The organism is Mycobacterium sp. 1164966.3, from assembly GCF_001665395.1.
GTDB lineage: Bacteria > Actinomycetota > Actinomycetes > Mycobacteriales > Mycobacteriaceae > Mycobacterium.
Genome location: NZ_LZSG01000070.1, coordinates 57672 through 173014 on the forward strand (window position 1 = coordinate 57672; position 115343 = coordinate 173014).

Here is a 115343-nt window from a genome sequence, read left to right on the forward strand (position 1 = left end):
GCGGGGATGGGTTCGGGCCAGCTGTTTTCGGCGACCGACGCGGCCAGCGAATGCGCGTGGTCTCTGCGCGGCATCACCTCGTCGCGCAACGCGATGACGCGCGGCAGGTCGATGCTGTACCAGTCCACCGTGTCGGGCGGGTCGACCCGGAACACGCCCGTGTCCAGCCCGGCACCGAGGTCGACGACGACAGCGCCGGGATGTGCGGTGACGAATCTGCGCACCCGCTCGTCGAGCATCTTGGCTCGCAGCGCCGACTGGCACACCACGCTGTCGGTCACGCCAAGACCGGCGAAGTCGAAGTCGATCCGGCCGACGATTTCGTCGGCGAGCGTGTCGCCGAGGATCGTCCGGGGCCACCTGCTGTCCAGCGCCCGGGCGTACTGAGTGAGCAACGCCGTCTGCTCGACCGGCGAAAGCTCGCTGACGTCAATAGCGGATTCGGTCCCCACGCTTTCCCAACCTACGCGTCGAACGAGGCTGCCCCGACCGTGGCGACCCCCAGCGCGCGGCTGCGCCGCGCTCGCGATCGGCCTTCCGCCCCCACTACCGCGGACGTACGCTCACCGATATGCGGGCAAACCTAGGAGAGCGGACATGACCACCAACGAGGGCCCAACCACCATGTGCGAGGCGTTCCAGCGCACCGCGGCAATCGATCCGGATGCCGTCGCCCTGCGGACCCCTGGTGACACCCAGACACTGACCTGGCGCGAATATCTCGACCAGGTGCGCAAGGTGGCGGCCGGGCTCGCCGGCCTGGGGGTCCGCCGCGGCGACACCGTCTCGCTGATGATGGCGAACCGCATCGAGTTCTACCCGCTCGAGGTCGGCGCGCAACACGTTGGCGCCACCTCGTTTTCGGTGTACAACACGCTGCCGGCCGAACAACTGACCTACGTGTTCGGCAACGCCGGCACCAAGGTGGTGATCTGCGAGGAGCAGTACGTCGACCGCATCCGCGCCAGCGGCGCAGCCATCGAACACATCGTCTGCATCGACGGCAACCCGCAGGGCACGCGCTCGGTAGACGATTTGTACGCCGCCGCTACCGCAGATTTCGACTTCGACGCCTCATGGCGGGCTGTGCAACCCGACGACGTGGTCACTCTGATCTACACCTCCGGGACCACCGGCAACCCCAAGGGGGTCGAGATGACCCACACCAACCTGCTGTTCGAGGGCCGGGCCATCGACACGGTGCTCGGGATCGAATTCGGTGACCGGATCACGTCGTTTCTGCCGTCGGCGCACATCGCCGACCGGATGTGTTGCCTCTACCTGCAGGAGATGTTCGGCAGCCAGGTCACAGTCGTGTCTGACAGTCGTCAGATCGCGGCCGTACTGCCCGACGTCCGTCCCACCATCTGGGGTGCCGTGCCGCGGGTATGGGAAAAGCTCAAGGCCGGAATCGAATTCATGGTCGGCCACGAAACCGACGACACCAAGCGACAAGCATTGGATTGGGCAATGGCGATAGCCGCGAAACGCGCTGCGACCCTGGTTGCCGGTGAAGAGATGCCGGACGACCTAGCCGCCGAATGGGCCAAGGCTGACGAGCTGGTGCTGTCGAAGGTCCGCGAACGGCTCGGCTTCGGCGAGCTGCGGTGGGCGGTCTCGGGAGCGGCGCCGATTCCCAAAGAGACACTGGCGTTCTTCGCGGGCATCGGCATGCCGATCGCCGAGCTTTGGGGAATGTCCGAATTGAGCTGCGCCGCGACGCTCGTCCATCCCCGCGAAGCGCGCCTTGGCACCGTCGGCAAACTGCTGCCCGGGCTGGAGGGCAAAATCGCCGAGGACGGGGAGTATCTGGTCCGCGGCCCGTTGGTGATGAAGGGCTACCGCAAGGAACCGGCCAAGACCGCGGAGGCGATCGACGAAGCAGGGTGGCTGCACACCGGAGACATCCTCGAGGTCGACTCCGACGGCTTTCTGAGGGTCGTCGACCGCAAAAAGGAGCTGATCATCAATGCGGCCGGAAAGAACATGTCGCCGGCCAACATTGAGAACAGCATCCTTGCCGCGTGCCCGATGATCGGGGTGATGATCGCGATCGGTGACGGCCGGCCGTACAACACCGCGCTGATGGTCTTCGATGCGGACTCGGTCGGCCCGTATGCGGCCCAGCGCGGGCTCGAGCCTTCGCCCGCGGCCCTGGCAGCCGATCCGGAGGTGATTTCCCGGATCGCCGCGGGAGTGGCCGAAGGCAACGCCAAACTCTCGCGGGTGGAGCAGATCAAGCGCTTCCGGGTGCTGCCCACGTTGTGGGAGCCGGGCGGCGACGAGATAACGCTGACGATGAAGCTCAAACGCCGCCCGATCGTCACGAAATACGCCGCCGAGGTCGAGGAGCTCTACGCCGGTGATCTGCACCCCGACGTCCACGAGCCCGCCAGCGTCGCATCGGTGCAGCCGGCGTGACCGGGGGAGTGGCGGGGACTGTGCGTGAGGTCAGCCGCGCACGGATACGAAAGTTGCTGCAGCGCACCGGTATTGTCGACGAATCGGTTACGGCGTTGCCGACGGACCCAGCCGAGGTCGGTCAGCTGCTGGCCGCCAAGTGGTACGAGGAGCGGCTGCAGAAGCTGGCGGCCGACCTCGGGCGGGATCCCGACAGTGTGCGTGTCGAAGCCGCCTGCTACCTGCGTGAGGTCGCGGCCTCGCGGGACGAGCGTGCCGTGGAGGCGTGGCGGGGCTTCAGCCGCTGGCTGATGCGCGCCTATGACGTGCTCGTCGACGAGGACCAGATCGCTGCGCTGCGCAAGCTCGATCGCAAAGCGACACTGGCGTTTGCGTTTTCGCACCGGTCTTACCTGGACGGCATGCTGCTGCCGGAGACGATCCAGGCCAATCGGCTCTCCCCGGCGTTGACCTTCGGCGGGTCGAACCTGAACTTCTTTCCGATGGGCGGCTTCGCCAAGCGCACGGGCACCATCTTCATCCGCCGTCAGACCAAGGACATTCCGGTCTACCGGTTCGTATTGCGCGCCTACACCGCGCAGCTGGTGCAAAACCACGTCAACCTGACCTGGTCCATTGAAGGTGGCCGCACCAGAACCGGCAAGCTGCGGCCCCCGGTGTTCGGCATCCTGCGCTACATCACCGACGCCGTCGACGAAATCGACGGTCCCGAAGTGTATTTGGTCCCCACCTCCATCGTGTACGACCAGCTGCACGAGGTCGAAGCGATGACGAACGAGGCCTACGGTGCCGTTAAACGGCCGGAGGACTTCCGCTTCCTGGTCCGGCTCGCACGCCAGCAGGGCGAGCGGCTGGGCCGGGCCTATCTTGACTTCGGCGAACCGCTGCCGTTGCGCAAGCGCCTCGAGGAATTGCGGGCCCTGCAAACCGGGGACTCGGGTACCGGTACCGAAATCGAGCGCATCGCACTGGACGTGGAACACCGGATCAACCGCGCCACCCCGGTCACCCCCACCGCGGTGGTCAGCCTCGCGCTGCTGGGCGCCGACCGCTCGCTTTCCATCAGCGAGGTGCTGGCCACCGTGCAACCGCTGGCCAGTTACATCGCGGCACGGCACTGGGCGGTGGCCGGCGCCGCCGACCTGACCAACCGTTCGACGATCCGCTGGACGCTGCACCAGCTGGTCTCCTCCGGCGTGGTGAACGTGTACGACGCCGGTACCGAGGCGGTGTGGGGCATCGGCGCCGACCAACACCTGGTCGCGGCGTTCTACCGCAATACCGCAATCCACATCCTGGTCGACCGCGCGATCGCCGAGATGGCATTGCTGGCCGCCACCGAGGATGCGGCCGACGGCTCGGTGCTCCCGGCCACCGTGCGCGACGAGGCGCTGCGCCTGCGCGAGTTGCTGAAGTTCGAGTTCCTGTTCTCCGCCCGAGCACAGTTCGAGAAGGATCTTGCCGACGAGGTGCGGCTGATCGGGCCGGTGGAGGACACCACCAGGTCCGTCGCGGCGGCCGACGTGCGGCGGCTGCTGGAATCGGCCGACCTGCTGCTTGCGCACCTGGTGCTGCGACCGTTCTTGGACGCCTACCACATCGTCGCCGACCGGCTGGCCGCCCACGAGGACGAGACATTCGACGAACAGGCCTTCCTGACCGAGTGCCTGCAGGTGGGCAAGCAGTGGGAGTTGCAGCACCGCATCGCCAGCGCCGAGTCGAGGTCGATGGAACTGTTCAAGACCGCGCTGCGGCTGGCCCGGCATCGCGAGCTGGTCGACGTGCCCGCCGAACCCGATGACGCCGGTGACATTGCGCAACGGCGACGTCAGTTCGCCGACGAGATCGCCACCGCCATCAGGCGGGTCAACGTGATCGCGGAACTGGCCAGAACGCGCGGTCTGACCGCCACCACGACCGCCGCATACAGTGGTTGGCATGCCCCTACAAGGTGAATACGCCCCCAGCCCCCTCGATTGGTCCCGCGAACAAGCCGAGAAGTACGCCGAATCCGGCGGCGCCGAGGCCGCGGACATGAAGGGCAAGCCCATCATCCTGCTGACCACCGTCGGCGCCAAGACCGGCAAGCTGCGCAAGACGCCGCTGATGCGCGTCGAGCACGACGGCCAGTACGCCGTCGTCGCCTCCCTCGGCGGTGCCCCGAAGAACCCGGTCTGGTACCACAACATCGTGAAGAACCCCCGCGTCGAGCTTCAGGACGGCAGCGTCACGCGCGATTACGAGGCCCGCGAGGTGTTCGGCGACGAGAAGGCCGTGTGGTGGGAGCGCGCCGTGGCGGCGTGGCCGGACTACGCCGAGTACCAGAAGAAGACCGACCGGCAGATTCCGGTGTTCGTGCTGACCCCGGTAAGCTGACTTGCCCCTGGGGCGGCATGGCACCATTGATCGGTGTCCGCTGAACTGAGCGTGAGCCCGCAGGGCCGGGGAAGTCTGCCGCTGTCCGCGGCCGACATCGACGGCGCGGCGAAGCGGATTGCCCCGGTGGTGGCGCCCACCCCGTTGCAACTCAGCGAGCGGCTGTCGGATGTCACCGGCGCGACGGTCTATCTCAAACGCGAAGACCTGCAGACCGTGCGCTCCTACAAGCTGCGGGGCGCCTACAACCTGCTGGTCCAGTTGTCCGACGACGAGCTGGCCGCGGGCGTGGTGTGCTCGTCCGCCGGCAACCACGCGCAGGGCTTCGCGTACGCCTGCCGGGCGCTGGGCGTGCACGGCCGCGTTTATGTGCCCGCCAAGACACCTAAGCAGAAGCGTGACCGGATCCGTTATCACGGCCGGGAGTTCATCGAGCTGATCGTCGCCGGGTCGACCTACGATCTGGCCGCGGAGGCGGCCATGGCCGATGTCGAACGCACCGGCGCCACACTGGTGCCGCCGTACGACGACCTGCGCACCATGGCCGGTCAGGGCACCATCGCCGTCGAAGTGCTGGCGCAGCTCGAAGAGCTCGGTGGGGAGCCCGATCTGATGGTGGTTCCGGTGGGCGGCGGCGGCTGCATCGCCGGCGTCACGACCTACCTCGCCGAGCGGACCACCAAGACCGCGGTGTTGGGTATCGAGCCGGCGGGGGCCGCCGCGATGATGGCGGCGCTGGCCGCGGGGGAGCCGGTGACGCTGGACCACGTCGACCAGTTCGTCGACGGCGCCGCAGTGAACCGCGCCGGCACCCTCACCTATGCGGCGCTGGCCGCCGCCGGGGACATGGTGTCCATCACCACCGTCGACGAGGGCGCGGTGTGCACCGCGATGCTCGACCTCTACCAGAACGAGGGCATCATCGCCGAGCCGGCGGGCGCGCTCGCGGTGGCCGGGCTGCTCGAGACCGACGTCGAGCCCGGGTCCACCGTGGTGTGCCTTATCTCCGGCGGCAACAACGACATCTCACGCTACGGCGAGGTGCTGGAGCGCTCGCTGATCCACCTCGGCCTCAAGCACTACTTCCTGGTGGACTTCCCGCAGGAGCCCGGGGCGTTGCGCAGATTCCTCGACGAGGTGCTCGGGCCCAACGACGACATCACGTTGTTCGAGTACGTCAAGCGCAACAACCGGGAGACCGGCGAGGCGCTGGTCGGCATTCAGCTGGGATCGGCCGCAGACCTGGATGGCCTGCTGGCCCGGATGCGGGCGACCGAGATTCACGTCGAAACCCTGCACCCCGGCTCCCCGGCGTACCGCTACCTGCTTTTGTAGGCCCCTCTCGTGCCGCGAGCGCGCGCAAATGTACAGGTTTTCGACCGTTTTGCCGTACATTTGCGGACGCTCGCGGACGGGTCTACCGGGTGTAGGGCGTCAGGTACTGCGGCACCGGGGTGGTGGGAACGAGGTCGTCGGCCGGGACCGGGGCATCGGCCGCCAGGCGCAGCGGCAGCACCCCGGCCCAATGCGGCAGTGCGCAGTCTTCGGGTTCGTCCACCGCGCCGCCGGTGCGCACCTTCGCCGAGACTTCGACGAGGTCGAGGGCCAGCACCGCGGTCGCGGCGAGTTCACGGGTATTCGGCGCCCGGCAGTCGGTGGCACGGCCCGTTGCGATGTGGTCGAGCAGACAGTGCAACGCCCGCAGTTTCTCCGCCGGATCCTCGACGACGCGTGCCTCACCCACCACGACGACCGAGCGGTAGACCAGCGAATGGTGCAACGCCGAACGGGCCAGCACCAGCCCGTCGACCAGGGTGACGGTGACGCAGACCTGCAGGCCAGCGGCTTTCGCCGCGAGCATCGGGGCGCTGCCGGTCGAACCGTGCAGGTACAGCGTTTCGCCGAGGCGGGCGTGTGTCGTCGGCAATACCACCGGTCGTCCGGCGTTGACGTAACCGAGGTGGCAGATCAGCGCCTCGTCCAGGATGCGATGGACGGTCTCGCGGTCGTAGCGTGCGCGTTCCCGGTAGCGAGTAGGTGTTGTTCGCGAAGTGGGGTGGTATGCCGTTTCCATCGCTTGCCTTTTAGTTTGTACTAGAACATACTTGTTAGCGTGCCAGTACAATACAGCATAACCGGCTCGGGAGCGGAGTCGATAGCTGCCAGCGTCGAAGACGGCATCTCCGAGGGCGCGCTGGCACCGGGTGACGCCTTGCCGCCCATTCGGGAGGTCGCAGCCGAACTGGGCGTCAACGCCAACACGGTCGCCGCCGCGTATCGTCTGCTGCGCGAACGCGGGGCGGTGGAAACCGCGGGACGACGGGGAACCCGGGTTCGGGACCGGCCGGCGACCACGCCCCGATCGCTGCTCGGCCTCGGCGTTCCCGAGGGGGCGCGTGACTTGTCGACCGGCAACCCGGACCCTGCATTGTTGCCGATCGCGGGGGCGCAGCTTGCGCCACCGGATTCTGGCGCGCCGGTGCTGTATGGACAATCCGCGATCTCGGACGAGTTGCTCGAATATGCCCGCGCCGCGTTGAGCGCCGATGCCGTGCCGGCGGATTACCTGGCGGTGACCAGCGGCGCGCTGGACGGCATCGAGCGTGCGCTGACGGCGCACCTGCGACCGGGCGACCGAGTCGCCGTCGAGGATCCGGGCTGGGCCAACTTGCTGGATCTTCTTGCCGCACTGGGACTTTCCGCTGAGCCGGTTCAGGTCGACGACGAGGGGCCGGTGGTGCTCAGCATGGCGCGGGCGCTGCGTCGCGGCGTACGCGCAGTGGTGGTGACTTCCCGCGCGCAGAACCCGACCGGGGCCGCATTGTCGGCCGAACGGGCCAAAGCGCTGCGTAGCCTGTTGGCCGGCAAGACCGCCGAAGTGCTGGTCGTCGAGGACGACCACTGCGCGGGGATCGCCGGCGTGCCGCTGTATGCGCTCGCCGGCTCGACGCGGCGCTGGGCTTTCGTGCGGTCGGCGTCTAAGGCTTACGGTCCTGACCTGCGGCTGGCCATCATGGCCGGAGATCGCCGCACGGTCGAGCGGGTGAACGGACGGCTGCGCCTCGGACCCGGCTGGGTGAGTCACCTGCTGCAGGACCTCGCGGTCCGGCTGTGGTCCGACGACAACGCCAAGTGCCTGGTCGAGGAAGCTAAGGAGCGGTATGCCAACAACCGCAACCGATTACGCGCGGCATTGACCGAGCGCGGAGTGACGGCCCACGGCAGGTCCGGCCTGAACGTCTGGGTCCCGGTGCCCGACGAGACGACGGCGATCACCCGCTTGCTCAGTGCGGGCTGGGCGGCGGCACCGGGTACGCGGTTCCGGATGGACTCACCCGCGGGCCTGCGAATTACCATCGCAGACCTGGCGTACGGCGAGATCGATCCGCTTGCCGATGCGGTCGCCGAGGCGGTCCACGGAACCGGCCCCCCGAGTGTGTAGCGCGAAATTGCGCGAGGTGCCCCAGCTCGCAACTTAGGTGCGCAGGATGGCGAAGGAATGGCCGGGGAGCTCGGTGGTGCCGTCGCCAATGGCCGGCCGATCCCAGGCCAGCACCAGCTCACCGGCGATCGGCACCGTCACCGGCTCGGCACCGAGATTGCAGGCGATCGATAGCCGGCCCCGCCGCAGCATTATCCAGCGTTCGGCTTCGTCGTAGTCGACGGTGAGGTGCTCCAGCCACGGGTCGGCCAGGTCCGGCTCGGCGCGGCGCAACGCGATCAGGTCGCGATAGAGCCCCAGCAGCCGGGCGTGTTCGCCCGAGCCGACTTCATCCCAGTTCAGCTTGGAGCGCTGAAACGTCTGCGGATCCTGCGGGTCGGGGATATCGTCTGCGTCCCAGCCGTGTTCGGCGAACTCGGCCTTGCGACCCTCCGCGGTGGCGCGAGCCAACTCCGGTTCGGGATGGGAACTGAAGAACTGGAACGGCGTCGACGCTCCCCACTCTTCGCCCATGAAAAGCATTGCCGTGTAGGGAGATCCAAGGGCCAACGCGGCTTTGACCGCCAGCTGTCCGGCGGTCAGGTTCTGCGACGGCCGGTCGCCCAGCGCGCGGTTGCCCACCTGGTCGTGGGTGCAGGTGTAGCCGACCAGCCTGGTCGCGGGAATCGCCGACACATCCAGCGGACGTCCATGCCGCCGCCGACGGAATGACGAGTAGGTGCCGGCGTGGAAAAAGCCGTGGCGCAGCGTTTGTGCCAGCGTCGCGAGTGATCCGAAATCGGCGTAGTAGCCCTGCCGTTCGCCGGATACTGCGGTATGGATGGCGTGATGGATGTCGTCGTCCCACTGCGCGGTCACCCCGTAGCCGCCGGCGTCGCGTGGCGTAACCAGCCGTGGGTCGTTGCGGTCGCTCTCGGCGACCAGCGACAGGGGACGCTCCAACTGCCTTGACAGCCAGTCGGTCTCGGTGGCCAGCTCCTCGAGGATGTGCACCGCGGTGGTGTCGACCAGGGCGTGCACTGCATCCAGGCGCAGCCCGTCGGCGTGGAAGTCGCGCATCCAGCGCAGCGCACACCCGATGATGTAGCGTCGCACCTCGTCGGAGTCGGCGTCGGCGATGTTGATGCCTTCCCCCCACGGGTTGCTCGCCGACGACAGGTACGGCCCGAACCGCGGCAGGTAGTTGCCCGACGGCCCTAGATGGTTGAACACCGCGTCGATCAGCACGCCGAGACCGCGGGCATGGCAGGCGTCGACGAACCGGACCAGGCCGTCGGGCCCGCCGTAGAGTTCGTGCACGCTGTACCACAACACACCGTCGTATCCCCAACCATGGGTTCCGGCAAAGGAGTTGACGGGCATCAGCTCGACGAAGTCGATACCGAGATCCACCAGATAGTCCAGTTTCTCGGCCGCGGAGTCGAAAGTACCTTCATCGGTGAAGGTCCCGACATGCAACTCGTAGATCACCGCGCCCTCGACCGACCGGCCTGCCCAGCCGGCGTCGGTCCAGTTGGCGCGCAACGGGTCCCATAATTGCGAGCGCGCGTGCACGCCGTCGGGCTGACGGGCCGAGCGCGGGTCGGGCAGCACCGTAGAGTCGTCGTCCAGCAGGAACCCGTAGCGGGCCTCCGGCGCGGTGTCCACGGTCGCATGCCACCAGCCGTCGTCCGAGCGTTCCATCGTATGCGCGGCACCGTTGACGTCGAGGCGCACCCGCTCGGGTTTGGGCGCCCAGACCCGGAATTCAGTCACTATTGCGCTCCAGCAGGACGACGGGCAGGTCGGCGAACAATTCGGCCGCCGAAGTCGGTCCGCTTGCCATCGCGCCGGTGAGAGTGTCGGTCCAGGAACCCTCGGGCAGGGGCAGCACCGTGTTACCCCAGCCCGTTTCGGCCAGCCGCACGGTCCAGCGGGTCACCGCCACCACCACGTCGTCGCCGCGCTGGAACGCCAGCACGTGATCGCTGGCCTGCCCGTCGGCGAGCACCGGAAGGTATCCGCCCCGGAGGAAGGTGTCCGGGCGGGAGCGCCGCAGCCGAAGCGCGGTGGTGACGACCCGAATCTTGGGGTGCCGCAAGTCTTCAAGCGCCGCTCTGCGGGCCGCATAGTCGACCGGACGGCGGTTGTCCGGGTCGACCAGGCTGTCGTCCCAGAGCTCGGTGCCCTGGTAGGTGTCGGCCACCCCGGGTACGGTCAGCGCGAGCAGCTTCTGGCCCAGGGCGTCGCTGGCGGCGTGCGGATTGAGTTGCGCGACAAGCTCGGTCAGGGCGCCGGCCACCGGTCCGTCCAGCACGGTGTCCAGCCAGCTGTGCACCGCGTCCTCGAACGCGGTGTCCGGGTCGTTCCACGAGGTGTGCCAACCCGCTTCCCGGATGGCCTTCTCGGCGTAGGCGTGCAGCCGGCCACGCAGCTGGTCATTCACCTCTCCGCCGACCGGCCACGCCCCGAAGATGTTCTGCCACAAGAATTGTCCGGTCGCCGGATCGGGCGATGCGGCCTGCACCTCCCAGCGCGCGACGAACTCCGACCATAGCGACGGCACCTGGGACAGCACGCCGATGCGGGCGCGCACATCCTCACCGCGCTTGGTGTCGTGAGTGGTCAGCGCGGTCATCGTCTGCGGCCACGTCCGTGCGCGCTCGGCGGCGCGATGGTGAAACTCCGCGGCTCCTACGCCAAACCGATGCGGCTCGCCGCCCACCTCGTTCAGCGACACCAGCCGCGCGTCGCGGTAGAACATGCAGTCCTCGACGGCTTTGGCGGTCACCGCCCCGCACAGCTGCTGCAGCCGTGTCGCAGGTTCACCCCCGCGGGCCAGCGCCGTGGCGAGCACCTGTAGCGCCGGGCCGAATTCCGGTGCCGCCGATTGGGTCTCAGCCAGTGCGGTGGGCAGGATCGCGGCCAGGCCGGGATAGTCGGAGCGGTACACCCCGATGTGGGTGAGCAGCGCGGCGATCGCATCGGGCAGCAGTGGATGGTCGCGGCCGGTCGCCGCCACGATCGACCGTCGCACCCTGGCCATCTCCGGCGCCAGCGTTTTGGTGGCCGCGCGGATCTTGAGGTCGGCCAGCATGGCCGGCATGCCGCGATACTCGACACCGGCGGATTCGGCCAGTGTGGTCAGCGCGGGTTCCCCGCTAGGGTCGACGAAGACTCCGCCCACTTCGCGCAGCACGTCGTACCCGGTGGTGCCGGCCACCGGCAGTGTCGGCTCCAGCGCCTCGTCGACGGCAAGGATCTTCTCGATCACGATCCAGGCCTTGGGCCCCAACAGTTCTCGCAGCCAGGCTAGATACTCGCAGGGATCGGACAGCCCGTCGGGGTGGTCGATGCGCACACCGTCGACAAGATCCTCGGAAAACCAGCGGGCCACTTCGGCGTGACTGGCGCCGAATACCGCGGGATCTTCCTGACGCAATCCGGCCAGCGAGGTGATCGAGAAGAAACGGCGATAACCGCACAACCCGCGCCGCCAGCCCACCAGCCGGTAGTGCTGACGGTCGTGCACCTGGGCGCCGGTGCCCTCGGAGGTGCCGGGTGCGATCGGCAGCGCGAGGTCGCCGAGCCGCAGCAGGTCGCCGTCGACCTTCAGATCGGCGACGTCGTCGTCGGAACCCAATATCGGCAAGACAATTCGGCCGTCATCGAGGTCCCAGTCGATATCGAAGTAGTCCGCGTACGCCGAGGACCGGCCGTTCCGCAGCACGTCCCACCACCAGGCGTTCTGCTGCGGCTGGTCCACCCCGACGTGATTGGGCACGATGTCGACGACCAGGCCCATACCGCGGGCCCGGGCCGCCGCCGACAGCCGGGCCAGTCCCTCCGGACCGCCGAGCTCCGGCGACACCGCCGTCGGGTCGGCGACGTCGTAGCCGTGGCTGGATCCGGCGACCGCAGTCATGATCGGGGACAGGTACAGATGCGAAACTCCGAGGTCGTCGAGGTAGTCCAGCAGGTTCTCGGCGTCGGCGAAGGTGAACCCGAACCCGCTCGATTCACCGCGCAGTTGTAACCGGTAGGTGGAAAGCACCGGAAAAGCCATGCCTCAGGCGGTCTTACGTAGCACGAGCAGGGAACGCGCCGGCACCGGTACCGTGACTTCAGCCGCCACCACCAGGTCGTTGGCGCCGACCGAGTCATTGGTGTCCAGCGCGGCGGTCCACTCCCGGGCATAGTCGTCGTGCGGCGTCACGAAGTCCACCTCTTCGTCGTGGGCGTTGAAACACAACAGGAATGAGTCGTCGACGACCCGCTCGCCGCGCGCATTCGGGGCGGTGATGGCGTCGCCATTGAGAAACACCGCCACGCACTTGTGATGAAAGCTCTTGTCCCAGTCTTCGTGGGTCATCTCCCGGCCGCTGGGCGTCAGCCAGGCGATATCGCGGACTTCTTCGCCGGTTCGAATCGGCTCGCCCTCGAAGAAGCGGCGCCGGCGAAACACCGGATGGTTTTTCCGCAAGTCGGTCGCCTTGCGCGCGAAGGACAGCAGATCGGGGTTCTTGTCCACCAATGACCAATCCATCCAAGCCAATTCGGAGTCTTGACAGTAGACGTTGTTGTTGCCCACTTGGGTGCGGCCGATCTCGTCGCCGTGCGCGATCATCGGCGTGCCCTGACTGATCATCAGGGTGGCCCAGAAGTTGCGCATCTGACGGCAGCGCAGCGCGACGATCTCGGGGTCGTCGGTGGGGCCTTCGACGCCGCAGTTCCACGAGCGGTTGTGGCTTTCTCCGTCGCGGTTGTCCTCGCCGTTGGCCTCGTTGTGTTTCTCGTTGTAGGACACCAGGTCGTTGAGGGTGAACCCGTCGTGTGCGGTGACGAAATTGATGCTGGCGCTGGGCCGTCGGCCGGTCACCTCGTAGAGGTCCGACGAGCCGGTTAGCCGCGAGGCGAACTCACCCAGGGTCGCGGGTTCCCCCCGCCAGTAATCACGCACAGTATCGCGATACTTCCCGTTCCACTCGGTCCACAAACCGGGAAAATTTCCGACCTGGTAGCCGCCCTCGCCGACGTCCCACGGCTCGGCGATCAGTTTGACCTGGCTGACCACCGGATCTTGCTGCACCAGATCGAAAAACGCGCTCAATCGGTCGACGTCGTGCAGTTCGCGGGCCAGGGTCGAGGCCAGGTCGAAGCGGAACCCGTCGACGTGCATCTCCAGCACCCAGTAGCGCAACGAGTCCATGATCAGCTGCAGGGTGTGCGGGTGCCGCGCGTTGAGGCTGTTGCCGGTGCCGGTGTAGTCCTTGTACAGCCGCAGGTCCTCGTCGACCAGCCGGTAGTAGGCCTTGTTATCGATGCCGCGGAAGTTGATGGTCGGCCCCAGGTGATTGCCTTCGGCGGTGTGGTTGTACACCACGTCGAGGATGACCTCGATGCCGGCTTCGTGCAGATTGCGCACCATCATCTTGAACTCGGCCACCGCGCTGCCGGCCTGCCGCGTCGCGGCGTACTGGTAATGCGGCGCGAAGAAGCCGAATGTGTTGTAGCCCCAGTAGTTTCGCAAGCCGAGGTCGAGCAGCCGCTGGTCGTGCATGAACTGGTGTACCGGCATCAGCTCGAGCGCGGTGACGTTGAGCGACTTGAGATGGTCGATCACCGCCGGGTGGGCCAGCCCCGCGTAGGTGCCCCGCAGCTCTTCGGGAACACCGGGATGCGTCTGCGTCATGCCCTTGACGTGAGCCTCATAGATGACCGTCTCGTGGTACGGGGTGAGCGGTGCCCGGTCGAAGGCCCAGTCGAAGAAGGGGTTGATGACCACGCTGGTCATCGTGTGGCCCAGTGAATCGACCATCGGGAGAGTGCCGGTTTGCGTGGAGTCGCCTTCGGAGGCAACGGGGTTCAAGTCGTAGGAGAACAGCGCCTGCCCGAAAGTGAAGTCGCCGTCGAACGCCTTGCCGTACGGGTCGAGCAGCAACTTGCTCGGATCGCAGCGATGACCGGCCGCGGGGTCGAACGGCCCGTGCACACGAAACCCGTAGCGCTGTCCCGGGCTGATGTTCGGCAGGTAGGCGTGCCAGACGTATCCGTCCACCTCGTCGAGCGGCACGCAGGACTCGCTGCCGTCCTCGCCGATCAGGCACAGGTCGACGTTGTCGGCGATCTCGGAGAACAGCGAAAAGTTGGTGCCCGCACCGTCATAGGTGGCCCCGAGCGGATAAGCGGTACCCGGCCACACGGTGGGCAAAGTCGGTTCGGTCCCGCCAGCGTCCTCGCCACTGTTCGACGACATCACTCGACCTTAACCGGGCCGCGATGACCCGGTAGTCACCACCAACCGGTGCTAACCGCGATCTGCCGGCCGAGCTCGGGAGCCAGGGTCCGCACGTAGGTGGGGGACAGATGGTGGGCGCCGTGGTAGATCAGCACGTTTCCCTCGACCGGACGGCAGACGTCGGGACGACAGATCGCATCCGACATGTCCAGCGGCTTGAGCAGTGGGAACCGCTCCACGAAGTCCAGCGTCGGATTGCGATCGACCAGCAGGTCAGAGCGTTTGACCGAGCACGACTCGGCGTCGCGCTTCTTGGCCAGGCAGTCCGCGGGGTCGAACGGTTTACCGTCCTTGACCAGCCACGGAGTGTCCCGCATGGCCAGCACGGGAATGTTGTTGTCCGAGAACGTCTGCCAGATACCGATATACGTTGCCGGCATCACGTCGCCGGCCTTGATATTCCACGGTCGGGTCGAGGTGGTGAACACATAGTCGGGCCGGTCGGCGACCACCTTGTTCATCACCGTGTGCACCCACGCGCGGCACTGCGGGTAGGCGGCGTTGTTGCCCATGATCAGTGGGACTTCCTCGGTGGACAACGGGCAGCCCATCTTGAGGTAGGTCACCACCTTGAAGTGGTGTAACTGGCCGAGCAGGCTGAGCGCGGGCAGCCAGTGTTCCGCGTGCGATCCGCCGGCCAGCGCGATGGTTCGGGTGGCGTCCACATCGCCGTAGGTGCAGTTGACCACCGCGGGGTTGACGAAGTCGCTGATGCAGCCGTCCCTGGTGGTGGCCGGCAGGTCCTCCTTGATCTCCAGCACGGTGGGACGCATCCGCAGCGCGGGCACCCGCACATGCGCGGTCAGCGCCATGGCCCCGGGATAGTCGTGCGGGTTGAGACCTTTCAGCTCCCGGCCCGCGGCGCGTTGGTCGCTGACGTGCTCGCGCCAGGTGAACGACGTCGCGGTCAGGGTGACACCCAGCAGCACCACGATCGAGCCGAGCACCATCGTCGGCCGGCGGAGCCGCGCGCGCCAGGGGACCGTCGGGACATGCGCCGGCGCTACGTTATCCGCGCCGGCCCGGTACCGAAGCGGGTCCTCCACGAGCCGGGTGGTGAAGTAGGCGAGGACGCCGGATATCAGCAGGACCGCCAGGCCGTCGACAAAGCCCGCATGCGCGTGGCCGGAGTAGGAAAGCCAGAAGATCAGCAGCGGCCAGTGCCAGAGGTACAGCGAGTACGCCATCGCGCCCAGGGTCACCAGCGGCCCCGCCGCCAGCAGTCGATTGGGCAGCGGCAGCCCGCCACCGGCGCCGTCGGTCCCGGCCAGGTTGGCTCCGGCAAGGATCATCAGCATCGTGGCGCCGACGGGTACCAATGCCCACGGACCGGGAAATTCCTTGACGCCGTTGATCAGTGCGCCGCACGACAGGATGGCGGCCAGCGCGACGGTCGCGAGCATCGTGCGCAGCCACATCGGCCAGCGGATGTAGGGGACCAGCGCCCCGACCAGCGCTCCCAGCAGCAGCTCCCACGCCCGCGCGAAGGTGTTGTAGTACGCCTGTGCCTGGTTGGCCTGATGAGCACAGACGGCGTAGACGAAGGACGCCACCGTCAGGGCGCTCAGCAGCACCAGGAAGACGCTCCGCAGGCTGCCCGGCGCCCGGAACAGGTGCCGAAACAGGTAGGCGCATCCGGCGGCCAGGAGCAGGAAGGCGATGTAGAACTGCCCCTGCACCGACATGGACCAGATGTGCTGCAGCGGGCTGACGGCCTCACCGGCGCGCAGATAGTCCGACGCCGAGTTGGCCAGCTCCCAGTTCTGGTAGTAACCGAGGCTGGCCAGGCTTTGGTCGGCGAAGGTCTCCCAGCGGGTTTGCGGTTGCACCAAGATGGTGAGCAGTGCGCATCCGGCCAGGACGACGACCAGGGCCGGTAGCAGCCGGCGGACCAGCCGGGCCACCTCGGCCGGTGGCGAGAGCGAGATCGCCGGGTTGAGCGCGGCGCGCAGCATCTTGCCGCCGAAGAAGAAGCCGGAAAGCGCGAGGAACACGTCCACGCCACCGGACACCCGGCCGAACCAGACGTGGAACATCGCGACTAGCGCGATGGCGATGCCGCGCAAACCGTCCAGGTCGTAACGGTAGAAACCGGACCCCGCCCGAGCTGGCTGGCCGACCGGCTGCGCGGTTGCGGCCGGCGGGCGGGGAGGTGACAGGCTCAGCATGATCGAAAGCCAATTTACCCAAAACCCGCCACTTGCTCTCTCGCTGAGCAGCGAGTCGTGTGCAAACAGGTGGCGGGGGATTGGAAGGTTGCGACGGCTACCGGGTGGCCGGGACGATCGCGGGTTGCTGCGCCGGTTGCGCCGGAGCTGCCGGCTGCACCGGTGCCAGTTGCAATGGCGCCTGCGGGGTGGGCGCCGGTTGCAGTGGTGACTGTGGCGCCGGCACCTGTTGCAGCGGTGCCTGTGGGGTCGGGGCCGGCTGTAGCGGCGTTTGCTGGCTCGGCACCTGCTGGCCCGGCGTCTGCTGACCCGGCACCTGCTGCACCGGCGCCTGCTGGACGGGCGCGGGCTGAGTTCCGAGCACCCGCACTAGGTAGGGCGCCATGCCGCTGGTGCGCACCGGTGACACCTGGACCACGTCGCCGACTTCCAGCATCTGGCTGTTGCCGAGATACATGGCGACGCTTTGCGTGCCTTCGGGACCGTAGAAGATGAGGTCGCCCTTGCGCGCCTGCTGCGGCAGTACCTTTTGACCTACCCGGTACATCTGGCCGGATGAACGGGGCAGCTTGATTCCTGCGCCGGCGTACGCGTACTGCATCAGGCCGGAGGCGTCGAACCCGACGGTCATCGCGCCTTTGCCGGTACCGCGGCTGGGTCCGTTGACGCCGCCGCCGGCCCAGGAGAACGGCACGCCGCGCTGCGAGAGGCCGCGGGCGACGACGACGTCGGTGGCCTGCTGGTAGTCCATCGGCCGGGCACCCGGGTCCGCGGCGGCCAGGCCGGTCGCGAGATCAGACGTGGCCACCACCGGGGCCACCGTCATCACCAGACCGATGGCGAAGGCGTAGATGCGTTTCATTCTGGTTCACCCTCTCTCGGGGTCTCGTGCCTTAGCGCGGTGACTGCGCGCGTCGGCTGCCATGCCACGAGTCGCGCGATGGCCGCCTCGCATGCTTGTCACACCAGTCACTCCAGACACTTTCGCAACAGAAAATGCTGGCCGCCAGATCCGCCGAGGATTATTTGTCGGAATGAGATCGCACGGTGACTGCCCAGGCCGATTCCGGCCGCCGGACCGTGATGTGGGTCTCAGCCGAGCGTATGACGCGCCGCCGCCGCAGCCGCGTCAGTGCCAATATCGTTCGCTGAAAGTCGTCAAACCGTAGCCGGCCAGCGAGCTGAGCATCAGGATGGCCGCGGCCAGGATCGGCCAGAAGAACATGAACCAGCCCCGCAGCAGGGAAACGACCGGGCCGATGGCGGCCGCCGCAACCGCCGCGCCTATCCCGCCCCACATGACGGGATAGATGTACTGGTCCAGTCCGTAGGGCACCGGACCGCAACTGCCGTCCGGGCAGGCGTCGGCGGCGAAGCCGAACAGCCGCGAGGGCAGGCTCGTCGTGGTGGCCACGACGACGAGCAGCGTCAACAACCCGCAGGTGCAAACCACGTCCCAGACCGCGATCCGCAGCCGAATCGCCGGCGGGTCCCGGTCGTCGGTGTCCTCGTCGGGCCGATACGGCGAAGCCATGCCTTGACCTCCCCCTGGCCCTGAAGGGCCGGGATTCTGATTGGGCCGCTCACGCGGCCCAATCGTGGTTCTCACTTCCGTGAGCGCACCTTGCGGTGCCCACACCCTGCGGTATGGCCCCCGGTCCGGGGGTAGGCGCGGGTCTAGCCCGGGCCAAGATTATTTGAGCAGCGTTGTGGTCCGCATGGTCGAGGTGGCCACACGCGAGGCAACGAAACACCGCTTGGCTCTCGCGGTTCTCCTTGGCCGTGTGGCCACAGTTGCGGCACTCTTGGCTGCTGTACCTTGCCGACACCTCAACCAACGTCGTGCCGGAAGCTTTCGTCTTCTGCCCCAACCGGCGGGCGAACATGCCCCAGCAGTTGGCGTGGATCCGTTTATTGAGTCCCGCCTTGGCCGCTGCCCCGTTCGGCAGGTACTGATCAGGTCGGTCGGGGTTCGGCTTGGGTTTAGGTTTGCGGACCATGTTGCGGACCGCCAGGTGCTCCACCGCGACGAAGTCATAGCGGGCCGCGATCCTGGTGGTGAGCTTCTCGACCCAGTCGCGGCGGCGGCCTGCCACGGTCTCATGCACAGCGGCGATCCGCATGACGACGGACCTGCGGCGGGCGCTGCCTTTGCGCCGGCGCGTTTTCTCACGTTGCAGTCGCGCCAGCTTTGCCTGCTCGCGTTTGCGCATCGTCGGCGCCCGAAACATCTGACCGTCCGAGGTGGCGATAGTGGTGGCCACGCCACGGTCGATACCGATAGCACGCCCCGCCCTGCCGGCATCGGGTACCGCCGGCTGCGGCGCGGGGAAACTTACATGCCAGCGACCACTGGGGGCCGCGGTGATCCGAGCCATCCTTAGCTTGTCCGCCGGCAGCGCACGGGACAGCTTGAACTTCACCCAGCCCAGTTTGGGTACCGCAATTTGCGCCCACGCGCGGCTGTGCACGACAACCTTGGTGTCACGCACACAGAAACCTTCCGATACGCCGCGCTTGCGCCATCTCGGCTCTTTGGCGTTGCCGTCGAAACATGCCTGGACTGCCCGGTCAAAGGCGCGCAACGCTTGTTGCTGCACCGACGACGACCCGCAGCGCAACCACTCAATCTCCTGGCGCGCCTCTGCCAGTTGCCGTTGCCGCGCCGTCGGACCCGGCGCGGGACGACCCGAGGTGCCGCGCTCGCGGTGTTGGCGATACCCGAACTGTTCAACGGCCAGGTTCCACACATACCGCGCGTCCGCGCAGTGGCGCTCGCGCATAAAAACGGCCTGCTCCTCTGTTGGATACAGCCGGTAACGGTTGGCCACGCCAACAACCTAACCGCGGACGCCGACACCTGGCTGCATCTCTCCCACCACAGCATCGGTCTATATCTTCCGATCGTGATGAACGGCCTGCCCTACCGGCCCGGCGACTGTGCGACGAGTTCGCCTACTAGGTCAACCAGCACAACATCAACGGGCACATATATGATCGTCGCCCTAACTTCCCCGCATCCTGCGTCGACGCCCCTTGGTGGATCATCACCCACTACATCGACCGACCACTGATTGATCCTGGCAGCCCGAAACCGAGGCCCTAATCCGGCCCTCAACGGCTCGGCGTGCGCGCTACCACAACTGGTCAGAGCTTCCCGATGTCGGAGGTTTGTGCGACCCATACCGGGGACTGGGCCGTGACCCGCATACCCTCGTTCTCTATGTCTGCGATGACTCCCGGGCTGACGCCCGAGCAGGTCAGCGCAATCGATGCCGCCCACCTGTGGCATCCCTACAGCACCATCGGCGCCGAAGTGGTACCGCCGATCGTGGCGGTTGCCGCCCGAGGGGCCTGGCTGACCCTGATCCGCGAGGGCAAGCCGATCGAGGTGCTCGACGCGATGAGCTCCTGGTGGACGGCGATCCATGGGCACGGCCACCCCGCGTTGGACGCGGCGTTGACCCGCCAGCTCGGCGTCATGAACCACGTCATGTTCGGTGGGCTCACCCACGAGCCCGCGGCACGCGTGGCGCAGCTGCTGGTCGACATCACCCCCGCGGGACTGGAGACCGTCTTCTTCAGCGACTCCGGGTCGGTGTCGGTCGAGGTGGCGGTGAAGATGGCGCTGCAGTACTGGCGCAGCCGAGGCCGACCCGCCAAGCACCGGCTGATGACTTGGCGCGGCGGCTACCACGGCGACACCTTCACGCCGATGAGCATCTGCGACCCCGACGGCGGCATGCACTCGCTGTGGACGGACATTCTGGCCGCCCAAGTTTTCGCCCCGCAGGTGCCGCGCGACTACGACGGCGACTACAGCGCGGCGTTCGAGGCGCAACTCGCCCGGCACGCGAGTGAGCTGGCGGCGGTGGTCGTCGAGCCGGTAGTTCAGGGCGCCGGCGGTATGCGTTTTCACCACCCGCGCTATCTGCGCGACCTGCGCGGCATCTGCAATCGTCACGACGTGTTGCTGATCTTCGACGAGATCGCCACCGGCTTCGGCCGCACCGGCGAGCTGTTCGCCGCCGACCACGCCGGGGTGAGCCCCGACATCATGTGCGTCGGCAAGGCGCTGACCGGCGGATACCTCAGCCTGGCCGCGACCTTGTGCACGACCGATATCGCCCACACCATCAGCGCCGGCGAAGCCGGGGCGCTGATGCACGGACCCACGTTCATGGCCAACCCGCTGGCGTGTGCGGCGTCGGTGGCAAGCATCGAGGTGCTACTCGCCCAGGACTGGCGATCACGGGTGGCGGAGATCTCCGGCGCGCTGGCGGCCGGTCTGGAACCCGCCCGGGCATTACCCGCCGTAACCGATGTCCGGGTGTGCGGCGCCATCGGCGTCATCGAATGCGACCGCCCGATCGACCTGGCCGCCGCCACCCCGGCGGCACTGGACCGCGGGGTGTGGCTGCGTCCATTCCGCAACCTCATCTATGCGATGCCGCCCTACATCTGCCCGCCCGAGGAGATCGCCCAAATCACCTCGGCGATGGTCGAGGTGGCCCGGATCGTAGTCTGAACCGCAATGAAGACACCGATCGAGACGTCGCCGCTCGCCTGGCTGGGCGAGGTGGAACAGCAGCGCCGCGCGGCCGGTTTGCGTCGTGCGCTGCGGCCGCGTCCGGCGGTCGCCACCGAGTTGGATCTGGCGTCCAATGACTACCTCGGCCTGTCCCAGCACCCCGACGTCATCGAAGGCGGCGTCCAGGCGCTGCGCACCTGGGGTGCCGGTGCCACCGGTTCGCGGCTGGTCACCGGCGACACCGAACTGCACCAGGAGTTCGAGACCCAGCTGGCCGGCTACGTGGGCGCGTCGACCGGACTGCTGTTCTCCTCCGGCTACACGGCCAATCTCGGGGCCGTCGTCGGGCTGACGGGACCAGGTTCGCTGCTGGTGTCCGACGCTCATTCGCACGCATCACTGGTGGACGCCTGCCGGTTGTCGCGGGCGCGGGTGGTGGTGACGCCGCACCGCGACGTCGACGCCGTGCAACGGGCCCTGCAGTCACGCCGCGAGGAGCGCGCCGTCGTCATCACCGACTCGGTGTTCAGCGCCGACGGCGCACTCGCCCCGGTCCGCGACCTGCACGACGTGTGCCGCCGGCACGGTGCGCTGCTCATCGTCGACGAGGCACACGGTTTGGGTGTGCGCGGTGACGGCCGGGGTCTGGTCCACGAGCTCGGGCTGGCGGGTGCGCCCGATTTGGTGCTGACCACGACGCTGTCCAAGGCCCTGGGCAGTCAGGGCGGCGTGGTCCTGGGGCCGCAGCCGGTGCGCGATCACCTGATCGACGCCGCCCGCCCGTTCATCTTCGACACCGGGCTGGCTCCCGCGGCGGTGGGCGCCGCGCAGGCCGCCCTGCGAGTCTTGACCGCCGAGCCATGGCGACCGCAAGCGGTGCTGCGGCACGCCCGCGTCCTGGCCGGGATCTGCGACGTAACCCCAGAGCCGGAGTCGGCGGTGGTATCGGTGATCCTGGGCGATCCGGACGTGGCCGTGGCCGCCGCCACCGCCTGCCTGGAGGCCGGCGTCCGGGTGGGGTGCTTCCGGCCTCCTACCGTGCCCCCCGGGACGTCGCGACTGCGGCTGTCGGCGCGTGCTTCGCTGGATGCCGCCGACCTCGACCTGGCTGAGCGGGTGCTGATGCAGGTTCTCTGCGGGTCGCGCCGTTGACGGTCCTGGTCGTCACCGGGACCGGAACCGGTGTCGGCAAGACGGTCGTGACCGCGGCGCTGGCGTCGCACGCCCGCCAGGCCGGAATCGACGTGGCGGTCTGCAAGCCGGTGCAAACCGGCACCGACTCCGGTGACGACGACCTGGCCGATGTGGCCCGCTTGTCGGGGGTGGCCGAGCTCGCCGGGTTGGCGCGGTATCCGCAGCCGCTGGCACCGGCGGCCGCGTCCGAACAGGCCGGGTTGACGCTGCCCACCGGTGACCAGCTCGTCGGGTTGATCCGTGGACTGGACCACCCGGGACGGCTGACTTTGGTCGAAGGCGCCGGCGGACTGCTGGTCGAGCTCGCCGAGCCGGGCGTCACGTTGCGTGACCTCGCCGCCGACCTCGGCGCCGCGGCGCTGGTTGTCGTCAGCGCGGAACTGGGCACGCTCAACCACACCGCGCTCACCTTGGAAGCACTTGCCGCACAGAAACTTTCATGTGCCGGGCTGGTGATCGGCAGCTGGCCGGCCCAACCTGGGCCGGTGGAGATGTCGAATCACGCCGCACTGGCCCGTCTCGCGCCGCTGCGGGCCGCGCTGCCCGCCGGGGCCGGATCGATGAACACCACCGATTTCGCGACGCTGAGCGCGACCGCGTTCGACCGCGACTGGGTCACGACGCTGGTGCGCTGATGGTGCATTCGATCGAGCTGGTCTTCGACCGCGACACCGAAGCCGCGATCCGCCGCATTTGGGCGCAGCTGGCCGACGCGGGCATACCCAGCCAGGCCCCGGCAAGCCGACCGCACGTCACGCTGGCCGTCGCGGAAAGCGTCGATCCGGCCGTCGACGAGCTTCTCCGACCGGTCGCCGCACGGCTCCCGCTGAGCTGTGCGGTCGGCGCGCCGGTGTTGTTCGGTCGCGCCAACGTCGTCTTCGCCCGGCTCATCGTGCCGACCAGCGACCTGCTAACCCTGCAGGCGGACGTGCACCGGCTGTGTGGCCGGCACCTGTCGCCGGCGCCGATGTCCAACAGCCTGCCGGGTCAGTGGACCGCACACGTCACGCTGGCTCGCCGTGTCGGTGGCCCCCAACTGGGGCGGGCGCTGCGCATCGCGGGCCGGCCGGCGCAGATCGACGGGCGCTTCGCCGGGTTGCGCCGCTGGGAGGGCAACAAGCGCGCCGAATACCCCATCGGCTGAGCGCAATGCCCCGTCAACCGGATCGCTCTGCCGTCATGGCCTGTTGAACTCTGGCGCGCCGCTCGTCGATGGTGCGGCCCAAGTCTTGCAGTAGCAATGGCTTGCTCATGACGAACTCGACGAGGTGATCTCGATCGATTTCCAGCGCTGTCACTTCCTCGATAGCACGCGCGTCAGCCAGGTTGGGCTGACGGGTCAGCGCAGTCACCCCGAGGAATGAGCCCTCGTCGAGGGTGCCCAGGGCGACGCTCGACCCGGCCTGGGCGACCCCGGTCAACCGCACGCTCCCCGCGATCAGAAAGGTCATCTTGTCGGGCACCCGACCGGCATACTCGACAATCTCATCGGCCCCGTAGCGAACCATTCTCGCGTGCGATCCCAGCGACTGCTGGTCCGCCGGCCTCAGCCGCAAGGCCGGTGCCACAAGTGTCCGCAGCGCCATCTCGACGCGCTCAGGCGTCGAAAAGTCGTCTTCAGCGCCATCGAGATGGAGGCCGGCGCGCCGTGCGGCATACCAGAGCCAACGCAGAAAGGTGGCTTCCGCGGCGGCGTCGTCGGCGGGCGACCGCAGCCCCACGGTGACGCGATACTCGCCACCGCCGGCAGGCACCGAGGTGGCCGCGACGTCCGCCCTGCGCTGCGGCAAACCACCGGCGACCTGGGACAGCAACGCACACACCCGGTCGGGAGGGTCGCCCTCTGAAAACGTCGTCGTCATCACGAGTTGGTGCGCACCGGGCGGGCGGCTGAGATTCGTGAACGACGTGGTGGCCAGCACCGAATTGGGGGTGATCTGTAGTCCGCGGCCGGTCCGGATATGGACGGAACGCCAGTTGGCCTCCACGATCTGGCCTTGGGCCGCCGGGGTATCCAGCCAGTCGCCGATTCGGAACGGCTGCTCGAACAACATGAACAGGCCGGACACAATCTGCCCGACGGAGTTCTGCAGCATCAGACCGATGACCACCGAGGTCACACCCAGCGCGGTGAAAAGGCCGCCGACCCGCACGCCCCAGACATAGGAGAGAATGACCGCCAGACCCGCACCGATCAGCAAGAACCGGGTTACATCGAGGAAGATGCCCGGGATCCGCTGGCGCCAGGAGCCCTGCGGCGCACCCTCGAACACCGTCGCGTTCAGTCCGGACAGCAACAGCACCAGCACCACGAAGCCGAACACCGTTGTCAGAACGCGTACCGAGGTGATCTGTGCCGGTATGTCCGCCACGTACACCAGCAGCACCAGGAGCCCAGCCAACGGGACCAGGTAACTGCGCAGCAGCAAAACGGACCGGGCGAGATGACTTCTCTTGCGCACCAAGGCTTGGTGCCACTCGGTAAGGCCGATCAGCAGCAGTGGCAGGCCGAAAACCACACCAGCGGCCCAGTAAAGCGATGACGCGACGGCGGTGTTCATTGTTGGCCTGGTCCTTCCGATAGTTGCCAGATCTGCTGTTCGGTGCCGTCGACGGTAATGGTGCCTGCCGGGGTGAACCGTCGAATGTCGTGCACGGCCTCGTATACCGGAGCGGTGACGTAAATGCCGGATTGCGTTGTGCTGCTACGCATCTGGTGGGCGAGATTGACCGCGGCGCCCCACATGTCGTATACGATGCTGGAGCGTCCGACCAATCCACTAGTGACATTGCCCGTGTTGATTCCGGCCCGGAGAGCCAGATGATGGCCCGTTTTGCTGTTGAACCGCTCGATGATGTCCCGCATCTCGACAGCGAATTCGACGGTGCGGTGCACGCTGTCCAGTCTGGGAAAGTTCAGCCCACAGCTGGCGAGGTAGCCGTTGTGCAGGGTGCGAATCGGCTCGACGCCAAGTGCTTCCGCGGCGGAGTCGATTTCCCTGATCAGTTCGTCGACGATGCCAACCAGTGCCTGGCCCGTCAGATCATTCGAGATGTCGTCGAGGCCGACGATGTCGGCGAAGATGACCGCGACGTCCTGGTGCTCCGAAGCGATCGTTTGCTCGCCCTCGCGGTAGCGCTGCGCAACCGGCTCAGGCATCAACGACGCGAGCAGACGGTCGTTTTCTTTTCGCTGTTCGGTCAGCAGTACTTCCTTCATCTGCAGACTCCGGCTCATATCGTTGAAAGTCTCGGTGAGTTCCCCGATTTCATCGCGAGAGGTAACCGGAATCGCGACGTCGTAGTTCCCGGCGCTGATCTCTTCTGCGCCGGTCTGCAACCGTCGTATGGGGCGCACGAATATCTGGGCGACCAGTAGGGCAGCCACGCAGATGACGAAAACCATTGCTGCAGTAGCCAACACGAGCGTGTGGGTCACCGACGCCACCCTGGCGTTGGCTTCGGCGGTTTCGCGGGTCGCCACGATCGACCAGTGCAGGTCGGAATTCGGCACAGTCAGCGGAGCGTAGGCCGCCAGTTCGCGACGACCGAGATAGTCGGTGTCGATCACGGTGCCGGTCTGTCCGCGTTCGGCTGCGCGGACCGCAGTGGTCGCGACGGGCTGGACCAGAGTCGTGCCACCCCACTTGATGGCTTTGTCGACGGTATCGGATCGAGTGCCCGCCGCTACCACCTCATTCCTGAATCGCCGTGGGTCTTCGATGAACAACCGCGAATCAGAACGCATCAAGTTGTCGGGGCCGGCGAGATAGGTCTCGCCGGTAGTGCCCATGCCGACTGCCTCCCACTGCCTGTCGGCGGTCATGATGCGGTTCACTTTCGCGATCGGTAAGGGCAGCGCCAGGACGCCCGAAGCTCTGCCGGGGGCGCCGATTGGTGACACCAACCAGGCGATGGGCATGCCGAGAGCAGGCTGATAGGGCTGGAAATCGGTGATCCACACGAAGTCGACTGACGATGCGGCCATAGCCTTCTCGTAGGCACCACGCAGATTGGATTGCCGATATGGACCGGTGAGGATGTTGGTGCCGAGTGTGGCACTCTTGTTCACGCTGTAGATCACGTTGCCGCGGGTGTCGAGCAGCAGCGCATCGCGGTATTCGAAGCGAGTCGCAATCTCGCGAAAGTAGTTGTTGAAACGGGCATTCGCGGCTGACCACGCGCTGCCGTCGCCGGCGTCGTCGGTTGCGGGCGAAGCCCCCGCCGCGGTGTAGTGGGCCTGAAGGTATTTCTGCGAATTGTTCCCGGGCAGTATGGCGTCGAGGTCCAGCTTGGTTCCGGTGTCCCGTTCGATGGGTTTGATCAGCTTGTCGGTGTAGTAGTTCACCAACGCCTGCTGTTGCCCCGCATCGACGGTCGCGTTCGCCAGTTGGTCGAACCCGGCGGTGAAGGCCTGAACCGCTTCCACGACGGTAGTTCCGCGGCTATAGATCACCAGCGAATTGGTCAGGTCCGCGAAGAGCGTCTCGATAGCTCGCTTCTGCGCCTCACGCAATTGCGTCATCCGTTCGGACACCGCGGGCAGCAACGCCCGGCGAGCGGCGACGTATCCGACCACCCCGATCACGCCCAGGGACATCAGGCTGGACACCAGCAGCATGATCATCACCTTCGACTGGATGCTGATCCGCGAAAGCGCGCGTGGACGACGTTTTCCCGTGTGGTTCGGAGCTTCCTCATCGGCGCGTACCGGCTCGGTCGAGCGTTGCGTCGTCATTGACTTCCTCTCGCTTGCGGTCGGCAGTGATCACCACGCACATCACCATGCAGTCCGCAACGATCGAAACGGATCCGGCAGGCTCAGACAAGTGCCGGCCCGGGCGGCTACCCCCCGAACAGCAAATACAATCCGGTGAACGTGTAGCCGACCATGACCAGCATCATGGTGAGCTGGCCGGTCAGCTGATGTCCCTCGGGCAGCACCCGCAGCGCCTTGTCGTGGGCCGCGATCACCGCGACGACGTGTCCGGTGACCACGCATGCCACCTTGATCACGGCGAGCACCGGGGGATGAGCCGACAACACGTAGGCGACGTGCAAGTGCGTCAGCCCCAGCGGGTTCCAACCTCGGCCAAACGGGTCGGCCAAGGCCAAGACGGCCTGCTGTCCGCGCTCCACCAGGTAGGTCAGGTAATGCGCGAAGATGTAGCCCACCACGATCGGGATCAGCGAGTGCGCCATCTCGCCCGGCAGGGCGCGACGCTGCTCGCGGTCAAGCCCGCCCGTGGCCCGAGAGGCCAGCGAAAACGTCACTGCCACAACCGAAATGAAGACCACCAGCCCGACAGTGCGCAACACCGACGACGAAACCGATGCCGGCACACCGTGGGCCGCACGCGCCAGCCGATCGGCGAGGTTGCGCCAAGTCGGTGACGACGAGAAGCTGTCGAACGCCGTCGACCCGAGCAGCACCGCGAGCAGCACCACCACACCCGGCCGCACCGGCAGCGACGGCAGGTGGTCCAGTGGGTTCCCCACGACGAGCCTGCCGGTGTCCGGATTGCGGCGAAACGGGCAGAGCCGGGAGACGGCGACGCTGTACACACCGAACGGGTCGGCCCGGGCCAGCCAGCGCTGCCCGCACAACCATGCGCCGATCAGCATGACCGCGGCATAGCTGAGCAGCCACGTGCGCACCCACGGCAACGACGCCGAATCCGGGCTGGCCAGCTCCATCCAGACGAAGGCGAACAGGCCTACGGCGGCCGGCCGATAACCCCAGCCTTCTGGATACGAGAGCCTGGCCCGGCCAAGCCGCTGCGGCGTGACCCGCCGAAGCAGCAGGTACAGCGTGCGCATCGGCGAGAGCACCCGCCACACCGGCCCGAAACAGAGGGAAGCCGCCACCAGCCCGACCCACAGCAGCACGTAGAACGCCCCGAGCAGCGCATTCGACTGCGTCTCCGGACCCCAGACCCCGGCGGCCACCGCCCACGCCGCGAAAAGCAACGCGACGCCGGCCGCCGCCCAACGGGTGGTGCGGGCATCGACCAGCCTGGTCACCGCCGTCGGCAACGGATGTCCCGGCTTGGCCGGATCGAACCGGGGTTGCCGCCACGCAAACGCCACCAGGGCGAAAGTGAACGTCAACGCCCAGGCCGCGCCGACCATCGCATAGGCGTAGGGCACCGGAAGGTCGCCGGAGCCGCCGAGACCGTGCGCCAGCAGTACCCCGGCGCGCGCAGTGGTCACGGGCGCACTTGAATGGTGGCGACCGTGCGCTTCAGGTGGTGCAATTCGACCTCGACCGTGCCGGGAACGCCGACGCTGAACTGAAACGTCTGGTTCGGCGCGGCCGCGACCTGGAACTTGTGATCGGGCGTGGAGTGCACGTGCAGCTCGTCGGTCACGTCGCTGTTCACCTTTAACGTGATCTGCTGGTTCACCTTGGCCTGCAGCGTCGCATTGCTGGGAGTGACCTGCCCGTTGGCGATGACGACGTCGACCACCGGGCCGCCCCCGCCGCCGGCCGTGCTCGACGCACCCGGACTGCCGGAGTCATGCGAACCGCCGCAGCCCGCCAACCCGCAGATCAGCACTGCCATTGCAGCCGTGAAGAGGGCGCGTCGCGCTCCCGTCATCACGCGGCCCGCGGCGGAGCTTGCTTCTCCTCGACCGGCTCGGGCTCACCCACCGCGTTGTTCAGCCGGCCCGCGCCCCACGTCAGCCCGGCGATGACCATCAGCGTGAAGATCAGAACCAGGATCGATCCGGCCGTGTACAGCCACACGGGAGCACTCTGATCGCGTTCGCGCTGCAAGATCGTGATCTCCTGCACGAACGGGCGGGTCGTTGACTCGGCTTTGACCTCGGCTGCCGGGATGGCCGCATCCTCCGGCTCGTAGATCGGCACCGCGGTCATCGTGTAGCCGTCTTGAACCCGCATCAGCGTCTTCCACGATCCCCAGACCGGCATCGGCTGGGTGGAGACATAATGCCCTGGGCCGACCTTGCGCAGCCGGTCGATGATCAGGCCTCGATCGTTCTCCATGCGGCCCTGCCAGGACAGGGCGGTGACCCAGTCCGGATGCTCGCCGATCATGTTCGGCGGGACCTGCAGATCGACCCACACCTTGCGCTGCCCGGGCGCTGATTGCGCGTCATCGGTCAACGTGATCTTGGCGGCGTCTTGCTTGGGCACCACGATGTGCAAACCGTTGGCCACCGCGCCGCCGATCACCAACACGGTGGCCGCCACCACCGCGATGCCGATCCCGCGGCTCGGCAGGCGCTGGCCGGTGAGCACCATGCCGAACAGCCCGCCGCAGGTGCCGGTCAAAATCCCCACCGGCACCGCCATCGCCAGGGCCTCGCCCCACATGCTTATCGGCCACGGGTAGTGATACACCGCGCCGATCCACAGCGACTCCAGCCACAGACCGGCGGTGGCCACGCCGAGACCGGCGACCGCGCCGAAAACAATGGGGCGCCGCAGCAGTGGGGTCAGCGCCAGCAACTCGACCACCAGCGCTGGTCCCAGATAGAGCGGGAACCAGTTGATCGGCGCCCCCAAGATGGGCCCGACGAGGACAGCGACGACGCCTCGCAGTGCGATCGCGAACAGAGCCGCCACAATTGCCCCGCCCCGCCCCATGGTGATACGGGCAGCGACGGCCGCTATCGAGGCCGCCGCCGCGATCATCATCGGCTGCAGTACCAGCCGGAATTGCTCGACGCCGAAGTCGTATTCGATCTGGTAGACGGACAGACCGATGAACATTCCGCCGAATGACAGGTAGCGCAGGAACGAGATGAACGGGCCGAACGCGACCTGTTCGCCCTGTTGCGCCTCGCCCTCGCGCTCCAGCATCAGCACCGCGAACAGAGAAAATCCGGCTCCACCGATCATCATCAAATGGGTCGGACCCCACAGCGTGACATCTTGTCCGAAGATCCGGTGCCAGATGTCGTCGAGCGGAAATCCGATGAGCGCGTACATCCCGCAACCTGCCATCAGGATGCCGCCGACCGGTGCGTACCAATTGCTGGTGATGCGCACGGCGGCCGGCCCGGGCTTGTCGAACGGCAGCGCAATCGCCAGCATCCCGCCGACGAAAATCCCGAACAGCCCGATGATGATGAAGTAATGCGCCGGGTTGGCCAGCGGGCCCGGGTCGCGGCCGTTGCCGATGTGCCAGCTGACGTCCCAGATGAACCCGAACAGGGCGCAAATGATCGACGTCGTGTAGACCAGCACCGGCAGCGCCACCCAATTCGGGCGGTGGAACTTCTCACCCAGCTTGTCGGCGATTCGGGTCAACCATTCGATCCGATGGGTGCGGTGCGCATAGCCCACCCACAGCATGACCGCGGCTATCACCACCGCCGCGATGGACAGCCCGATCACCTGGTTCAGGCCGGCGCCTCGGGCAGGCGCCTCCGCAACAATTCCTAACTGCACGATCATTGCCTCTCACGCTCGCCGGGAAATGCTGATGTGTCACTGAACTTACTTCGAAGTAAGTAGCGACGTGCTGAGAATGCCCGCATAAGCCGCCGATCAATCCTGCTTTTTGTCCGAAGCCCTGCCATTGCGCCGGTCCTTCATCGCGACGTACAAGATGACGCCGACGACGATGACGGCGGGCAAGAAGGCCGGCACCGCGAGCAGAAGCATGTGGTGTGCGACGTACTCGACGTGCGCGGTAGTCGCGATGGTCGCAGTAGTCATCGTTGTCGTATACCCCGGCGGTCGCCTTTATCTGTGGCCGTTACCCTACTTTGAATACCTTTTATTCAGCGCTGCCGATGATCTGGCAGATGTGGGCGCGTGCGCGGCCATACAAAGACGCAGGGGAGTACCTGGTGACGCAAGCGGCAACTCGACCGACGGCCGAAGCCGACCACGACGCGGACATCCTGGCCACCGCCCGCGAGCAAGTCCTGGAGCGCGGACAGGGATTGACCAAAGACCAGGTGCTGCACGTGCTGCAGCTGCCCGACGACCGGCTCGAGGAACTGTTGGCATTGGCCCACGAAGTACGGATGCGCTGGTGCGGACCCGAGGTCGAGGTCGAGGGCATCATCAGCCTGAAAACCGGCGGTTGCCCAGAGGATTGCCATTTCTGCTCCCAGTCGGGGCTGTTCGCCTCGCCGGTGCGCAGCGCCTGGCTGGACATCCCGAGCCTGGTCGAGGCGGCCAAGCAGACCGCCAAGTCCGGCGCCACCGAGTTCTGCATCGTGGCCGCGGTACGCGGACCCGACGAGCGGTTGATGGCACAGGTCGCGGCCGGAATCGAGGCCATTCGCGACGAAGTAGAGATCAACATCGCGTGCTCACTGGGAATGCTCAGTCCCGAGCAGGTGGACCGGCTCTCGGAGATGGGTGTGCACCGCTACAACCACAACCTCGAGACGGCGCGGTCGTTTTTCACCACTGTGGTGACTACCCACACCTGGGAGGAGCGCTGGCAGACGCTGTCGATGGTGCGCGACGCGGGGATGGAGGTGTGCTGCGGCGGAATCCTCGGCATGGGGGAGACGCTGGAGCAACGCGCGGAATTCGCCGCCGAGCTCGCGGAGCTGGGTCCTGACGAGGTGCCGTTGAACTTTCTCAATCCGCGGCCCGGCACCCCGTTCGGCGACCTCGAGGTAATGCCGGCCAGCGAAGCCCTCAAGTCGGTGGCCGCCTTCCGGCTGGCGTTGCCGCGCACCATGCTTCGTTTCGCCGGTGGCCGCGAGATCACCCTGGGCGACCTCGGTGCCAAGCAGGGCATCCTGGGCGGCATCAACGCGGTCATCGTCGGCAACTACCTGACCACTTTGGGTCGTCCGGCCGAGGCCGACCTGGAACTGCTCGACGACCTGCAGATGCCGATCAAGGCGCTCAACGCCAGTTTGTAAAGAGGACCGACGAGCGTCAGCCTCGACTAGCCCGAGGCGCCGCTGTTGTGCCTTTCGGCAGGCGCGGCCTGCGGCAGCCTTACCGAGACCGTCAGAATTTCGTCGCGGTAGCTGACGTCGACGTCTTTTGCAGGATCGATACCGGGCAGTTCGGCCCGGATCTCGTAGCGGCCGTCGTTCATCTTGTCTTCGAGCCGGATCAGCTGACCGCCGGAAACATCGGTTTGCAGCGCCGGCCACGACGGAGAACCATCTAGCCACGGTGACAACTCGGGCCAGCGCGAGTCGGATTGCGCCCCAACGGCACTCACGGCCCGCCCAGGTGCGACGCGAGCCGCCGGGCTCTCCCAGGTCGTTACTGCCCAGATGACGAAAAGGTCCAGTGCGATCTGCACAATCGCCCAGATCGGGTAGTGCGGAAGAAATAGGAACTGGCTCATGATCGACACCGAGGCGATGATGGTGGCGGCCACGCGTGCCCATGTCGTACCCCAGAACAGTCCGAACGCCACGAGACTGACCAGGATGCCCTCGACGATGTTGATCCACCCCCAAGCGGTGCGACTGAACACGTACGAGTAGTCCGGATCAGCGACGATTCTCCGGTCGTGGGCCAGCGTCCGAATGCCCAGGAAAATGGTCGCCACCGCAGACACCAACATCACGGCGGCTGCCGCGTAGAGCCCGACGCGGGACAAAATTTCTCGAGGTGAACGCCTGTCCGCACTTGGATGCTGGGTCACGACCGGCCTCCTGGACTTTAGAAACTGGCAATGCGCTCAAAACTCGCTCGCGGATGCCCACCCGCGGCCTCACGAATTTCATCATCTAACTCGGCGGCGATGTGGTGCAAATAAGACAGCTAATCACCACCGGCATACCGCACCGACGAGAGTCCGGGCACCTCTGCGGTGGCCGCGTCAGGTGTGGATGATCCAGCCGGCTTCGGTGTAGGGCGCGGGTTGCGCGGGATCGTTGATCGTGATGTACAGGTCGCCTGCCGTCGGCATGGTGAAGCCGACGAATCCATGCGCGGACTGGCCGTCGTGAAGGCCGCCCGCTTGCAGCGGGGGCATCTTGTTGAGCCTTTGGTAGTCGACCGCAAGCGTTGCCGGCTGGGGCGCATCGTCGGGATGGGTCCATGGCTGATTGCCGCCGCCGGATCCGGCGAATATATAGCGCTGGTCGAACTGGAAGAATCGGTGGGACGTCGCCGTGATCGTCAGTTCCACCACGTTGCATCCGGAGTCAGACGCCGGATTAGCAAAATGGGAGGCGCACCCCGGCGGTAACCGCGTTGCACTGTTGACAGTGATGTCGGCGGTCGCGCCGCTGGCCGATCGCACATGCACGGGCTCGCCCATCTGACCGATCGGGAACGGTGGACTGTCGGATGTGGGGTCAGCCGAACCGGTGGGACACGAGCATGCGGCGATGACCACGGCGATCGCGGCCGCGGCAATTACAGATTCCGCGCGCACTCCGGGAGGTTACCGCAGCGCTGCGGCTTAAAACCACTGGCACCGCTGCACCCATCCAGTTCCCCGCGAGCTGACCCTGCTACTGTCGGCCGCCGTGGCGCGCTACCCATCGGAGTGGCTTATACCCAGGTCAATCAACGGCGGCGATCGGCCTTGCTCCCCGAACATCCGCTTCTGCGGGCAGGCGCGCCTGCGTCACACCACCGCGGCGACGACACTGGACGTCTATGGACATTTGTGGCCGGACGCCGATGAGTCCACCAGGGCGGCCGTCGGTGCCGCGAAGCCCGATGCTAACCGGGACCGTAGGTCAGGGGGTTAGCTGATGTCTGATCCGGTCTACAACGTCTACACCGGCGAACTGGCGGGCACGTCCAGCCCTACGGCAGCTCAGTTGGGCCTCGAGCCGCCCAGGTTCTGCGCCCAATGCGGACGCCGGATGATCGTGCAGGTCCGCCCCGACGGCTGGCGGGCGCAGTGCTCGCGGCATGGACAGGTGGACTCCGCCGACGCGGAGGCGCAGCGGTGACGGGCTATTCCGCTCACGCGCCTGCCGGCGGCCCGCAGACGTCGCCGGCCCGCGCGGCCACGATTGTGGCGGTTGCCCTGGCGGCGAGCGGGCTGGTGATCGGCGGGCTGTGGGCCTGGATCGCCCCGCCGATCCATGCGGTGGTGGCGATCACTCGCAGCGGTGAGCGGGTGCACGACTACTTGGGTACCGAATCTCAGCACTTCTTCGTCGCGCCGACTCTGCTGATCGGTCTGTTCACGGTAATTGCGGTGGTGGCGCCGGTCCTGCTCTGGCAGTGGCGGGAGCAACGGGGGCCCCACATGGTGCTTGGCCTGCTGATCGGCCTGGTAACCGCGGTGGCCGTGGCGGCAGCGGTGGGAGCGGTCCTGGTTCGGTTGCGCTACGGCGAGTTGAATTTCGACGCTGTCCCGCTCAGCGGTGAGCACCGGATCGCGTACGTCATCCAGGCGCCGCCGGTGTTTTACGCACACAAGCCGCTGCAGATGGCGGCCACGCTGTTGTGGCCCGCGGCCACCGCGTGCCTGGTGTATGCCGTGTTTGCAGCCGCCAGTGCCCGCGACGACCTCGGGGGCCTTCCGGTCGCGGATCAGCCGGCGGCCACTTCAGCGGTGGCGCGGGTGCAGCCGGAAGCACCGGAAGGGGCCGTCTCATAACGGGCGGCGCGGCACCCTTCTGCCGGTAATGACCTTGGCCGCGATCCCAGCCAGCCGCACCATGCCGGCGTAGGTCATCGGGTTGAACGCCGTGGGCCAAGTGGTCCTGATGAGGTGGTCGGTCAATGGGCGGCGCGCAAAGCGGTCGGTGAGCCAGCGCAACGTCATGGGCGCGGACAGCGGGTGCAGCATCATGTGCTCGTTGAACGCGTCGCGGTGGTAGGTGACATCAGCGCCGCCGGCCGAGTAGGCGTCGGCCAGCGCGTCGATGTCGTCGACGTCGATGAGGTAGTCATGCACGGCCTGCACGATCAACACCGGCGGTGTGGGCACTGCGCTGCCCAGCTTGATGGCCTCGAAGACGTGCGAAATCTCCGGTCTGGCCAGGGTGTCTTCCAGCGGCTCGTCGAGAAAGTCGCCCATGTTCTTGCCCGCCATCCGGATGACCGCTTCGGCCGTCGTCATCTTCTTCAGCCGGTCGAGCAGGTCGCGACCCTCGTCGTTGGTGTGCTCCTTGATCACCCGATCCAGGTCCGGGTAGGCGTGCTGCAGCGCGGAAACCACCAATGCGGGCAAACCGGCCAGGAAGGTGCCGTTCAGTCGGCGGAAGGTATGGCCCAGGTCGCCGACCGGCGATCCCAGCACCGCTCCGACGATGTCCAGGTCCGGGGCGTACTCGCCGCACACTTCGGCGGCCCAAGCGCTGGCGAGGCCTCCTCCGGAGTATCCCCACAACCCGACGGGCGCCTCCGGGGACAGCCCGAGGCGTTCGGAACTCAGCGCGGCGCGGACACCGTCGAGCACCCGATAGCCGGGTTCATACGGCACGCCCCACATACCGTGCACGCCCTCATGGTCAGGTACCGAAACCGCCCATCCTTCGGCGACGGCGGCGGTGATCAGCAACAGCTCCAACTGGCTTATCGAGCCGAGAGCCTTGGCCCTGCGTCGCAGGGCGTAGGACGGAAAGCAGCGTGACGACACCGCGTCGATCGCGCACTGGTAGGACAGCAGTGGGCAAATCTCGCCGGGAGCACGCTGGGCGGGCACGATCACCGTGGTCACCGTGGCCTCGGGCCGGCCGTTGAGGTCCATTGTTCGGTACAGCAGCTGCGTGGCAGTGATGCGCTGCGGGATCAGCCCCAAGAAGGCCAGCTCAACGTCGCGCGAACGCAGCACCGTCCCTGGTTCGGCGTGCTGGAAGCCCGGTGGGGGCAGGTAGAAGGGATCGTCGGAAGGCAGGAGCGGCCGTACCTTGCGCTGCAAGTCTTCGTGTGGCGGGCGGCCGATCCACTCAGCGCCAGTCGCACTTGCCAGGTTGCCGAGCTCGACCATTGAGGCTCCCTTCGTGGGTCAGCCGTAGGTCCTCGGCGCCCGTCTCTTACTAATTTCTTACTAAATGTACCGGTGCCGATGCAAACTATGGTGCACGAATCGCCGTGTGGCCCGTCACAGCCCCCTTGAGCTTGCGGCCCGCTGCTCCGTGCCGATCGGCGCGTCGAACGTGCCGCCCACGCTCGGCGCGGAAGGCTGGAACCCGCTGCTAGCCGGCGAGTCCGGAAGGTCCCGGAGGTCTTAGCGCGGCAAACTCGTCGGTGACCCGTAGCTGGGAATCGGTGAACTGGTACAGGGCGGCCGGACGTCCTCCGCTGCGGCCGGACGCGGCCACGGTGCCGGTCGCGGTGATGACGCCGCGGCGTGCCAGCACCCGTTGCAGATTCGTCGCGTCGACCTGGTAGTCGAGAGCGGCGCCGTAAATGTCGCGCAGCGTCGAAAGGGCGAATTCCCTTGGTGCCAAGGCGAATCCGATGTTCGTGTAGGACATCTTGGCGACCAGTCTGGCCCGCGCGTGCGTGACCATCGGGCCGTGATCGAACGCCATGGGCGGCAGCGAGCTGACCGGGTGCCAACGGGTATCCGGCGGCAGTTCCGGCGTGGCGGGGGAGGGCACCAGGCCCAGGAAGGTCGACGCGATCATCCGGGTGCCGGGCACCCGTTTCGGGTCCGAGAACACCGCGAGCTGCTCGAGATGAGCGACTTCTCGCAGGTCGACCTTCTCGGCCAGTTGACGGCGAACAGAAGTGGTCATGTCCTCGTCGTTGCGCAGCCGCCCGCCGGGCAGCGACCACGCGCCGCGTTGCGGCTCCCTGGCGCGTTGCCATAACAACACGTTCAGCTGCGGCTTTTCGGTGCTCGAGGCCCCGGGGGCCGGGCGAACCTGGAACACGACCGCGAGCACTTCGTGCGAGGTGCTACCATTGGGCATGTTTTCGATTATAAGTCGAAAACCTCCTGGCGCGAAAGGAGCGGACCAATGACGGTCCTGGATCCCACGGAGCCGCTCGATTGCGACGTGAGTGGCCTGCTGGCCGGCATCAGCGACTCCCCAAACGGTTACTCCGGGGTCGACGGTGACGCGCAGTGGGCCGCCGAGATCCGCCGATTGGCGCAGGCGCGCAATGCCACCGTGCTGGCGCACAATTACCAACTTCCCGCGATTCAGGATGTCGCGGACCACGTGGGGGATTCGCTGGCGCTCTCGCGGATCGCCGCCGAGGCCGCCGAGGACACCATCGTGTTCTGCGGGGTGCACTTCATGGCCGAGACGGCCAAAATCCTCAGCCCCGACAAGACCGTGCTGATTCCCGATCAGCGTGCCGGTTGCTCGCTGGCCGATTCGATCAGCCCCGACGAGCTGCGTGCTTGGAAGGACGAGCACCCCGACGCGGTCGTCGTCTCCTATGTCAACACCACGGCGGCGGTGAAGGCGCTCACCGACATCTGCTGCACCTCTTCGAATGCGGTCGACGTGGTGGCCTCCATCGACCCCGACCGCGAAGTGCTGTTCTGTCCGGACCAGTTCCTGGGAGCCCACGTCCGCCGCGTGACCGGCCGCAAGAACATGCAGGTGTGGGCCGGCGAGTGCCATGTGCATGCCGGGATCAACGGCGACGAGCTCGCCGAGCAGGCTCGCGCCAATCCGGACGCGGAACTGTACGTGCACCCTGAATGTGGTTGTGCCACTTCGGCTTTATACCTGGCCGGTGAGGGGGCGTTTCCGGCCGACCGGGTGAAGATCCTCTCCACCGGCGGCATGCTCGACGCTGCACACCAGACCCACGCCCGCAAGGTCCTGGTCGCCACCGAGGTCGGCATGCTGCACCAGCTGCGCCGCGCGGCGCCGCGGGTCGACTTCCGGGCGGTCAACGACCGTGCTTCGTGCAAGTACATGAAGATGATCACCCCGGCGGCCTTGTTGCGCTGCCTGGTCGAGGGTGCCGACGAGGTTCATGTCGACCCGCAAACCGCCGCGGCGGCCCGCCGCAGTGTGCAGCGCATGATTCAAATCGGGCAGCCGGGGGGCGGCGAATGACGGCCGGCCCCGCCTGGCGGGACGCAGCGGACGTCGTCGTCATCGGCACCGGGGTGGCCGGTTTGGCCGCCGCGCTGGCGGCGTACCGCGCCGGGCGCAGGGTCATCGTCCTGAGTAAGGCCGACCAGGCGCGCGGGGTCACCGCGACGCACTACGCGCAGGGCGGCATCGCGGTCGTATTGCCGGACAACCCGGATAACGCTGACTCAATCGAAGCCCACGTCGCGGACACGATCGCCGCCGGCGCAGGCATGTGCGACCCCGACGCGGTGTATTCCATTGTGGCCGACGGTTATCGCGCGGTAACCGAATTAGTATGCGACGGAGCGCGATTCGATGAATCAGCGCCCGGTCACTGGGCGCTCACCCGCGAAGGCGGTCACTCGCGGCGCCGTATCGTGCACGCCGGCGGTGACGCCACCGGCGCCGAAGTCCAGCGTGCGCTCGACCATGCCGCAGGTGCCCTGGATATTCGCACCGGCCATGTCGGGCTTCAGGTGCTGCACGACGGCACCGCCGTTACCGGCGTATCGGTGCTCAACCCCTACGGCCTCGGTATCATCAGTGCGCCGTCGGTCATCCTGGCCAGCGGCGGACTCGGGCACCTCTACAGCGCGACCACCAACCCCGACGGTTCCACCGGCGACGGCATCGCCCTGGGGTTGTGGGCCGGCGTTGCGGTCAGCGATCTCGAGTTCATCCAGTTCCACCCGACGATGCTTTACGGGGGGACGGGTGGGAGGCGGCCACTGGTCACCGAAGCCATCCGCGGCGAAGGCGCGACTCTGATTGACCGGCAAGGCAATTCGATCATGGCCGGTGTCCATCCGATGGGCGACCTGGCGCCGCGCGACGTCGTTGCGGCGGCTATCGACGCGCGCCTGCGGGCCACCGGCGATCCGTGTGCCTACCTCGACGCGCGTGGCATCGACGGCTTCGAGTCGCGGTTTCCGACCGTCACCGCGGTGTGCCGATCGGCCGGCATCGATCCCGTGCGCCAACCCGTCCCGGTCGTTCCTGGAGCGCACTACAGCTGCGGTGGTGTGGTTGCCGATGTGTACGGCCAGACCGAGCTGCCCGGGTTGTTCGCCGCCGGCGAGGTGGCCCGCACCGGGATGCACGGCGCCAACCGGCTGGCGTCCAACAGCTTGCTTGAGGGCCTGGTGGTCGGTGGCCGCGCCGGTAAGGCCGCCGCTGCCCACGCCGCGGCGGCCGGCGGTTCGCTCGCGACGCCGCCGCAGCCGGTCCACTACACGTCGCTGGAGCGCGCGGATCTGCAGCGCGCGATGAGCCGGGACGCCTCGGTGGTGCGCAACGCCGCCGGCTTGCACCGGCTGTCCAGCAGGTTGGCGGCGGCGCAGCCCAGGAACCTGACAAGCCGTCGTGACTTCGAGGACGTGGCATTGACGCTGACTGCTCGGGCGGTGGCCGCCGCGGCGCTGGCGCGCGCCGAAAGCCGGGGTTGTCACCACCGCGCCGAGTACGACTCGGCCGACCCGGGCCAGGCCCGCAGCCTGGTGATCCGGCTGGCCGACGATGCGGTGTGCGCCGAGGCGCTGGCGGCGGTGGGCTGATGACGCTGACCGACCGCGAACTATCGGCCGCTCGAGCCACCATTCGGCGCGGTCTGGAAGAAGATCTGCGCTATGGGCTCGACGTCACCACCACGGCGACGGTGCCGTCGGACGCGGTGGCGACGGTGTCGATGGTGCCCCGGGAGCCCGGGGTGATCGCCGGGGTGGACGTCGCCTTGCTGGTGCTCGACGAGGTGATCGGGGTCGACGGTTACCGGGTGCTGCATCGCGTTGCCGACGGAGCCCGGCTGCAGCCGGGCGAGCCGGTGCTGACGGTGCAGGCGCAGACGCAGGGCCTGTTGACCGCCGAGCGGACCATGCTCAACCTGGTCTGCCACTTGTCGGGGATCGCCACCGTCACGGCGGCCTGGGTCGACGCGGTCGAGGGCACCAGGGCCAAGATCCGAGACACGCGCAAGACGTTGCCGGGTCTGCGTGACCTGCAGAAATACGCGGTGCGGGTGGGTGGCGGCGTCAATCACCGGCTGGGCTTGGGCGACGCCGCGCTGATCAAGGACAACCATGTGGCGGCCGCCGGCTCGGTCGTCGAAGCGCTGCGGGCCGTGCGAGACGCCGCGCCTGATCTGCCCTGTGAGGTGGAAGTCGACTCGCTCGAGCAGCTCGACGAGGTGCTGGCGGAAAAGCCGGAGCTGGTCCTGCTGGACAACTTCCCGGTTTGGCAGACGCAGATCGCCGTGCAGCGCCGGGACGCTCGCGCGCCGACCGTTCTGCTCGAGTCGTCCGGTGGGTTGAGCCTCGAGACCGCCGCCACCTACGCCGCGACGGGTGTGGACTATCTGGCGGTAGGCGCGCTGACGCACTCGGTGCGCGCCCTCGATATCGGCCTGGACATGCCTTAACCCCGCAACAACATGCGCGCCGCGGGCTTGGCGGCGTTGAGAGCAGTCGCATCACCGGCCACCCGGGACAGGATCAACGCCCCCTCGATCAGCGAGATCACCGTCAGCGCAACGCTTTCCGCTTCCTCCGGCGACCAGCCGTCGGACCGCAGCCGATCGGCGATCGCCGCACACCAACCCCGGAATACGCGCGCCGAGGCTGTGCGTACCTGCTGACTCGCGTTCACCGACTCGGTGGCGATCGGTTCGATGGGACAGCCGTCGCGCTGGTCACCGGCCAGCCCGGCAGCCATCAGGTCGATCCAACGATCGACGATGTCGGCCACCGAACGGTCCGTGGCCAGGAACCTGCGCAGTAGTTCCTCGATGCCGCTGCCGGCGGTGTCGACGACAGCCGCGGCCAACTGCTGCTTGCCCTGCGGGAAGTGGTGATACAGCGAGCCGGGCTTGACGCCGGCCTCCTCGAGGATCTGGTTTAGTCCGGTAGCCGCGTAGCCCTGCCGGCGGAACAACGTACCGGCTTTCTCGACGAGGGCCGTGCGGCTGCGATCGGGTCTCGGCATAGTCTTGACAATACTTGAGTGGTTACTCAAGAATGCTGAGATGAGGCAGTTGACGTTCCAAGAAGCCGGGCGATACGACTGGCGAGAGGTGCCGGAGCCGACCATCACCGCGCCGCAACAAGCACTGGTCAGGCCGATCGTGGTGGCCTGTTGTGATCTGGACGTCGGGGTTTCTCAAGGGTGGCTGCCGGTTCCGCCGGGACATGCCGTCGGACACGAGGGCCTGGCCGAAGTCGTCGCGGTCGGCGACGACGTAACCGGAGTCCGAGCTGGTGACCGGGTGGTAGTGCCATTTCAGATCAGCTGCGGAACGTGTTCTGCCTGCCGCCGCGGCGTGACCGGTTCCTGCGCCGCACTGCCGTTGATGTCGACCTACGGCATGGCCCCGATCTCCGGCCTGGACGGCGGCGGCTTCTTGTCGGATCTGGTGCTGGTGCCCTACGCCGACGCGATGTTGGTCCCCGTCGCCGAAACCCTCGATTCGGTGGCGATCGCATCTCTGTCGGACAACATTCCCGACGGCTGGCGCACAATTGGGCCCTTCATCGGTGAACTGGCAAGTTTCGACGAGGTCGATCGCCGCGTGTTGGTGGTCGGGCGATTGTCGATCGGGCTGTATGCGGCCGCCTTCGCGGCGGCTCTGGGAGCACACGTCGACTACGTCGACACCGACCCGCAGCGGCTGGCGGCCGCCGAGAAGCTCGGGGCGGTGGCCCACGACGTCGCCAAACCCGACAAGTCCTGGGGCCGCTACCCGGTAACCGTGCACACCTCCACCGATCCGGCGCTGCTTGCCGCGACGCTGCGCGCGACCTGGCCAGACGGTGTGTGCACCGACACGGGGGCGTATTTCCAGCCCACGGTCGAGATGCCATTGCTCGCGATGTACACCCGCGGCGTGCGGTTCGTCACCGGTCGCGTCAATGCGCGCCCGGTCATTCCGCGAGTGCTCGAGTTGCTGGAAGGCGGATTGGACCTGTCGCCGGCCGTCGAGCGTGTCGTGGCGTGGGAGGACGCTCCCTCGGCCTGGCCGGTGATGACCGGCAAGACCGTCTTCACCAGGGCGTAGGTCGCGAGTACGCCGCCCTGGTTACCCGCCGAAAGCCGTCGATGCACACCACGACGGCCGTCACCGACCGTCAGGCGATGTCAGCGAGGAAGACCGCCATGCGCCGCAGCTGCAAGCGCACCAACCACGGCAAGTCCGAACCGTCGGAGCCGGCGGGCAGGATCCGCGGGTTGGTGATGTGCAGGTCTCGGCGGGCGTAATGCACGTCGGCCTCTCCCGCGGCCAGCACGTTCTTTACCCAGTCCGTCTTGCCGTGACCCAGCGCGATCGCGAGGACGCCGCCCTTGCGGTAGGTGGTGACGATCGTTCTATACGGTTTGCCCGATTTGCGCCCGCGGTGCTCGATGGTTGCGGTGCCCGGCAGGTATCGCGCGATCGGCTTCAGCGCCGGATTGATGTACTTGACCTGGATGTTCTCGAACCAAGTCGGGTAGACCATCGGGACGCCCGGAGCGTTATTGGGGTGATCTTTCGCGGACATCGTGCTCCCTTCTCGGCGTCTGACCACCGGCCCTGAATCCGCACTGTACCGGTCGACGGAAGAATGGCGCGGTGATGGATCAGTGCGAGGACTGCGGCTTCGTCTACGACCTCGGTGGGTCTGCGGCGGCCGAGCGGCGCATCCCGGAGCGAATCGCCGAGGTAGTGGCACTCCTGCGCGACCATGATGCCGACCTGCGGTCGCGACGTCGGCCCGACGTGTGGTCGCCGGTGGAATACGGATGCCATCTGCGCGACATGCTGCTGGTGCAGCGGGAAAGGGTGCTGGCCGCCCGCCGGACGGATCGGCCGGACTGCTCTCCGTTGGGGCGCGACGAGCGCGTCGTGCACGACGGCTACGCCGACCAGGAACCCGAGGATGTGGCCCGCCAGCTCGCGGACGCCGCACAGCTGTTCGCCAACGTCCTTGCCCGGCTGGCTCCCGACGACTGGGATCGCACAGTCGTCTACCACTACCCGGAAACTTGCGAACGGTCGTTGCGATGGGTCGCGATACATACGCTGCATGAGGCGCAGCACCATCTCCTCGACATTCGCCGCCAACTCTGATCCACCTGAACTGATAACCACTTGAGCTGCTCTGGGACAATGGGCCACGTGATGTCCAAGTGAGTGCGACTCCGCTGATGGCCCGCATCGACCTGCGGGGCGCGCAGTTGACGGCCGCCCGGCTGCGGGCCGCCCTGCCGCGCGGAGGTGCCGACGTGGAGAGCGTGCTGCCCAAGGTACGGCCGATCGTGCAGGCCGTGGCCGAGCGCGGGGCCGAGGCGGCACTGGAATTCGGGGAGTCATTCGACGGCGTGCGGCCCCCCGCCGTCCGCGTTCCGGACGCGGTGCTGGACGCCGCGTTGGCCGGGCTGGACCGCGACGTCCGCGACGCACTGCAGATGATGATCGAGCGGACCCGCGCCGTCCACGCCGATCAGCGCCGCACTGACGTCACGACCACGCTCGCCCCGGGCGCAAGGGTCACCGAGCGGTGGGTGCCCGTCGCGCGGGTTGGCCTGTATGTGCCCGGCGGTCAAGCGGTCTACCCGTCCAGCGTGGTGATGAACGTGGTCCCTGCCCAGGTCGCCGGCGTCGATTCGCTGGTGGTGGCCAGCCCACCGCAGGCGGCGCTCGGCGGCTGGCCGCACCCGACCGTCCTGGCCGCGGCGCGGCTGCTGGAAGTCGAGGAGGTATGGGCGGTGGGCGGCGCCCAGGCGGTGGCGCTGCTGGCCTACGGCGGCACCGACGTCGACGGCGCCGAACTGGCACCGGTCGACATGATCACCGGACCCGGCAACATCTACGTCACCGCCGCCAAGCGGCTGTGCCGATCCCGGGTCGGCATCGACGCCGAAGCCGGGCCCACCGAGATCGCCATCCTCGCCGACCACACCGCTGACGCCGCCCACGTGGCCGCCGACCTGATCAGTCAGGCCGAACACGACGAGATGGCAGCCAGCGTGCTGGTGACCCCGAGCCACGAGCTAGCCGACGCCACCGATACCGAACTGGCTGCCCAGCTGCAGACCACCGTGCACCGCGACCGGGTCACCGCCGCGCTGAGCGGCCGCCAATCGGCGATCATCCTGGTCGACGACCTGGACGCCGGCGTCGACGTCCTGAACGCCTATGCCGCTGAGCATCTGGAGATCCAGACGGCCGACGCGGCGCAGGTCGCCGGACGCATACGCTCGGCGGGCGCCATCTTCGTCGGGCCCTGGGCGCCGGTCAGCCTGGGCGACTACTGCGCCGGGTCCAACCACGTGCTGCCGACCGTCGGCAGCGCCCGGCACTCCAGCGGACTGTCGGTACAGACGTTCCTGCGTGGCATTCACGTCGTCGACTACACCGAAGCCGCGCTCAAAGATGTTTCCGGACATGTGATCACGTTGGCCAAGGCCGAAGACCTGCCGTCACACGGCGAAGCAGTACGCCGGAGGTTCGAGCGATGAGTGCGCCTGAACCCACGCTCGAGGACCTGCCATTGCGCGACGACCTGCGCGGCAAATCACCCTACGGGGCACCGCAATTGGCGGTCCCGGTACGGCTGAACACCAACGAGAACCCGCACCCGCCCACCCAGGCGCTGGTCGACGACCTGGTGCGGTCGGTGCGGGAGGCGGCGATGGACCTGCACCGTTATCCGGACCGCGACGCGGTAGCATTGCGCGCCGACCTGGCCGCTTACCTCACCGCCCAGACCGGTGCCCCGCTGAGTGTCGAAAACCTCTGGGCCGCCAACGGTTCCAACGAGATTCTGCAGCAGCTGCTACAGGCGTTCGGCGGGCCGGGGCGCACCGCCATAGGTTTCGTGCCCTCCTACTCGATGCACCCGATCATCTCCGGCAGCACCCACACCGAGTGGATCGAGACACGCCGCGCCGACGACTTCAGCCTCGACGTCGACGCCGCTGTCGCCGCCGTCACCGAACGACAACCCGATGTGGTCTTCATCGCCAGCCCCAACAACCCGTCCGGACAGAGCATTTCGCTGCCAGCTCTACGCAAGCTGTTGGACGTGGTGCCCGGAATCCTCATCGTCGACGAGGCTTACGGCGAGTTTTCGTCGCAACCCAGCGCCGTGGTGCTGGTGGAGGAATATCCGACTCGACTCATCGTCACCCGTACCATGAGCAAGGCGTTCGCCTTCGCCGGCGGCCGGCTCGGATACCTGATCGCTACGCCGGCGGTCGTCGACGCGATGCTGTTGGTGCGGTTGCCCTATCACCTGTCGTCTGTCACCCAGGCCGCGGCCCGGGCGGCGCTGCGGCACGCCGACGACACGTTGGGCAGCGTTGCCACCCTGATCTCCGAACGCGATCGAGTGACAACAGCGTTGTCCGCCATGGGCTTTCGGGTCATTCCAAGTGACGCAAACTTTGTTTTGTTCGGCGAATTCGCCGACGCGCCGGCGGCCTGGCAGCGCTACCTGGACGCCGGAGTTCTGATCCGCGACGTCGGCATCCCCGGCTATCTGCGCGCCACCACCGGACTGGCTCATGAGAACGACGCGTTCTTGCGAGCAAGCGCCCAGATCGCTGCCAGTGACCTAATCTCCAGCCCAGTAGGAGCGATCGCAAGCGCGGCGAAGCCGGGCGAAGCGGGTCGCGACCATGTAACAGGAGCGATCGCAAGCGCGGCGAAGCCGGGCGAAGCGGGTCGCGACCATTTCTTAGGAGCACCGTGACCGCCACCGAAACTAGGACGCGCCGCGCGCGCATCGAACGCCGCACCAAGGAATCCGACATCGTCGTCGAACTCGATTTGGACGGCACCGGGCAGGTTGACGTCGATACCGGCGTCCCGTTCTACGACCACATGCTGACCGCTCTGGGCAGCCACGCCAGCTTCGACCTGACCATCCGCACCAAGGGCGACGTCGAGATCGAGAGCCACCACACCATCGAGGACACCGCGATCGCGCTGGGACAGGCGCTGGGGCAGGCCCTCGGAGACAAGAAGGGCATCCGCCGGTTCGGGGACGCCTTCATCCCAATGGACGAGACGCTGGCCCACGCCGCGGTCGATGTATCGGGCCGGCCCTACTGCGTGCACACCGGCGAGCCGGATCACCTGCAGCACACCGCCATTGCCGGTAGCTCGGTGCCATACCACACCGTCATCAACCGCCACGTCTTCGAAACGCTGGCCGCCAATGCCCGCATCGCGCTGCACGTGCGGGTGCTGTACGGTCGCGACCCGCACCACATCACCGAGGCGCAGTACAAGGCGGTCGCGCGGGCGCTGCGCCAAGCCGTCGAGCCCGACCCGCGAGTGTCCGGTGTGCCGTCGACCAAAGGTGTTCTGTGAGCGCCAAATCCGTGGTGGTGCTGGACTACGGCTCGGGTAACCTGCGGTCGGCGCAGCGGGCGCTGCAGCGCGTCGGCGCCACCGTCGACGTTACCGCCGACCCCGCAGTCGCGGCTGCCGCTGACGGGTTGGTGGTGCCGGGGGTGGGCGCCTTCGAAGCATGCATGAGCGGCCTGCGCAAAATCGCGGGGGAGCGGATTATCGCGGAGCGGGTCTCGGCCGGGCGTCCGGTGCTCGGAGTCTGTGTCGGCATGCAGATCCTGTTCGCCCGCGGCGTCGAATTCGGTGTCGAGACCATAGGGTGCGGCCAGTGGCCGGGAGCCGTCACCCGGCTGGACGCCGCGGTGATCCCGCACATGGGCTGGAACGTGGTGAAGCCGGCGCCCGGCACCGCGCTGTTCAAAGGGTTGGATGCGGACGCGCGGTTCTACTTCGTGCATTCTTACGCCGCGCAACGCTGGGAAGGGTCGTTGGAGGCGCTGCTGACCTGGGCCACCCACCAGGTGCCGTTCCTGGCTGCGGTGGAGGAGGGGCCGCTGGCGGCCACCCAGTTTCACCCGGAGAAGAGTGGGGACGCCGGTGCGGCGGTGCTGAGCAACTGGGTCGAGGGACTGTGAAAGACTTCGCGAAAGTGCATTCCGCTACGCAAATGTCGATATGGCGCGTCGCTAGTTGCACTCTCGGGGGATGGGAGGGCGGCGCACCGCAGCGCGGCGTCTGGGAGGAACTGTGCGACTGATCTTGTTGCCCGCTGTCGACGTGGTCGAGGGCCGCGCCGTGCGCCTGGTCCAGGGCAAGGCCGGCAGCGAAACCGAGTACGGCTCAGCGTTGGACGCCGCTCTGGGCTGGCAGCGCGACGGTGCCGAGTGGATTCACCTGGTTGATCTTGATGCAGCGTTCGGTCGCGGCTCCAACCGCGAACTGCTGGCCGAAGTGGTGGGCAAGCTCGATGTGCACGTCGAGCTCTCCGGCGGTATCCGCGACGATGATTCGCTCTCCGCGGCATTGGCCACCGGCTGCGCGCGGGTCAACCTGGGAACGGCGGCCCTGGAGAACCCGCAGTGGTGTGCACGGGTGATCGCCGAACACGGTGACAAAGTGGCCGTCGGGCTGGACGTGCAGATCGACCGGGACAACCCGGCCGGCGAGCACCGGTTGCGCGGGCGCGGCTGGGAAACCGACGGCGGCGACCTGTGGGAGGTGCTGGAACGCCTTGACGGAGAAGGCTGTTCGCGGTTCGTCGTCACCGACGTCACCAAGGACGGCACACTGGGCGGTCCCAACCTGGAGCTGCTGGCCGGCGTCGCCGAACGCACCGAGGCGCCGGTGATCGCCTCCGGCGGCGTGTCCAGCCTCGATGACCTGCGCGCCATCGCCACCCTGACCGATCGCGGGGTCGAGGGCGCCATCGTCGGCAAGGCGCTCTACGCCGGGCGGTTCACCTTGCCGCAGGCGCTGGCCGCGGTACGGGATTGAACCCGAAATGGATTTGAACGCACTAGTCGAAAAGGCTTCGGCAATCCTGGACTCGGCGGTGCCGCAGTTCCTGGACGGCCACCGCGCTGATTCAGCGGTGCGGAAGAAGGGCAACGACTTCGCGACCGAAGTCGACCTCGCCATAGAGCGCCAAGTCGTCGCCGCGTTGGAAGACGCGACCGGAATCGGTGTGCATGGCGAAGAATTCGGCGGCTCGGCCGTCGACTCGGCGTGGGTGTGGGTGCTCGACCCAGTCGACGGTACGTTCAACTACGCGGCCGGGTCGCCGATGGCCGCGATCTTGCTGGGGCTGCTGCACGACGGCGAGCCAGTGGCCGGCCTGTCCTGGCTGCCGTTCACCGACGAGCGCTACACAGCTGTCGTTGGCGGCCCGCTGATGAAAAACGGTGTGCCGCAGCCGTCGCTGGAACATACCGAGCTGTCTGACGCGCTGGTCGGAGTGGGCAGCTTCAGCGCCGATTCGCGGGGTCGCTTCCCGGGGCCGTATCGAGTGACGCTGCTGGAAAATCTCAGCCGGGTGTCGTCGCGGTTGCGCATGCACGGCTCAACCGGTATCGACCTCGCCTACGTCGCCGATGGAATCCTGGGTGGGGCAATAGTTTTCGGCGGTCATGTGTGGGACCACGCGGCCGGCGTGGCACTGGTGCAGGCCGCCGGCGGGGTGGTGACTGACCTGGCCGGCGAACGGTGGACCCCGGAATCACGGTCGGTGCTGGCCGCAGCCCCCGGCGCCCATGGTGAGATGCTCGAAATCGCACGCAGCACAGGCCAACCGGAGGATTACTGAAAGATGTATTCCGGTGACGGCCTTGCCGTGCGAGTGATTCCCTGCCTGGACGTAGACGACGGACGGGTGGTTAAGGGCGTCAATTTCGAGAACCTCAGGGATGCAGGGGATCCCGTGGAACTCGCCGGTGTCTATGACGCAGAGGGCGCCGACGAGCTGACGTTTCTGGATGTGACCGCGTCGTCGTCGGGCCGGGCCACCATGCTGGATGTGGTGCGCCGCACGGCCGAGCAAGTTTTCATCCCCCTGACGGTTGGTGGCGGGGTGCGCACCGTCTCCGACGTCGACGTGTTGTTGCGGGCGGGGGCCGATAAGGTTTCGGTCAACACAGCAGCCATCGCCCGCCCGGATCTGCTGGCGGACATGGCAAACCAGTTCGGGTCCCAGTGCATCGTGCTGTCCGTCGATGCCCGCACGGTACCGCCCGGCTCGGAGCCGACCCCGTCGGGCTGGGAGGTCACCACCCACGGCGGTCGGCGGGGCACCGGGATCGACGCGGTCGAGTGGGCCGCCCGCGGCGCCGAGCTCGGCGTGGGAGAGATCCTGCTGAACTCGATGGACGCCGACGGCACCAAGGCCGGATTCGACCTGCCGATGCTGCGGGCGGTGCGTGCCGCGGTGACGGTCCCGGTGATCGCCAGCGGGGGAGCGGGTGCCGTCGAACACTTCGCACCGGCGGTTGCCGCCGGCGCGGATGCGGTGTTGGCGGCCAGCGTCTTTCACTTCGGGGAACTCACGATCGGACAGGTGAAGGCCGCCATGTCCGCAGAAGGGATCACCGTGCGATGAAGCTCGACCCGGACATCGCCGCGCGACTGAAGCGCAATGCCGACGGCCTGTTCACCGCCGTCGTCCAGGAGCGTGGCAGCGGCGACGTGCTGATGGTCGCCTGGATGGACGATGCGGCGTTGGCTCGCACCCTGGAAACCCGTGAGGCGACCTACTATTCGCGCTCCCGCGGCGAGCAGTGGATCAAGGGCGCTACTTCTGGGCACACGCAGCACGTCCATTCGGTGCGGCTGGACTGCGACGGCGACACCGTGCTGTTGACGGTTGATCAAGTCGGCGGCGCGTGCCACACCGGTGACCACAGCTGCTTCGATGCGACCGTGCTGCTCGAGCCTGAGAATCAACCGCCACGCTGAATCAGGCGGGCAGTTCTTCTAATCCTTGTGCTGCGGCGAGCGCCGCGCGTGCCCATTCTTGGTGCTCGACAGCCGGTTTGATCCGTTCACCGCGGATCCTCTGAACCTCGATGAACCTTCCACGGGTAACCGCGTCGGGCACCCGGAATGAGAAGGCCGAGTCGTTGGTGGCGACGGCCAGCATGGCGTCGGCGTTACCGAAACCGTTGGTGCGCATGGTGTCCTCGGCCCACTGCAGCGGTTTGACACCGCCGAAGTTCGGGACATACACCACCCACAGGTGGGTGCCGCGCCGGTTGTCGAGCCTGGTGATGGCCAGGTTCACCCCGAACTGCTCTGCGGGGGTGAGCACGCCGGACTCGTCGGTGAGTCGTGCGGCCAGTTTTGTCGTGGGCGTCGACGACGGTGCCGCATTGGCGCTCGACGGTGCCGCTGATGCCGAGGGTGCGCCGTGGGCTTGCCGGTGCGGGCGGGCGCCGAGCATGCGGGCACCGACGACGACGGCCACCGCGACCAGCACGATGGTGACTGCCGCCGCGATCAGGGCCGCGGGCTTCAGCCGGCCGCCGCGCTTTGATTGCTGCGACGACGGTTCCGGCTTCGCGATCGCCCGCGTCGGTCCGGAGTCTGTCGAGCCTGATGCGGTGCCGGGTCTGCCCGCCAATGCCGACGCGAACTCCGAGCACGTCCCGTAGCGTTCGTCGGGATTTTTGGCCATGGCCTTGGCGATGGCGGCGTCGAGTTCTGCCAGTTCGGGGCGGCGCTCACTGACCCGCGGCGGCGGCGCCGACAAGTGATGGGTGATGACAACGGCCGGGTTGGAATGCTGGAACGGGGCGTTGCCGGCGAGCAGGTGAAATGCGGTGCATCCGAGGGCGTATTGATCGGCTCGGCCGTCGAGGTCGGCGCCCTGGAGTTGCTCGGGTGCACAGTAGGCGGTGGTCCCCATCGCCATGTTGGTCGCGGTCAGCCCGCTGATCTCACCGAGCTCGCGCGCGATGCCGAAGTCTGCCAGCAGGATGCGTCGCCGCGGGTGGGCATCACCCAGCAGGATGTTGGCCGGTTTGATGTCACGATGCAGCAGTCCGCGGGAATGCGCGTGGTCGAGCGCCTCGGCAACAGCCGAGATGATTTCGACGACGTCGGTATGGGGCATACCCGACGGGTACTGGCTGCTCAACAGTCTCGCCGCGTCGGTCCCCTCGACGTAGTCCATCGAGATCCACAGTTGCCCTTCATATTCGCCGCGATCGTGGATCCCGACAATGTGCTCGTGGTACAGGCTGGCGGCCAGCTCGGCCTCGCGGTTGAAACGTTGGCGGAATTCGAGATTCGCGCTGACATCGGTGGGCAGGATTTTCAGGGCATCGCGGCGGGGCAGCCGCGGATGCTGAGCCAGATACACCTGCCCCATTCCACCGGCACCCAGCCGTCGAATGATGATGTAACCGGCGAATACCTCACCTTCGCCGAGGCCATCGGGTTGCGGCATGTGAGCATGCTACTTACGCCTGCGCTGTGGCCACCGGATAACCGGTGAGAGCAGCGTCGGGCATACGTCGCCGTTCGGTTGGCGGGTGGCTGAAGAAGAATGGCGGTCGATGTCGAAACGTCTGTCGTGGACCGTCGTGGTCCCGCTGCTTGCCCTCATCGTCCTGGCGCTGACATGGGGGGAGCACCTCGGGCCGGTAGCCGCCGTGGTCGCGGCGGTGTTGCTCGGCGGCGCAGTTCTGGCCGCGGTACATCACGCCGAGGTGGTGGCGCACCGCGTCGGCGAGCCATTCGGGTCGCTGGTGCTCGCTGTCGCGGTGACGACCATCGAGGTGGCCTTGATCGTCACGTTCATGGCAGAGGGCGGAAACGAGACGGCCACCCTGGCCAGGGACACCGCGTTCGCTGCCCTGATGATCACCACGAACGGGATCGCCGGTTTGTCGCTGCTGCTCGGGTCCCACCGCTACGGCGTGACGTTGTTCAATGCCCACGGCAGTGGCGCGGCGCTGGCCACGGTGACCGCATTGGCGACACTGAGCCTGGTGCTGCCGTCATTCACCACCAGTCAGCGCGGTCCGGAGTTCACTCCCGGGCAGCTTGCATTCGCCGCGACTGCTTCGCTGGTGGTCTATCTGCTGTTCGTGTTCACGCAAACAGTGCGCCACCGCGACTTTTTTCTTCCAGTCGCGCAGAAGGGTCAGCAGAGCCTTTTCGAGGACGAAAGCCATGCGGAGCCGCCGACCATCAGCAGCGCGCTGACGAGCCTGGCGCTGCTGCTGGTAGCGCTGGTTGCGGTGGTGGGGCTGGCCGAGCAGGAATCGCCCGCCATCGCCCACGCGGTGGCGGCTGCCGGGTTCCCGCGGTCGTTCGTCGGCGTGGTGATCGCGGCGTTGGTGCTGTTGCCGGAGACACTCGCGGCAGTGCGCGCGGCGCGGCAGGGCCGCATCCAGACGAGCCTGAACCTGGCCTACGGCTCGGCGATGGCCAGCATCGGGCTCACGATTCCGGTCATCGCGCTTGCCTCGATCTGGATCCAGGGTCCGCTGTTGCTGGGGCTTGGTGCCATCCAGCTGGTGCTGCTGCTGGTGACGGTTGTGATCAGTGTGCTGACGGTCGTTCCCGGTCGCGCCACCCGGCTGCAGGGCGAATTGCATCTGGTGCTGCTGGCGGCCTACGTCTTCCTGGCCGCCAACCCCTGATTTTGGTAGCCGAGCAACGGGTTACCTCGCGCGCAGCGTTTCCAGCGCCTTGTCGGCGTGGGTGTCCATGCTGATCTCGCTCGAGATCACGTCGAGCACCCGGCGGTCGGTGTCGATGACGAACGTGGTGCGTTTGACCGGCATCAGCTTGCCGAGCAAACCACGCTTGACGCCGAACTGCGCGGCGACTTTGCCGTCGGTGTCCGACAGCAGCGGGTAGTCGAAGTTCTGCGTTTCGGCGAACTTGGCCTGCTTCTGAACTGGATCGACGCTGATGCCGACCCTGCTCGCTCCCAGGGTGGCGAATTCCGAAGCCAAATCCCGGAAGTGGCAGGCTTCCTTGGTGCAGCCCGGAGTCATCGCCGCGGGATAAAAGAACAGGACGACGGGCCCGTCGGAAAGCAGGGCGCTGAGCTTGCGTGGCGTTCCGGTCTGATCGGGAAGTTCGAAGTCGGCCACGATGTCACCAGGTTTCATGGCCGTCAGGCTACGCTCCGCATGCTGGGCCGGGTCGCGGCGCGGGATCTGGGAAGATGGTCCGGTGCACGCCCACCTCGCCGCCACCACCTCACGCGAGGACTTCCACCACCTGGCGGCCGAACACCGGGTGGTTCCGGTGACCCGTAAGGTCTTGGCCGACAGCGAGACCCCGCTGTCGGCGTACCGAAAACTCGCCGCCAACCGTCCCGGCACCTTTCTGCTGGAATCCGCCGAGAACGGGCGATCCTGGTCGCGCTGGTCGTTCATCGGCGCGGGATCGCCGTCGGCGTTGACGGTCCGCGACGGGCAGGCTGTCTGGCTGGGTACGGTTCCGCGGGACGCGCCCACCGGCGGCGACCCGCTGCAGGCCCTGCAGGCCACCCTCGAACTGCTGGCCACCGGGCCGTTACCGGGGCTGCCACCACTGTCTGGTGGCATGGTCGGCTTCTTCGCGTACGACTTGGTACGGCGCCTGGAACGCCTGCCCGAGCTGGCCGTCGACGACCTCCGATTGCCGGACATGCTGCTGTTGCTGGCCACCGATCTGGCCGCTGTCGATCACCACGAGGGCACCATCACGCTGATCGCCAATGCGGTGAACTGGAACGGCACCGACGAGCGAGTCGACTGGGCGTACGACGACGCCGTCGCACGGCTGGACGTGATGACTGCGGCGCTGGGTCAGCCGCTGCCGTCCACCGTCGCCACGTTCAGCAGGCCCGAACCGCGGCATCGAGCCCAGCGCACCGTCGAGGAATACGGCAAGATCGTCGATTACCTGGTGGAGCAGATAGCCGCGGGTGAGGCATTCCAAGTCGTGCCGTCGCAGCGGTTCGAGGTGGACACCGACGTCGATCCGATCGACGTGTACCGCATCCTGCGGGTCACCAATCCAAGCCCGTACATGTATTTGCTGCAGGTGCCGAATAGTGATGGCGCAACGGACTTTTCGATCGTCGGGTCCAGTCCGGAGGCGCTGGTGACCGTCAGCGACGGCCGGGCGACGACGCACCCGATCGCCGGAACCCGCTGGCGTGGGCAGAGCGAAGAGGAGGACCAGCTGCTCGAGAAGGAGCTACTGGCCGACGAGAAGGAACTGGCCGAACACCTGATGCTGGTCGACCTGGGTCGAAACGACCTGGGCCGGGTGTGCAAGCCGGGCACCGTTCGGGTGGAGGATTACAGCCACATCGAACGCTACAGCCACGTGATGCATCTGGTCTCCACCGTGACCGGGGTGCTGGACGAGGGCCGCACCGCCCTGGACGCAGTAACCGCCTGCTTCCCGGCGGGCACGCTGTCGGGTGCGCCCAAGGTCCGTGCCATGGAGCTCATCGAAGAGGTGGAGAAGACGCGTCGCGGCCTCTACGGCGGCGTGGTCGGCTACCTCGATTTCGCGGGCAACGCCGACTTCGCGATCGCGATTCGCACCGCGCTGATGCGCGACGGCACCGCGTACGTGCAGGCCGGCGGCGGGGTAGTGGCCGACTCCAACGGGCCCTATGAATACAACGAGGCGACCAACAAGGCGCGCGCCGTGCTCGCTGCCGTCGCCGCCGCCGAGACCCTGGCCATTCCGGAGGCGAGCAGCAGTGGAACCCAGTGACGCTCGGCCCCGTCGGCTGACCAGCCGGCTCACGATCGGGATCGCCCAGGTGCTGCTGGTAATCGCAGCGGGTCTGCTGTGGACGTCATCACGACTGCCGTGGGTGGTGGTCCGGTCGTTCGACGGGCTGGGGCCGCCCAAATCGGTGACGTTGTCCGGCGCATCGTGGTCGACGGCTCTACTGCCGCTGGCGTTGTTGATGCTCGCCACGGCCGTGGCGGCGGTCGCGGTGCGCGGCCGGCCGATGCGACTGGTCGCCGTACTGCTGGCGGCGGCAAGCTTTGCCGCCGGCTATCTCGGCATCAGTCTGTGGGTGGTCCCCGACGTGTCGGCGCGCGGCGCTGATCTCGCGCATGTCCCGATCGCGTCGTTGGTGGGCAGCGAGCGGCACTACTGGGGAGCGGCAATCGCCCTCGCCTCAGCCGTGTGCACGTTGTTCGCCGCCGTTTTGTTGATGCGCTCGGCGGTGCTCTTCGGGAGGGACGAAGAGAGCACCGCGAAATACGCGGCGCCTGCCGTTCGCCGATCCAGGGCGCGTGGCGACGGTGCTCGCCAAGACGACGCGGCTGAACCGAACGGGGGCATGTCGGAGCGGATGATCTGGGACGCCCTCGACGAGGGGCATGACCCGACCGATTCGTCCCGCGGGTCGGACACCGAGGGTCGGTGACGAACCGCGCGCCGACGGCCGCTACCCTTCATGAACGTCGCGGAATTCGGTTGGCAGGCCGTCGCGACAATGCGAGGGCAGTGCAATGGCAGTGGGACTGCAATGGAGAGGAAACGCAGGCATGAGTCCGGCAACCGTCCTTGACTCCATCCTCGAGGGAGTCCGGGCCGATGTTGCCGCGCGCGAAGCCGTCGTGAGCCTGTCGGAGATCAAGGCCGCCGCTGCCGCCGCACCGCCGCCGCTCGACGTGATGGCCGCCTTGCGCGAGCCCGGCATCGGTGTCATTGCCGAGGTGAAGCGCGCCAGCCCGTCGGCGGGCACGCTGGCCACTATCGCCGATCCGGCAAAACTGGCGCGGGCTTATGAGGATGGTGGGGCGCGCATCATCAGCGTGCTGACCGAGGAGCGACGTTTTCAAGGCTCGCTCGATGACCTTGACGCGGTGCGTGCCGCCGTTTCGATTCCGATATTGCGCAAAGACTTTGTGGTGCAGCCTTATCAGATCCACGAAGCGCGCGCGCACGGCGCCGACATGTTGTTGCTCATCGTGGCCGCGCTGGACCAGTCGGCGCTGGTGTCGATGCTGGACCGCACCGAATCACTTGGCATGACCGCGCTTGTCGAGGTGCACACCGAGCAGGAAGCAGATCGGGCATTGAAGGCCGGCGCCAGGGTGATCGGTGTCAACGCACGTGACCTCGCGACCCTCGAGGTCGATCGGGATTGCTTCGCGCGGATCGCACCTGGGCTGCCCAGTAACGTGATTCGGATCGCCGAATCAGGTGTGCGCCACACGGGTGATCTGCTGGCCTACGCCGGCGCGGGTGCTGACGCCGTGTTGGTCGGTGAAGGTCTGGTCAAAAGCGGTGATCCCCGTGCGGCTGTTGCCGATCTGGTCACCGCCGGTACGCATCCATCCTGTCCGAAACCGGCTCGCTAGCCGTTGATGAGCCGCGTGCGCTTCGAGCATCGGTGATGTCAGATCTTTCCCGCCCGGGTCTTCCACGCACCAGCGCTGCTATTGCCGAATCCACGCGCTACGACCCGGATTCGGGCGGACATTTCGGCGGCTCCGGATGGGGTGGTCGGTACGTGCCCGAGGCCTTGATGGCGGTGATCGAGGAGGTCACCACCGCCTACGAGAAGGAGCGCGTCAACCAGGACTTCCTCGATACCCTGGACAAGTTGCAGTCGAACTACGCCGGTAGGCCCTCGCCGCTGTATGAGGCGACGCGCCTGAGCGAGCACGCTGGCTCGGCACGCATCTTCCTCAAGCGAGAAGACTTGAATCACACCGGTTCTCACAAAATCAACAATGTTCTCGGGCAGGCATTGCTGGCGCGCAGAATGGGCAAGACCCGGGTGATCGCCGAGACCGGGGCAGGCCAACACGGGGTGGCCACGGCCACCGCATGCGCGTTGCTCGGTCTGGACTGCATTGTCTACATGGGCGCCGTCGACACCGCTCGGCAGGCGCTGAATGTCGCACGGATGCGACTGCTCGGCGCCGAGGTCGTCTCGGTGGAGACCGGGTCGCAAACGCTCAAAGATGCGATCAACGAGGCGTTCCGGGATTGGGTTACCAACGCCCACAACACGTATTACTGCTTCGGCACTGCCGCCGGCCCGCATCCCTTCCCGACCATGGTGCGTGATTTCCAGCGCATCATCGGGCTGGAGACACGCGCGCAGATCCAGGAACAGACCGGCAGGTTGCCCGATGCCGTGACAGCCTGCGTCGGTGGGGGATCCAACGCCATCGGGATCTTTCACGCGTTTCTCGACGACCCCGGCGTGCGGCTGGTCGGATTCGAGGCGGCCGGCGATGGCGTCGAGACTGGTCGGCACGCAGCGACATTCACCGGTGGCTCGCCGGGAGCATTTCAGGGATCGTTCTCCTACCTACTGCAGGACGACGACGGTCAGACCATCGAATCCCATTCGATCTCAGCGGGTTTGGATTATCCCGGGGTGGGTCCCGAACACGCCTGGTTGAGGGAGACCGGACGTGCCGAGTACCGGCCCATCACCGATGCCGAGGCAATGGAAGCGTTCCGGCTGTTGTGTCGCGCAGAAGGCATCATCCCCGCCATCGAATCCGCTCACGCGGTGGCCGGTGCCCTCGAACTTGGCGCAGAGTTGGGCAAGGGCGCGGTGATCGTGGTGAACCTTTCTGGTCGCGGCGATAAGGACGTCGAGACCGCCGCGAAATGGTTCGGCCTGCTGGACAAGCAATCGGATTCGACCTAATGACCGTCGGGCAGAGCGAAACAAGCAGGCTCGGACCGGTTTTCCGGTCATGCCGTCAGGACAATCGCGCGGCGCTGATCGGTTACCTTCCCACCGGATTTCCCGATGTGCCAACGTCGCTGGACGCTATGACTGCCCTTGTCGAATCTGGTTGCGACATTGTCGAAGTCGGAGTGCCGTATTCGGACCCGGGTATGGACGGACCCACCATCCAGCGGGCCACCGAGGCCGCGCTGCGCGGAGGAGTCCGGGTCCGGGACACGCTGAGTGCGGTCGAGGCGATCAATAAGGCCGGTGGGCGAGCGGTGGTGATGACGTACTGGAATCCGGTGCTGCGTTACGGGGTTGACGCGTTCGCGCGCGATCTGGCCGCGGCAGGTGGGTCCGGAATCATCACGCCGGACCTCATCCCCGATGAGGCGCAACAGTGGCTGGCGGCATCCGACGAGCACCGGCTGGATCGAATCTTCTTGGTGGCACCGTCGTCCACGGCCCAACGTCTGGCGAGCACCGTCGAGGCGTCACGTGGATTTGTCTACGCGGCATCGACGATGGGCGTGACCGGTGCACGCGATGCGGTGTCGGATGCCGCACCGGAGCTGGTGGGGAGGGTGAAAGCAGTGTCTGACATACCTGTTGGCGTCGGCCTGGGGGTTCGCTCGGGGAAGCAAGCCGCACAGATCGGCGGCTATGCCGACGGCGTCATCGTCGGTTCTGCGTTGGTGTCGGCGCTGACCGACGGTTTGCCGAGGTTGCGTGCACTGACGGGCGAACTCGCCACCGGTGTGCGGCAAAGGATGTCCGCATGACGACGTGGCTCGCATATTTCCCCAGCCCGCCGCGTGGGGTATGGCACATTGGGCCACTACCCATTCGGGCCTATGCGTTGTTCATCATCATCGGCATCGTCGTCGCGCTGCTGATCAGCGACCGGCGTTGGGCAGCGCGAGGCGGGCAACGCGGAGTGGTCTACGACATCGCGTTGTGGGTGGTGCCTTTCGGCCTGATCGGCGGTCGCCTGTATCACCTGGCTACGGACTGGCGGACATATTTTGCTCCGGGCGGCGCGGGATTCCTTGCGGCACTGCGTATCTGGGATGGCGGCTTAGGCATCTGGGGGGCGATAGCTCTCGGTGTTCTCGGCGGCTGGATCGCTTGCCGGCGTCGCAACATTCCATTTCCGTCCATGCTCGACGCGGTTGCCCCCGGCGTCGTTCTGGCGCAAGCGATAGGCCGATTGGGGAATTACTTCAACCAAGAGCTCTACGGTCGTGAGACGACGCTGCCGTGGGGTCTGGAGATCTTTTACCGGCGTGATCCTGCGGGATTCGTCGATGTTCATTCGCTTGACGGCGTCTCGACCGGGCAACTGGCGTTCGTCGTGCAGCCCACGTTCCTGTACGAATTGATTTGGAACGTCCTGGTATTCGTGGCACTGATTTACCTGGACCGGCGGTTCACCCTCAGCCATGGACGACTGTTCGCGCTCTACATCGCCCTGTACTGCGCTGGCCGGTTCTGGGTGGAGCTGCTTCGCGACGACGCCGCCACACACATCGCCGGGATCCGGATCAATTCGTTCACATCGACGTTTGTGTTCATCGGAGCCGTGGTCTACATCATTCTGGCGACCAAGGGCCGTGAAGAGCCTGCGATTCTGCGGGGCACCGGGCCGGTCGCCGAGAAGGCACCAGAACCTGAGCCGGTAGCCGAGCCGACGCCTGTTTCGGCGGACGCGGTGCCGACCATCGCAGCGCCAGCGGGTCCAGGAGAAGACGACAAGCTGGTTGATTTTTCCGAAGTGGCGAAGTCCGAGGAAGGTGCGGAGCCCGAAGTCGCGGAGACCGGGTCGGCCGCGGCGGCCGAGGCTGAGGTCATCGAGCCGGAGGCTATCGAGCCGCAGGCCCAGGCGGCCACGACGCCTGAGGTCGCAGAGGTTGCCCAGACCGCGCCTGAGGTGGTAGAGCCTGAAGTCGCAGAGGCAGCGGTCGCGCAGCCTGAAATGGGTGGTTGGCTGCGCAGGCTTCGGTCGCGACGGCAGGCCCAAAGTGTTGAGGCCGCGGAGCCGGAAGTTGCGCAGGCAGAAGCCGCCGAGCCGGAATCCGTGGAGCCTGAGCCCGCCGAGCCTGACGTCCTCGAACCGGACGCCGCCGAGCCTGAAGTTGGTGAGCCTGAGGCCACCGAGCCTGAAGTTGGTGAGCCTGAGGCCACCGAGCCTGAAGTCCTCGAATCAGAAGTTGCCGATGCTGGCGTTGCAGAGCCGGGGCCTGCGCAGACTGAAGTCGCGGAGGCGGGGGAGGCTACGGTCGCAGAGGCCGCGGCTGCCAAAGGCGCACAGGTCGAAGAGGTTCGGGCCGCCGAGCCTGAGGCCGAAGAGGTCGTCGCGGACGAGGAGGCACCCCCTGAAGTGGCAGCGGCTGCTGCTGCTGAACCTGAAGTTGGCGGGTGGTTGCGCAGGCTTCGGTCGCGGAGGCAGAAGGCACGAAGTGTGGAGCGCGAGCCTGAAGCCGCAGGACCGGATGTCGTCGAGCCGGGGCCCGCAGAGCCGGACGAAGTAGAGCCTGAAGCCGCTGAGCCGCAAGTTGCAGAGCCTGAAGTCGCGGAGCCTGAAGTCGCGGAGCCTGAAGTCGCGGAGCCTGAAGTCGCGGAGCCTGAAGTTGCAGAGGTCGTTGCAGCAGAGCCGGAAGCACTCAAAGGCGCCGAACCCGAAGTCGAAGAGGCCGAGCCAGAAGTCGAAGAGGCCGAGCCGGAAATCGATGAGGCGGAGGTGGAAGCAGCCGAGCTCGAGCCAGAAGCTGAGGGGTCCGAGGCCGAAGCCGAACAGGCCGAGCCAGAAACCGGAGAGTCGGAGGTGGAAGCCGCCGAGCTCGAGCCTGAAGCTGAGTACTCCGAGGCCGAAGTCGAGGAGGCCGAGCCGGAAACCGAAGTGCCGGAGGTGGAAGCCGCCGAGTCCGAACCCGTCGAGCCAGAGGCCGAGGAGGAGCATCCCGAATCGGAGGCGGCTGAAGAACCGGTCGACAAAGCGGAGGACTTCGTCGAGGAAGCCGAAGCTGACGAGAAGCCGGACACCGAAGTCGACTCAACCGAAGCCGACTCAGAAGCGCCCGCTGTTGAGAAGGCCGACGAGGACGACGAGGACAGGGCAGCTCCGAGCTCCCCGCCGCCGACGTCGGGTACACCTGGCTCGGCCAGAGAGCGGTGGCGGCAACGAATGCGCAACTTGAGGTCGCGCTCGGGCCGATAGCGCCGACGAGGACACCTTTCGGTCGCCAGCAAGCCGGCCTGGTCTGGCATGCTGAAGCGGTGACCAGTCCGTCGCGGCGTAGTCCCGGAGAGCTCCGGTTTCAGGCGTGCAACGGCGAATGCTCAGAGCACAAACATCGTGGCCGTCGCTACAGCGCAATCGGTTCGGGCGTGCTGCTGGCCGGCGTGCTCGGTTACATCGGCTTGGTCGACCCACACAAACCGTCTTCGGTCTATCCACTGTGTCCGTTCAAGTTGCTGACCGGCTGGAATTGTCCCTTGTGTGGTGGCCTTCGGATGGTGCACGACCTGCTACACGGCGATCTCGCCGCCAGCATCAACGACAACGTCTTCGCTCTGGTCGGCATCCCGCTGCTGGTCGGGTGGATCGTGCTGCGGCGCCGCCAGGGCCGGTCGGTGCTGCCGGTCCCGGCCACGGCGACGGTCATCGTTTTGATGATCGCGTGGACGGTGCTGCGCAACATTCCCGGCTTCCCGTTGGTCCCGACCATCCTCGGCGGCTGAGGAGTCCCATTAGCGGGCGACCGCCAGTCCCCAAGCCCAACGCAAGCCGGGCTGGCACAGGTGGACGAGATTTACTGCACGGCCGCTGTCCTTTTCCTGCTCAGGCGGCCGCCGTAGGCTCGTTGCGATGCTCGAGAAGTCCGAGATCCGGTTCCTTGCCCTCGACGGTCGCCGTGTGGCCTACGAGGTGCGTGGGGACGGTCCGCCACTTGTGGCTCCGGCGTGGTGGGTGAGCCACCTCGAGCTCGACTGGCAGAGCGCGGGATTTCGGCGGTTCTGGGAAGGCGTCGCCGACAAATACACGCTGATCCGCTATGACCGGCTGGGTGTCGGCATGTCGGACCGCACGGTGCGAGAGCCGGATCTGAGCATCGACGGGGAAGTCATGACGCTGCGTGCACTCATCGACGAGCTTGGGTTGGACCGCGTGTCGCTGCTCGGCGGCTCGTGTGGAAGCTGCACCGCAATCGCCTTTGCCGCAAGGTTTCCCGAGCGAGTCGACCGCCTCGTGCTTTACGGGTCATACGCCGATGGCACGGCGATTACCGCTCCGGGCGTGGCGACCGCGATCTTGGCGACGGTGCGTGCACATTGGGGACTCGGCTCGCGCCTACTCAGCAACATTTTCCTCGGTGGCGCCGACTCTGCGGAGCACGAACGTTTTGCGCGATTCCAGCGGGAGGCTGCGACCGCCGAGACCGCCGCCGAATTGCTGGGTCTCGTCTATCGCCTCGACGTTCGCGCGTATGTTCCGCTCGTCCGCCGGCCGGCGTTGGTCGTGCATCGTCGCGACGACCGCGCCGTGCCGTACTGGCTGGGCCGTGAGGTCGCGGCTGCGATTCCAGGCGCGACACTCATCCCGCTGCAAGGGAGCGCGCACTTTCCCTGGCACGGCGACGTCGATTCCGTCGTCCGCGCGTGCCGCGAATCGCTGGCACCTGAGCCGCCACCGGATGCGGGCGAGCACGAGCCCAATCTGCTCTCCACTCGCGAGCGTGAAATCCTTGCCTGTGTCGCGCGGGGTCTGAGCGATCGCGAGATCGCGGTGCAGCTTGTGCTGAGTCCGCACACCGTTCACCGCCATGTCGCGAACATCCGCACCAAGCTGGGTCGCACCTCACGCACGGCCGCGGTCGCCGAGGCTGCGCGTCTCGGATTGCTTTGAGATAGCCGAAAAGGGCCATCTGCGAAAGATGGCCGCGCTGAGCGATGTGCGCGCGATGCGGCCATCCGTACGTTCGCGTCGTGACAAATATCGCCAGCACCGAACTCCAGACGACTCCGCCGTCCCAAGCATGGCTGCGGATTCTCGCAATTCTGTACGACCCGTTTTGTTGGCTGGGCGAGATCGCGGGTATGCGGGGCCGGCGACGCGCTCTCTTGGGCAACGCGCGCGGGCGCGTTGTCGAGATCGGCGCCGGGACCGGGCTCAACGTCGCCCACTATCCGGATGGAATCGCCGAACTCGTGATCACCGAGCCCGTTGCGGCGATGCGCCGAAGGCTCACGCGTCGCCTACAGCGACATGGGCGCGCCGCACGGATCATCGACGCGTCCGCGGAACATCTACCGCTGGCCGATGCGTCAGTTGACACCGTCGTCTCCACGCTCGTGCTATGCACCGTCGATGACCCGGAAGGGGCACTCCGCGAGATCGCGCGTGTGCTCCGTCCGGATGGGCAGTTGCTGTTCATCGAACACGTGCGCGCGAGCTCGCGGTTCCTCGCGGCCTCGCAGGACAAGCTGGACGAACCGTGGCGCCATTTCGCCGGCGGCTGCCGCTGCAACCGCCCGACCCTCGAGTTGATGCGCGCCTGCGGCTTCAAGGTCGCGGCCGACGACGCCGTGTGGCGCGGCATGCCAATGATCGTTCACCCGCTGGCGGTTGGGCGGGCGACTCGGTGAGGGCCAGGGTGTGCCGATCCCGGAGAGCAGAGCGAGGGCGAGCCGAATGAGCGACGGGCGCGTGCGGTATGCGCGGAATGGGGATGTCCGTCTCGCCTATCGAGTCTTCGGCGAAGGCGACCCAACGCTGGTCTGGGTCCCGGGCTGGGTGAGTAACGTCGACCTGTACGACGATCCGACGACACCGTTCGCTCCTCTGGTTGCGAACCTCGCCCGTAAGACGCGCTTAGTCGTCTGGGACAAGCGCGGGACAGGACTCTCCGATCCGGTAACTCGCATTCCGCCGCTCGATGAACGCATGGACGACTTGATTGCGGTGCTCGACGCCGTGGATGCGGACCGTGCGGCACTCCTTGGCATCTCCGAGGGCGGGCCGATGAGCATCCTGTTCGCCGCAACCTATCCCGAGCGTGTGCGGTCCATGGTGCTCTACGGCACCGCGGCGCGGTTTGTGCGTGAGCCGCCGCATTTCCCCTGGGGCTTGCCGGCAAGCCAAATCGAGGCGGGCGTTGCCGTTATCGACGAGCATTGGGGCGAGGGCTTCCTGGCAAAGGCGCTGCTCGGCGACCACGCGGATGCGCCCGGCGTTCGCGAGATGCTCGGCAGAATGGAACGCGCATGCGCGAGTCCGACTATCGCGCAAAAGCTTTGGCGATCGTTGGGTGAGATTGACGTCGGAGCAATCCTGCAGTCGGTTCGGACGCCCACCCTGGTGCTGTCTCGACCGGGTGATCGGATGGTCCCGATCGACTCGTCGCGGGCGTTGGCAGCCGCCATTCCCGGGGCGGTGTTTCGGGCGCTGCCGCCGGGCGCGCATGCGGCCTTCGACATCGACGACTCGCTCGCCGCCCAGACTCTGGCCTTTGTCTGCGGTGACACCGCCACTGCGGTGAACGAGCGGGTGCTGATGACCGTGTTGTTCACCGACATCGTCGGCAGCAGCGAGCAAGTCCGGGCTGGCGGCGACGACCGATGGTGTCATCAACTCGACGCTCATGACGAGCTGGTTGACGCGCTGCTGGCCAAGTACGGCGGCCGACGTGCGAAGCACACCGGCGACGGCATCTTCGCGCATTTCGACGGACCAACCAAGGCAGCTCGCTGTGCTTTGGACTTGGTTCCCGCGCTTGCCACCCGCGGCATCCGCATCCGTGCCGGCGTGCACACCGGCGAATGCGAACGACGCGGCCACGAGTGGAGCGGTACGGCGGTGCACATCGGTGCCCGGATAGGCGCGATGGCCGGCGCCGACGAGGTTCTCACCAGTCGTACGGTGCGCGACCTCTCAGCAGGCTCGGGGCTGCGCTTTGAAAGCCTCGGTGTTCGCCACTTGAAGGGTCTTGATGAGGAGGCAGAAGTCTTCCGCGTCACTGCACGAAGGGGAGCTCTGTTCTAACGGCGAAATCAGGACGCTCGCCGCATCATGTCACACCTCGTGTTGTCTTGAGTCAAGAAATTGGCAGGTTTTGCTGGTCGAGGTAGGCCTGTTTGGGGGTGCGGTCGTTGAGGGCTTGGTGTGGTCGGATGGTGTTGTAGATGGTGCGGAATCGGTGAGCCTCCATGTCGAGGGCATTACCGTCGCCGATGTAGCCGCGGAAGAGGTGCTCGTATTTGAGGGTGCCGAAGAAGCGCTCGATGACGCCGTTGGTCTGCGGTGATTTGATGCGGGTGCGCACGTGGCGTAGCAGTGCATCATCACCGGTGAAGGCGCTTTGGAAGGTTTGCCCGCGAAAGCAGGGGCCGTTGTCAGAGACCACGGCGATGGGGGCCGGGGCCTGGCCGATGACGTTTTCTTCGGCGTCGATGATGTCCATGACACCGCGGTCGTGACGAAGGTCATCGAGGTCGAGCAGGTGTTGGGCTTCGCTGATGGCCAGCTGCAGGCAGTGCAGAGCATCAGCACCACGTGCGGTGGGGGTGACGGTGATGGCCAGGCAGTACTTGGTGGCGTAATCAATCACCGCGCAGATGCGCCAGATGCCGCCGTTGGTGGTTTCGAATTCCGAAAAGTCGATCTGCCAGACCCGGTTGCGTTGGGTGGGTGGGTCGCGAAACACTCTGCGCCGCAGCACCGCCCAGGATTTGCGGTCAGCCCGAAAGCCTTGCGGCAGCAATAGGCCGCGACGCCGTAACGCGCGTTGCACCGAGGAGTTGGTGACCTGGTGGCCATCGGCGCGCATCATGGCGGCGATCTTGCGATATCCCCAGGCCGGCCAGGCCGCGGCGTATTTGGCGGCTAAGGCCTCCAGCGCATCCACGACCGGGGCCGGCCACGGCCCCTTGGCGGGCTGGCCGCCGCGCAGCCAGGCCCGTCGGCGCCGGTAGGTCCGTTCGGGGATGCCAGCTAGCACGCAGAACCTCGAAACCGGCAGCCCGGCTGCCTCTCTTAGGGCTTCGAGGTCGGCGAAGGGACCTGATCGGCAAACGCCGCGCCGCGCTGCCAGATCCGCAGTTGCACGGTAGCTTCGGCCAAAGCCAGTTTGAGTTGCTCGTTTTCCATCCGCAGTCGCCGCAGCTCGGGGGAACCGGCTTTGCCGGCAGGCCCGCTGGGCACCTCTTCGAGACGCTCGGCGCCAGCCGCCAAGAACTGATGTTTCCATTTGGTCACCACCACTGAGCTGACGCCGACACGTCGGGCCGCCTCAGCGCAGGTCATCTCTCCAGCCAGCACCGACAACACGATGCGGGTCTTCTCCTCCGCCGGAATCTTCGTTCGCCGTGACCTGGCCATCGCACCCATGCCCTTTCCGCAATGTCGCCTTTCATTGAACGCGGCGACCCTGCCAAAAAGTTTGAGTCAGTAGAGTCGTGTACTGTCGAACACATGTTCGAACCATTGGCGGTGGTGGCCCCCGCGGAGGATCAAGCCGTGTTGATCGCGCGTATCGCCGAACTCGAGCGAGTCAAGTCGGCGGCAGCCGCCGGGCAGGCGCGTGCGGCCGCCGCGCTGGATGCCACCCGCCGCGCCGCCGAGGCCGACGCCGGGATACCGGCCGCCCGGCGCGGGCGTGGGGTGGCCAGTGAGATCGCGCTGGCCCGGCGCGACTCCCCGGCGCGGGGCAATCGGCATCTAGGCTTCGCCAAGGCCTTGGTGCACGAGATGCCCCACACTTTGGCCGCGCTGGAATCCGGGATGCTGTCCGAGTGGCGTGCGACGCTGATTGTGCGCGAGTCGGCCTGCCTGGATGTCGACGATCGCCGTGCTTTGGACACCGAGTTGTGCGCAGACCCTGCCAACCTCGACGGTGTGGGGGACGCGCGCATCGCCGCCGCCGCCAAGGCCATCGCCTACCGGCTGGACCCGCACGCGGTGGTCGAGCGGGCCGCCAAGGCCGAGGCCGACCGCACGGTCAGCATCCGCCCGGCCCCCGACACCATGAGCTATGTGACCGCCCTGCTGCCGGTCGCCCAGGGCGTTGGTGTCTATGCGGCGTTGCGCCGCGCCGCTGACACCACCTTCGATGGGCGCTCGCGCGGACAGGTGATGGCCGACACTTTGGTCGAACGCATCACCGGCGTGCCCGCCGAGGTGCCGGCCCCGGTCGCGGTCAACTTGGCGCTTACCGATGAGACCCTATTCGGCGGCGCCAGCACCCCGGCCCACCTGAGCGGCTATGGTCCCATCCCGGCCGCAGTGGCCCGGGCGATGATCGCCGCCGCTGCCACCGACCGGCGCTCACGGGCCACCCTGCGCCGGCTGTATGCCACTCCACGCAGCGGGGCGTTGGTCGCGATGGAATCCCGGGCGCGGTGCTTTCCCCGCGGCCTGGCCCGCTTCATCGAGCTACGCGACCAGCGGTGTCGCACCCCCTACTGCGACGCCCCGATCCGGCACCGCGACCACGCCCAGCCCCGGGCCCACGGCGGACCCACCACCGCCGACAACGGGCTCGGGTTGTGCGAACGCTGCAACTACACCAAAGAAGCCCCCGGCTGGCACGTCAGTACCAGCACCGAAAACCACACCCACACCGCCGAATTCGTCACACCCACCGGCGCACACTACCGATCCACCGCCCCACCACTACCCAGTCCCAAAATCGACCTCAGCGAAATCGAAACCGCCATCACAATCAAACTGATCGACCTACACGCCGCCTAGCCGCCACGTGAGCCGTGCTTGAACCATCCCGACCGGTTACCAAGCGCGCATGCTCATCGACTGACCCCAATGGCAGGAGAGCGCGACTATGCTGATTCGGCGTGACGCGACGCGGGAAGATCGTCTGCACCCTTGGCCCTGCCTCCCAATCGGAGGAGGCGCTTCAGGCGCTGGTGGAGGCCGGAATGGACGTCGCCCGAATGAACTTCAGTCACGGCGACTACGCCGACCACAAAGTGGTTTACGAGCGGGTGCGGGCTGCCTCCGATACCACCGGCCGTGCCGTCGGGGTGCTCGCCGACCTGCAAGGCCCCAAGATCAGGTTGGGACGCTTCGCCACCGGGCCCACTTATTGGGCGGACGGTGAATCGGTTCGGATCACCGTCGCGGAGTGCGAAGGCACCCACGACCGGGTATCGACGACCTATAAGAGACTCGCCATGGACGCCGTTGTGGGCGACCGGGTTCTGGTCGACGACGGCAAGGTCGGCCTGGTGGTTTCGGGAATCGACGGCGACGACGTCATCTGCACGGTCACCGAAGGCGGTCCGGTCAGCAACAACAAGGGTTTGTCGCTGCCGGGGATGAACGTGACCGCTCCAGCTCTGTCGGAGAAAGACATCGAGGATCTCACCTTCGCGCTGGAACTCGGCGTCGACCTCGTCGCCCTTTCCTTCGTCCGCTCGCCGTCTGATGTGGAGCTGGTCCATGAGGTGATGGACCGGGTGGGGCGCCGGGTGCCGGTAATCGCGAAGCTGGAAAAGCCGGAAGCCATCGACAATCTGGAAGCCATCGTGCTGGCCTTCGACGCCATCATGGTTGCCCGCGGCGATCTGGGCGTCGAACTGCCGCTTGAAGAGGTGCCGTTGGTGCAGAAGCGGGCCATCCAGATGGCCAGGGAGAACGCGAAACCGGTCATCGTCGCGACCCAGATGCTGGACTCGATGATCGAGAACTCGCGGCCCACCCGCGCCGAGGCATCCGACGTTGCAAACGCGGTGCTGGACGGGGCCGATGCGCTGATGTTGTCCGGGGAAACCTCGGTGGGAAAGTACCCGCTGGCGGCTGTCCGGACCATGTCGCGCATCGTCTGCGCCGTCGAGGAAAACTCCACGGCCGCACCGCCTTTGACGCATGTGCCGCGTACCAAGCGGGGAGTGATCTCCTACGCCGCGCGCGACATCGGGGAGCGGCTCGACGCCAAGGCGCTGGTTGCGTTCACTCAGTCCGGCGATACCGTGCGCCGGTTGGCCCGTCTGCACACGCCCTTGCCGCTGCTGGCCTTCACTGCCTGGCCCGAAGTGCGCAGTCAGCTCGCTATGACCTGGGGAACCGAGACGTTCATCGTCCCGAAAATGAGCTCCACCGACGGCATGATCCGCCAAGTCGACAAGTCTTTGCTGGCTCTCGGCCGCTACAAGCGCGGCGACCTGGTGGTGATCGTGGCCGGCGCGCCGCCCGGGACAGTAGGTTCGACCAACCTGATCCATGTGCACCGGATCGGCGAGGACGACGTCTAGCCTGGCGACGATGCAGGCCGCGTAGCGGCCTGAGGTGGGGGCACCCCCAGCGCCGACGGCGCGAGGGGGAGAGCCGGGCAAGTATGGTGAAGCGTGTCCGACTTCGACGAACTGCTGGCCGTACTGGATCTCAAGCGCGTCGCTGACGACCGGTTCATCGGATCCCATCCCAGCAAGAACCCGATGCGCACATTCGGCGGGCTGTTGGTGGCGCAGTCCTTTGTTGCCGGCACTCGCAGCCTGACCCGTGACGACCTGCCGCCCAGCGCCGTCTCGGTGCACTTCATCAACGGTGGTGATACCGCAAAGGACATTGAATTCCAGGTTGTCCGCCTGCGGGATGAGCGGCGCTTCGCCAACCGGCGAGTCGACGCGGTACAGGACGGGACGTTGCTGTCCTCGGCGATGATCTCCTACATGTCCGGCGGCCGTGGGCTCGAGCATGCCGTCGATCCGCCGGAGGTGCCCGACCCGCACACGCTGCCGCCGATCGGCGAGTTGCTGCGCGGCTACGAAGAAACCGTCCCACACTTCGTCAACGCTCTTCAGCCGATCGAATGGCGCTACACCAACGACCCAGCATGGGTGATGCGCGAGAAGGGTGATCGGCTTGCCCACAACCGGGTTTGGCTCAAAGCTTTGGGCACGATGCCCGACGATCCCGTGCTGCATACCGCGACAATGCTGTATTCCTCGGACACCACCGTGCTGGATTCGGTCATCACCACGCACGGGCTGTCGTGGGGATTCGATCGCATCTTCGCGGCGTCGGCCAACCACTCGGTGTGGTTTCACCGCCCCGTCCATTTCGGCGACTGGGTCTTGTATTCGACGTCGTCGCCGGTGGCCGCGGATTCGCGCGGGCTCGGGACCGGGCATTTCTTCGATCGTTCCGGGCAGCTGATCGCCACCGTAGTGCAGGAAGGTGTCCTGAAATATTTCCCGGCCGCGCGCCGATAGTCCGGTTGTGGGCCCTGCCGGGCAGCCGTTCGGAATGGGCTCAGCGACGACGGCGATCGGCGTATTTTGTTGGTAGCCGGGTAGTCGATGGAACAGGCGGCAGGTGTGCCGCTCAGCTGACGGACAGCGCATCGGGAGGTAAGCGTGAACGGGCCGGCGGTAGATCTGGTACCGAAGGTTCGCGCGCGCGAACGTGTCGTCGTTCACGTCGACTCCCGAGTCGCCCGTTGGACGGGTGCATCGGCGCTGATATGCGCGACGTGTTGGCTGGTGGTGATCCTCGCCCGCCATTACGACCACCCGGAATGGCACTACGCGGGCCGGCTGGGCTGGTCACTGACGGTTCTGGTTGCGGTGACGTTCATCGCCCGCGGCATCTTCCTGGGACGACCGGTGACCGCCATGCACGCCACTGTGGCAGCGCTGGTACTGCTAGCGGGCCTGGGCGCGCATGTGCTGGCGTTCGACCTCCTCGGTGACGTGTTGATCGCCGGCTCGGGGATGGTCTTGATGTGGGCGACGTCCTCGCGCCCCATGCCTGGAGATTTGGGGCGGGCGTGGAAATTGATCGACGCCACCACCGCGGATCCGTTGGCGCCGTTCGCGATGCAGACGGGCAAGAGCTACCACTTCAACGCCGCCGAAACTGCTGCGCTGGCATACCGGACGCGGATGGGATTCGCGGTCGTCGGCGGTGACCCGATTGGTGATGAGGCCCAATTCCCTGGATTGGTCGCCGACTTCGCAGCCATGTGCCATACCCACGGCTGGCGGATCGCCGTGGTCGGATGCAGCGAGCGGCGGCTGGGGCTGTGGACCGACAAAGCGGTGATCGGACAATCGTTGCGGCCCATACCGATTGGCTGTGACGTCGTGGTCGACGTCGCCAATTTCGACATGGTCGGCCGCAAGTTCCGAAATCTGCGTCAAGCCGTACAGCGCACCCACAATGCCGGCATCACTACGGAGATCGTGTCGGAGCAGGAACTCGAGGACAAACAGTTGGCCGAGTTGACAGACGTGGTGCGGGCCTCACCCAGCGGAGCCCACACCGACCGCGGGTTCTATATGAACCTGGACGGTGTATTGGAGGGCCGCTTCCCGGGAATACGGCTGATCATCGCCAGGGACGCCGCCGGGCGGGTTCAGGGTTTCCATCGGTATGCGACCGCCGGCGGCGGCAGCGAAATCAGCCTGGACGTGCCGTGGCGTCGTCGCGGTGCCCCGAACGGAATCGACGAGCGCCTCAGCATAGACATGATCGAAGCGGCCAAAGAAGAAGGCGCGCAACGGGTATCCCTTGCCTTCGCCGCCTTCCCGGAGATCTTTGAGGACAAGAATCGCAGCAGGCTGCAGCGGATCTTCTACCGGTTGATCCACTTCCTGGACCCGTTGATCGCACTCGAGTCGCTGTACCGATATGTTCGCAAGTTCCACGCGCTGGACGCCCGGCGTTATGCGCTGGTGACGCTGACCCAACTGGTTCCGCTGCTGCTGGTCCTGCTGTCGCTGGAATTCACGCCGCGTCGGCGACACCTGTGAAGGGCTACTCCGCCGAGTTGATGGACACCTTGGGACACCGAATGTCGTTGGGCAGGTGGTGAGTTGCGACGACGACGGTTCTGTCCGCAGTCATGAGGCCGGAATTCGGACTCAGCAGCTCGCGAAGGATCGGGCCGGCGTCGGTCGGGTCGAGGTGCTCGGTCGGCTCGTCGAGCAGGACGATCCGGGCGGGTGAGATTACCGCGCGGGCCAGTAGCAATCGCCTGCGCTGACCGGCCGAGACCGCCTGCGCGCCACCGGTCAACACCGTTGACAGACCCTCGGGCAGGCCGGTGAGCCATTCGCCGAGGCCGACCGCCGTCAGCGTTGCCTCCAGTTCGTCGTCGCGACGATCCCCGCAGGCCACCAGCAAGTTGTCTCGCACGGTGGTGGCGAAGATGTGCGCATCCTCGGCGAAAAATGCTACTGCCCTCGGTAATTCAGCCTCGTCATACTGGCTCACGTCGGTTCCGTCCAGCGCGACCTGCCCATGCAGCGGCGGCAGCAGTCCGGCGAGTGTCATCAGCAGCGTGGTTTTGCCGGAACCGCTGGCGCCGGTGACGGCCATCCGTGCGCCCGGCGGCAAGTCGAGCGTCACCCGGGCGGCGCCTTGTCCATCCGGGTGCCCGGAACACACGTCGGCGGTCAACCGGCCGGTGTCGATTGGTATGGCGGGGACCGACTCCGGGGCCTGGGGAGTGGGAATCGGCGGGGCCAAATCGAGCAGTCGAGCGGCCGCGATCCGCGATCGCGTCAGCTGGACGGCGGCCGCCGGGAGGGCAGCCGTCGCCTCGAAAGCCGACAGCGGCAACAACATCAAGACCGCAAGCGTGGTCGGTGCGACAGCGCCCGCCATCCCGATTCCAGCGATCACCGCGCCGAGCACGCTGGCGCCAATTGCAGCGGTCGGCATCGCCTCGGCGATAGCTGCCGGCCGTGCCGCGGCGTCCAGGGCGGCGCCCCAGGCGCGTTGGCGCCGCCGGGACTCGGCGATGACCTGCGGCAGCGCACCGGCGACCCGAAGTTCGGGCGCATGCTCGAGCGCGATCATCGCCGAGGTGTCGCGTTCTGAATGATGTTGCCGGGCAACCTCTTCCTGGGATGCCGCGGCCCGGCCGGCAAACCAGGGCGCGACACCGCCGGCGACCAGCAGGCAGATCGCCAGCACCGCCGCGGCCGGCAGCGAAATCGCTCCGACCACCGCCGTCGCCGCCAGCGCCAGGACCCCAGCGACCCCGATGGGCACCAGGGCACGCACCAGCACGTCGGCCAATTCGTCGACGTCAGCGCCGACGCGTGCCACCAGCTCACCGCTGTGCAGTCGGACCGCTGTCGCCGCGGGGCCGTGAGCCAGCCGGTGATAGACCTGCGCGCGGGCAGTGCCGGCCGCGCGCAGCGCGGTGTGGTGAGTGGCCAGTCGCTCGCAATAGTGCAGCACACCCCGCGATATCGCGAATGTCCGCACGGCTACGACCGCAACGGACAGGTCCAGCACGGGCGGCATCTGCCAAGCCCGCGTGATCAACCAGGCCGAAACCCCGGCCAGCGCCAGGGCACTGCCCAGCGACAGCACGCCGAGTGCAATGGCCGCCAGAACGCGGGGGACGCGTGGGCGCAGCAGGCTTATCGCGGCCAGGAGCGGTTCAGATTGGCGCATAACGCACCTTGCTGTCCCGAGTATCCGCGGTGACCTCGATAACCTGGTCGCCGATGGCGACAACTGGCTGCCGATGGCCGACGACCACGACGGTCGCACCGGCGCGGGCACGCTCGGCGATGGTCCGCAGCACCCTGTCCTCGGCGTCGGCATCCAGATGCGCGGTCGGTTCGTCCAACAGCAGCACCGAGGCCGGCGATCCGAGCGCCCGGGCCAGACCCAGTCGTTGCCGCTGACCCAACGACAAGCCCACGCCGCCGCGGCCCAGCATGGTGTCCAACCCGTCGGGCAGCTCGGCCAGCACCTTGTCGAATCCGACTGCAGCGCAGGCGCTTTCCAGGTCGTCCAGAGCGCCTAACAGAAGCAGATTCGCACGCACGGTTCCCGGAATCAGGACGGGGCGCTGTGGCAGCCAGGACAACTGACGCCACCACGCCTCAGGCGCCAGGTCGGTCACGTCCACGCCGGCCACGGTAACCCGGCCCGATGATGGCACGGTGAGCCCCGCGATCGTCTGCAGCGTGGTGCTCTTGCCGGCGCCGTTTCGCCCGGTCAGCACGGTCACCTGAGCGGGCTCGATCAGCGCGGTCAGGTCGCGCGGCGCACAGCCGTCGCGGCCTGCGACGCTGAGGTTTTCGATGCGGATCACCGCGCCGCGGGCATCGACAGTCTGCCGGGCCGCCGACGGCCCGGTTGGCTCGCCGATGAGCGCGAAGGCCTTGTCGGCCGCGGCTCTACCGTCTTGGGCGGCGTGGAACTCCGCACCTATGCGGCGCAGCGGCCAGTAGACGTCCGGGGCCAGCAGCAGGACCGTCAGACCGGCAGTCAGCGTCATCTCACCGAACACCAGGCGAAGACCGATACTCACCGCCACCAGAGCCACTCCCAGCGTGGCCAGCAATTCGAGCACCAGGGCCGACAGGAATGCGATGCGCAGCGTTGCCATCGCCGAGCGCCGGTGTGCGGCGGCGAGTTCGGCGATGCGGTGTTCCGGTCCGGACGTGCGTCCCAGCGCCCGCAACGTCGGAATGCCGGCAATAAGGTCCAGCAATCGCGCCTGCAGCGTCGTCATGGCCGCCAACGCGGCGGCCGATCTTTCGGCCGTCGCCAACCCGATCAGCACCATGAACACCGGGATCAGCGGCAGCGTGATCGCCACGATCGCGGTGGATTTCAGGTCGTAAAGTGCGATCACCCCGACGGTGGCCGGGGTCAGGATCGCCGCGAGCAGGAGGGTGGGCAGGTAACCGGTGAAGTACGGACGCAAACCGTCCAGGCCGCGGGTGACCACCACCGCGGCGGCGTCACGCTCGGTTGCCAGTCGTCTGGGCTCGCGGGCGGTCACCGCCGCCAGCACCTGACCGTTGAGATCGGCGATCACCGCGCTGGCGCCGCGTTGGCCCAGCCGCGCCTGAAGCCAGTTCGTCGCGGCCCGAATTACCCATAGCAGCAACAGGATTGACAGGGGGCCCAGCCGCTCGTGCACGCTGTGGGCACCGGGATTGCTGACGACCCCGGCGACGATGCTCGCCAGGACCACCGCCGAGCCGACGGCGCACCCGGAGATCAGCACTCCGCACGCCACCGCGGCGGCCAGGTAGCGGCGCAACGCGGTTGACGCCCGCCACAGGCGCGGGTCCACGGGACCCCGGTTCTTCGAAGTGGACAACGAATGGCCGGCGCTCAGGACGGGCGCCTCGACAGGCCGATCGACGCGGGTATCCGCTCAGCCGAGATCCGTTGCCGGAAGACCCAATACGTCCACGCCTGGTAGACGACCGTCAGTGGGGCCATGATCCCGGTCACCCAGGTCATGATCTTGAGGGTGTAGGGGGTTGACGAGGCGTTGTAGATCGTCACGCCCCACTCGTCGTTCAGCGTCGAGGGCACCAAATCGGGATACAACGAGCCGAACAACAACGCCACGACGGCGACCACCACCAGGGCGGTGCAGACGAAAGCCCAGCCGTCGGATGCGCGCCGCCACACCAGGATTACCGCGCCCAACTGTGCCAGCACGGCGACCGCGAGCACCGCCCAGGTCCAGCCCTTACCGTGCTCCAACTGCGTCCAAACCCCAAACCCCGCAACCAGTCCCGTCACGGGAATCGTCAGCCACACCGCGATCCGGTAGGCATCATCGCGGATGGCGCCGGACGTCTTCAATGCGAGGAACACCGCGCCATAAAGCAGGAACAGGCCGGCCGTGGCGAATCCGCCCAGCAGCGTGTAGGCGTTCAGCACGTCGCCGATGGACGGGTGGATCTGGCCTTTCGCGTCAACCGGCAACCCGCGCACGAGAATCGCGAACGCCACCCCCCACAGCACAGCGGGCAGCCAAGACCCGGCGGCGATGCCGAAGTCGGCCCAGCCGCGCCATTTCGTGTCGTCGATCTTGCCGCGCCATTCGATGGAAACGACGCGCAGGATCATGCCGAAAAGGATGGCCAGCAGCGGCAGGTACAGCGTGGAGAAGACGGTGGCATACCACCCGGGAAATGCCGCGAACATGGCTGCGCCGGCAGTGATCAGCCAAACCTCGTTGGCGTCCCAGATCGGGCCGATGGTGTTCAGCGCTGTGCGCCGGTGGATTTCCGGATCGCCGTGTCCCCAACGGGCCAGCGGTTCCATCAACATGCCGACGCCGAAGTCGAACCCTTCGAGGAAGAAGAAGCCGAGGAACAGCAACGCGATGAGACCGAACCACAGCTCTTGTAGTCCCATCAATGAGCTCCTTTCCCCATCGGTTGGCTCCGTTCAGTACGCGAACGACAACGGCGCCACCTCGTCCTCGTCCGGTGTACGGGCAGGGGCCGGTTCGGCGTCGTGTTCCAGCGGTCCTTCGACCACGTAGCGCTTGAGCAGGAAGAACCAGACGACCGCCAGCACCCCGTAGACCAGCGTGAACACCGTCAGGGAAGTGATGACCACTCCGGACGCGTGGTTGGAGACGCCTTCGGCGACGGTGAGTCGCACCTGCTGATCACCCGTTGGATTCGGCACCACGATCCAAGGCTGACGGCCCATCTCGGTGAACACCCAGCCGGCGCTGTTGGCCAGGAATGGAGCCGGAATGGTCAGCAGCGCGAACCAGGCGAACCACCGCTGATTCGGGATCCGCCCGCCGCGGGTGAGCCACAAGGCGGACAACGCGAAAAGCACCGGGATTGCGAGCAATCCGATCATGGCGCGAAACGACCAATAGGTGACGAACAAGTTGGGCCGGTAGTCGTTCGGCCCGAAGCGCTGTTGATACTGCTGCTGAAGATTGCGCACGCCCTGCAGCGTGACGTCCGTCGCTTTGCCTTCGGCCAGGATCGGCAGCACGTAAGGCACCTGGATCACGCGGCTGAGGTGATCGCAATTGTTCTGTCGACCGACGGTCAAGACCGAGAAATAGGGATCGGTTTCGGTGTCGCACAACGATTCCGCCGACGCCATCTTCATCGGCTGCTGCTGGAACATCAGCTTGCCCTGGTGATCACCAGTGAAGAACAAACCGGCCGTGGCGGCCAACGCCACCCCACAGCCCAAGATGGTCGCCGGACGAAACATGGTCGGGGCAGGAGGTTCGGACGCTTCGGCCGCGTCGGCTGGGGCCTCAACGCGGTGCGAGCGGACCAGCCACCACGCGCTGACGGCGGCGACGAACGTCGCGGCGGTCAGCAGCGCGCCGAGGACGGTGTGGGTAAACGCCGCCAGCGCAGTGTTATTGGTGAGCAGGGCGCCGATGCTGGTCAGCTCGGCGCGGTGGGTCGAAGGGTTGAAGTGCGCGCCCACCGGGTGCTGCATGAAGGAGTTCGCCGCGATGATGAAAAATGCGGAGACGTTGACCCCGATCGCGACGATCCAAATGCACGCTAGGTGAACCAGCCGCGGCAGTCGGCTCCAGCCGAAGATCCATAGGCCGATGAAGGTCGATTCGAAGAAGAAGGCGGCCAGGCCCTCCATGGCCAGCGGTGCTCCGAAGATGTCGCCGACGAACCGGGAGTACTCGCTCCAATTCATGCCGAACTGGAATTCCTGCACGATCCCGGTCGCCACGCCGATGGCGAAGTTGATCAGGAACAACTTGCCGAAGAACTTGGTGAGGCGATACCAGGCGACGTTGTCGGTGATCACCCATGCCGTCTGCATCACGGCGAGCAGCGGGGCCAGTCCGATGGTGAGCGGTACGAAGACGAAGTGATAGACGGTCGTGATACCGAACTGCCACCGTGAAATGTCGACGACATTCATCTGTCATCTCCGGAATGCTGCAGGGATCTTTAGTCTGCTACGACGCAGTGTAGTAGAACAGCGGGCCCGACGCTACCGTCGGATCACGGGTTCTCGATCCGTGAAATCGCTGCGCCGAGCGTGTTGGATGCCTTGCGGATTCGGAACGCCGAAACGATCTCGAACGTGCCGATGACGACCAACCAGATGCCGACCACCTCGGCCAAGATCACGATGGTGGTGAACGGCGATCCGAGCATGATCATGCCGGCCAGCAGGCTCATCACGCCCAGGAAGATCTCCCACCCGCGGCCCGGCAGGGTGGGATCGCTGATGGCCGAAACCGTCGTCGCCACGCCGCGGAAGATGAAGCCGATGCCGATCCAGATCGCCAGTAGGTAAACGGCGGTCGCCTCGTCGCCCTTGCCGAAATGACGAAACGCCAGAAATGCCAAGACCAGCGCCGCCGCGCCGCTGATGAACAACAGCACGCGCCCGCCGGCCGAGACGTGCAGGGCAAATGCGAACGCCACTTGCCAGATACCAGTCACCAGCAGGTAGACGCCGAAGACGATCGCGGCGACCAAGACCGATTTGGTCGGGTATGCCAGCACGACGACGCCGAGGATCAGCGTCAGAATTCCTGATAGCAGCGTGGATTTCCACAGATGCGGCAACAAGGTTGGAACGGGAGGGGTTGCAGGGGTTGGTTCCATGGGCGCAGTGTGTCACATGCGCCGGTCCCGGTATAGGGTTTGCGGGCCGTGCCGGACGCCGCTACACGTGAGCCGTGTCCGCTTCCTGCACAAGGAGATCGCCGGAGTCTTCCACCGCCTTGCGGCCGACCAGATACCACGTGCGCATGACACCCTTGCCCTTGACGTCGATGCTTCCGCGAGCCTGCAGCACGTAGCCGTCCTTGAGACGCTCATAGACCGTCTCGGGCACTTGAATGCGGCCCACCGAGTCGGTGGTTTCCATCCGTGAGGCGACATTCACCGCGTCGCCCCACACGTCATAGAAGAAACGGCGGGAACCGACGACGCCCGCGACCACCGGGCCGTTGGCCATTCCGATCCGGATCGGTACCGGCTTGCCATATGGATCCTTGAGTGCGGCCGCCGCATCGGCCATGTCGAGGGCGAAATCGGCCAGCGCCTCGACGTGGTCCGGCCGGGGTCGCGGCACTCCGCTGACCACCATGTAGGAGTCGCCGCTGACTTTGATCTTCTCCAGCCCGTGCTTGTCCACCAGCGCGTCGAACGCGCTGTACAGGCGGTCCAGAAACCGCAGCAGGTCGGCCGGAGCTGTGCTGCTGGCGCGCTCGGTGAACCCGGCGATGTCGGCGAACAGCACCGATGCGTCGTCGTACTTGTCGGCGATTACGCCTCGGTCCGGATCCTTGAGCCGCTCGGCAATGCTTGCCGGCAGCATGTTGACCAGCAGCGCTTCGGAGCGGTCGTATTCCGATTCCATTACCGCTTCGGCCCGCGCGGTGTCACGCAGCGCGAACCACACCGTCACCACCACCACGACGATCGCCGACAGCGTGGTAATGACAAAGCCCAGCGACTGCGCCCACGCTGGTTGCAGCCCGGTGTTGCGTGGCACCAGGAACTCGGTCGCAATGATCAGGCCGGCGCCGACCGCCGCCAGACAGCTGGCCAACACGATGTGCTCGATACCGAGCACCAGCACCACCAGACAGGCGCCCACCAGGAAGAAGAAGTGCGCGCCGGATCCGGTGCCCACGTCCCAAACGCTGGCGAAGACGGTGGCATAGGCCGCGCTGATGAACGTCAGCGGCGCCACCAATTCTCCAAAGCGATGCAGCATGGGGACGATCGCGAAGATCAATGCGCCCGCAATGTTGACAAGGACGACCTGCCAGAGCCACGCACCGATGAGCACTTGCATCGCGACAAAGCTCACGCTGACCAACACAGCCAGCCAGGCGGCGATGTTGAGTATCCGGGCGCGCCGCGCCACGCTTTCCGCGTAGTGCTGGTTGCGGTCCCGGGCTTGCGCCCGCACCGCCGCGACACAGTCCGGGCGGCGCGGCGAACCGTCGATTCCCGCTGATGAGGCACGGCATGCCTTAGCGCCCACGTTAAGAGCCTAACGGTTGAGCTCGCGGTTGTCGGCTGTCTCGTCAGGACCGGTCGATGGATCATGGGTTAGCCAATCAGAAGTGCTGTGCAGTGACAGCGACTCATTGGGCATGATGTGGTGCACCGGATGTCCGTCCTGGGTAGCCAAATCGGCAATCATGCGGCGGTGGCAACGCCACCACGTCGGCTCCCCACACATGATGGCGACGTTGTGATTTTCGGCGTCGCGAAGCAGCTGCTGGTAGGCCGCCTGGAAGCTTGGCGTGCGGGTATGTGCGGCGTAATTGGCGAACGACGGGTTTTCCCACCACTGGTCACGCGGTAGCGGGGTGTCGGGCGGTTTGCGTCGTCCACCCAGGTCCGGCTCGTGCCGGTAGGTGATTCCGGCGCGGGCCAGCCAGTCCGGCATTGCTTGTTTGGATACGTCAGGGTTGCGGCGGGAGCCGGGGAAACTGCGCACGTCGACCAGCAGTGAGATGTCGTGCCGTCGAAGTGCGGCGGTCAGTTCCTCGGCGGTCTTTGCGCCGTGGCCGATCGTGTACAGCATCACCTCGGAGTGCCCGCGGCGGGCCTCGAACTCACGCGTGCAATCTGCTATCGCCCGTGCCATCACATTCAAGACCGCAATATGCCGCCCTTCTCCGGTACAGAAGTGGCAGGTGTGACAAGGGCCCCGCCTCACGCGGTGATCGGTGCCCTCGGTGGTGCCCTCGGTGGGATTCGAACCCACACTGGACGGGTTTTGAGTCCGTTTCCTCTGCCAGTTGGGATACGAGGGCTTCGCTGTGCTCGGCAGCCAGCTTAGATGAGCCCCGATGTCGCTGGTCATTGCCGCCCACGCCACAATGTCCGTCATGACAGGCCCCACCACCGCCGCCGACGCCGCGACCCCGCGCCGGGTCCTGATCGCTGAAGACGAAGCGCTCATCCGAATGGACCTTGCCGAGATGCTGCGAGAGGAGGGTTACGACATCGTGGGCGAAGCCGGCGACGGCCAGGAAGCAGTCGAGCTGGCCGAGCTGCACAAGCCCGACCTGGTGATCATGGATGTGAAAATGCCGCGCCGCGACGGTATCGACGCCGCATCGGAGATCGCCAGCAAGCGCATCGCACCGATCGTGGTGCTGACCGCGTTTAGCCAGCGTGATCTGGTCGAACGCGCCCGCGATGCGGGGGCCATGGCCTACTTGGTGAAGCCGTTCACGATCAGCGACCTGATCCCCGCCATTGAGTTGGCGGTCAGCCGGTTCGGCGAGCTCAGTGCGCTGGAGCAGGAAGTGGCGACGCTGACCGACCGGCTGGAGACCCGCAAGCTCGTCGAACGGGCCAAAGGCCTGCTGCAGGCCAAGCAGGACATGTCCGAGCCGGAAGCGTTCAAGTGGATTCAGCGCGCGGCCATGGACCGGCGGACCACCATGAAGCGGGTCGCCGAGATCGTGTTGGAGACCCTGTCCGATCCTGCGGAGTAGTCGCCCGTCGAGCGTGCGTGTTTGTACGCCGACACGCCGCAGACGACGTACATTTGCGCACCCTCGCCGGGAAGGAAGCCTTTAGCGCGCGACGATCACCGATGAGCCGTGGCCGAACAGGCCCTGGTTGGCGGTGACGCCGACCGTGGCGTTCTCAACTTGGCGGCCGGTCGCCTGACCCTTCAGCTGCCAGGTCAGTTCGCAGACCTGAGCAATCGCCTGTGCGGGAATGGCCTCACCGAAGCATGCGAGGCCGCCCGACGGGTTGACCGGAACCTTGCCGCCGATAGTGGTCGCCCCGCTGCGCAGCAGCCCCTCTGCCTCACCCTTGGCGCACAACCCCAAGTGTTCGTACCAGTCGAGCTCCAGCGCGGTGGACAGGTCGTAGACCTCGGCCAAGCTCACGTCTTCCGGGCCGATGCCCGCCTCGGCATATGCGGCGTCGAGAATCTGGTCCTTGAACACCCGCTCCGGCGCAGGCACCACAGCCGTGGAATCCGTTGCAATATCCGGCAATTCGGGCAGGTGCTGAGGGTAGCGGGGGGTGACGGTGCTGACCGCGCGCACCGACGGCACGCCGTCGAGTGAGCCCAGGTGCTTGCGCGCGAAGTCCGCGCTGGCCACGATCAGCGCGGCCGCGCCGTCGGAGGTGGCGCAGATGTCGAGCTGATGCAGCGGATCGGCGACCACGTTGCTGGCCAGCACGTCGTCGACGGATGATTCCTTGCGGTAGCGGGCATTGGGGTTCTGCAGACCATGTCTGGAGTTCTTGACCTTCACCTGCGCGAAATCCTCGGGCGTGGCGCCGTAGATGTCCATCCGGCGCCGCGCGAGCAGCGCGAAGTACACCGGGTTCATCGCGCCTATCAGATGAAACCGTTGCCAGTCGGGGTCGTTCTTGCGTTCCCCGCCGACCGGGGCGAAAGCGCCTTTGGGGGTGGTGTCGGCGCCGATCACCAGTGCGACGTCGCAGAACCCGGCCAGGATCTGCGCGCGGGCGCTCTGCAGCGCTTGCGAACCACTGGCACATGCGGCGTAGCTGGAGCTGACCGGCACGCCGTTCCAGCCCAGCTTCTGCGCGAATGTCGATCCGGCAATGAAGCCGGGGTAGCCGTTGCGGATGGTGTCGGCCCCGGCGACCAGCTGGATCTGGCGCCACTCCAGGCCGGCCTCGCGCAATGCCGCCCGCGCGGCGACCACGCCGTATTCGGCGAAGTCCCGGCCCCATTTCCCCCACGGGTGCATCCCCGCGCCCAGGATGTACAGCGGTTCAGGCACGCTCATGACGCGATCCTCCATGCGTACACGACGCGCTCGATACCGTCGTCATCGGTGAACAGCGGCATCGTGGTGAGCTCCATCTCCATCCCGACTTTCAGGTCGGCCGCCAGCGTGCCCTCCACCACCTTGCCCAGCACGATGAGTCCCTCGGCGGCCAGTTCCACCGCGGCGATGGCGAACGGCTCGAAGGGGTCGGGGGCAGGGTACGGAGCCGGAGGCGGATAACGGTTTTCGGTGTAGCTCCACAGCTTGCCCCGGGTGGACAGGGTGATGGACTCCAGCGTGTCGCTGTCGCAGACCGGGTTGGGGCAATTGTTCTCGCGGGGCGGGAAGACGTAGGTGCCACACTGCGGGCACTTACTGCCGATCAGATGTGGGTTGCCGGCGTCATCGGTGGCGAACCATCCATCGATCGCCGGTTCTTGGCTGGTGACCTCGGGCATCGGGCCAGCCTACCGAGCCTGAGCCCAAAACTGAAACGTGTTCCAGTTCGCTCCCGCAGCGTGGGAATTGCCGATGACTTCGCCGAGTGCTGACGGTCACAACGTCGGAACACAGAATGCAAGTCAAGGAGCGTCCGATGATCATCGTCGCGGGTTACTTAATCGTTGAGCCGCTACAGCGTGATAACTACCTAACGGAATGCCGCGGCGTCGTCGAACAGGCCCGGGAGGCACCGGGGTGCCTCGACTTCGCGATCAGCGCCGACCTGCTCGATACCGGTCGGATCAACGCCTTCGAACGGTGGGAGTCGCAGGCGGCCGTCAATGCGTTTCGCGGTAGCGGGCCGAGCGGTGAACAACAAGGTTCGATCGTGTCCGCGGCGGTTTCGGAGTACGACGTGGGCGGTGAGCGGCGGCTGCTCTGATGTCAGCGACCGTGCCTAGAGTAGGTCCGTGAGCCCAGCAAGGACCGCCGGCGAACGGCCGGATCAGATCGCATCCGCCGGGGGAGACCAAGCCAAGCCGACGCTGATGTTGCTCGATGGCAATTCATTGGCGTTTCGCGCGTTCTACGCCTTGCCGGCGGAGAACTTCAAAACGCGCGGCGGGCTGACCACCAACGCGGTCTACGGGTTCACCGCGATGCTGATCAACCTGCTGCGCGACGAAGCACCGACGCACATAGCGGCCGCGTTCGACGTGTCGCGCCAGACTTTTCGGTCCGAGCGCTACCCGGACTACAAGGCCAACCGGTCCTCCACCCCTGACGAATTCCACGGCCAGATCGACATCACCAAGGAAGTCCTTGCCGCGCTGGGCATCACCGTGCTCGCCGAGCCCGGTTTCGAGGCTGACGACATCATCGCCACGCTGGCCACCCAGGCCGAGAACCAGGGCTATCGCGTGCTGGTGGTCACCGGTGACCGCGACTCGCTGCAGCTGGTCAGCGACGACGTGACCGTGCTGTATCCGCGCAAAGGCGTCAGCGAACTCACCCGGTTCACCCCTGAGGCCGTCGTCGAGAAATACGGGCTGACCCCCAAGCAGTACCCGGACTTCGCCGCGCTGCGCGGCGATCCCAGCGACAACCTGCCCGGCATTCCCGGTGTCGGGGAGAAGACCGCGTCCAAGTGGATCGTCGAGTACGGAACACTGCAGTCGCTGGTCGACAACGTCGACTCGGTGCGCGGAAAAGTGGGCGACGCGTTGCGCGCGCACGTGGCCAACGTCGTGCTGAACCGGGATCTCACCGAGCTTGTCCGCGATGTGCCCTTGGCGCAGACCCCGGACACCTTGCGGATGCTGCCCTGGGACCGGGACCAGATCCATCGGCTTTTCGACGACCTCGAGTTCCGGGTGCTGCGCGACCGGCTGTTCGATACCCTGGCGGCGGTCGAGCCCGAGGTCGACGAGGGGTTCGACGTGCGCGGCGATGCGCTGCAGCCGGGCACGGTGGGGCAGTGGCTGGCTGAGCACGCCGGCGACGGACGCCGGGCGGGGCTGGCCGTCGTGGGCACCCATCTGCCCTACGACGGGGACGCCACCGCGCTGGCCATCGCCGCCGCCGACGGCGAAGGCGGCTACATCGACACCGCCACAATCACTCCCGACGACGACGCGGCGCTGTCGGCGTGGCTGGCCGATCCCCGGCAGCCCAAAGCCCTGCACGAGGCGAAGTTGGCCACACACGACCTGGCGGGACGTGGCTGGACGCTGAACGGCGTCACCTCTGACACCGCGCTGGCGGCCTATCTGGTGCGCCCGGGCCAGCGCAGCTTCAGCCTCGACGACTTGTCGCTACGCTATCTGCGTCGCGAGCTGCGCGCCGAAACCCCTGAACAGCAACAGCTTTCGCTGCTCGACGACATGGACGGCGTGGACAGTCAGGCCGTTCAGACGGTGATCCTGCGAGCCCGCGCGGTGGTGGATCTCGCCGACGCGCTCGATGAGGAACTGGCCCGCATCGACTCCACCGCCCTGCTGGGCGAGATGGAACTGCCGGTTCAGCAGGTGCTGGCCGACATGGAAGCCGCCGGCATAGCCGTCGGCCTGAAAATGCTGACGGAGCTGCAAACCCAGTTCGGCGACCAGATCCGCGACGCCGCCGAGGCCGCATACGCCGTAATCGGCAAGCAGATCAACCTGGGCTCGCCCAAGCAGCTTCAGGTCGTGCTGTTCGACGAACTGGGCATGCCGAAGACCAAGCGGACCAAGACCGGCTACACCACCGACGCGGACGCCCTGCAGTCACTGTTCGACAAGACCGGGCACCCGTTCCTGCAGCATCTGCTGACGCACCGCGATGTCACCCGGCTCAAGGTCACCGTCGACGGGCTGCTCAACTCGGTGGCCGCCGACGGCCGGATCCACACCACTTTCAACCAGACGATCGCCGCGACGGGCAGGTTGTCGTCGACCGAGCCCAACCTGCAGAACATCCCGATCCGGACCGACGCGGGACGCCAGATCCGCGACGCGTTTGTGGTCGGTTCCGGCCCGGCCGGCGAATACAGCGAGCTGATGACCGCCGACTACAGCCAGATCGAGATGCGGATCATGGCGCACCTGTCGTGCGACGACGGCCTGATCGAAGCCTTCCGGACGGGGGAGGACCTGCATTCGTTCGTCGCGTCGCGGGCGTTCGGCGTGCCGATCGAGGAGGTCACCGCCGAATTGCGGCGCCGGGTCAAGGCGATGTCATACGGGCTGGCCTACGGCCTGAGCGCCTACGGGTTGTCGCAGCAGTTGAAGATCTCCACCGAGGAAGCCAAGGAGCAGATGGACGCCTACTTCGCCCGCTTCGGGGGAGTGCGCGACTACCTGATGGACGTCGTCGAGCAGGCCCGCAAGGACGGCTACACCTCCACCGTGCTGGGGCGTCGGCGCTATCTTCCCGAGCTGGACAGCAGCAACCGCCAGGTCCGCGAGGCCGCCGAGCGGGCGGCGCTCAACGCGCCGATCCAGGGCAGCGCGGCCGACATCATCAAGGTGGCGATGATCGAGGTCGACAAGGCGATCAAAGCTGCCGGCCTGGCCTCCCGCATGCTGCTGCAGGTACACGACGAACTGTTGTTCGAGATCGCGCCTGGCGAGCGCGAGCAGGTCGAAGCACTGGTCCGGGAGAAGATGGGCGCCGCCTATCCGCTCGACGTCCCGCTGGAGGTGTCGGTGGGCTACGGGCGCAGCTGGGATTCGGCGGCCCACTAGGGCGCGTCCGCGGGACCCGTCTGACCAGGAATTACCAGCTGGGAAGACCGGGTTTGTCCAGCATGTACGCAGTCGAGTAGCCTCGACAGGTGCCCGTTGGTGCTCGATGGCGGGTCACATCAACAACAACTGTCACTTAGTCCCTACGACCTGACCCTGTCCGGAGCAACCCAACAATATGCCGAGTCCCACCGTCACCTCGCCGCAAGTAGCCGTCAACGACATAGGCACCAGCGAGGACTTTCTCGCAGCAATAGACAAAACGATCAAATACTTCAACGACGGCGACATCGTCGAAGGCACGATCGTCAAAGTGGACCGGGACGAGGTGCTCCTCGATATCGGCTACAAGACCGAAGGGGTCATCCCCGCCCGCGAACTCTCCATCAAGCACGACGTCGACCCCAACGAGGTCGTTTCCGTCGGCGATGAGGTCGAGGCTTTGGTCCTCACCAAGGAGGACAAAGAGGGTCGGCTGATCCTCTCCAAGAAGCGCGCCCAGTACGAGCGCGCCTGGGGCACCATCGAGGAGCTCAAGGCCAAGGACGAGGCCGTCAAGGGCACGGTCATCGAGGTGGTCAAGGGTGGCCTGATCCTCGACATCGGGCTGCGCGGCTTCCTGCCCGCGTCTTTGGTCGAGATGCGCCGGGTCCGCGATCTGCAGCCGTATATCGGCAAGGAGATCGAGGCCAAGATCATCGAGCTGGACAAGAACCGCAACAACGTGGTGCTGAGCCGCCGGGCCTGGCTGGAGCAGACCCAGTCCGAGGTGCGCAGCGAGTTCCTCAACCAGCTGCAGAAGGGCACCATCCGCAAGGGTGTGGTCTCGTCGATCGTCAACTTCGGCGCGTTCGTCGATCTCGGTGGTGTGGACGGTCTGGTGCACGTCTCCGAGCTGTCCTGGAAGCACATCGACCACCCCTCCGAGGTGGTCCAGGTGGGCGACGAGGTCACCGTCGAGGTGCTCGACGTCGACATGGACCGCGAGCGGGTTTCGTTGTCGCTCAAGGCGACCCAGGAAGACCCGTGGCGGCACTTCGCCCGCACCCATGCCATCGGGCAGATCGTGCCGGGCAAGGTCACCAAACTGGTCCCGTTCGGCGCCTTCGTGCGCGTCGAAGAGGGCATCGAGGGCTTGGTGCACATCTCCGAGCTTGCCGAGCGGCACGTAGAGGTCCCCGACCAGGTGGTCGCCGTCGGCGACGACGCCATGGTCAAGGTCATCGACATCGACCTGGAGCGGCGCCGAATCTCGTTGTCGCTCAAGCAGGCCAACGAGGATTACACCGAGGAGTTCGACCCGGCCAAGTACGGCATGGCCGACAGCTACGACGAGCAGGGCAACTACATCTTCCCCGAGGGCTTCGACCCCGAAACCAACGAATGGCTGGAAGGTTTCGACGCCCAGCGCAACGAATGGGAAGCCCGCTACGCCGAGGCCGAGCGCCGGCACAAAATGCACACCGCGCAGATGGAGAAGTTCGCCGCCGCCGAGGCGGCCGGACACGGCGGCGGCGAGCAGGCGCCGTCCAGCAGCAGCTCGCCGGAAAAGTCGGCCGGTGGGTCGCTGGCCAGCGACGCTCAACTGGCCGCCCTGCGGGAAAAGCTCGCCGGCAGCGCGTAATCCGCACGGATGCTGCGCATCGGGTTGACCGGCGGCATCGGCGCCGGCAAATCGGCGCTGTCCGGCACGTTCTCGCAATGCGGCGGGATCATCGTCGACGGGGACGTCATCGCCCGCGAGGTGGTAGAGCCCGGCACCGAGGGGCTGGCGTCACTGGTCGACGCCTTCGGCGAGGACATCCTGCTGCCGGATGGGGCGTTGGATCGGCCAGCCTTGGCCGCCAAGGCATTTGCCGACGACGAGGAGCGAAAGAAGCTTAACGGCATCGTGCATCCGCTGGTCGCGAAACGCCGCTCGGAAATCATCGCGGCGGTTTCGGACGACGCTGTTGTCGTGGAAGACATTCCGCTGCTGGTGGAGTCGGGCATGGCGCCGCTGTTCCCACTGGTTGTCATCGTGCACGCCGACGTGGAACTACGAGTGCGCCGGTTGGTCGAGCAACGCGGCATGACCGAAGACGACGCCCGCGCCCGGATCGCCGCGCAAGCCACCGATGAGCAGCGTCGTGCCGTCGCCGACATCTGGCTGGACAATTCCGGTAGCCCGGATGTCTTGGCACACCAGGCCCGCGATGTGTGGAACACCCGGATACTGCCGTTCGCCCACAACGTGACCGAGCGCCGCATAGTCCGGGCCCCGGGTCGCCTGGTGCCTGCCGACCCGAACTGGCCAGATCAGGCACGGCGCATCATCGATCGGTTGCGGACCGCATGCGGCCATCGGGCGCTGCGGATCGACCACATCGGATCGACGGCGGTGCCGGACTACCCGGCCAAGGACGTCATCGACGTCCAGATCACTGTCGAATCACTAGCGGTGGCAGGCGAACTCGTCGAGCCGCTGCTGGCAGCTGGGTATCCGCGGGTCGATTCGATCACCGAGGACACCGTCAAGACCGATGCCCGCAGCGCAGTGGGCCGTTACGACCACAGCGATGATCCAACGTTGTGGCGCAAGCGGTTTCACGGCTCCGCGGACCCGGGACGGCCGACCCATCTGCATATCAGGGTCGATGGCTGGCCGAATCAGCAGTTCGCGTTGCTGTTCACCGACTGGCTGAAAGCCAATCCGGACGTGCGCGCCGACTACCTGGCCACCAAGCGCGCAGCCGAGCGAAGCGCCGCATCGGGCGGGGCGGACATCGGTCATTACGCCGACGCCAAGGAGCCGTGGTTTCTCGACGCCTACCGGCGGGCCTGGGCGTGGGCCGACTCCACCGGCTGGCGGCCCTAGATCGCCACTGGTCTTGATGGTGGCGACCCGCCGCGCCCGGCTTCGCCGCGCTTGCGATCGCCACTGGTCTTGATGGTGGCGACCCGCCGCGCCCGGCTTCGCCGCGCTTGCGATCGCCACGGGTCTTGATGGTGGCGACCCGCTGCACCCGGCTTCGCCGCGCTTGCGATCGCCACGGGTCTTGATGGTGGCGATCCGCCGCGCCCGGCTTCGCCGCGCTTGCGATCGCCACTGGTCTTGATGGTGGCGATCCGCCGCGCCCGGCTTCGCCGCGCTTGCGATCGCCACTGGTCTTGATGGTGGCGACCCGCCGCACCCGGCTTCGCCGCGCTTGCGATCGCCACTAGCTACCCACCGGCGCGCCGCATTGCAACACGCCGTTCAGCGGATCGGCGTTGCCGGGTACCGGCGCGACGCGCTGATCGACTTGGACGAAAACGTTGTCGTCCACGTCGATCTCGCAGTGCACATTGGCGGAGTAGGGCCATCGCAGCACGATCCGCATGCCGGCCTTTTGCGGGTCGTCAAGCACCGTGTTGGCTTCAAATGCGCGGCCCGGCACAGTACCCAACGGTGCGGTGTTGGTCTGGCCGCCCGTGATAACGAAGGTGGCCTGACTTCCCGTAGTGAGGGCGTCGACCCTCGCGATGTAGGTGATGTTGTGCAACTCCGCGCGTGCGATTGCCGGAAACAGCTGGGAGCCAGCCGCTATCAGCGTCACAGCGGTTATCGGCAGCCAGCTGCGCGTGTATGGACTCATGGCTGCTGAGATTACGCCCGGCGACTTTATGGGCGCGCTGCACCGTCAGGTGGGCTGACAGTTGGGGCACCACCGCGAAGTTCGCCCGTTTATCCGGGCATGACTCAAGGCCGTACCGCAACGCGGGCAGTGCGGGTCGGGATCGTCGCGCACTCCGGTCAGCCAGCGGGGCAGACCGGGAACACATCCGTGCCGTACCGCGGTGCGCAATATTCCGGTCATCGCGGTATGCAGGCATTTCACGTCGTCGGCGGCCAAGTCGGTGACGGGTCGCGTTGGCTTTATCCGCGCGCGCCAGCAGATCTCGTCGGCCAGCAGGTTGCCGAGTCCGGCGATCACCGATTGATCCATCAGCGTGGTCTTCAGCCGGCCCCGCCGGCCGGTTAATGCCTCTCGAAAGGCGGGCAGGCCGATACCCAGCGCATCGGGACCCTGCGGTCCCGTGACATGCGTGATGTCGTCATCGCTCGCCGCCAGCCAGACGCCACGCAATTTGCGGAGGTCGGCATAACGTAGTTCGCCCTGGTCCAGGGATACCACCAGCCGCTCGTATCCCTTGGCCGCGGCGCCGTCGGTGGCGTAGTAGGGATGGCCCGTCATGCCGCTATGCACCAGCAGCGTCGGGCCGTCGGTCGGCAGGATCAGCCACTTGCCGTGCCGGCGCGGGGATTTGAACCGATGGCCGCTGAGTCGACGCCCGAGTGCCGCGGCCGTCGTGTTACGCAGAACGCCGCGATCGCGCACCTCCACGTGCTTGATCAACCGACCCGGCAAGGCATCGGCCAGCTCACGTCGAAACCCTTCAACATCGGGCAGTTCAGGCATGAAGCTTGGCCAGGCGCTGCATGGGGCCGACCAACGACCGCGAGTGCCGGAACATAGCGGCCCACGGATCAGGTTGTCCGGCAAGCCGTTTAGGAATGTCGCGGATGGTGAAGCGGTCGGCACGAAGCCGCCGACTTTGCAATTCGTCCCATTCCAGTGGCGTGGCTACCGGTGCGCCGGCACGGGCTCGGACCGAGTACGGCGCAACTGCTGTTTGCGCATAACCGTTTCGCATGACGTCGAGATAGACCCGGCTGCCGCGATTGGCTTTCCGAGGTTCCACGGTGCGGTGCTTGGGGTCGTCGGCCACCACCACTTCGGCGACATCGCGGGCGAACTGGCGGGTCGTCTCGAAGTCGGTGTCGCCACGCAGCGGCACCACGACATGCAGCCCGCGCGACCCAGTGGTCTGCACATAACAGGCCAGTCCCAAGTCATCCAGTACCCCAGCCGTCGCGTGGGCCGTCGCCCGGACCACCGCGAACTCGCTGTCCGAGGGGTCGAGGTCGAAGACGAGGCGGTCGGGGCAGTGCAAACGAGCCTGCCGCGACTGCCACAGGTGCAAGGTGATGCAGTTCTGATTGGCCAGCCAGCCAACTGCTTCTCGGCGCTCGACCACCGCATGCACCACGGTGCCGCCCTCTTTGGCGACCTCGACGTGAGCAATCCACGGCGGCAGTGCGTCGGCGAAATCTTGTTGGAGAAAACCCTTTTCGCCGATTCCGCGGGGAAACCGCTGTCCGTTCAGCGGCCGGCCCTTAAGGTGCGGCAGCATGGTGCCGGCCACCTCCCAGTAGTACTCGACAAGGTCACCCTTGGTGATCCCGTCAGCGGGAAACATCACCCGGTCCGGATGGGTGACCTCGACTCGGATGCGTGGCATCAGTTTGTCTCCCTCACGACGTCGCCAGGGTCTTTGTCGGTGCGCAGACCCTGGTAGCGGGGGTGGCGCAGCTTGCCGTCGCGCGTCCACTCGGTGAAACCGATTTGGGCCACCAGTTCGGGATGCACCCAGCGGGCACCGCTCTCGCGCACCAAACCCCGGGTGAACGGTGGTGCATCCTGTTCGATGCCTGACAGCCGTTGGTGCAGGCTGCGCAGCGACGCGTCGTCGAACCCGGTGCCCACCTTGCCGGCGTAAACCAGGTCGCGGCCGTCGTAGTAGCCGAGCAGCAGTGCCCCCACGCCCACCCGGGTGCCTTTGGGGCCGGTATAACCCCCGACGACGAACTCCTGGTCGCGGACGCACTTGAACTTCAGCCAATTCGGCGAGCGACCGGAGTCGTACTTCGAGTCGGCCAGCTTGGCGATCACGCCTTCGTCGCCCCGTCCGCAGGCGGCCCGGTAGGCAGCTATCCCGTCCTCGACGCGATGCGGCGTGTTGCGCAACGGATCACTGAACCCGATTGCGTTGCGCAGCAGCCGTTTACGCTCTATCAGGGGGAGATCGACGGTTGACTTGCCGTCGACGTGCAACAGGTCGAAAAGGTAATAGAAGACCCGGATTTTCGAAGCTCTCGCCACTTTCGGGTCGGTGATACCCAGACGTCCCTGCAGTCGCGCGAAGCTGGTGCGCCTGCCTTCGAATGCCACCACTTCGCCGTCGACCACATACCGCTTGGTTTGCTGGGCGGCGAGCGCGTCGACCAGTTCCGGGTAGGTACCGTTGAGCGACTTACGATTTCGCGACTGCAGCCGCACTTCAGCGCCGTCGCGGAACGCCAGACAACGCATCCCGTCGAACTTGCGCTCGAAGATCCAGCCCGGGTCGGAGAACCGTTTGTCGGTCAGCGTGGCCAGCGTGGGTGCTTGCCAGTCGGGAACGGGCTCGTCGGGCAGCTCGGCGAGATCGATGAAGGGCATACCGGAGAGTTCCCGGCGTGCCGGTGCAGAAACTCAGGGTCCGCCGCGCCAGTGTTCGATGCGGTGATGGTCCGGCGTGAAGCCGTGGTTCACACCCCACAGCACCGCCTGGGTGCGGCTGGCGACGCCGATTTTGCGGTAGATCGTGCGGATGTAGGACTTGACGGTGTTCGGGCTCAGGTAGGTCAGGCGCGCGACGTCGGCGTTGCTCATGCCCTGGGTGATCAGCGCCAAGACCTCTGATTCGCGATCGCTCAGACCCTCGCCGCGCCCGGGCCAGTCCAGCCCGGGCACGCTACGTGCCCGCCCTTCGACCTCGCTGATGACCACCTCGCCGGCATGTACTGCCTCCAGTGCGGCGACCAGTTCCCGTGCGGGCAGAGTCTTCGAGAGATACCCGTGGGCTCCGTGTTGCCGTGCACTTTGGACGAGATCTGGGTGAAAGTTCCAGGTATAGACCACAACTCGGCGCGCTCGGGGATTGGCGACCAGGACCCCGATCTCTTCGTGATCCGATTCGGGTTGGGCGAACGAGTCGTACAGGACGATGTCGACCGCATCTTTGACGGGCATGGTGGAGTCGAGTTCTGCGATCACGATGCGGTCCCGGTACGGCTCCAGCATGTTGGCCACGCCTTTGACGACAACGTCGTAGTCGTCGACGAGCGCGATCGTGATCGGAGCGCGAGGCGTTGCCGGCATGTCGGCGAGATTACCTCCCTAAGGGTGTATTTCCACCCCCCTTAAGGGTGGTCGACTGAGAGCAGCGTCGGGTCGACCGGCCCGATCCAGTCATCGCAAGGGAGAAGGCTTGTCATGATTATTCTCGGCGTCATCCTGCTGATCGCAGGGCTCGTGCTCAAGATCCAAATCCTGTGGACCCTCGGGATCATCGCGCTGGTCGTCGGCGTGATCCTGGCCATCCTGGGTAGCACCGGACGCGCGGTCGGCGGCCGCAGGCATTACTTCTGAGTCGGGCAGCCCACCACGCCTGGTCGGCCTGGCTGTGTGCGGCGCGTCACAAAATTGCGTTTGTGTTGGCGCCACTCGGGCTATTCGACATGTGTACGAGAGGAGCACGAGATGCCCGCATGGGAATGGATTTTGATCGCGGTCTCCGTCGTCGTCGTGGTCGCCGTGTTGGTCGCCGCGGCAAGCGTGATCAACAGTCGCAGGAAAACGGAGCGACTCAAGCAGCACTACGGCCGCGAATACGAGCGCCTGGTTTCCGAGACCGGTAGCCAAAAGGGTGCGGAGAATGAACTCACTGCCCGGGAACGCAACCGAGAAAAGCTCGACATCGTGCCGCTGACGCCGTCGGCTCTATCGGATTTCACCACGCGCTGGAATGAGGTACAGACCAAGTTCGTGGACAACCCGGCAACCGCCGTCGGCGTCGCCGATCGCTTGGTCACCGAGGTGATGCGCGAACGCGGTTATCCCGTCGACGATTTCGAACAGCGGGCCGCCGACATCTCGGTAGACCATCCGCAGATCGTCGAGAACTATCGCGCCGCGCACGGCATTCACCTGGCGCAGCAACAGGCCGACGTCAGCACCGAGCAGCAACGCGAGGCGTTCGTGCACTATCGAGCGCTGTTCGAAAAATTGCTCGACGTTGACAGGGAGAACCACACGTCCAAGGAGGCAAGTGCATGACTACGCATGAACATCAAACGGTGACCGAGTCGCAGGTCCCGGAAGCGGCGCCTTCCGGCGCGCCGCCACCGTCCGCCGGGCTGGAGCAAAGCCAAAGCCAGCAATCGGGTGCGGCGGCGGATCACGCGGTCGCTTCGGAAGAAACAACGCCCAGGCCTGAGGTTGCGCCGGCATCGGCGGAGCCAGCGAGCACAACTCGCGAATCACCGACAGCCGAAACGCTATTCGCCGACGACGAGCTCGGCGAGTTGCGCGCGCGGTGGGCCGGCGTGCAGGCGGCGTTCGTCGACGATCCGAAGGAATGCGTCCAGAAGGCGGACGTCCTGGTTTCCGATCTGGTGGAGCAGCTCACGACCGGTTTCGCTCAAGCGCGTTCGCGTCTCGAAGAGCAGTGGGCTCAGGGCCGGGAAGCCTCGACTGAAGACCTCCGTTTGGCGCTGATGCACTATCGCGAGTTTTTCGAGCGGTTACTCGCTGTCTGACACGCGAACCGGCCAGTGCCGCAACAGGTCAGCGCCAGGTGAGTGCCATGCCGCGGCCTGCTAACCACCGAGACAGGTCGTGGCCGTTGCGGGCCAGTCCGTCGACGGCGTCCATCGCGCGACGGACTGCCCGCTCGGCAACGTCCGGAGTCAGCAGCCCGTGCCGGACGGCGTCCAGCAGCTCGTCGACGTCGGCCAGGCTCAACCCTTGACCGGTACGCACCGCGATGTCGAGATAGTGGTCCTCGGAACGCCAGATGTCCGGGCCCGGCGTGTATTCGCCGACGTCGAGGTAGTAGTCCTGATCCCGCTCGTGGCCGGGGTTGAAGTGAAACACGGTGGCGCGCAGGCCCAATGAGGGCAAGAGCCACGATTCGAGGTAGTGGAACTGAGCCCGGCCGGGAGTGGGCCGCGCCAGATAGAGGCCCCACGGCTGTACGGCATACTCGTCGACCGCCCGCACGATGCCCTTGGGATCGGTGTTGGTGCGTGCGAGGAGATCGAACGTTTCGTGCTTCGGCGGATGGATGGTCTCAGCCTATCGCTTCGGGACTATCGCTTGAGCCTGATCTTCCAGCGCACAAAGCAAGCGTAGAAGAGCGAGAGCCCGGCCAGCACGCCCATGTCGATCAGCCAGATCTTCGACGTGTGCTGCCAGAACCGGTCCTGGGGCAACAACGAACCAGGGACCAGCGTCCGCAGGTCGACCGTCGACGCACCGGCAGCATATCCCCAACGCGCCGGCACCACCGACGAAACCTGTTCAAGCCCAATGCGATTGGTCACCGGGACCATTCCGCCGCACAGCACCAACTGCACCATGATCGACACCACGAACAACGGCATGATCTGTTCAGTCGAGCGGACCAGCGACGAGACCAGCAGACCCAGCATGGCCGACGCCACGCACGTCGCAGCGACCGCCGCAAACAGCTCGAGGCTGGCCGCGAGCGCGGTGTGGCCCATCACGGCGGCGCCCCGTGTCGGCGCACCCTTGCCGACAACCACGATCGCGGTGGCAATCGCCGCCTGCAGGATGGCGAAGACGCAGAACACCCCGGTCTTGGCCAGCAAGTAGGCACCGGTCGACAGTCCGACCGCTTGTTCTCGCTGGAAGATGGCGCGTTCGCCGACAAGATCGCGGATGGTCAGCGCGGTGCCCATGAAGGCCGCGGCATTGACCAGCAGGTTGAGTATCTGCGCGGACTCGTCGGGAGGGCTGGCGTGCTCGGAGGCGATGTGGAATCCGCCGGAACCCGGCACGGTTAGCGACAACGCGCCGAGAATGAACGGCAACAGCGCCAGGAATACGAAGTAGGCACGATCGGCGACAACCAGGCGGACCTGGCGCCGCGCGATCGTCGAGATCTGGCGCCGCAGGCTGGTGTGCACCGGCTTGCCCAGCTCTGCCGGCTCGGTCTCCGGCCGTTTCGGGGGCTGGTTCTTGGCCTGGCTCCGGGCCAGAAAACGCCGGTTGGCTTCCTCGGGGTCCGCCCCCACATTGGTGAAGATCTTGGCCCAGTTGGTGGTACCCATCGCCTCGCCGATGCGCTCGGGGGGGCCGCAGTACGCGATCTTGCCGCCGGGTGCCACCAGCAACAGCTGGTCACAGATGTCCAGGTAGGACAACATGTGCGTCACCACGATCACCACCCGGCCGGCGTCGGCCAGCTGGCGCAGCATCATCATGACCTGGTGGTCCAGCGCGGGGTCCAGGCCCGACGTCGGCTCGTCCAGGATCAGCAGCGACGGTCCGGTGAGCAGTTCGAGTGCCACCGAGGCGCGTTTGCGCTGGCCGCCGGACAACTTGTCCACCCGGGTGTCGGCGTGTTTGGTCAGGTCGAGTTCGTCGAGCACCTGGGCGACGACCCCGGCCCGGTCGGCTTTGCCGGTGTCGGGCGGGAGGCGTAGCTCCGCCGCATAGCCCAGCGCCTGGTTGATCGTCAGCTGCCGGTGCACCACGTCGTCCTGCGGGACCATGCCGATCCGGCTTCGCAGCGAGGCGTATTCGTCGTGAATGTCGTGGCCCTCGAAGGTTACCGAGCCGGCAGTGGGTCGGGCGTATCCGGCGATCAGCCGGGCAAGCGTGGTCTTGCCCGCCCCGGATCCGCCGATTATCGCGGTCAGCGTTCCGGGCCTGGCGATCAGCGAGATGTCATCCAGCAGCCGTTTGCCTTGTTTGCCGTCGTCGACGCTGTACCTCACCCCGCGCACCTCGAGGCCGCCGGTGCGCGTCTCGGCCTCGGTGCGCGGAATCAGGGTGCTGTTCGTGAAGATCAGGTCGACGTTGCCGATCGTTACCACGTCGCCCTCGGACAAGATCGCCGATCCGACGCGGGTGCCGTTGACGAATGTCCCATTGACGCTGCAGTCGCGGATTTCGGTGCCGAGTGGCGTCAGAGCCAGCGTTGCGTGCTCCCGCGAAGCCAAGACGTCGGAAACGACGATGTCGCTGTCGTCGGCGCGACCAATCGTGACGGTGCCGGCCGCTTTCGGATGCCCGGAACTTCCGGGCGATCGCTGCGACAGGAACTTCACCATCCGCGTTGCCAGGTTCGACGAATCGCCGGCCCTGACGTCGATCACGGTGAACTCGGCGGGCGGATTCGACGTGGGGGGAGCTGTCCGTCGTAGGTTGACCGCCGTGCGCTCTTGGGGTGGCGTCTGAGGAATCCGGCGTGGCTCGGGCCGCGGGACGGGCACCTTGCGAAATCCGCTCGCCGGATGCCGGCCGCGCGGAGGGGTCCCGGTGTGGCCCCCGGCCTGGGCGGGCGGGGGTTCCGGGGTCAGCGACCAGGCGAGCGTCGGCGGCCCGGAACTGACCATCGACCTGGCCTGCGCCGGCCGACCGGTGGTTCCCTGCTGCGGCCCGATCTGGAAAGTCAGTCGCGGTCCCTCCGGGTTACCGACGTTGACGCTCTGCCCGTCGTGGATGTCGAACACGGGCATCCGGTAGCCGTTGACATAAGTCCCGTTCAGCGAGCCGTTGTCGATTGCCAGCCAGCGGCCCTGATCGAAGCGCACGATCAAATGCTCGCGGGAGATGCGCGGGTCGGCGATCCGCAGGTCGGCCTGCGGATCGCGGCCGATGACCACCTCCCGGCCTGCCGCAAACGACTGTCGAGAGCCATTGTGCCGGACGGTCAATAAGGGCGGGGCGGGTGGATTCACCCTTTCAGTATTTTTGGTGACATGTGAGGCCTGGCTTGGACTGGCCTGTGAACTAGCTTTGTTTCACCATTCGGCACTCACAGCCGATTCATAGCCTGCATTGGTCGGGCGCCCACCCACGTTCGGCAGTATTCGAACGGGATACGAGCCTCCGGATTGCCAGTCCGGCGGTCCGGCGTGCCGGAAAACGAGGGGAGGCGGTCGATGGAAGAGCCGACGAGTGATACGCAGCGGCTGGGGGTCGGGCGACGGCTGCTCTCCAATCCTGGCCTGGCCGGTGCCGCCCTACGTGCGGGCTTCCAGTCGCTGCCGTCGGCGACCGTCGCGCACCTGTTCCGCCGGATTCCACCGGTCAGCTCTACCCCGAACGCGCAACCTCCCGACGCCGCGGAGCGGCGCGACGAGGTCAGCGGTTCACGCATAGCCGCCGGCGAGCCGTTCGCCGGGTACACCATCCTGCGGCCGCTGGGGGCCGGCGCGATGGCCGAGGTGTACCTGGCGTTGCACCCCAGGTTGCCGCGTCGCGATGTGATCAAAGTGCTCGCAGCGCCCGTCACTGCGGACAGCGAGTTTCGCGAGAGGTTCAACCGGGAAGCCGATCTCGCGGCAACACTGTGGCACCCACATATCGTCGGGGTCCACGATCGCGGTGAATTCGACGGTCAGCTCTGGATTTCCATGGACTACGTCGAGGGCACCGACGCGGCGCGGCTGCTGAAAGAGCGCTACCAAGAAGGCATGCCGGTCGATGCCGTCTGCGAGATCATCCGGGCCGTCGCGGCCGCCCTCGACTATGCGCACACCCGCGGCCTGCTGCATCGCGACGTCAAGCCCGCCAACATCCTGCTCGCTCACCCCGACACCGAGGAACGCCGAATCCTGTTGGCAGACTTCGGAGTAGCTCGTCACCTCGGCAATATCAGCGGCATCACCGAAACCAACGTCGCGGTCGGAACCGTCGCCTATGCCGCGCCCGAGCAGCTGACCGGCTCCAACATCGACGGACGCGCCGACCAATATGCCTTGGCGGCAACGGCTTTCCATCTGCTCGCCGGCGTTCCGCCGTTTCAGCACGCCAATCCCGTCGCGGTGATCAGCCAGCACCTGCACGTCGATCCGCCGCGACTCAGCGATTACCGCCCGGAGCTGGCATACCTCGACGACGTGTTCGTCCAGGCGCTGGCCAAGAAGCCGGAAGACAGATTCGAGAGCTGCCGCGCGTTCTCCGCCGTGCTCAGGGGGCAGATCGCCGGCACTGAGTCCCGACGGCGTCGTGCCCTCGCCTCTGTGACCCACCGTTTTTCGTCCCGAACCCGGTGGTCGGCGGCGATGGTCTGTGCAGTGCTGATCGCGGTGGCGGCGACCTGGTCGATCTTGTACAGCTTCCAGCAGGAAAGCCCGCAGCCCAGTCCCGCGCTGGCGTCGAAACCCTCTGTTCCCGCCGCGGGCGCCGCCCCCGCGAGTTCCGCGCGGGTCCTCAACGGCACCTATCGGCTGGACTACGACAAGTCGAAGAAGGCCACCAACGGTCTGCCGATTCGTCACGACGTGGCCGCCACCGACTGGTGGGCCTTCCATTCGGCGTGCACCAGCAACGGCTGCGCGGCCACCGGGTCGCAGCTGGACGATGCCACCCACCAGGTGGCCAGCACGACCGATGGCGGTCAAACCGATGTGCTGCGCTTCGTCGCCGGCTATTGGCAGGGCGCGCCGCAGCAGGAGCGGGTGGGCTGCCGTCAGCCCAACGGGCAGGTCAGGGCGACTCAGCACGAGACGGTGGCGTGGTCGCTGGCGCCGCAGCCCGACGGCACGCTGCGCGGTACCGAAACCGAAACCGTGTTGTCCAACGAGTGCGGGGCGCAGGGCGCGGTGGTCCGCATTCCGGTGGTGGCCACCAGGGTCGGTGACGTCCCGCCGGGCGTGGCCCTGCCCGATCCAGCGGCTGGGCTCGGTGCTGGATCGGGAAGGGCAACGCCATCCGTCAAGCCGGCGCCGCCCGTCCTCGGCGGCCTGTGCGGCGACGTCGACAAGCTCGGCTACGACCAGACCAGCAATCAGCAGGTCGTGTGCGAGGGCAACACCTGGGCCAAAGCCCCGATCACCACCGGGGTGCACGCCGCCGGAACCTCGTGTGATCTGCCGGATGTGCCGGTGTTCGCCATGTCCACCTCCAACGACGGCTATCTGCTGCAATGCGACCCGGTGACCCGGATGTGGACCCGGCACAGCTAGTTTTCCTGGGCGACGGCCACGCTGGCGTGACGCTCGCGGACGAGGGCTTGTCGGTGGCCGCCTCTACTCTGGTGACATGGCTTTCGCCACCGAGCATCCAGTAGTCGCACATTCGGAATACCGGCCGGCCGCAGAGGACGTGGAGGGGCTGGTGCGCACCGGCGCGCGTTTCGAGGTGGTCAGTCAGCACGCGCCGGCCGGCGACCAGCCGACCGCCATCGAGGAGCTGGAGCGGCGGATCAAAGCGGGGGAGCGCGACGTGGTGCTGCTCGGTGCCACCGGCACCGGCAAGTCGGCCACCACCGCGTGGCTGATCGAACGCCTGCAACGGCCCACGCTGGTGATGGCGCCTAACAAGACGCTGGCCGCCCAGCTGGCCAATGAGCTGCGAGAAATGTTGCCGCACAACGCGGTCGAGTACTTCGTGTCGTACTACGACTACTACCAGCCGGAGGCGTACATCGCGCAGACGGACACGTACATCGAAAAAGACAGCTCGATCAACGACGACGTCGAGCGGCTGCGGCACTCGGCGACCTCGGCTCTGCTGTCCCGGCGCGACGTGGTCGTGGTGGCCTCCGTGTCCTGTATCTACGGACTGGGCACCCCGCAGTCCTATCTGGACCGCTCGGTGGAACTGAAGGTCGGCGCCGAGGTCCCGCGCGACGGCCTGCTGCGACTGCTGGTCGACGTGCAGTACACCCGTAACGACCTGTCCTTCACCCGCGGCTCGTTCCGGGTCCGCGGCGACACCGTCGAGATCATCCCGTCCTACGAAGAGCTGGCGGTCCGCATCGAGTTCTTCGGCGACGAGATCGAGGCGCTGTACTACCTGCATCCGCTGACCGGTGAGGTCATCCGCCAGGTTGACTCGCTGCGGATATTCCCGGCCACGCACTACGTCGCCGGCCCGGAGCGAATGGCGCATGCGATCTCGACCATCGAGGCGGAACTCGCCGAACGACTCGCTGAACTCGAGGGTCAGGGCAAGCTGCTGGAGGCCCAGCGGCTGCGGATGCGCACCAACTATGACATCGAGATGATGCGCCAGGTCGGGTTCTGCTCGGGCATCGAGAACTACTCGCGCCACATCGACGGTCGCGGGCCGGGCTCCCCGCCCGCGACCCTGCTGGACTACTTCCCGGAGGATTTCCTGCTGGTCATCGACGAGTCGCACGTCACCGTGCCCCAGATCGGCGGCATGTACGAGGGCGACATGTCCCGGAAGCGCAACCTCGTCGAGTACGGGTTCCGGCTGCCGTCGGCCTGCGACAATCGCCCGCTGACCTGGGAAGAATTCGCCCAACGGATCGGGCAAACGGTGTACCTGTCGGCAACCCCGGGCCCCTATGAACTGAGCCAGACCGGCGGTGAGTTCGTCGAACAGGTGATCCGGCCCACCGGTCTGGTCGATCCGAAAGTCGTGGTCAAGCCGACCAAAGGACAGATCGACGATCTCATCGGCGAAATCCGGAAACGCGCCGACGCCGATCAGCGGGTGCTGGTGACAACGCTGACCAAGAAGATGGCCGAAGACCTCACCGACTACCTGCTCGAAATGGGCATTCGGGTGCGCTACCTGCACTCCGAGGTGGACACACTGCGCAGGGTCGAGTTGCTCAGGCAGCTGCGGCTGGGTGAGTACGACGTGCTGGTCGGGATCAACCTGCTCCGGGAGGGCCTGGACCTGCCCGAGGTGTCGCTGGTCGCGATCCTCGACGCCGACAAGGAGGGCTTCCTGCGCTCCACCCGCAGCCTGATCCAGACCATCGGCCGCGCCGCCCGCAATGTCTCCGGCGAAGTGCACATGTACGCCGACACGGTCACCGACTCGATGAAGGAAGCCATCGACGAAACCGAGCGCCGGCGAGCCAAGCAGATCGCGTACAACGAGGCCAACGGCATCGACCCGCAGCCATTGCGCAAGAAGATCGCCGACATCCTCGACCAGGTCTATCGCGAGGCGGACGACACGGAAACAGTCGAGATAGGCGGGTCGGGCCGCAACGCGTCGCGTGGCCGGCGGGCGCAGGGCGAGCCCGGCCGCGCGGTCAGCGCCGGGGTATTCGAGGGCCGGGACACCTCTGCCATGCCGCGAGCCGAGCTGGCCGACCTGATCAAAGACCTCACCGCCCAGATGATGGCCGCGGCCCGTGACCTTCAGTTCGAACTGGCCGCGCGGTTCCGCGACGAGATCGCGGACCTGAAGAAGGAACTGCGCGGGATGGACGCCGCCGGGCTCAAGTGACGGCAACGACAACCGAAACCGGCAGTTGGCGTGAGCTGCTGGGCCGCTACCTAGGCGCGTCCGTCGTGCTGGCCGGTGGCGTTGGTCTGTACGCCACCAACGAGTTCCTGACCGTCAGTTTGCTGCCCAGCGCCATCGTCGAGATCGGCGGGAACCGGCTGTACGCCTGGGTGGTCACCCTCTACCTGGTCGGCTCGGTGGTCGCGGCGACCACGGTCAATTCGGTACTGGTGAGATTCGGCGCCCGCAACTCGTTTCTGCTGGGGCTGGCCGTCTTCGGCGTCGCCAGCCTGGTGTGCGCGGCAGCGCCGAGCATGGAGGTTTTGATAGCAGGACGCACCCTGCAGGGAGTGGCCGGCGGCCTGCTGGCCGGCCTCGGGTACGCCCTGATCAACTCCGCCCTGCCTCGATCATTGTGGACGCGTGGGTCGGCGCTGGTGTCGGCGATGTGGGGGGTTGCGACCGTCGTCGGGCCGGCGATCGGCGGCGTGTTCGCCCAATTCGGGTTGTGGCGCTGGGCATTCGGCTCGATGGCAATTCTGACCGCGCTGATGTCGATCCTGGTGCCGACGGTACTGGCCGCCAGCCGAGACGGCGCGGGTGGCGAGACACCCGCGACACCGGCCCTCAAGGTGCCGGTGTGGTCTTTGCTGCTGATGGGCGCCTCCGCGCTGGCGGTCAGCGTCGCACAGCTTCCGCACCGCGTCCTGGCGACTACCGGATTGCTGGGGGCCGGTGTGCTGCTGGTCGCGGTGTTCATGGTCGTCGACCGGCGCAGCCGAGCAGCGGTATTGCCGTTGAGCGTGTTTGGCTCCGGCCCGTTGAAATGGGTCTACCTGACGATGGCCCTGCAGATGATGGCGGTGATGGTTGACACCTACGTGCCCTTGTTCGGCAAGCAGCTCGGACACCTGAACCCTGTTCTGGCCGGATTCCTGGGGGCGGCGCTGGCGGTCGGCTGGACGGTCAGCGAGATGGTCAGCGCATCGCTGAACAACTCTCGGCTCATCGGGTATGTGGTCTTGACCGCGCCGCTGGTGATGGCGGCCGGTCTCGCGGTGGGTGCCCTCACTCAGCGCGCCGACGCATCGATCGGAGTCATCGTGCTCTGGGCGGCGGCATTGCTGGTGGCTGGAATAGGCATCGGGATGGCCTGGCCGCACCTGGCGGTAAGAGCCATGGAATGTGTCGACGACCCCGCCGAAGGCGGCGCGGCCGCGGCCGCGATCAACATCGTGCAGCTGATTTCCGCGGCCTTCGGTGCCGGGCTGGCCGGGGTTGTGGTGAACCTCGCCGACGGCGCCGACCTACTGGCCGCCCAGTGGTTGTTCACGGTGTTCACGCTGCTTGCGGCGGTCGGCTTCATCGCCTCCTACCGAGCGACCCGCGGCGACCGGCGCTCACCGCGTTGACTTGACCACCTGCGAGTAGTGGAACTGCCATCGCTCGACGATGCGGAAACCCAAATAGCCGGGAAATTGGTACGCCGGTGCGCGACCGAACGCTTTTCCCGGCGGCAGCGAGTCGCCGGTTTGATGATCGGGCAATGACTTGTCCCGGTCGGTGATGGTCCACAGCGTGGAGCACTTGTTGATCTTGGCCGTCGTCAGCCACACCGCCACGTGACCGTCCCACAAGGCACCGACCTTCGGCCCGTAGTATCCGCGCTCCACATCGACCAGCGATCGGTACGCGGCGGGGCGGGCGGCCAGCAGCGCGCGGACCGGCCCGGGCCGCCACGGGACCGTGTTGTCCACCATCAGGCAGTCCCCAGGCACCGCGTGGGAACTGATCAGATCGGCAACCTGGCTGTAGTCCCAGCCCTCTTTGGCGTACGGGCCGCGTTGGGTGACAAGGTAATTCGGCAACGCGGCCACCGCGAACAGCACTAACAGACCGGCGATGAACAATGGCTTGCGGGCGACCGTGACGATGCAGACCGCCAGCACCACGGCCGCCGCGGGGGCGGTGAGAATCAGATAGCGCGGGTAGTACATAGGTTCGACGGTGGCCGAATAGACCAGCACGATGGCGTTCGGAATCACGATCCACGCCGAGCAGGCCTGCAGCAGCCGGCGGGTCTCGCCACCGGGTCCGGGTGCGCCGGCCAGCCGCGCCGCAATGGCGGCGACGACGAGCACTCCCGACAGAATCGCCAACGGAACGCTGTGGTCGAAATACTGCCGATGCACCACGTCGAGGAAAAGGTTGCGATGCAGTCCCGCAATCCAGCCCACCTGAAACGCCTGTCCGTGGGCGAACAGCAGGAAAGGTGTCATGGCGCCCAGCGCGAGGGCTGAGCTGGCCGACCACCAGATGACGACGGACTTACGCGCTCCTCTGGGTGCGAGCAGTGCCAGCATCGCTGCGTACACCGGCACCAACAGCACCAGATAGACGCTGACCAGTATCGACAGCATCAGTGTCAGCGTGTAGACCAGCCACAGCCGTGGCCGGTTACGCCGCACTGCCGCGACGAACAAAACCGTCAACCAGGCGGCGGCCGCCACCGACAGAGCGGAGGAGCGCGCCTCGATACCGGCCCACGTGATTCGGGGCAGGATGGCGAACACGACGCCCGCGCACAACGCGGTACGACGGCCCTGCGAAGGAAACTGCTTGGCGAAAACGACCACACCTGCCGCTGCGGCGCCGACCGCCAGACTGCTGGGAAACCGCGACCAGAACTCCGTCGGCGGGAAGACGGCGAACCAGCCGTGCATCAGCAGGTAGTAGAAGCCGTGCACGGCGTCGATATGGCCGAGGAGCTTCCACAGTTCGGGCAGTGTCCGGCTCGCCGAGGCCGAAATCGTGGCGCCCTCGTCGTACCACAGGGACGGCCGGCCCGCCCAGCCCGCGCTGATCACGACGGCCAGCAGGGCGATCGCCAGGGGGTCCAGCAGCCGGCCGCGAGCGTGTGCGCGCCCCGGCTCGTCGGCGATATCCGCCGCGCGTCCCTCGAGAGTCGGTACAGACATGATGCTTGTCACTGTAATGAACCTGGTCAGCGGTCCGTCGCTGGTGCGCTACCCAGGGTTTCGCACGTGACCGATCCCGCTAGGTGTGCGTGACCATGAGGTTTCCGACACGGTTGAATCTCACCATCTGCATCCGGCACGCGATAGTGTCTTGGCTTGGCGTAGCAACCGACATTGGGAGGGTAAATGAGCGCCTACAAGACCGTGGTGGTAGGAACCGACGGCTCGGATTCATCGATGCGTGCGGTGGACCGGGCGGCCACTATCGCCGGGGCGGACGCGAAGTTGATCATCGCGTCGGCGTATCTACCCCAGCACGACGACGGCCGGGCCGCCGACGTCCTGAAACAAGAGAGCTACAAGGTCTCGGGCACCGCGCCGATCTACGACATCCTCCACGACGCGCGGGAGCGGGCGCACAACGCCGGCGCGAAGAACGTGGAGGAGCGACCGATCGTGGGGGCTCCGGTCGACGCGCTGGTGCACCTGGCTGAGGAGGAAAAAGCCGATCTGCTGGTCGTCGGCAACGTCGGTCTGAGCACCATCGCCGGCCGCCTGCTGGGATCTGTGCCGGCCAACGTCTCACGCCGGGCCAAGGTCGACGTGCTGATCGTGCACACCACGAACTAGCTCCTACCAGCCTCGTTCACGCCATTCGTCGAGGTTGGGGCGTTCGGCGCCCAACACGGTGTCGTCACCGTGCCCGGGGTAGATGACCGTGGAGTCGTCGTACACGTCGAAGACCCGGGTGGTGACGTCGTCGAGTAGCTGGGTGAAGTCGCCGGGTTGCCATGTCTTGCCCACCCCTCCCGGGAACAGACAATCGCCGGTGAACAGGTGCGTCACATCTCCGGTCGCCGGCCCGTCGAGGGCCAGGGCAACGGATCCCGGCGTATGCCCGCGCAGGTGGATGACGTCGAAGGTCAGCTTGCCGATTTGCACCGTATCGCCGTTAACCAGCAAACGATCGGGCTTGACCGGCAGCGGATCGGCGTCGATCTCGTGCGCGGCGGTCGGCGTGCCGGTCGCCGCGGCCACCGCCTCCAGCGCCTGCCAGTGATCGAAGTGCTGGTGGCTGGTCACGATCAGCGACAATTTCGGCGCGTATCGCCGGATCAGGTCGATGAGAGTCTCGGCGTCGTTGGCGGCGTCGATCAGGAGTGTTTCGCCGGTCTCGGAACATGTCACCAGGTAGGCGTTGTTGTCCATGGGGCCCACCGATGCCTTCAGGATCGTGGCCCCGGGCAGCGTGCGGCGCGCCGCGGTACCGGGGTCGACGTGTCCGGTGTAGTTGTCGCTCAGGTTGTCGGGGGCAGTCATACCGGTCAGGTTACTGGTCTGCGGATGCTTGTCGGTACGGCCACATAGCATGGGGGACGAGTTCTGTCTGAAAGCCAATGGGTTGAAAGGGAGTGCGTGGCTGATCGCCTCATCGTCAAGGGTGCTCGCGAGCACAACCTGCGCAGTGTCGACCTTGACCTGCCTCGTGACGCGCTGATCGTCTTCACCGGGCTGTCCGGGTCGGGCAAGTCCTCCCTGGCCTTCGACACCATCTTCGCCGAGGGCCAGCGGCGCTACGTCGAGTCGCTGTCGGCGTACGCTCGCCAATTCCTGGGACAGATGGACAAGCCGGACGTCGACTTCATCGAAGGCCTTTCCCCGGCGGTGTCCATCGACCAGAAGTCCACCAACCGCAACCCGCGATCGACGGTCGGGACCATCACCGAGGTCTACGACTACTTGCGCCTGCTGTACGCGCGCGCGGGCTCGCCACACTGCCCGGTCTGCGGTGAGCGGATCGCAAGGCAGACGCCCCAGCAAATCGTCGACCAGGTGCTGGCGATGGAGGAGGGCACCCGGTTCCTGGTGCTGGCACCCGTGGTGCGCACCCGCAAGGGCGAGTTCGCCGACTTGTTCGACAAGCTCAACGCCCAGGGTTACAGCAGGGTGCGGGTCGACGGCGTCGTGCATCCGCTGACCGATCCGCCCAAGCTGAAGAAGCAGGAAAAGCACGACATCGAGGTGGTGGTGGACCGCCTCACCGTCAAGGCCACCGCCAAGCAGCGGCTAACCGACTCGGTCGAGACCGCGCTGAACCTGGCCGACGGCATCCTGGTGCTGGAATTTCCCGACAGTCACGACGAACACGGCCACCCTCGCGAGCAGAGGTTTTCCGAGAAACTGGCCTGCCCCAACGGGCACCCACTGGCGGTCGACGACCTGGAACCGCGGTCGTTCTCGTTCAATTCGCCCTACGGCGCCTGCCCCGAGTGCACAGGGCTGGGAATCCGCAAGGAGGTCGACCCGGACCTGGTGGTGCCCGACCCGGAACGCACGCTCGCCGACGGCGCGGTGGCGCCGTGGTCCAACGGCCACACCGCGGAGTACTTCACCCGCATGATGGCCGGCCTCGGTGAGGAAATGGGCTTCGACGTCGACACCCCGTGGCGCAAACTTCCGGCCAAGGCGCGCAGGGCAATTCTGGAGGGCTCCGACCACCAGGTGCATGTGCGGTACCGCAACCGGTATGGCCGCACCCGCTCGTATTACGCCGATTTCGAAGGCGTGCTGGCGTTCCTGCAGCGCAAGATGGAACAGACCGAGTCCGAGCAGATGAAGGAACGCTACGAGGGCTTCATGCGTGACGTGCCCTGCCCGGTGTGCGAGGGCACCCGGCTCAAGCCGGAGATCTTGGCGGTGACGTTGGCGGCGGGCGAGCGCGGCGCCAAATCAATCGCCGAAGTCTGTGAGCTGTCGATCTCGGACTGCGCCGAGTTTCTGAACGCGCTCACCCTCGGTCCGCGCGAGCAGGCGATCGCCGGGCAGGTACTCAAGGAAATCCAGTCGCGACTCGGCTTTTTGCTCGACGTCGGGCTGGAGTATCTGTCGCTGTCGCGCGCCGCGGCCACGCTGTCCGGCGGTGAGGCCCAACGTATCCGGCTGGCGACTCAGATCGGGTCCGGCCTGGTCGGGGTGCTCTACGTGCTCGACGAGCCATCCATCGGTCTGCACCAGCGAGACAATCGTCGGCTCATCGAAACCCTCACGCGCCTAAGGGATTTGGGTAACACCCTGATCGTGGTGGAGCACGACGAGGACACCATCGCACACGCCGACTGGGTCGTCGACATCGGGCCGGGAGCCGGCGAGCACGGCGGCGCCATCGTGCACAGCGGTACCTACAGCGAGCTGCTGGCAAATGCGGAGTCCATCACCGGCGCCTACCTGTCGGGCAAGGAACGCATCGAGATACCCGCTATCCGGCGTCCCGCCGACCGGCGGCGCCAACTGACCGTCGTCGGTGCCCGCGAGCACAACCTGCGCGGAATCGACGTGTCCTTTCCGCTCGGGGTGCTGACCGCGGTGACCGGCGTGTCCGGTTCCGGAAAGTCCACCCTGGTCAACGACATCCTGGCGGCGGTGCTGGCCAACCGCCTCAACGGCGCCAGGCAAGTCCCCGGCCGGCACACCAGGGTCACCGGGCTGGACCACCTGGACAAGCTGGTGCGGGTGGACCAGTCGCCGATCGGTCGCACGCCGCGGTCCAACCCGGCCACCTATACCGGGGTTTTCGACAAGATCCGCACGCTGTTCGCCGCCACCACCGAGGCCAAAGTTCGTGGCTATCAACCCGGCCGGTTCTCGTTCAACGTCAAAGGCGGTCGCTGCGAGGCGTGCACCGGTGACGGCACCATCAAGATCGAGATGAACTTCCTACCCGACGTGTACGTGCCGTGCGAGGTCTGTCATGGCGCCCGATACAACCGGGAAACCCTGGAAGTGCACTACAAGGGCAAGACCATCTCGGACGTGCTGGACATGTCGATCGAGGAGGCGTCGGAGTTCTTCGAGCCGATCACCGGCATACACCGCTACCTTCGCACGCTGGTCGACGTGGGGCTGGGGTACGTTCGGCTCGGCCAGCCCGCGCCCACGCTGTCGGGTGGCGAGGCTCAGCGAGTGAAGCTGGCCGCCGAGTTGCAGAAGCGCTCCACCGGACGCACCATCTACATCCTCGACGAGCCCACTACCGGTCTGCATTTCGACGACATCCGCAAGCTGCTGAGCGTCATCAACGGCCTTGTCGACAAAGGCAATACGGTGATCGTGATCGAACACAACCTGGACGTGATCAAGACGTCGGACTGGATCGTCGACATGGGGCCCGAGGGAGGTGCCGAGGGCGGGACTGTCGTCGCCGAAGGCACACCGGAAGACATCGCGGCGGTCCCGGAAAGTTACACCGGAAAGTTCCTCGCCGAAGTGGTCGGGCGTAACGGCGCCTCAACGAGCACGCCGCGTCGCCCATCCCGGCAGCGCAAAGTCAGCGCCTGAATTGATTCTGCGGAGAGGGCGCACCCCTCTCGAATTCCGCCGCCCTGGTAGCAGTTTCGATCAGGCCGTGGTCCCCGACTTCGATAGCGGCGACGGGAAGCGAGGGCTGACCCGCACGCCATCCAGCCACTCGGTGAGTTCGTCGGCACGCCGCTGCAGGGCACGTCGCGCGTCCCGGCCGGGGTCCTCGAGCAACTGCAACTCGACGCGCGCGTCGCCGTCTTGATACCAGCCGCCCACCACGCGCCCATTGCACCATGCGGTCGGACCGGCGTTGCCGTTGCGGTCGAAAACCTGGTCCCGGTGGGCACCGATATACCAGTCACGCTCAGACCAGCCCATTGTCGTCACATCGAGGCCCGGAAGCAGCGCACACCACGGCTCGACGTCCGGCTCGGTATCGAGATCGTCCGGCATCGCGTAGCCGACCTTCCCGCTCAGGTCTACTTGCGCTGCGCCGATGTCGGCCAACGCTTTTCGTGCGGCGGTCAGGGTGGTGCCGAACCACCACTTCACATCGTCGACGCTTGCCGGCCCGAACGTCCGCAGCCAGCGTCGGGTCAGGTCTGCCTGCGCATCTGCCGACGACGCCGGGTGGCGAAGTTCACCCAGCCAGTCCGCGGTGGTCGCCCACCGCGGACGCGACGTGGTCCACGTTGCGTCGTTGGGTCCGCGCACGATTTCGCCGCGCGCCGAAAGCACCGTCAAAACCCGTGGCGCGATCGGAACCTCACCGCCCCAACGCTTTCCGGGCGCCGGATTGTAGGTTCCGACCAGTTCTGGGAGCGCGGCCCGCAGCTCGGTGCTGCTGGCAGGGCCGTGCTCGCCGAGGTGGCGCACCACCGCGGCGCAGGCCGCCTCCAGCCAGCGTTCGCCGTCCGCGGTCAGCCCCGCCTTGCGCACATCGGCGGCCAGCCGGCGACTCTCGTTGACGGCCACCCGGTCGCTCGCCGCGGCTTGCACCACCTCCAGGTCAGCCGCGTTCACCAACCACAGCGTCCGCCGCATTGCCAGCTGCTTGACCGCAGATCGCTGCACATACAGCTCGCTGTCCAGGTCGACGGTGGAAAAACTCGCCGACCGCGCCCACAGCGACAGATACGGAGTGGCGGGATCGGTGGCATGCAGCCCGACTAGCCCTGCGATGACCGTGCTTATCGGCGGCGAGCCGGCCGGCGCCAGGAAATGCCTGCGCGCCAGCCGGTTTCGCCGTTCGTCGACACCGAATTTGCGCACCTACAGCGTACGAACCAGCCGGTCGGCGAGCAGCCCGGCGAACTTGGCCGGATCCTCGAGTGCGCCGCCTTCGGCAAGAAGAGCTGTGCCATAAAGCAATTCGGCGGTTTCGGCGAGACGGTGCAGTTCAGCCTCGTCGCCGCCCTTCTTGTGGGCCTGTTGCAGGCCGGTGACCAGCGGGTGGCTCGGATTGAGCTCGAGAATCCGTTTGCCGACCGGAAGCGGCTGTCCGCTGGCACGGTAGATGCGCGCCAGCGCAGGCGTGATGCCGAAGGCATCGGTGATAAGGCAGGCCGGCGATTCGGTCAGGCGGGTCGACAACCGCACTTCTTTGACGTGTTCGTCCAAGGTCTCCTGCAGCCAGCTCAACAGGTCGGCGAATTCCTTTGCCTGCTCTTCGCGTTCGGTCTCGGACTTGTCCTCCTCGGAGTCCAAGTCCACTTCGCCCTTGGCCACTGACTGCAGCGGCTTGCCGTCGAACTCGGGCACCATTCCCGTCCAGACCTCGTCGACCGGGTCGGTGAGCAGCAGGACCTCGTATCCCTTGGCCTTGAACGCTTCCAGGTGCGGAGAGCTGAGCAATTGCTGACGCGACTCGCCGGTGGCGTAGAAGATCTGCTCTTGGCCCTCCTTCATCCGCACCACGTACTCGGCCAGCGTGGTCAGTTCTTCGTCGCTGTGCGTCGAGGCGAACGACGAGACGCGCAGCAGCGTTTCGCGATTGTCGACGTCCGACATCAGGCCTTCTTTGAGAACCCTGCCGAACTGCGACCAGAACGTGCGGTAGTCCTCCGGGCGATCGGACTGCAATTCCTTGATCGTGGAAAGCACCTTTTTGGTCAGCCGCCGCCGGATCGCCTTGATCTGCCGGTCCTGCTGCAGGATTTCGCGGGAAACGTTGAGCGACATGTCCTGTGCGTCCACGACGCCCTTGACGAAACGCAGATAGATCGGCATGAGCTCCTCGCAGTCGCTCATGATGAAGACCCGCTTGACGTACAGCTGGATCCCGATCTTGTTGTCCTGGTTGAACAGATCGAATGGGGCGTGCGACGGAATGAATAGCAGGGCCTGGTACTCGAACGTCCCTTCGGCCTTCATCTGGATGACCTCGAGCGGGTCGTCCCAGGCGTGCGCGATGTGCTTGTAGAACTCCTTGTATTCCTCTTCGGAGACTTCGTCTTTGGACTTGGCCCACAGCGCCTTCATCGAGTTGATGGTCTGCGTCTCGATGGTGACCTGCTCTTCGCCACCCTCCTCCTGCGGAGGCGTGCGGCGTTCCACGTCCATCCGGATGGGCCAGGCGATGAAGTCGGAGTACTTCTTGACCAGCTCCCTGGTCTTCCACTCCGACGTGTAATCGTGCAGCTCGTCCTCGGCGTCTTCGGGCTTGAGGTGCAGCGTGACCGAAGTTCCCTGCGGCGCGTCGTCGACGGACTCGATGGTGTAGGTGCCCTCGCCGGTGGACTCCCACCGGGTGGCCGCGCTCTCGCCGGCCTTGCGGGTGAGCAACTCGACCTTGTCGGCCACCATGAACGTCGAGTAGAACCCGATCCCGAACTGGCCGATGAGTTCTTCGGAGGCCGTCTCGTTCTTGGCTTCTCTCAATTTCTGCCGCAGCTCGGCGGTCCCCGACTTGGCCAGTGTGCCGATCAGGTCGACGACCTCGTCGCGGGTCATGCCGATCCCGTTGTCGCGGATGGTCAGCGTGCGGGCGCTTTTATCGGGCTCGATCTCGATGTGCAGATCGCTGGTGTCGACGTCCAGGTCCTTATTGCGGAAGGCTTCCAGCCGCAGCTTGTCGAGCGCGTCGGAGGCGTTCGAGATCAACTCTCGCAGAAACGAGTCCTTGTTGGAGTAGACCGAGTGGACCATCAAATCCAGCAGCTGGCGCGCCTCCGCCTGGAACTCCAGCTGCTCTGCCTGCGCGTTCATATACCTCCGTTCGTTTGGTTTGGCCATGTGCAGATCTCGGCACCGATTATCCACAGCGAACTGGGCGGCGTACGGGCTGCCGGTCTTAACATCTACTTCGGCACCTTGGCAGCCATGTCGGTGGCGATCTGGCTGGCCTGGTTGGTGAGCTGGGGAGCGCAGGCGCTCACGTCGATGACCACGTTGGACACCGCACTCAGCACATGCTGGCAGGTCGTGCCGCGGTTGTCGGTCGAGTCGTGTATCAGCGCGATCTTCGGCGGCGCACCGGTGACCTCATGGAATTTCCAGGACAGGGTTTGGCCGTCGTGGGTCGTCTGGGTGACGGGCTTACCGGCGCACCCGTTCCACTGGCTCTGCTGAGCGTAGACGAATTGGGTCGCCTGCGCTGCGGAGGCAAAGTGCACAGCACCTTGGACTACGACGATGTTGGGACTGCCGCGCCTCTCCAAGAGCTGGGCCACCGTGGCGGTATAGCCGCTGCTCTTATAAGTCGGGGTCTGGAAGCCGATCAACGCCCCGAGACATTGTGGATCCGACAGCTTGTCCCCGGGGTCGATGTCCGCCATGTCCGTTCTGGTCTTGCTGACGACGATGCCGGAAGTCGAGAAGTATGCGTCGAGTTGTGCGGGGCTCAGCAGCAGCGAATTCAGTTGAGCGGGAGCAACTGTCGGAACGGTCCTGGTCGTGGTTGTGGTGGAAAGCGCGGGGGCGGTGGTCGTGATCGGTGTGGTGGTCTGGCTGTTCGGCTGCCCGCTTCCGCTGTTGCCGACAGCCAGCCAGATGGCCGTGGCGAGCAGTAAGGCAACGACCGCCGCGACGGCGCCGACGAGCAACCACGGTTTGCGCTGCGACGGCGTAGGTGGCGCCCAAACCTGGGGCGGCAGTGGGAGTTGCGGCGGCATCATCGGCATCGGTCCGCTCGGCGGCGGAACAAAGTGCCGGGTGTGTTCGAGCAGCGTGTCCGCCCGGTGTTGGTCGGGCGCGCTCAGCGCGTCATGAGCGGCCTTTGCCAGAGCGCCGGCGCTTTCGTAGCGCTCGGTGGGCTCCTTGGCCATCCCGCGCGCGATCACCTGGTCGAAACCGCTTGGCACCGAAGGGTTTTGCCGGCTAGGCCGTGGGATGGGCCGGGTTAGGTGTGCTGCCATCAGCGCGGGCAGATTCTCGGAGGAGTACGGCGGAACGCCGGTCAGGCATTCGTAGAGGACACAGGTCAGCGCGTAGATGTCGGCGCGATAGGTGATGTCGCCGTCGCCGAATCGTTCGGGCGCCATGTAACACCAGCTGCCCACTGCGGTACCGGTCTTGGTCACGCTTTTGTCGGTGAATGCCGCGGCGATCCCGAAGTCCGCGAGGTAGGCGAAGTCTTCGCCGGTGAGCAGGATGTTCTCGGGTTTGATGTCGCGGTGGATCACCCCGGCGCGGTGCGCGGCGTCAAGCGCGGCTGCGACCTGTTCGATGATGGCCACCGCGCGCGGCGGAGCCAACGGTCCCTCGCGGCGGATCAGCGCCGCAACGTCATTGCCTTCGACATAGCGCATGTCGATGAAGAGCTGACCGTCTATTTCGCCGTAGTCGTGGATCGGCACGATGTGCGGTTCTTGCAGGCGACCTGCGGTGTGCGCTTCGCGTTGCATGCGTCGGCGAAACACGTCGTCGGAGCTGAAGTGCTGCGACATCAGCTTCAGCGCGACGGTGCGGTCCTTGACGGTGTCATACGCCGCGTAGACCTCGCCCATTCCTCCGCGGCCCAGCAGCCGCTGCAGCTTGTAAGGTCCGAACTGGCTGCCTACTCGCGAGATCGGCCCAATGTCAGTCATCGCTTCGCATGGAATCACGGATCTGCGCCAGCCGTTCGGCCGCCGCGCGCTGGCGCTGCTCGTACTCGTCTTCGATCTTGCGGCCTTCCGCACTCTCAGCGTCGAGTTCCGTTGCACCCACCGAGGTTCCGTACCTGGTTTCGATCTTCTCGCGGACGGATTCGAAGGTTGGCACGCCCGAGTCGTCGTATCCGTCCGACGTCGTTGCTTCGTCAGGCATGCAGACCAGGCTACTTGGGCTCCTGATCGAAGTACCGCACCATCTGCTGCCAGTACACCAACGTCAGCGCCATCTGCACCGCCGTCGCCACGGCCGCCGGAATCATTCGGCGGCGACGGGCGGCGACGATCGCGCCGAGCGCCACCGCGGAAGTCAGCGCGCTGATTGCCATGGCCGCATCCCGGGGCCGACGGGTGATCCACTGTTCCTCACCCAGCATCGCCCGGGTGGACCAGGCGTGCTCGTCTCGCGGCGGACCGAAGATGACCGGATTAACTGCCAGCCAAAACGCGACCAGCGCGCCATGGCTCCACCGTCGCGTCCAAATCGGCACCAACACCAGCGGGGTGCTTGCCCAGCGCGTCCAGGCGCTCCACGGATTGCAGTGCCGCGCAAAAATCGCCCGGCGAAGCTCTGCGATGGCTACCGAGGGCATAGGCGTCTAGTGCGGCTTCGCCAGCGGGAAGGGGAGCGTCTCGCGGATGCTGCGGCCAGTGATGAGCATCACAAGCCGGTCGATGCCCATCCCCAGTCCTCCGGTGGGCGGCATCGCGTATTCCATGGCCTGCAGGAAGTCTTCGTCGAGCTCCATTGCCTCGGGGTCGCCGCCCGCGGCCAGCAGCGACTGTTCGTGCAGCCGGCGTCGTTGCTCGACCGGATCGGTGAGCTCGCTGTAGGCGGTGCCGAGCTCGACGCCCCAGGCCACCAGATCCCACCGCTCGGCGAGACCGGGC

The 115343-nt window shown here is 66.4% G+C and carries 101 protein-coding genes, 1 tRNA gene and 3 pseudogenes (2 of these 105 cut by a window edge); 53 read left to right on the forward strand and 52 right to left on the reverse strand.

Features of this window, described 5'->3' with window-relative positions:
• Window positions 1-452: the 5' portion of a class I SAM-dependent methyltransferase gene (locus A9W99_RS25110; protein ID WP_067384966.1), read on the reverse strand. The gene continues 394 nt to the left of window position 1, outside the view; 452 of the gene's 846 nt are visible here — the first part of the coding sequence; its start codon is at window positions 450-452; its stop codon lies beyond the left edge, outside the window.
• Window positions 453-597: 145 nt separating this feature from the next.
• Between A9W99_RS25110 and fadD11 the strand changes: the two genes are divergently transcribed.
• Genes fadD11 through ilvA form a run of 4 tightly spaced genes read left to right on the forward strand, consistent with a single transcriptional unit; the run spans window position 598 to window position 6132 of the window.
• Complete coding sequence (gene fadD11 / locus A9W99_RS25115) at window positions 598-2421, forward strand: fatty acid--CoA ligase FadD11 (RefSeq protein WP_067384968.1); 1824 nt, start codon at window positions 598-600, stop codon at window positions 2419-2421.
• The gene (locus tag A9W99_RS25120; RefSeq protein WP_067384971.1) at window positions 2418-4376 is read left to right on the forward strand and encodes a lysophospholipid acyltransferase; all 1959 of its coding nucleotides are present in this window, start codon (window positions 2418-2420) and stop codon (window positions 4374-4376) included. The genes fadD11 and A9W99_RS25120 overlap by 4 nt, the downstream gene beginning before the upstream one ends.
• Entirely contained in the window at window positions 4360-4797 is a 438-nt protein-coding gene (locus tag A9W99_RS25125; protein ID WP_067384974.1) for a nitroreductase family deazaflavin-dependent oxidoreductase, read from the forward strand. Before A9W99_RS25120 ends, A9W99_RS25125 begins: the two co-directional genes overlap by 17 nt.
• A gap of 33 nt (window positions 4798-4830) precedes the next feature.
• Complete coding sequence (ilvA, locus tag A9W99_RS25130) at window positions 4831-6132, forward strand: threonine ammonia-lyase (RefSeq protein WP_067384977.1); 1302 nt, start codon at window positions 4831-4833, stop codon at window positions 6130-6132.
• Between the two features lie 82 nt (window positions 6133-6214).
• Here ilvA and A9W99_RS25135 read toward each other — a convergent pair whose 3' ends face one another.
• Entirely contained in the window at window positions 6215-6871 is a 657-nt protein-coding gene (locus A9W99_RS25135) for a pyridoxamine 5'-phosphate oxidase family protein (protein WP_067384980.1), read from the reverse strand.
• Window positions 6872-6910: 39 nt separating this feature from the next.
• Here A9W99_RS25135 and A9W99_RS25140 point away from each other — a divergent pair, with 39 nt between their 5' ends.
• On the forward strand, window positions 6911-8239 hold the full coding sequence (locus tag A9W99_RS25140) for an aminotransferase class I/II-fold pyridoxal phosphate-dependent enzyme (RefSeq protein ID WP_067384983.1): 1329 nt from the start codon (window positions 6911-6913) through the stop codon (window positions 8237-8239).
• 33 nt (window positions 8240-8272) lie between these two features.
• Here the strand turns inward: A9W99_RS25140 and treZ are convergent, their stop codons facing one another.
• The 7 genes from treZ to A9W99_RS25175 form a co-directional block, all read right to left on the reverse strand.
• Window positions 8273-9994, reverse strand: a complete 1722-nt coding sequence (treZ, locus tag A9W99_RS25145; RefSeq protein ID WP_067384986.1) for a malto-oligosyltrehalose trehalohydrolase — start codon at window positions 9992-9994, stop codon at window positions 8273-8275.
• Window positions 9987-12284: a malto-oligosyltrehalose synthase gene (gene treY / locus A9W99_RS25150; protein WP_067384989.1), complete on the reverse strand. Its 2298-nt coding sequence runs from the start codon at window positions 12282-12284 to the stop codon at window positions 9987-9989. Before treY ends, treZ begins: the two co-directional genes overlap by 8 nt.
• Before the next feature lie 3 nt (window positions 12285-12287).
• The gene (gene glgX / locus A9W99_RS25155; RefSeq protein WP_067384992.1) at window positions 12288-14474 is read right to left on the reverse strand and encodes a glycogen debranching protein GlgX; all 2187 of its coding nucleotides are present in this window, start codon (window positions 14472-14474) and stop codon (window positions 12288-12290) included.
• Window positions 14475-14509: 35 nt separating this feature from the next.
• Window positions 14510-16684, reverse strand: a complete 2175-nt coding sequence (locus A9W99_RS25160) for an acyltransferase family protein (RefSeq protein WP_067384994.1) — start codon at window positions 16682-16684, stop codon at window positions 14510-14512.
• Between the two features lie 97 nt (window positions 16685-16781).
• Entirely contained in the window at window positions 16782-17546 is a 765-nt protein-coding gene (gene ripD, locus A9W99_RS25165) for an NlpC/P60 family peptidoglycan-binding protein RipD (RefSeq protein ID WP_067384997.1), read from the reverse strand.
• A 267-nt stretch (window positions 17547-17813) separates the two neighbouring features.
• On the reverse strand, window positions 17814-18218 hold the full coding sequence (locus tag A9W99_RS25170) for a hypothetical protein (RefSeq protein ID WP_067385000.1): 405 nt from the start codon (window positions 18216-18218) through the stop codon (window positions 17814-17816).
• Between the two features lie 49 nt (window positions 18219-18267).
• Window positions 18268-19515 carry an RNA-guided endonuclease TnpB family protein gene (locus A9W99_RS25175; RefSeq protein ID WP_067385003.1) on the reverse strand — a complete coding sequence of 416 codons (1248 nt, stop codon included), beginning with the start codon at window positions 19513-19515 and terminating at the stop codon, window positions 18268-18270.
• Window positions 19516-19907: 392 nt separating this feature from the next.
• On the opposite strand from A9W99_RS25175, the gene A9W99_RS25180 reads away from it, so the two are divergent.
• Genes A9W99_RS25180 through A9W99_RS25195 form a run of 4 tightly spaced genes read left to right on the forward strand, consistent with a single transcriptional unit; the run spans window position 19908 to window position 23553 of the window.
• Window positions 19908-21212 (forward strand): adenosylmethionine--8-amino-7-oxononanoate transaminase, encoded by a 1305-nt coding sequence (locus A9W99_RS25180; RefSeq protein ID WP_067385008.1) that lies wholly within the window; start codon window positions 19908-19910, stop codon window positions 21210-21212.
• A 6-nt stretch (window positions 21213-21218) separates the two neighbouring features.
• On the forward strand, window positions 21219-22367 hold the full coding sequence (locus A9W99_RS25185) for an 8-amino-7-oxononanoate synthase (RefSeq protein ID WP_067385011.1): 1149 nt from the start codon (window positions 21219-21221) through the stop codon (window positions 22365-22367).
• Complete coding sequence (gene bioD / locus A9W99_RS25190) at window positions 22364-23044, forward strand: dethiobiotin synthase (RefSeq protein WP_067385014.1); 681 nt, start codon at window positions 22364-22366, stop codon at window positions 23042-23044. The genes A9W99_RS25185 and bioD overlap by 4 nt, the downstream gene beginning before the upstream one ends.
• Window positions 23044-23553, forward strand: a complete 510-nt coding sequence (locus A9W99_RS25195; protein WP_067385017.1) for a 2'-5' RNA ligase family protein — start codon at window positions 23044-23046, stop codon at window positions 23551-23553. Before bioD ends, A9W99_RS25195 begins: the two co-directional genes overlap by 1 nt.
• Window positions 23554-23566: 13 nt before the next feature.
• Here the strand turns inward: A9W99_RS25195 and A9W99_RS25200 are convergent, their stop codons facing one another.
• From A9W99_RS25200 to A9W99_RS26915, 6 genes are all read right to left on the reverse strand, one after another.
• A complete protein-coding gene (locus tag A9W99_RS25200; RefSeq protein ID WP_067385020.1) occupies window positions 23567-24970 on the reverse strand; it encodes a mechanosensitive ion channel family protein in 1404 nt (467 codons plus the stop codon).
• The gene (locus A9W99_RS25205) at window positions 24967-27147 is read right to left on the reverse strand and encodes an adenylate/guanylate cyclase domain-containing protein (protein ID WP_067385023.1); all 2181 of its coding nucleotides are present in this window, start codon (window positions 27145-27147) and stop codon (window positions 24967-24969) included. The genes A9W99_RS25200 and A9W99_RS25205 overlap by 4 nt, the downstream gene beginning before the upstream one ends.
• 107 nt (window positions 27148-27254) lie before the next feature.
• Window positions 27255-28622, reverse strand: a complete 1368-nt coding sequence (locus A9W99_RS25210) for a hypothetical protein (protein WP_067385026.1) — start codon at window positions 28620-28622, stop codon at window positions 27255-27257.
• Window positions 28619-29011, reverse strand: coding sequence for a hypothetical protein (locus A9W99_RS25215; protein ID WP_067385029.1), 393 nt, complete (start codon window positions 29009-29011; stop codon window positions 28619-28621). The genes A9W99_RS25210 and A9W99_RS25215 overlap by 4 nt, the downstream gene beginning before the upstream one ends.
• Window positions 29011-30837 carry a hypothetical protein gene (locus A9W99_RS25220; protein WP_067385033.1) on the reverse strand — a complete coding sequence of 609 codons (1827 nt, stop codon included), beginning with the start codon at window positions 30835-30837 and terminating at the stop codon, window positions 29011-29013. The genes A9W99_RS25215 and A9W99_RS25220 overlap by 1 nt, the downstream gene beginning before the upstream one ends.
• Window positions 30838-30930: 93 nt before the next feature.
• The gene (locus A9W99_RS26915; protein ID WP_172828948.1) at window positions 30931-31101 is read right to left on the reverse strand and encodes a hypothetical protein; all 171 of its coding nucleotides are present in this window, start codon (window positions 31099-31101) and stop codon (window positions 30931-30933) included.
• A 134-nt stretch (window positions 31102-31235) separates the two neighbouring features.
• Here A9W99_RS26915 and bioB point away from each other — a divergent pair, with 134 nt between their 5' ends.
• Window positions 31236-32273 (forward strand): biotin synthase BioB, encoded by a 1038-nt coding sequence (bioB, locus tag A9W99_RS25225; protein ID WP_067385265.1) that lies wholly within the window; start codon window positions 31236-31238, stop codon window positions 32271-32273.
• A gap of 26 nt (window positions 32274-32299) precedes the next feature.
• On the opposite strand, the gene A9W99_RS27640 is transcribed toward bioB, so the two are convergent.
• Both A9W99_RS27640 and A9W99_RS25235 read right to left on the reverse strand, forming a co-directional pair.
• Window positions 32300-33016, reverse strand: coding sequence for a hypothetical protein (locus tag A9W99_RS27640; protein WP_216639753.1), 717 nt, complete (start codon window positions 33014-33016; stop codon window positions 32300-32302).
• Between the two features lie 177 nt (window positions 33017-33193).
• Window positions 33194-33754 (reverse strand): hypothetical protein, encoded by a 561-nt coding sequence (locus A9W99_RS25235; RefSeq protein WP_067385039.1) that lies wholly within the window; start codon window positions 33752-33754, stop codon window positions 33194-33196.
• Window positions 33755-34079: 325 nt separating this feature from the next.
• On the opposite strand from A9W99_RS25235, the gene A9W99_RS27005 reads away from it, so the two are divergent.
• A complete protein-coding gene (locus tag A9W99_RS27005; protein WP_067385041.1) occupies window positions 34080-34283 on the forward strand; it encodes a hypothetical protein in 204 nt (67 codons plus the stop codon).
• Entirely contained in the window at window positions 34280-34939 is a 660-nt protein-coding gene (locus A9W99_RS25245; protein WP_067385044.1) for a DUF2567 domain-containing protein, read from the forward strand. Before A9W99_RS27005 ends, A9W99_RS25245 begins: the two co-directional genes overlap by 4 nt.
• Here the strand turns inward: A9W99_RS25245 and A9W99_RS25250 are convergent.
• Together A9W99_RS25250 and A9W99_RS25255 are read right to left on the reverse strand one after the other, a co-directional pair.
• A complete protein-coding gene (locus A9W99_RS25250) occupies window positions 34934-36274 on the reverse strand; it encodes a lipase family protein (RefSeq protein ID WP_067385047.1) in 1341 nt (446 codons plus the stop codon). The genes A9W99_RS25245 and A9W99_RS25250 overlap by 6 nt on opposite strands.
• 208 nt (window positions 36275-36482) lie before the next feature.
• On the reverse strand, window positions 36483-37205 hold the full coding sequence (locus A9W99_RS25255; RefSeq protein ID WP_067385050.1) for an NUDIX domain-containing protein: 723 nt from the start codon (window positions 37203-37205) through the stop codon (window positions 36483-36485).
• Between the two features lie 48 nt (window positions 37206-37253).
• On the opposite strand from A9W99_RS25255, the gene nadA reads away from it, so the two are divergent.
• Genes nadA through nadC form a run of 3 tightly spaced genes read left to right on the forward strand, consistent with a single transcriptional unit; the run spans window position 37254 to window position 40746 of the window.
• Entirely contained in the window at window positions 37254-38312 is a 1059-nt protein-coding gene (nadA, locus tag A9W99_RS25260; protein WP_067385053.1) for a quinolinate synthase NadA, read from the forward strand.
• Window positions 38309-39886 (forward strand): L-aspartate oxidase, encoded by a 1578-nt coding sequence (locus A9W99_RS25265; RefSeq protein ID WP_067385056.1) that lies wholly within the window; start codon window positions 38309-38311, stop codon window positions 39884-39886. The genes nadA and A9W99_RS25265 overlap by 4 nt, the downstream gene beginning before the upstream one ends.
• Window positions 39886-40746, forward strand: coding sequence for a carboxylating nicotinate-nucleotide diphosphorylase (nadC, locus tag A9W99_RS25270; protein WP_067385269.1), 861 nt, complete (start codon window positions 39886-39888; stop codon window positions 40744-40746). Before A9W99_RS25265 ends, nadC begins: the two co-directional genes overlap by 1 nt.
• On the opposite strand, the gene A9W99_RS25275 is transcribed toward nadC, so the two are convergent.
• A complete protein-coding gene (locus A9W99_RS25275; protein WP_067385059.1) occupies window positions 40743-41309 on the reverse strand; it encodes a TetR/AcrR family transcriptional regulator in 567 nt (188 codons plus the stop codon). The two genes, nadC and A9W99_RS25275, sit on opposite strands and share 4 nt — an antisense overlap.
• Before the next feature lie 40 nt (window positions 41310-41349).
• Between A9W99_RS25275 and A9W99_RS25280 the strand changes: the two genes are divergently transcribed.
• The gene (locus A9W99_RS25280; RefSeq protein ID WP_067385061.1) at window positions 41350-42378 is read left to right on the forward strand and encodes an alcohol dehydrogenase catalytic domain-containing protein; all 1029 of its coding nucleotides are present in this window, start codon (window positions 41350-41352) and stop codon (window positions 42376-42378) included.
• Window positions 42379-42448: 70 nt separating this feature from the next.
• Here the strand turns inward: A9W99_RS25280 and A9W99_RS25285 are convergent, their stop codons facing one another.
• On the reverse strand, window positions 42449-42859 hold the full coding sequence (locus A9W99_RS25285; RefSeq protein ID WP_067385064.1) for a nitroreductase family deazaflavin-dependent oxidoreductase: 411 nt from the start codon (window positions 42857-42859) through the stop codon (window positions 42449-42451).
• Window positions 42860-42933: 74 nt separating this feature from the next.
• On the opposite strand from A9W99_RS25285, the gene A9W99_RS25290 reads away from it, so the two are divergent.
• The 9 genes from A9W99_RS25290 to hisI all read left to right on the forward strand — a co-directional run bounded on the left by A9W99_RS25290 (window position 42934) and on the right by hisI (window position 50106).
• Window positions 42934-43428, forward strand: a complete 495-nt coding sequence (locus tag A9W99_RS25290; RefSeq protein WP_082930208.1) for a DinB family protein — start codon at window positions 42934-42936, stop codon at window positions 43426-43428.
• A gap of 74 nt (window positions 43429-43502) precedes the next feature.
• A complete protein-coding gene (gene hisD / locus A9W99_RS25295) occupies window positions 43503-44819 on the forward strand; it encodes a histidinol dehydrogenase (protein WP_156623288.1) in 1317 nt (438 codons plus the stop codon).
• Window positions 44816-46054, forward strand: a complete 1239-nt coding sequence (locus tag A9W99_RS25300) for a histidinol-phosphate transaminase (protein ID WP_067385067.1) — start codon at window positions 44816-44818, stop codon at window positions 46052-46054. Before hisD ends, A9W99_RS25300 begins: the two co-directional genes overlap by 4 nt.
• A complete protein-coding gene (gene hisB, locus A9W99_RS25305; protein WP_067385071.1) occupies window positions 46051-46677 on the forward strand; it encodes an imidazoleglycerol-phosphate dehydratase HisB in 627 nt (208 codons plus the stop codon). Before A9W99_RS25300 ends, hisB begins: the two co-directional genes overlap by 4 nt.
• On the forward strand, window positions 46674-47294 hold the full coding sequence (gene hisH, locus A9W99_RS25310; RefSeq protein WP_067385074.1) for an imidazole glycerol phosphate synthase subunit HisH: 621 nt from the start codon (window positions 46674-46676) through the stop codon (window positions 47292-47294). Before hisB ends, hisH begins: the two co-directional genes overlap by 4 nt.
• Before the next feature lie 70 nt (window positions 47295-47364).
• Window positions 47365-48153, forward strand: a complete 789-nt coding sequence (gene priA / locus A9W99_RS25315) for a bifunctional 1-(5-phosphoribosyl)-5-((5-phosphoribosylamino)methylideneamino)imidazole-4-carboxamide isomerase/phosphoribosylanthranilate isomerase PriA (RefSeq protein WP_067385076.1) — start codon at window positions 47365-47367, stop codon at window positions 48151-48153.
• Between the two features lie 7 nt (window positions 48154-48160).
• On the forward strand, window positions 48161-48961 hold the full coding sequence (locus A9W99_RS25320; RefSeq protein WP_067385079.1) for an inositol monophosphatase: 801 nt from the start codon (window positions 48161-48163) through the stop codon (window positions 48959-48961).
• Between the two features lie 3 nt (window positions 48962-48964).
• A complete protein-coding gene (gene hisF, locus A9W99_RS25325; protein ID WP_067385082.1) occupies window positions 48965-49750 on the forward strand; it encodes an imidazole glycerol phosphate synthase subunit HisF in 786 nt (261 codons plus the stop codon).
• Window positions 49747-50106 (forward strand): phosphoribosyl-AMP cyclohydrolase, encoded by a 360-nt coding sequence (gene hisI, locus A9W99_RS25330; RefSeq protein ID WP_067385086.1) that lies wholly within the window; start codon window positions 49747-49749, stop codon window positions 50104-50106. The genes hisF and hisI overlap by 4 nt, the downstream gene beginning before the upstream one ends.
• Window position 50107: 1 nt before the next feature.
• Here hisI and A9W99_RS25335 read toward each other — a convergent pair whose 3' ends face one another.
• Window positions 50108-51598 carry a serine/threonine-protein kinase gene (locus tag A9W99_RS25335; protein ID WP_067385089.1) on the reverse strand — a complete coding sequence of 497 codons (1491 nt, stop codon included), beginning with the start codon at window positions 51596-51598 and terminating at the stop codon, window positions 50108-50110.
• 109 nt (window positions 51599-51707) lie between these two features.
• Here A9W99_RS25335 and A9W99_RS25340 point away from each other — a divergent pair, with 109 nt between their 5' ends.
• Window positions 51708-52799: a calcium:proton antiporter gene (locus tag A9W99_RS25340; protein WP_067385278.1), complete on the forward strand. Its 1092-nt coding sequence runs from the start codon at window positions 51708-51710 to the stop codon at window positions 52797-52799.
• 21 nt (window positions 52800-52820) lie between these two features.
• Here A9W99_RS25340 and A9W99_RS25345 read toward each other — a convergent pair whose 3' ends face one another.
• On the reverse strand, window positions 52821-53276 hold the full coding sequence (locus tag A9W99_RS25345; RefSeq protein WP_067385092.1) for a peroxiredoxin: 456 nt from the start codon (window positions 53274-53276) through the stop codon (window positions 52821-52823).
• A gap of 64 nt (window positions 53277-53340) precedes the next feature.
• Here A9W99_RS25345 and A9W99_RS25350 point away from each other — a divergent pair, with 64 nt between their 5' ends.
• The 10 genes from A9W99_RS25350 (at window position 53341) to A9W99_RS25395 (ending at window position 64874) form a co-directional block, all read left to right on the forward strand.
• Window positions 53341-54885, forward strand: coding sequence for an anthranilate synthase component I (locus A9W99_RS25350; protein WP_067385281.1), 1545 nt, complete (start codon window positions 53341-53343; stop codon window positions 54883-54885).
• Window positions 54872-55555 carry a TIGR02234 family membrane protein gene (locus tag A9W99_RS25355; RefSeq protein ID WP_067385095.1) on the forward strand — a complete coding sequence of 228 codons (684 nt, stop codon included), beginning with the start codon at window positions 54872-54874 and terminating at the stop codon, window positions 55553-55555. The genes A9W99_RS25350 and A9W99_RS25355 overlap by 14 nt, the downstream gene beginning before the upstream one ends.
• 121 nt (window positions 55556-55676) lie before the next feature.
• On the forward strand, window positions 55677-56495 hold the full coding sequence (gene trpC / locus A9W99_RS25360; protein ID WP_067385098.1) for an indole-3-glycerol phosphate synthase TrpC: 819 nt from the start codon (window positions 55677-55679) through the stop codon (window positions 56493-56495).
• 35 nt (window positions 56496-56530) lie between these two features.
• Window positions 56531-57805, forward strand: a complete 1275-nt coding sequence (gene trpB, locus A9W99_RS25365; RefSeq protein WP_067385101.1) for a tryptophan synthase subunit beta — start codon at window positions 56531-56533, stop codon at window positions 57803-57805.
• Window positions 57805-58614: a tryptophan synthase subunit alpha gene (trpA, locus tag A9W99_RS25370; protein ID WP_067385104.1), complete on the forward strand. Its 810-nt coding sequence runs from the start codon at window positions 57805-57807 to the stop codon at window positions 58612-58614. The genes trpB and trpA overlap by 1 nt, the downstream gene beginning before the upstream one ends.
• Entirely contained in the window at window positions 58611-61049 is a 2439-nt protein-coding gene (lgt, locus tag A9W99_RS25375) for a prolipoprotein diacylglyceryl transferase (protein ID WP_082930210.1), read from the forward strand. Before trpA ends, lgt begins: the two co-directional genes overlap by 4 nt.
• 170 nt (window positions 61050-61219) lie before the next feature.
• A complete protein-coding gene (locus A9W99_RS25380; protein ID WP_082930211.1) occupies window positions 61220-61573 on the forward strand; it encodes a DUF2752 domain-containing protein in 354 nt (117 codons plus the stop codon).
• 127 nt (window positions 61574-61700) lie between these two features.
• Window positions 61701-62738, forward strand: a complete 1038-nt coding sequence (locus A9W99_RS25385) for an alpha/beta fold hydrolase (RefSeq protein WP_067385111.1) — start codon at window positions 61701-61703, stop codon at window positions 62736-62738.
• Window positions 62739-62818: 80 nt separating this feature from the next.
• Window positions 62819-63478, forward strand: a complete 660-nt coding sequence (locus tag A9W99_RS25390; protein WP_253870415.1) for a class I SAM-dependent methyltransferase — start codon at window positions 62819-62821, stop codon at window positions 63476-63478.
• 46 nt (window positions 63479-63524) lie between these two features.
• A complete protein-coding gene (locus tag A9W99_RS25395; protein WP_067385114.1) occupies window positions 63525-64874 on the forward strand; it encodes an adenylate/guanylate cyclase domain-containing protein in 1350 nt (449 codons plus the stop codon).
• Window positions 64875-64926: 52 nt separating this feature from the next.
• Here A9W99_RS25395 and A9W99_RS25400 read toward each other — a convergent pair whose 3' ends face one another.
• Both A9W99_RS25400 and A9W99_RS25405 read right to left on the reverse strand, forming a co-directional pair.
• The gene (locus tag A9W99_RS25400) at window positions 64927-65829 is read right to left on the reverse strand and encodes an integrase core domain-containing protein (protein ID WP_156623280.1); all 903 of its coding nucleotides are present in this window, start codon (window positions 65827-65829) and stop codon (window positions 64927-64929) included.
• Window positions 65830-65864: 35 nt separating this feature from the next.
• The gene (locus A9W99_RS25405; protein ID WP_067385290.1) at window positions 65865-66209 is read right to left on the reverse strand and encodes a transposase; all 345 of its coding nucleotides are present in this window, start codon (window positions 66207-66209) and stop codon (window positions 65865-65867) included.
• Window positions 66210-66302: 93 nt separating this feature from the next.
• On the opposite strand from A9W99_RS25405, the gene A9W99_RS25410 reads away from it, so the two are divergent.
• The 4 genes from A9W99_RS25410 (at window position 66303) to A9W99_RS27525 (ending at window position 71602) form a co-directional block, all read left to right on the forward strand.
• Window positions 66303-67580, forward strand: a complete 1278-nt coding sequence (locus tag A9W99_RS25410; RefSeq protein WP_067385116.1) for a DUF222 domain-containing protein — start codon at window positions 66303-66305, stop codon at window positions 67578-67580.
• Window positions 67581-67681: 101 nt separating this feature from the next.
• The gene (pyk, locus tag A9W99_RS25415; protein ID WP_067385120.1) at window positions 67682-69100 is read left to right on the forward strand and encodes a pyruvate kinase; all 1419 of its coding nucleotides are present in this window, start codon (window positions 67682-67684) and stop codon (window positions 69098-69100) included.
• Window positions 69101-69193: 93 nt separating this feature from the next.
• Window positions 69194-70060, forward strand: a complete 867-nt coding sequence (locus A9W99_RS25420; protein WP_067385123.1) for an acyl-CoA thioesterase II — start codon at window positions 69194-69196, stop codon at window positions 70058-70060.
• 144 nt (window positions 70061-70204) lie between these two features.
• Window positions 70205-71602 (forward strand): bifunctional lysylphosphatidylglycerol flippase/synthetase MprF, encoded by a 1398-nt coding sequence (locus tag A9W99_RS27525; RefSeq protein ID WP_067385125.1) that lies wholly within the window; start codon window positions 70205-70207, stop codon window positions 71600-71602.
• On the opposite strand, the pseudogene cydC reads toward A9W99_RS27525, so the two are convergent.
• The 8 genes and pseudogenes from cydC to A9W99_RS25465 all read right to left on the reverse strand — a co-directional run bounded on the left by cydC (window position 71515) and on the right by A9W99_RS25465 (window position 80367).
• Window positions 71515-73259, reverse strand: a pseudogene (cydC, locus tag A9W99_RS25430) (thiol reductant ABC exporter subunit CydC). The gene A9W99_RS27525 and the pseudogene cydC overlap by 88 nt on opposite strands.
• On the reverse strand, window positions 73246-74868 hold the full coding sequence (gene cydD, locus A9W99_RS25435; RefSeq protein WP_067385292.1) for a thiol reductant ABC exporter subunit CydD: 1623 nt from the start codon (window positions 74866-74868) through the stop codon (window positions 73246-73248). The pseudogene cydC and the gene cydD overlap by 14 nt, the downstream one beginning before the upstream one ends.
• A 74-nt stretch (window positions 74869-74942) precedes the next feature.
• The gene (gene cydB, locus A9W99_RS25440) at window positions 74943-75983 is read right to left on the reverse strand and encodes a cytochrome d ubiquinol oxidase subunit II (RefSeq protein WP_067385131.1); all 1041 of its coding nucleotides are present in this window, start codon (window positions 75981-75983) and stop codon (window positions 74943-74945) included.
• A gap of 33 nt (window positions 75984-76016) precedes the next feature.
• Window positions 76017-77498 (reverse strand): cytochrome ubiquinol oxidase subunit I, encoded by a 1482-nt coding sequence (locus tag A9W99_RS25445; RefSeq protein ID WP_067385134.1) that lies wholly within the window; start codon window positions 77496-77498, stop codon window positions 76017-76019.
• 83 nt (window positions 77499-77581) lie between these two features.
• The gene (locus A9W99_RS25450; protein ID WP_156623281.1) at window positions 77582-78193 is read right to left on the reverse strand and encodes an HdeD family acid-resistance protein; all 612 of its coding nucleotides are present in this window, start codon (window positions 78191-78193) and stop codon (window positions 77582-77584) included.
• A gap of 61 nt (window positions 78194-78254) precedes the next feature.
• Complete coding sequence (locus tag A9W99_RS25455) at window positions 78255-79586, reverse strand: adenylate/guanylate cyclase domain-containing protein (RefSeq protein ID WP_067385139.1); 1332 nt, start codon at window positions 79584-79586, stop codon at window positions 78255-78257.
• A gap of 9 nt (window positions 79587-79595) precedes the next feature.
• Window positions 79596-80198 carry a DUF488 family protein gene (locus A9W99_RS25460; protein ID WP_082930213.1) on the reverse strand — a complete coding sequence of 201 codons (603 nt, stop codon included), beginning with the start codon at window positions 80196-80198 and terminating at the stop codon, window positions 79596-79598.
• Between the two features lie 92 nt (window positions 80199-80290).
• A tRNA-Leu gene (locus A9W99_RS25465) sits at window positions 80291-80367 on the reverse strand.
• A gap of 75 nt (window positions 80368-80442) precedes the next feature.
• Between A9W99_RS25465 and A9W99_RS25470 the strand changes: the two genes are divergently transcribed.
• A complete protein-coding gene (locus tag A9W99_RS25470; RefSeq protein ID WP_067385297.1) occupies window positions 80443-81057 on the forward strand; it encodes an ANTAR domain-containing response regulator in 615 nt (204 codons plus the stop codon).
• 81 nt (window positions 81058-81138) lie between these two features.
• On the opposite strand, the gene A9W99_RS25475 is transcribed toward A9W99_RS25470, so the two are convergent.
• Together A9W99_RS25475 and A9W99_RS25480 are read right to left on the reverse strand one after the other, a co-directional pair.
• Complete coding sequence (locus A9W99_RS25475; RefSeq protein WP_067385300.1) at window positions 81139-82341, reverse strand: lipid-transfer protein; 1203 nt, start codon at window positions 82339-82341, stop codon at window positions 81139-81141.
• Window positions 82338-82781, reverse strand: a complete 444-nt coding sequence (locus A9W99_RS25480) for a Zn-ribbon domain-containing OB-fold protein (protein WP_067385142.1) — start codon at window positions 82779-82781, stop codon at window positions 82338-82340. The genes A9W99_RS25475 and A9W99_RS25480 overlap by 4 nt, the downstream gene beginning before the upstream one ends.
• A gap of 137 nt (window positions 82782-82918) precedes the next feature.
• Between A9W99_RS25480 and A9W99_RS25485 the strand changes: the two genes are divergently transcribed.
• The 4 genes from A9W99_RS25485 (at window position 82919) to coaE (ending at window position 88845) form a co-directional block, all read left to right on the forward strand.
• The gene (locus A9W99_RS25485; RefSeq protein WP_067385304.1) at window positions 82919-83206 is read left to right on the forward strand and encodes a putative quinol monooxygenase; all 288 of its coding nucleotides are present in this window, start codon (window positions 82919-82921) and stop codon (window positions 83204-83206) included.
• Window positions 83207-83312: 106 nt separating this feature from the next.
• Complete coding sequence (gene polA, locus A9W99_RS25490) at window positions 83313-85988, forward strand: DNA polymerase I (protein ID WP_067385309.1); 2676 nt, start codon at window positions 83313-83315, stop codon at window positions 85986-85988.
• 178 nt (window positions 85989-86166) lie between these two features.
• Window positions 86167-87612, forward strand: coding sequence for a 30S ribosomal protein S1 (gene rpsA / locus A9W99_RS25495; protein WP_067385145.1), 1446 nt, complete (start codon window positions 86167-86169; stop codon window positions 87610-87612).
• Window positions 87613-87621: 9 nt separating this feature from the next.
• Complete coding sequence (gene coaE / locus A9W99_RS25500) at window positions 87622-88845, forward strand: dephospho-CoA kinase (RefSeq protein WP_067385148.1); 1224 nt, start codon at window positions 87622-87624, stop codon at window positions 88843-88845.
• 343 nt (window positions 88846-89188) lie between these two features.
• On the opposite strand, the gene A9W99_RS25510 is transcribed toward coaE, so the two are convergent.
• The 5 genes from A9W99_RS25510 to A9W99_RS25530 are packed head-to-tail and all read right to left on the reverse strand — an operon-like array spanning window position 89189 to window position 92995.
• Entirely contained in the window at window positions 89189-89605 is a 417-nt protein-coding gene (locus tag A9W99_RS25510; protein WP_067385151.1) for a hypothetical protein, read from the reverse strand.
• A gap of 45 nt (window positions 89606-89650) precedes the next feature.
• Window positions 89651-90430 (reverse strand): Fpg/Nei family DNA glycosylase, encoded by a 780-nt coding sequence (locus tag A9W99_RS25515; protein ID WP_067385154.1) that lies wholly within the window; start codon window positions 90428-90430, stop codon window positions 89651-89653.
• A complete protein-coding gene (ligD, locus tag A9W99_RS25520; protein ID WP_067385157.1) occupies window positions 90423-91313 on the reverse strand; it encodes a non-homologous end-joining DNA ligase in 891 nt (296 codons plus the stop codon). The genes A9W99_RS25515 and ligD (A9W99_RS25520) overlap by 8 nt, the downstream gene beginning before the upstream one ends.
• Window positions 91313-92293: a non-homologous end-joining DNA ligase gene (ligD, locus tag A9W99_RS25525; RefSeq protein WP_067385162.1), complete on the reverse strand. Its 981-nt coding sequence runs from the start codon at window positions 92291-92293 to the stop codon at window positions 91313-91315. The genes ligD (A9W99_RS25520) and ligD (A9W99_RS25525) overlap by 1 nt, the downstream gene beginning before the upstream one ends.
• A 33-nt stretch (window positions 92294-92326) precedes the next feature.
• A complete protein-coding gene (locus A9W99_RS25530; protein WP_067385165.1) occupies window positions 92327-92995 on the reverse strand; it encodes a response regulator transcription factor in 669 nt (222 codons plus the stop codon).
• A gap of 114 nt (window positions 92996-93109) precedes the next feature.
• Between A9W99_RS25530 and A9W99_RS26925 the strand changes: the two genes are divergently transcribed.
• The 3 genes from A9W99_RS26925 to A9W99_RS25540 all read left to right on the forward strand — a co-directional run bounded on the left by A9W99_RS26925 (window position 93110) and on the right by A9W99_RS25540 (window position 94434).
• Window positions 93110-93265 carry a DUF6131 family protein gene (locus tag A9W99_RS26925; protein WP_172828949.1) on the forward strand — a complete coding sequence of 52 codons (156 nt, stop codon included), beginning with the start codon at window positions 93110-93112 and terminating at the stop codon, window positions 93263-93265.
• Between the two features lie 111 nt (window positions 93266-93376).
• Complete coding sequence (locus A9W99_RS25535) at window positions 93377-93952, forward strand: hypothetical protein (protein ID WP_067385168.1); 576 nt, start codon at window positions 93377-93379, stop codon at window positions 93950-93952.
• Window positions 93949-94434, forward strand: a complete 486-nt coding sequence (locus tag A9W99_RS25540; RefSeq protein ID WP_067385170.1) for a hypothetical protein — start codon at window positions 93949-93951, stop codon at window positions 94432-94434. Before A9W99_RS25535 ends, A9W99_RS25540 begins: the two co-directional genes overlap by 4 nt.
• Window positions 94435-94462: 28 nt before the next feature.
• Here A9W99_RS25540 and A9W99_RS25545 read toward each other — a convergent pair whose 3' ends face one another.
• The 4 genes and pseudogenes from A9W99_RS25545 to A9W99_RS27920 form a co-directional block, all read right to left on the reverse strand.
• Window positions 94463-94897: a DUF402 domain-containing protein gene (locus A9W99_RS25545; RefSeq protein WP_067385173.1), complete on the reverse strand. Its 435-nt coding sequence runs from the start codon at window positions 94895-94897 to the stop codon at window positions 94463-94465.
• Window positions 94898-94986: 89 nt separating this feature from the next.
• On the reverse strand, window positions 94987-96123 hold the full coding sequence (locus A9W99_RS27910; RefSeq protein WP_371514990.1) for an ABC transporter permease: 1137 nt from the start codon (window positions 96121-96123) through the stop codon (window positions 94987-94989).
• Between the two features lie 42 nt (window positions 96124-96165).
• Window positions 96166-96738 (reverse strand): annotated as a pseudogene (locus A9W99_RS27915) (ATP-binding cassette domain-containing protein); the annotation flags it as partial.
• A pseudogene (locus A9W99_RS27920) lies at window positions 96715-97605 on the reverse strand (FHA domain-containing protein); the annotation flags it as partial. The pseudogenes A9W99_RS27915 and A9W99_RS27920, both read right to left, overlap by 24 nt.
• Before the next feature lie 204 nt (window positions 97606-97809).
• Between A9W99_RS27920 and A9W99_RS25555 the strand changes: the two are divergent.
• The 3 genes from A9W99_RS25555 (at window position 97810) to A9W99_RS25565 (ending at window position 103497) form a co-directional block, all read left to right on the forward strand.
• Window positions 97810-99837 carry a serine/threonine-protein kinase gene (locus A9W99_RS25555; protein WP_067385179.1) on the forward strand — a complete coding sequence of 676 codons (2028 nt, stop codon included), beginning with the start codon at window positions 97810-97812 and terminating at the stop codon, window positions 99835-99837.
• Between the two features lie 76 nt (window positions 99838-99913).
• Window positions 99914-102085 (forward strand): excinuclease ABC subunit UvrB, encoded by a 2172-nt coding sequence (gene uvrB / locus A9W99_RS25560; protein ID WP_067385182.1) that lies wholly within the window; start codon window positions 99914-99916, stop codon window positions 102083-102085.
• Entirely contained in the window at window positions 102082-103497 is a 1416-nt protein-coding gene (locus A9W99_RS25565) for an MFS transporter (protein WP_067385184.1), read from the forward strand. Before uvrB ends, A9W99_RS25565 begins: the two co-directional genes overlap by 4 nt.
• Here the strand turns inward: A9W99_RS25565 and A9W99_RS25570 are convergent.
• A complete protein-coding gene (locus A9W99_RS25570; RefSeq protein ID WP_067385187.1) occupies window positions 103486-105063 on the reverse strand; it encodes a glycosyltransferase family 39 protein in 1578 nt (525 codons plus the stop codon). The genes A9W99_RS25565 and A9W99_RS25570 overlap by 12 nt on opposite strands.
• Window positions 105064-105249: 186 nt before the next feature.
• On the opposite strand from A9W99_RS25570, the gene A9W99_RS25575 reads away from it, so the two are divergent.
• Complete coding sequence (locus A9W99_RS25575; RefSeq protein ID WP_067385190.1) at window positions 105250-105693, forward strand: universal stress protein; 444 nt, start codon at window positions 105250-105252, stop codon at window positions 105691-105693.
• Between the two features lie 3 nt (window positions 105694-105696).
• On the opposite strand, the gene A9W99_RS25580 is transcribed toward A9W99_RS25575, so the two are convergent.
• Complete coding sequence (locus A9W99_RS25580; RefSeq protein ID WP_067385314.1) at window positions 105697-106383, reverse strand: MBL fold metallo-hydrolase; 687 nt, start codon at window positions 106381-106383, stop codon at window positions 105697-105699.
• A 96-nt stretch (window positions 106384-106479) separates the two neighbouring features.
• Here A9W99_RS25580 and uvrA point away from each other — a divergent pair, with 96 nt between their 5' ends.
• Window positions 106480-109398, forward strand: coding sequence for an excinuclease ABC subunit UvrA (gene uvrA, locus A9W99_RS25585; protein ID WP_067385192.1), 2919 nt, complete (start codon window positions 106480-106482; stop codon window positions 109396-109398).
• Between the two features lie 60 nt (window positions 109399-109458).
• On the opposite strand, the gene A9W99_RS25590 is transcribed toward uvrA, so the two are convergent.
• From A9W99_RS25590 to lysX, 6 genes are all read right to left on the reverse strand, one after another.
• Window positions 109459-110634: a winged helix DNA-binding domain-containing protein gene (locus tag A9W99_RS25590; RefSeq protein WP_067385195.1), complete on the reverse strand. Its 1176-nt coding sequence runs from the start codon at window positions 110632-110634 to the stop codon at window positions 109459-109461.
• Window positions 110635-112569 carry a molecular chaperone HtpG gene (htpG, locus tag A9W99_RS25595; RefSeq protein ID WP_067385316.1) on the reverse strand — a complete coding sequence of 645 codons (1935 nt, stop codon included), beginning with the start codon at window positions 112567-112569 and terminating at the stop codon, window positions 110635-110637.
• A 92-nt stretch (window positions 112570-112661) separates the two neighbouring features.
• Window positions 112662-114389 carry a serine/threonine-protein kinase PknH/PknJ gene (locus tag A9W99_RS25600; RefSeq protein WP_067385198.1) on the reverse strand — a complete coding sequence of 576 codons (1728 nt, stop codon included), beginning with the start codon at window positions 114387-114389 and terminating at the stop codon, window positions 112662-112664.
• Window positions 114382-114609, reverse strand: coding sequence for a hypothetical protein (locus A9W99_RS25605; protein WP_067385201.1), 228 nt, complete (start codon window positions 114607-114609; stop codon window positions 114382-114384). Before A9W99_RS25605 ends, A9W99_RS25600 begins: the two co-directional genes overlap by 8 nt.
• A gap of 10 nt (window positions 114610-114619) precedes the next feature.
• Window positions 114620-115045: a DUF6653 family protein gene (locus A9W99_RS25610; protein WP_067385205.1), complete on the reverse strand. Its 426-nt coding sequence runs from the start codon at window positions 115043-115045 to the stop codon at window positions 114620-114622.
• Between the two features lie 6 nt (window positions 115046-115051).
• A protein-coding gene (gene lysX / locus A9W99_RS25615; protein ID WP_082930221.1) for a bifunctional lysylphosphatidylglycerol synthetase/lysine--tRNA ligase LysX crosses the window boundary here: on the reverse strand, window positions 115052-115343 show its 3' portion. It continues 3143 nt past the right edge of the window; 292 of the gene's 3435 nt are visible here — the last part of the coding sequence; its start codon lies off the right edge, out of view — the gene reads right to left on this strand; its stop codon occupies window positions 115052-115054.

What these genes read in the sequence shown, in the direction of transcription:
- fadD11 (WP_067384968.1), top strand. Translation starts at nt 598, where the DNA reads ATGACCACCAACGAGGGCCCAACCACCATGTGCGAGGCGTTCCAGCGC.
- A9W99_RS25125 (WP_067384974.1), top strand. Translation starts at nt 4,360, where the DNA reads ATGCCCCTACAAGGTGAATACGCCCCCAGCCCCCTCGATTGGTCCCGC.
- A9W99_RS25135 (WP_067384980.1), bottom strand. Translation starts at nt 6,871, where the DNA reads ATGGAAACGGCATACCACCCCACTTCGCGAACAACACCTACTCGCTAC.
- treY (WP_067384989.1), bottom strand. Translation starts at nt 12,284, where the DNA reads ATGGCTTTTCCGGTGCTTTCCACCTACCGGTTACAACTGCGCGGTGAA.
- glgX (WP_067384992.1), bottom strand. Translation starts at nt 14,474, where the DNA reads ATGTCGTCGAACAGTGGCGAGGACGCTGGCGGGACCGAACCGACTTTG.
- A9W99_RS25160 (WP_067384994.1), bottom strand. Translation starts at nt 16,684, where the DNA reads ATGCTGAGCCTGTCACCTCCCCGCCCGCCGGCCGCAACCGCGCAGCCG.
- ripD (WP_067384997.1), bottom strand. Translation starts at nt 17,546, where the DNA reads ATGAAACGCATCTACGCCTTCGCCATCGGTCTGGTGATGACGGTGGCC.
- A9W99_RS25170 (WP_067385000.1), bottom strand. Translation starts at nt 18,218, where the DNA reads ATGGCTTCGCCGTATCGGCCCGACGAGGACACCGACGACCGGGACCCG.
- A9W99_RS25180 (WP_067385008.1), top strand. Translation starts at nt 19,908, where the DNA reads ATGTCTGCGATGACTCCCGGGCTGACGCCCGAGCAGGTCAGCGCAATC.
- A9W99_RS25185 (WP_067385011.1), top strand. Translation starts at nt 21,219, where the DNA reads ATGAAGACACCGATCGAGACGTCGCCGCTCGCCTGGCTGGGCGAGGTG.
- A9W99_RS25195 (WP_067385017.1), top strand. Translation starts at nt 23,044, where the DNA reads ATGGTGCATTCGATCGAGCTGGTCTTCGACCGCGACACCGAAGCCGCG.
- A9W99_RS25200 (WP_067385020.1), bottom strand. Translation starts at nt 24,970, where the DNA reads ATGAACACCGCCGTCGCGTCATCGCTTTACTGGGCCGCTGGTGTGGTT.
- A9W99_RS25205 (WP_067385023.1), bottom strand. Translation starts at nt 27,147, where the DNA reads ATGACGACGCAACGCTCGACCGAGCCGGTACGCGCCGATGAGGAAGCT.
- A9W99_RS25215 (WP_067385029.1), bottom strand. Translation starts at nt 29,011, where the DNA reads ATGACGGGAGCGCGACGCGCCCTCTTCACGGCTGCAATGGCAGTGCTG.
- A9W99_RS25220 (WP_067385033.1), bottom strand. Translation starts at nt 30,837, where the DNA reads ATGATCGTGCAGTTAGGAATTGTTGCGGAGGCGCCTGCCCGAGGCGCC.
- A9W99_RS26915 (WP_172828948.1), bottom strand. Translation starts at nt 31,101, where the DNA reads ATGACTACTGCGACCATCGCGACTACCGCGCACGTCGAGTACGTCGCA.
- A9W99_RS27005 (WP_067385041.1), top strand. Translation starts at nt 34,080, where the DNA reads ATGTCTGATCCGGTCTACAACGTCTACACCGGCGAACTGGCGGGCACG.
- A9W99_RS25250 (WP_067385047.1), bottom strand. Translation starts at nt 36,274, where the DNA reads ATGGTCGAGCTCGGCAACCTGGCAAGTGCGACTGGCGCTGAGTGGATC.
- A9W99_RS25255 (WP_067385050.1), bottom strand. Translation starts at nt 37,205, where the DNA reads ATGCCCAATGGTAGCACCTCGCACGAAGTGCTCGCGGTCGTGTTCCAG.
- nadA (WP_067385053.1), top strand. Translation starts at nt 37,254, where the DNA reads ATGACGGTCCTGGATCCCACGGAGCCGCTCGATTGCGACGTGAGTGGC.
- A9W99_RS25265 (WP_067385056.1), top strand. Translation starts at nt 38,309, where the DNA reads ATGACGGCCGGCCCCGCCTGGCGGGACGCAGCGGACGTCGTCGTCATC.
- nadC (WP_067385269.1), top strand. Translation starts at nt 39,886, where the DNA reads ATGACGCTGACCGACCGCGAACTATCGGCCGCTCGAGCCACCATTCGG.
- A9W99_RS25275 (WP_067385059.1), bottom strand. Translation starts at nt 41,309, where the DNA reads ATGCCGAGACCCGATCGCAGCCGCACGGCCCTCGTCGAGAAAGCCGGT.
- A9W99_RS25280 (WP_067385061.1), top strand. Translation starts at nt 41,350, where the DNA reads ATGAGGCAGTTGACGTTCCAAGAAGCCGGGCGATACGACTGGCGAGAG.
- A9W99_RS25285 (WP_067385064.1), bottom strand. Translation starts at nt 42,859, where the DNA reads ATGTCCGCGAAAGATCACCCCAATAACGCTCCGGGCGTCCCGATGGTC.
- A9W99_RS25290 (WP_082930208.1), top strand. Translation starts at nt 42,934, where the DNA reads ATGGATCAGTGCGAGGACTGCGGCTTCGTCTACGACCTCGGTGGGTCT.
- A9W99_RS25300 (WP_067385067.1), top strand. Translation starts at nt 44,816, where the DNA reads ATGAGTGCGCCTGAACCCACGCTCGAGGACCTGCCATTGCGCGACGAC.
- priA (WP_067385076.1), top strand. Translation starts at nt 47,365, where the DNA reads ATGGGAGGGCGGCGCACCGCAGCGCGGCGTCTGGGAGGAACTGTGCGA.
- A9W99_RS25320 (WP_067385079.1), top strand. Translation starts at nt 48,161, where the DNA reads ATGGATTTGAACGCACTAGTCGAAAAGGCTTCGGCAATCCTGGACTCG.
- hisF (WP_067385082.1), top strand. Translation starts at nt 48,965, where the DNA reads ATGTATTCCGGTGACGGCCTTGCCGTGCGAGTGATTCCCTGCCTGGAC.
- hisI (WP_067385086.1), top strand. Translation starts at nt 49,747, where the DNA reads ATGAAGCTCGACCCGGACATCGCCGCGCGACTGAAGCGCAATGCCGAC.
- A9W99_RS25335 (WP_067385089.1), bottom strand. Translation starts at nt 51,598, where the DNA reads ATGCCGCAACCCGATGGCCTCGGCGAAGGTGAGGTATTCGCCGGTTAC.
- A9W99_RS25340 (WP_067385278.1), top strand. Translation starts at nt 51,708, where the DNA reads ATGTCGAAACGTCTGTCGTGGACCGTCGTGGTCCCGCTGCTTGCCCTC.
- A9W99_RS25345 (WP_067385092.1), bottom strand. Translation starts at nt 53,276, where the DNA reads ATGAAACCTGGTGACATCGTGGCCGACTTCGAACTTCCCGATCAGACC.
- trpC (WP_067385098.1), top strand. Translation starts at nt 55,677, where the DNA reads ATGAGTCCGGCAACCGTCCTTGACTCCATCCTCGAGGGAGTCCGGGCC.
- trpB (WP_067385101.1), top strand. Translation starts at nt 56,531, where the DNA reads ATGTCAGATCTTTCCCGCCCGGGTCTTCCACGCACCAGCGCTGCTATT.
- trpA (WP_067385104.1), top strand. Translation starts at nt 57,805, where the DNA reads ATGACCGTCGGGCAGAGCGAAACAAGCAGGCTCGGACCGGTTTTCCGG.
- lgt (WP_082930210.1), top strand. Translation starts at nt 58,611, where the DNA reads ATGACGACGTGGCTCGCATATTTCCCCAGCCCGCCGCGTGGGGTATGG.
- A9W99_RS25385 (WP_067385111.1), top strand. Translation starts at nt 61,701, where the DNA reads ATGCTCGAGAAGTCCGAGATCCGGTTCCTTGCCCTCGACGGTCGCCGT.
- A9W99_RS25395 (WP_067385114.1), top strand. Translation starts at nt 63,525, where the DNA reads ATGAGCGACGGGCGCGTGCGGTATGCGCGGAATGGGGATGTCCGTCTC.
- A9W99_RS25405 (WP_067385290.1), bottom strand. Translation starts at nt 66,209, where the DNA reads ATGGCCAGGTCACGGCGAACGAAGATTCCGGCGGAGGAGAAGACCCGC.
- A9W99_RS25410 (WP_067385116.1), top strand. Translation starts at nt 66,303, where the DNA reads ATGTTCGAACCATTGGCGGTGGTGGCCCCCGCGGAGGATCAAGCCGTG.
- cydB (WP_067385131.1), bottom strand. Translation starts at nt 75,983, where the DNA reads ATGGGACTACAAGAGCTGTGGTTCGGTCTCATCGCGTTGCTGTTCCTC.
- A9W99_RS25445 (WP_067385134.1), bottom strand. Translation starts at nt 77,498, where the DNA reads ATGAATGTCGTCGACATTTCACGGTGGCAGTTCGGTATCACGACCGTC.
- A9W99_RS25450 (WP_156623281.1), bottom strand. Translation starts at nt 78,193, where the DNA reads ATGGAACCAACCCCTGCAACCCCTCCCGTTCCAACCTTGTTGCCGCAT.
- A9W99_RS25460 (WP_082930213.1), bottom strand. Translation starts at nt 80,198, where the DNA reads ATGGCACGGGCGATAGCAGATTGCACGCGTGAGTTCGAGGCCCGCCGC.
- A9W99_RS25470 (WP_067385297.1), top strand. Translation starts at nt 80,443, where the DNA reads ATGACAGGCCCCACCACCGCCGCCGACGCCGCGACCCCGCGCCGGGTC.
- A9W99_RS25475 (WP_067385300.1), bottom strand. Translation starts at nt 82,341, where the DNA reads ATGAGCGTGCCTGAACCGCTGTACATCCTGGGCGCGGGGATGCACCCG.
- A9W99_RS25480 (WP_067385142.1), bottom strand. Translation starts at nt 82,781, where the DNA reads ATGCCCGAGGTCACCAGCCAAGAACCGGCGATCGATGGATGGTTCGCC.
- A9W99_RS25485 (WP_067385304.1), top strand. Translation starts at nt 82,919, where the DNA reads ATGATCATCGTCGCGGGTTACTTAATCGTTGAGCCGCTACAGCGTGAT.
- polA (WP_067385309.1), top strand. Translation starts at nt 83,313, where the DNA reads ATGTTGCTCGATGGCAATTCATTGGCGTTTCGCGCGTTCTACGCCTTG.
- rpsA (WP_067385145.1), top strand. Translation starts at nt 86,167, where the DNA reads ATGCCGAGTCCCACCGTCACCTCGCCGCAAGTAGCCGTCAACGACATA.
- coaE (WP_067385148.1), top strand. Translation starts at nt 87,622, where the DNA reads ATGCTGCGCATCGGGTTGACCGGCGGCATCGGCGCCGGCAAATCGGCG.
- A9W99_RS25510 (WP_067385151.1), bottom strand. Translation starts at nt 89,605, where the DNA reads ATGAGTCCATACACGCGCAGCTGGCTGCCGATAACCGCTGTGACGCTG.
- A9W99_RS25515 (WP_067385154.1), bottom strand. Translation starts at nt 90,430, where the DNA reads ATGCCTGAACTGCCCGATGTTGAAGGGTTTCGACGTGAGCTGGCCGAT.
- ligD (WP_067385157.1), bottom strand. Translation starts at nt 91,313, where the DNA reads ATGCCACGCATCCGAGTCGAGGTCACCCATCCGGACCGGGTGATGTTT.
- ligD (WP_067385162.1), bottom strand. Translation starts at nt 92,293, where the DNA reads ATGCCCTTCATCGATCTCGCCGAGCTGCCCGACGAGCCCGTTCCCGAC.
- A9W99_RS25530 (WP_067385165.1), bottom strand. Translation starts at nt 92,995, where the DNA reads ATGCCGGCAACGCCTCGCGCTCCGATCACGATCGCGCTCGTCGACGAC.
- A9W99_RS26925 (WP_172828949.1), top strand. Translation starts at nt 93,110, where the DNA reads ATGATTATTCTCGGCGTCATCCTGCTGATCGCAGGGCTCGTGCTCAAG.
- A9W99_RS25535 (WP_067385168.1), top strand. Translation starts at nt 93,377, where the DNA reads ATGCCCGCATGGGAATGGATTTTGATCGCGGTCTCCGTCGTCGTCGTG.
- A9W99_RS25540 (WP_067385170.1), top strand. Translation starts at nt 93,949, where the DNA reads ATGACTACGCATGAACATCAAACGGTGACCGAGTCGCAGGTCCCGGAA.
- A9W99_RS27910 (WP_371514990.1), bottom strand. Translation starts at nt 96,123, where the DNA reads ATGATGATGCTGCGCCAGCTGGCCGACGCCGGCCGGGTGGTGATCGTG.
- A9W99_RS25555 (WP_067385179.1), top strand. Translation starts at nt 97,810, where the DNA reads ATGGAAGAGCCGACGAGTGATACGCAGCGGCTGGGGGTCGGGCGACGG.
- uvrB (WP_067385182.1), top strand. Translation starts at nt 99,914, where the DNA reads ATGGCTTTCGCCACCGAGCATCCAGTAGTCGCACATTCGGAATACCGG.
- A9W99_RS25570 (WP_067385187.1), bottom strand. Translation starts at nt 105,063, where the DNA reads ATGTCTGTACCGACTCTCGAGGGACGCGCGGCGGATATCGCCGACGAG.
- A9W99_RS25575 (WP_067385190.1), top strand. Translation starts at nt 105,250, where the DNA reads ATGAGCGCCTACAAGACCGTGGTGGTAGGAACCGACGGCTCGGATTCA.
- A9W99_RS25580 (WP_067385314.1), bottom strand. Translation starts at nt 106,383, where the DNA reads ATGACTGCCCCCGACAACCTGAGCGACAACTACACCGGACACGTCGAC.
- htpG (WP_067385316.1), bottom strand. Translation starts at nt 112,569, where the DNA reads ATGAACGCGCAGGCAGAGCAGCTGGAGTTCCAGGCGGAGGCGCGCCAG.
- A9W99_RS25600 (WP_067385198.1), bottom strand. Translation starts at nt 114,389, where the DNA reads ATGACTGACATTGGGCCGATCTCGCGAGTAGGCAGCCAGTTCGGACCT.
- A9W99_RS25605 (WP_067385201.1), bottom strand. Translation starts at nt 114,609, where the DNA reads ATGCCTGACGAAGCAACGACGTCGGACGGATACGACGACTCGGGCGTG.
- A9W99_RS25610 (WP_067385205.1), bottom strand. Translation starts at nt 115,045, where the DNA reads ATGCCCTCGGTAGCCATCGCAGAGCTTCGCCGGGCGATTTTTGCGCGG.